This window comes from Chryseobacterium sp. 6424, from assembly GCF_003692615.1.
Lineage (GTDB): Bacteria > Bacteroidota > Bacteroidia > Flavobacteriales > Weeksellaceae > Kaistella.
The window spans coordinates 1,095,757-1,211,099 of the sequence record NZ_CP023540.1; the positions used below are offsets into that span (position 1 = coordinate 1,095,757).

Below are 115,343 nucleotides of genomic sequence, written 5' to 3' on the forward strand. Positions count from 1 at the left end.
ATTTAATTGAATGGATTGGCGAAGAACAGGATGCGGTGTACATTGATGCTTGTATGGAAAATTCGCTGTATCAGAAGGATAAGATAGGTTATAATAATTTGAATATCGTATTCACCTCTATTCACGGCACTACCTATAAAACCATTCCGCAGGCATTGAAAAAGGCAGGTTTTACGAAAGTTGATTTTGTAACCGAGCAAATGATCCCAAGCGGTAATTTCCCGACCGTCGCTTCCCCGAATCCGGAAGAACCTGCAGCACTTGAAATGGCGCTTGACCTGGCCAGGATTACCAACGGCGACATCGTCATCGGTACCGATCCCGATGGTGACCGATTAGGTATTGCGGTAAGAAACCTACAGGGCGAAATGCAGTTGCTGAACGGTAACCAAACCAACACCATTTTAACATATTACATCCTCGACCAGTGGCAAAAAGCCGGTAAAATTACAGGTAAAGAGTTCATTGGCTCTACCATCGTAACATCAGATATTTTCTTTGATATTGCTAAAAAATTCGGTGTTGACTGTAAAGTTGGGCTCACCGGCTTCAAATGGATCGGAAAAATGATCCGCGAGCACGAGGGCACTGAAAAATTCGTGTGTGGAGGCGAAGAAAGTTTCGGCTTTATGACCGGGGATTTCGTGCGAGATAAGGATTCTTGCGGCTCTATTCTTCTGGCATGTGAAATTGCCGCCTGGTGTAAAGCCAACGGTAAGACGATGTACCAATATATGATTGAGATCTACAAAGACCTCGGCATGTATTATGAAGGCCTCATCAATGTAGTGAAGAAGGGCAGAAGCGGCGCAGAGGAAATTCAGCAGATGATGAAGAACTTCCGCGAGAATCCACCGGCGGTCATCGCAGGCTCCAAAATCGCTGAAGTGAAAGACTTCCTAGAGCAGACTTCCCTGCATCTACCCGAAAACCGAAAGTCTGTGATGGATGAGATCCCGAAATCCAACGTTTTGATCTATTACACCGAAGATGGCACCAAAGTTTGCGTACGGCCATCTGGTACAGAGCCGAAGATAAAATTCTACGTTTCGGTAAAAGATAATATTACCTCGGAACAGGAGTTCAGTGAGAAACTCTTGATACTTGAAGAAAAAATCAGTCAGGTAAAGGCCGACCTAAAACTTTAACCTAAAAACCTTCGGAGTCCGCTCCGGAGGTTTAAATATTTTAGTATGAAAGCATCAAAATTAGCCCAGCACCTTATCGGTTCCGAAATTATTAAAATTGGCAACCAGGTCAACGACATGAAAGCCCAGGGCGCGGAAATCGCGAACCTTACGATTGGTGATTTAGACGCTGATATCTATCCCATCCCGAAGATTTTAAAAGAAGAGATACAGAAAGCGTACGATAACAATCTTACGAACTATCCCCCGGCTAACGGGTTGAAGCCGCTTCGTGAAGCAGTTTCGGCTGATCTTCAGCAGCGGTATGGTCTTACTTATTCATCCGAGGAGATTTTGGTAGCCGGTGGCTCGCGACCTTTGATCTATGCTACTTTCAAAACTATTGTTGACGCAGGCGACAAGGTGATATACCCAGTCCCATCGTGGAATAACAATCACTACACCTACTTAACCGACGCGGTGAAAATAGAAGTAGAGACCAGCCAGGCCAATAATTTTCTGCCTACTGCTGAAGAACTGAAACCACATCTGCCAGATGCTGTATTGCTGGCGCTCTGCTCACCATTGAATCCTACAGGGACCATGTTTTCTAAGGAACAGCTAAGTGAAATCTGCGAACTCGTGCTCGAAGAGAATAGCCGCCGTACCGAAGGTCAAAAACCGCTTTACTTGATGTATGACCAAATTTATGCGATGCTAACGTTTGGGGAAGAACATTACAATCCGGTGTCGCTGTTTCAGGAGATGAAGAAATATACCATCTTTATTGACGGAACTTCCAAATGCTTCGCCGCCACAGGAATCCGCGTGGGATGGAGTTTCGGTCCGAAAGAAATCATGGATCATATGAAGTCATTGTTAGGGCACATCGGTGCCTGGGCGCCAAAACCGGAACAGTCTGCCGTAGCAAAGTTCCTTAATGATCCAAGACAGGTAGATGCTTTTGTAGAGGACTATAAAAACAAAATCGCAGCCAGCCTGCAAGTACTGCACACTGGTATTCAGGATATGAGCTCCCGCGGAATGACTGTCAACAGCATCAAACCGATGGGTGCGCTGTACCTCACCATCGAACTGGACTATTTAGGTAAAATAAAACCAAACGGTGAGGTAATCGCGGATTCATCCGATTTGGTCTTCTACCTCATTGAAGAGGCAGGGGTTGCATTGGTACCGTTTTCCGCCTTTGGTAATTCGCGTAACATGCCTTGGTTCCGGGCTTCGGTGGGCGGTCTGTCTGCGGAAGCGATTACTGAAATGTTACCACGCCTTGAAAAGTCACTTTTAAACCTCAAATAATTTTTAATGAAGATTATTGCTGTTATTCCGGCACGTTACGAGGCCAGCAGATTCCCGGGCAAACTCATGCAGATGCTTGGTGATTGTACCGTTATCGCCACTACTTATGATAATGTGGTACAAACCCGCCTGTTTGATGAAGTCTTTGTGGCCACGGATTCAGATATCATTTTTGAAGAAATTACCAAGACGGGCGGCAAAGCCGTGAAAACCGGTCCACATGAAACCGGCAGCGATCGCATCGCTGAGGCTGTACAGCACATTGATTGTGATATTGTGGTGAATGTACAGGGGGATGAACCTTTTCTGAAAACAGAGCCACTGCGTCAATTGATCTCAGTCTTTCAGGATGATGAGTCGGGAAGGATTTCGTTGGCTTCCCTTAAAATTAAAATTCAGGAAGAAGAAGAGGTATTAAACCCAAATGTGGTAAAAGTAATCACCGATCATGAAGGTTTTGCGCTTTATTTCAGTCGTTCTGCAATACCGTATCCGCGTGAAATTGGGGTCGCAACTACTTATTTCCGCCATATTGGCGTATATGCGTTTCGGAAGAATGCGTTGCTTGATTTTGCGAAATTGCCTATGCGGCCGCTGGAAATATCAGAAAAGATTGAATGTCTGCGCTATCTGGAGTATGGCATGAAGATCCGCATGATAGAAACAGATTTTGTAGGTGTAGGCATTGATGTGCCCGCGGATCTCGAGAAAGCCCGCGAACTTTTGGATCGCACTGCGCAATCTTAAGTTCAAAAAAATATATATTTGAAAAATTAATAGAAAGATTTTAATGAAAAAGCTGTTCTTAGTATTTGTCCTCTTCGTCAGCGGACTGGCTGCCGCCCAAACTGCAAAGGAAATCATCAGTCAGAACATCGAACGCTCCGGCGGATTAACCAACTGGAAGTTACTAAACTCTACCATTCTGCAAGGCAAACTTACCTTAGGAATCAAAGATGAATATCCGATCAAGATCTATCAGCAAAGGCCCAATCTTACCAAAACCACCATCGTCATCAATAAGAAAAAAACCGCAATTGAAGGGTTTGATGGTAAAAAAGGCTACGCGATGAATTATGCGGCCAATAAACTCCAGGAATATCCTAATTATACGCCCGAAAGTTTCGATACAGATTTTATAGACTGGGAAGCCAAAGGTTTTGAGGCAAAATATCTGGGCAAAGAAAAAATCGGCAATACCTACACACATAAGGTAGAACTTACAAAAAACGTGAACAAAACACTTTATTACTTCGATACAAAAACCTACATGCTGATAAAAGAAATAAAGAATGATGAAACGTTGCAGTACAGCGATTACCGCAATGTTGGCGCGCTGATGATGCCCTTCCGTATAGAGGCTTCTTCGGCAAAGAAAGACAGCGATTATGTGATTACGCTTTATAAAATCGAGACCAATAAAGTTCTTCCACCCAATACATTCAAGTTTTAAGAAAAACACCTTTACCGATGAAAAAGATATTCATATTCCTGCTGGCCGCCGCGGCTTTCGTACAAAACTGTACCAATCACAAACAGGAGATCTCACAGGATAAAAATACAGCCATGAAAAGCATCCACGATTTTAAAGTAGGAAGTCTGGACGGTAATGAAATTGATTTTGCAGACTTCAAAGGGAAAAAAATACTGATTGTAAACACAGCATCAGCGTGTGGATTCACGCCACAGTACGCCGATCTCGAAGAAATTTCAAAGAAATACAGCGATAAAGTAGCCGTTGTAGGTTTTCCGGCGAACAATTTCGGCAATCAGGAGTCGGGTACCAATGAGGAAATTGGTGCTTTCTGCCAAAAAAATTATGGTGTCACCTTTCCGATGGCCGCCAAGGTATCGGTGAAAGGCGATGACATAGCGCCTGTCTTTAAATATCTGACGGATAAAGACCTCAATGGCGTAAAGAACACGACTATTTTGTGGAACTTCACCAAATTTTTGCTTGATGAAAACGGGCGGCTTATCGATACGTTTGTAAGTACCACTAAACCCACCGATGAAGCGATTGTGAAATATTTCCGCTAAAGGGTTTTCAACGGTAACGCTGGTGCTCTTTATTCTTTGTGAATAACTTCGTTACAGGCTTTAAAAAGTTTTTATATTTCTCAATATCAAACAGTTGCGAATCTGTCAGCGCTTTGTAGGTCAGCCACACACCGAACGGGAACAGTACCATATTTGGCAGCCATGAGGCAAGATAAGGATCTATTTCGCCCGCCCAAGCCATGTTCTCTACGGAGAGATTCAGCACGTAGAAAATAATGAAGATGATGATCGCGATCACTACCGGCAATCCCAAACCACCCTTCCGGATGATGGAGCCAAGACTGGCGCCTATGAGGAAGAATATCAGGCACGTTACTGAATACGCGAAGATCCGCTGTTGGTACATTACCACACGCGAAAAATAAGAGTGCAAATCTTTTACCTGTGATTTTTTACCCGCATTCAGTTGCTTTATCCCTTCAATTTTACTGTAAGCGCTGTACAGCAGTTCTTGTTTCTGTTCTTTTTTCAGTGAAGTGATGGCGGGCGGCGCCTTTGGTGGTACAGGCGATTTCACTCTGTCGATATAGCCTACATAGCCGTTTGTATGATTGATGACTTCATTGCTGAGGTTGCTGAGGATATTGTGGTTTTCCTTTTTTGTTTTATCAATGGTAGAATTCAACTGTAAAAAGTGCTGAAACGAGTAATCATCGGTAATCTGTTCCGCTTCCAGGGCTTTGTTGATGATATCAGAAATATTAAAATGCGACACCAGCGTATCAAATTTTATGGCCTGGTCGGGTTGTTTCAACCGCTGGTTGTAATCTACATTACCGATATTATCTTCATAAATATGTCCGTTGAATAGAACAAGTTTAAGGTAATTTCTGTTTTCAGCAGGCACGAATTTCCCTTTTTCAGCAACAATCGATTGTTGGTTCTCGTAGGAATTGGCCATTTTGTGGATGAAGACACCATCCAGGTTTTCACCGCTTTCGCCACTTATTTTATCGAATTTTACACTGTATCCGGGGATTTGCTGAATAAACTGTCCAGGCGCGAAATTCAGTGCAGGTTTGGTGGCAGCAATATTGTAAAGCATGTTTTTGGCTTTCCGCTGAAAATCTGGAATAACGTTGTTAGAAAACAGAAAGAGAAAGAAGGAAAACAAAAAACACACCGCGAATAATGGTGTCATTATTCGGGTGAGCGAGATACCGGCAGCCTTCATCGCCGCAAGCTCATATCGTTCACCAAAATCACCGAAAGTCATGATAGAAGAAAGCAGGATGGTAAGCGGCAGCACGAGCTGCACCACTTTAACCGAAAGATAGGCGAGGAGCTTCAGGATTTCCCAGTAGCTTAATCCCTTGCCGGTGAACTGTGCCAACTGTATCCAAATGATGTTCACCACAAAAATGAAGAACAGCACACTGAAGATGAATATAAAGGGGCCGAAAAATGTTTTGATGACGTAGCCGTCAAGCTTTTTTATCATGCGCCAAATTTACCAAAAAAGCATAGATTTTTACTTTAAAAACAATTAAAACCCTTTCTTTTGAAAGGGCTTTGCAATTTAAAGTTCTGTAATCAGATAGTTTTTATAAAGATTTCTGTCAAAGGAAAACATCGAATTACTGAGTTTTTGATTTTCCTGATAGTTGCTGATGGCAATCACCGATACCGAATTATCGTTACCGAACTGCTCCAGCTTCACCAATTGTTTCCTTGCACCGTTGATAAAGATGTTTACTTCTTTAATACCGTTATTTTTAGTCGGTGTTAGTTTAATATGATCTGCGTTCACACCGTTTACATTTAATTTGCCTACGTATTTCACATTGTAGCCTTTTTTATATTCCTCAATATAACTTAACGGAGAAAACATCTGCCCGCTGCCGTTTGGTCTTGCGATGGTGACTTCCTGGTCTTCGGCAGAAATATTATAGACTTTATTCCCGTCAAAAATCTGCTCAGTTCCCATGATTTTCAATTTATATTTGTCTTTGGCTGAGTAAAAAATGCCGGGCTCTGTTTTGGTTACGGTACGTCCGTTGCCGGTTCCGTACACAAACTTGAAGTAAACATTGTTTTTCGACTTATAATTATTGGCTACCGCGTCTAGTAAATTTTTAGCTTTCGCATCAATTTTTTGGGCCGATAAAGTAAGGGAAGCACCTAAAATAAATATTCCGAGGGTAAATTTTTTCAATATGTTTTTCATTCTTTTTATTTTTTTGATGAAGTTTTTAAGATAAAGTTAAACTCTTGTTTAAAGTTCAAAATTATTTGCGCATTTCTTCCAAAAACTGTTCCAATGAATGAAGGTCGCCAATCATCACTTCTCGTGCTTTTGCCCCATTGAAGCTGCCTACGATGCCACAAGCCTCCAGCTGGTCTATGATGCGGCCGGCACGGTTGTACCCAAGTTTCAGTTGACGCTGAAGCATTGAGGTGGAGCCTTGCTGGGTAGATACAATGATTCTGGCCGCTTCTTCGAAGAGAGCGTCTTTTTCATTAGGATCGAAGGCCGCCGTGCTGCTGGTATTATCGTCACCTGAGTATTCTGGCAGCATAAATGCCGACGCATAACCTTTTTGGGCTCCTATGAATTCCGCAATTTTCTCCACTTCCGGTGTGTCCACGAATGCGCATTGAAGGCGCAGAATCTCGTTTCCATTAAAATAAAGCATGTCGCCTTTACCAATCAGTTGGTCTGCCCCGGGAGAATCAAGGATCGTACGTGAATCTACGCTCGAAATCACACGGAACGCCGCTCTGGCTGGGAAGTTGGCTTTAATCATACCAGTAATTACGTTCACCGAAGGGCGCTGTGTGGCTACAATTAAGTGAATTCCGACAGCTCTCGCAAGTTGCGCAAGTCTGGCGATTGGCAATTCGACTTCTTTACCCGCGGTCATAATCAAATCCGCAAATTCATCCACAACCAAAACAATATAAGGCAGGTAGCGGTGGCCGTTTTCAGGATTCAGTTTTCTTTCACTGAATTTTTTATTGTATTCCTTTAAGTTTTTGCAGAAGGCATTTTTAAGCAAATCATACCGCTGATCCATTTCTACACAAAGTGAATTCAAGGTGTTGATTACTTTATGCGTGTCGGTGATGATTGCGTCATCGCCATCCGGCAGTTTAGCCAGATAATGTCTTTCGATTTTTGAATACAGTGAAAGTTCCACTTTCTTCGGATCTACCATCACGAATTTCAGTTCGCTCGGATGTTTCTTGTAGAGTAGGGAAGTCAGGATTGCGTTGATACCGACAGATTTTCCCTGTCCGGTAGCCCCGGCCATCAGCAAATGCGGCATTTTGGCGAGGTCGGCCATGAAGATTTCATTAGAAATCGTTTTTCCGAAAACCACCGGCAGATCCATGTCCGTATTCTGGAATTTCTGCGAGGCGATAACACTCCGCATAGAAACCATCGAAGGATTTTTCCGCGGGACTTCAATACCGATGGTGCCTTTTCCGGGCATCGGCGCGATAATTCTAATGCCTAAAGCCGAAAGGTTCAGCGCAATGTCATCCTGAAGTTTTTTAATGGATGCCACGCGGATTCCGGCTTCGGGAACAATTTCATAAAGAGTAACCGTAGGACCCACGGTCGCTTTGATTTCAGCGATACCTACATTAAAGTTTTTAAGTAAGCCAACGATTTTGTTCTTATTTTCCTCGAGTTCATCACGGTTGATGGCGATTTCGGTGTTACCATAATCTTTCAGCAATTCAACAGGCGGCATCTGGAAGGTCGCCAGGTCTAGTTTGTGATCGTACAGGCCGTGTTTTTGTACCAGTTGTTGCGACTTATCATCGCTGTCATCGTAATCATCCGCAGTTTGGGCGACTTCTACCTTAAAATCAAATTCATCCTGTGTATTGGGTAAAACAGGTTCAGGTTTTAGGTTCAGAGTGATGCCGGCATCTTCGGTAACTGTAATCTTAGACGGATTGTCCTCAAAAGAAGTTTCATTTGGCGTTTTTATCGGCTCGATTTCCGTAGATATTTCCACTGGCGGAAATCCTTTTACCGCAACTTCGGTGGGTGGTATTATTTTAGGCTCGGGCATCGCCTCCGGATTTTCATGTCGTGCTTCTTCTACGATAGCTTCCAGTTCTTCATCTGCCTCGAAGTTTTCGGCAGATTTGGGCATCAAAGATTTTACGCGACCGATGGTATTGTCATTCAGGTCACTTAGTTTGTTTTTTACGTTATTAGGATTCAGATTAAATTCTAATATGAAATACAGCGCAATACTTACGAAAAGTACCAACCACAGACCGGCCGTGCCAATTACCGCATTAAGGAAATCCATAATCTGGAAGCCGTAAACACCACTCAGTACGCCTTGTCCTTGGGTGATTGCGCCCATAAAAATCGGCAGCCAACAAATAAAAAACAAAGAATGGCCAATGGTCTTCCATGGTTTGAAGTAGTTTTTCTTCATGATGATCATGGCACACACGAAAAACAGGAATGCCACTACAAAACCTGCCACCCCTATACTTTCGAAAATAAACATATTACCCAGCCAGTCGCCCACCTTACCAAAAATATTCGAGGATTGTACCGACTTATCGAGCATGGTACCGGCCTGGCTTTGATCTGCCTGCCAGTTCATGAGGTACGAAATAAATGAAAAGGTGAGCACCACCGAAACCACCAAGAAGAGTATCCCAAAAAATATCCGTGGTTTAGATAGGGTTTTGCTTTGCGCAAGTGCTTTTACAGAAGCGTTTTTTGTGTTTTTTTCCATAAAATGAATGTGGGCAAATTTAAAAATAAAATTTAAGAATTTTTCTGCAATGGCATTTGAAATATTAACTTGTTTTTGCTAAATGCCACTGTTTTTTAAAACTTAATGGAAGGTGGCATCTATTAAAAATAACAGAAGTTTTCAATTTAAAATCTCCTTCGGAATGCTATTTGAATTTCATTAAAAATCACAAAATACCATACTATGGATAACAACAATTTCAAGAAATCCCAGGACTTCAATAACCCCGAACGTAATCTAGACAACAATCCCGATTACAACGAAGAGAACAACGCCACTGAAAATCCCCAGGCACGTATCAAGGATGATAGAAACCCAGAAATCACCCAAGAGAATTTTGTAAAAGATGCCGAGAATGCCATACCTCCACGCGCATGGGAAGACCAGCAGAAAGCCTACAACGATGCCTGGGAGAACAATAAAAACCAGCAACTGGGCGAGGAAATGTAAAATTTAAACCTTAATAAAATAAAGATATGGCACCCGAAAATAACAGAAGCGAACAGGACCAGAGGCTACGCGACATGGATTACAGCCCTGAAAACGACATTTTCAACCAGGAAGAACACGTACCGATCGACGGTGATGGCAATCCGATTTTAGACGAAACCCCACCGGTGACCGACGTTGGCGATATTTTGGATGTTCCTTTGCCCGAGGATGAAGAGGGTGTGGTGATGGATGGCGTAGGACCGGAAGATGAGGAAAACGATTTCTACAGTCTGAGCGACAATGCAGACGACCATGAATCGGACAATGATGATATCCTTGGATAAATTTAAGACCAAAAATACCTTCCCGCCTTGCGCGGGATTTTTTTATGCTTATTTTTGAAGCTAGACAGATAAGCTTAAAGTAAAAAATGCATATGACCTTTCAGGATCAAATCAGACAGGGGATTCCCGCCGAACTTCCTCAGCCAAAGCCTTACGATACATCCATTAATCACGCGCCGAAACGCAAAGAAATTCTGACCGACGAAGAGAAAAAACTCGCGCTGAAAAATGCTTTACGTTATTTCGAACCGAAATTCCATGCAGAATTATTGCCGGAATTCAGGGAAGAACTGGAAAAATATGGCAGGATTTATATGTACCGTTTCCGTCCGGATTACGAGATGAAAGCGAGAGACATTGCAGAGTATCCCGGAAAATCTGAACAGGCCAAAGCCATCATGCTGATGATTCAGAACAACCTGGATTATGCCGTAGCACAACATCCACACGAACTGATCACGTATGGTGGAAACGGAGCCGTGTTCTCGAACTGGGCGCAATATCTTCTGACGATGAAGTATCTGTCTGAAATGACGGATGAACAGACCTTAACCATGTATTCCGGGCATCCGATGGGGTTGTTCCCCTCGCATAAAGACGCCCCGAGAGTCGTGGTGACGAACGGCATGATGATCCCGAATTATTCCAAACCCGACGACTGGGAAAAATTTAACGCGTTGGGTGTGACACAGTACGGACAGATGACCGCCGGAAGCTATATGTACATCGGTCCGCAGGGAATTGTACACGGGACAACGATTACGGTTCTGAATGCTTTCAGAAAAATCAATAAAGAACCCAAAGGCGGGTTGTTTGTAACTTCAGGTTTGGGCGGAATGTCTGGAGCTCAGCCAAAAGCTGGAAATATCGCAGGTTGCGTTACCGTCATTGCAGAAGTGAATCCGAAGATTACAAAAATTCGTCACGATCAAAATTGGGTCAACGAAATCCATGAAGATCTGGATGAACTGGTTGCAAGAGTGCGAAAAGCGCAGGAAAATAAAGAAGCGGTTTCGCTGGCTTACCTCGGAAATGTGGTGAACGTCTGGGAGAAATTTGATGAAGAAAATTTAAGGATCGATATTGGTTCAGACCAGACTTCGCTTCACAATCCGTGGGCGGGCGGTTATTATCCGGTTGATGTGACCTTTGAAGAATCCAATGCGATGATGGCAGAAAACCCTGAATTATTCAAAGGAAAAGTTCAGGAAACCTTGCGAAGACACGCTTCAGCCATCAACAGACACACCGCGAAAGGAACCTACTTTTTCGATTACGGGAATGCTTTTTTGCTGGAAGCATCAAGAGCCGGAGCTGATGTCATGGCAGCAAAACCGACTTTGGGGAGAGAGTTCAGATATCCTTCCTACGTGCAGGATATTATGGGACCGATGTGTTTTGATTATGGTTTCGGGCCGTTCCGTTGGGTCTGCACGAGCGGAAAACCTGAAGATTTAAAGAAAACAGACGAAATTGCCTGCCGGGTTTTGGAGGAAATTATTAAAAATTCTCCCGAGGAAATTCAGCAGCAGATGAAAGATAATATCACATGGATCAAAGGCGCTCAGGATAACAATCTGGTCGTGGGTTCGCAGGCGAGGATTCTATATGCCGATGCGGAAGGAAGAATGAAAATCGCCGAAGCCTTCAATAAAGCGATTGCCAGCGGAGAGATCGGCGCGGTGGTTTTGGGCAGAGACCATCACGATGTTTCGGGGACGGATTCGCCGTACAGAGAGACTTCCAACATATATGACGGGTCGAGATTTACGGCAGATATGGCGATTCACAACGTAATCGGCGACAGTTTCCGTGGGGCGACCTGGGTGAGTATTCACAACGGTGGTGGCGTTGGCTGGGGCGAAGTCATCAACGGTGGTTTCGGGATGTTGCTCGATGGAAGCGCCGATGCCGACAGAAAATTAAAATCAATGCTGTTCTGGGACGTGAACAACGGCATTTCCCGTCGAAGCTGGGCAAGGAATGAGGGCGCCGTTTTCGCCATCAAGAGAGCCATGGAAGCCGAACCGAATCTGAAAGTGACGCTGCCGAATTTTGTGGATGAGAGTCTTTTTTAATTTGAAAATGAGTTAATTTGAAAATTGGAATATCGGAATTCCCCTCCGGTGGAGGGGTGGCAAAAAATCTTTGATTTTTTGACGGGGTGGTTTACTAAGGCGCACTGTAATTCGCAATGATAAAGTCCTCCAGATCTTTCATCGCAACCGCTAAGTTTTGCTTTACATCCCAGTCGGTGATGCGGAAAACCTTTAGACCCAGTTTTTCCATAAAAGCTGTCCGTACAGCGTCATATTCCTGCTTTGTACCGTGACTAAAACCATCGATCTCAACTACCAGTCCTAAGGTTTTTACATAAAAATCAACGATATAATTACCGATGATACGCTGCCTGTCAAAATCGATACGATGAAAATTGTGGTTTCGCACTTGTTGCCAGAATAATACCTCAGATAAGATTCCTGCCTTTCTTTTTTTCTTTGTTAATGGTACCAGAAGGGGATTATAAGGAAGGTTTTCCACGAAGTTCCGATAAATGATGACGCCATTGATGTGAGTGAGTATTCGTTTTTCAGGCATGCCAATTTTTAAATAAAATTAAGTTTTTTTCGAATGCAGGAACCACCCCGTCAAAAATTCTCCGAATTTTCGCCACCCCTCCAGCGGAGGGGAATTCCCTGGGTTCTAAAGAGAAAGTCTGGATTCAAAGGTTATTTCGCTTAAAAGTTTACAGCAAATTCCCTCAAAATATTCTCACCACATTCTCTATATTTGAATTTTAGAATAAAGATGAACACCTTAAAAGATATTCTCCTAAAACAAACTGGTGTAAAAGTCATCGACGCATCCATCGATTACAAAGATTACGTTGCGTTCGACCTTTCGGCACAACACACCGATGAACTAGATTTAGACCTTACTGATGCTGAAAAATTTGAGGATTTTGTGGAAGAGTATCTTTCAAAAAATCAGGCGAAAGTGGCGTACGGCGGTTATCTCGAAAAGCGCAACCTATATAAAAGGAGTACGAACTTCAACGATGATAATTTAGAAGAACGGAACATCCACATCGGCTTGGATCTGTGGATCAAAGCCGGAACTTCTGTCTTGAGCGCGCTGGACGGAAAAATCCACAGTTTCCAGAACAACACTTTTCTCGGTGATTATGGCCCGACGATCATTTTGGAACACGAAATTGAAGGTTTTACTTTTTACACACTGTACGGACATTTAAGCCTGGAAAGTCTTACAGGAAAAAGGGAAGGGCAACCCGTAAAAAAGGGCGAGAAGATCGCCGAACTCGGTAAACCGCCGGTGAACGGTGATTATGCGCCACATCTGCATTTTCAGATTATTAAAGATATCGAAAGCAAGAAAGGCGATTATCCCGGCGTGTGCAGTTTCAGCGAAGTGGATTTTTACCGCGATAACTGTCCGGACCCGAATTTACTGCTGAAAATTAAGGAGTAAAACTTACTTTGCGCAATTTCTCTTAAACTGTAGAAGATTTATAAGCAAACATTTCAAATATCACCAAAACTCCCCAAACCGGGAGTTTTATTTATTTCATTTAAACACTTTGTGACTCTTATTTCTGCACGAGTAATTTCAGGTCATCAAATTTTTTGAATTTCTTAACTATTTCACACAATCTCAGTATTTTATCCTTTTTCGATAAAGTCTCATCAATCATATCAATAGTAAAATTCAATACTAAAAATTAACATTTAGTACAATAGTTGTCTTGTTGGTTTCAAATTAAAAATATCTACATTATGAAAAATCTTTTGAAACTGTTTGCCGTAGCGTTAATGTTCGGCTTTGTGATGATTTCCTGTGAAGAATCTCGGGATGAAATGCCGAGTTCCGGCAGTATTTATGAACTTGCTTCCCGGGATACGGACCTGTCGAATTTAAAAGCGGCTATAGATAAAGCGGGTTTGGCTACTACACTACAAAGCAGTGGTACTTTTACTGTTTTCGCGCCTTCTAATGCGGCTTTTGCTACCTTCTTGAAAGATAACGGATTCGCCAATCTTGAGGCTGTACCGGTAGCAACACTCAGAGAAATTCTGCTAAATCATGTACCGTCTTTCAAAGTGATAGCGGCAGATGTAACGACTGGATATGTTTCTATGCTTGCCAAAGGTTCGGCTTCGTCTTCCAGAAATATCAGCATGTACATCAATACCTCTTCCGGAGTGAGAATTAACGGTGTTTCTACTGTAACGGCTACCAACATTAGTGCTGACAATGGGGTAATACACAAAGTTGATAAAGTGATTGGTTTGCCGACTGTTGTTACCCAAAAATGTAACGCAGAATGCCATAAACTTTGATGATTTTACTTCGGATCTGGATTTGATTCAGTATGGTCTTTACCTTCAGTCTGCGCGTAAGTTTGCGAACGACCGTTTGCAGGTTTCAGCCGGTTTGCGTTTAGATGCCAGCAATTATTCCGATAATACAGAAAATCCGCTGGAGCAGTTTTCGCCTCGTCTTTCACTGAGCTATAGATTTACCGATCGGTTCGCGTTTAATTTCAACACCGGTATTTATTATCAACTGCCCACTTACACTGCTTTAGGTTTTATTGAAAATGATCTCCTGATCAATAAAAACACACTGAAATACATCAGAAATACCCATATCGTTGGTGGATTTGAATATAACGGTGAAAATAACCTGCGTTTGACCGTTGAAGGATACTACAAGAAATATAAGAACTACCCGTTTTCTCTCAGAAATCAAATTTCACTTGCTAACGTTGGTGGCGATTTTGGCGTAGTGGGCAGCGAACCTTTGGATTCACGTGGTTTTGGCGAAACCTATGGCGTAGAGTTGCTTGCCCAGAAGCGTACGGTAAACAATCTGTACGGTATCATAGCTTATACTTTCGGTTATTCTAAATTTTCTGAATCGAATGGAAATCTTCTGCCATCAAGCTGGGATTCGCGACATATCCTTACTTTAACCGGCGGTAAATATTTCAACAGAAACTGGAATATCGGGGCACGCTTCCGTTTGCAGTCTGGTCTGCCCGAAACGCCGTATGACTTGCAACGCAGCGCTTTGGTAAACATCTGGAACATAGCCAATGGGCCGGTGTCAGATTTTAGCAGGCTCAACAGCGCCCGGGGGAATGTAGCGCACCAATTGGATTTGCGAGCTGAAAAAAATGGGTGTTCAGCAAATGGCAGCTTACCGCGTATGTGGATGTGGTGAACGTGTATGGTTCTGCAAGTCCCAGCGCGTTGCCGGTAGTGAACCTTCAGCGCGATGCCCAGGATAATGGGGTTATTGCCAATCCCACAGCGCCATTGGCAGAACAATATTATCTGCTTGAAACCGGCGAGCAAGACCGTGCGACCACCTTGCCTTACTTCGGGCTTATTTTTGAGTTTTAGAATTTAAAACATCTCCCACTGAAGCACAGTTCTGATAGAGCTGTGTTTTTTATTTCATTGATGTTTGATGTGGTTTAAAACCCATTCTAATTGTATATCTTTTTTCCGAAGGACATCTTCGGAAGATGGCAGAATCTCGTGATGAGGTACAACGCCTTTTTTGGTATGTGAAAACTCGATATTAGGCTGTATCAGCATCAAGCCGATAGGTAACGGAAGTTTAGAGGAAGGCAGTTTTTTAATGGCATAACGGCCTGCCACTGTGCCGTCATTGGCACCGCCGGTTTCTTCGCCTACCAGCAAAGCCTTTTTCTCATATTTCAGTTTTGAGGGCAGGATGGAAGCTGCGGAGAAACTCCCACCATTGATTAATACATAAATCTTACCGCTGAAATGTTCGTCTTTTGGATTTTTAAGCGCGAAGAAACCGTTGTTTCTGAGATAAAAGCGGTCATCTTCTTTCTTAACAGACAATGCAGTGCCCACCAGATAAAAGGGATAGCCCACAATCGCCAAAGGTTTCAATACCAATGGGAATTCTGACAGATAGCGTGCCTCAAACATGGAGGTGCGGGAGGTTACTTCGATATCTTTGATAAACTCAAAACGGTCTGACACTAGATAAGAATACAGATTATTGATTTCGGCCAGCGAACCACCGAAATTTTCGCGGATATCGAGAATCAGGTATTTGGCCCCGCGTTTCTTTATTTCTGAAAAACTTTCCTTGTAGAACTTCATGGAATGCCTTCCTGAAAAAGTCTTTATTCTCATGTAAGCGATGCTGCTGTCGGCTGATAAAAAACGCAGTTCGCGGTTATAGCTTTTGGTAGTAGGGTTGTAATCCTTGGTTTTTCCTTTTTCGGTGTTTAGGATCTTTCGCTCGGCGGCCTCTTCTTTCTTTCTTGTTTTGGTGGTTATGGCTTCACGTTTCAGATAGAAGTGATGCAGGGTGTCGCAATATTTGGTCACTAGTTTTACGCTGTCGGAAATACCATATTCAGTAGTGAAATAGGTAGGCCAGCGGCGGGCAAGTATATATTTCTGAAAGGTGGTGTTTTCGCCGTCACTGTTGGTGAGTTGGCGGTATTTCTGTAACATTTCGGTTACAGGCAAGTCGTTTATCTTCAAAATTTCAGTCCCGGTGTTCATGTTTGCAACACGCTCTGGGTTGTCTGTAACGATGAGTCGCGACCCATCTACCAGATAACTGAAACGGCTGAACAGCCCGCGTTGGTTTTTTAACCTCCGGATTTCCTTTTGTGTAAGCCTTTTCTGAAGTGGCACCAGCCGCAGATGCGCTTCCTTTATTTCGGCAATTACCGGTGCCAGTTTCCAGAAAAAGTCATTGGGTTTCAAAGGTTGGTTGATGGTAGATTTCAGGCTGTCGAACTTGTGATCGAGTTCCGGGCGGTCAATATACCAAAACAGTTGCGGATGTAGCCGTTGTAGGTTTTTGTACGCGAAATCTACATCGTCTTTTAGTTGTTCGGCAGCAACAGGAGTTTCAATTTTTTCATTGTATCTTTTTACAGAAACACACGATGTGATGATGAATATAGGGAGAACGACAAGTAAATATTTTTTCAAAATCCGGAATTTTTCTAAAAATATAAAAAATAACGTTTCTACATAAAAAAACACCGCCAAAAAGCAGTGTTTTGTAATATTTGACTTGAAAATTATCCGAGTACGGTAACCGAATTCTCAAGCATTTGATAGATAGCGTCGCGTCCGTTTTCTGGTTTTACATTTACCGCACGGGTACCGTTGAAATGCAGGCAGGTAATGTAACCAAGTTGGGCAGCGTCCAGACAGGTGAATTTCACACAATAATCAAGTGCGAGGCCTACAATTTCCAGCAACTGTATATCATGGTATTTCAAGAAATCATCAAGGCCAGTTTTTACAAAATGGTTGTTATCCTGAAAACCGCTGTAGCTGTCGACTTCGCTATTTTTACCCTTCTGTATGATGTGGGTTACTTTCTCGCGGTTCAGGTCTTTATGAAACGCTGCTCCGAAAGTTCCCTGTACACAATGGTCGGGCCACATAAACTGTGGTACGCCGTTCAAGTTGATGGTTTCGCCAACTTTTTTCCCGTTGTTTGACGCGAAGCTTTTATGGTCAGCAGGATGCCAGTCTTGGGTAAGGACAATTTGGTCGTAATGGTTTTCTTCCATCAATCCGTTGATATAAGGAATGATTTCCTGTGCTCCGGGCACCGCCAACGCGCCACCTTCACAAAAATCGTTCTGTACGTCGACAATAATTAGGGCTTTTTTCATGTATGTATGAGGGTTTTTAATTTTACTGCTGCCAGCTTTCAGCAGCTTTGGTATTGATATTGTAAATTTACAAAAACCATAACGCAAAATTACAGCCAAGCATTGTAATGCGCCAAATAGTCAATCACCAAAAACTAATATATGAATCTCGCCGAGGATAAAAAGTATCCGATTGGGCAATTTGTTCAGCCCGAAAACATCAATGATACGGAACTTGATCTATACATACAGACTTTGAAATATTTCCCATCAAGGCTAAAAGCACTGGTGGTAAACTGGACAGATGAACATTTGGATACGCAATACCGTGAATGCGGCTGGACGGTGCGGCAACTCATTAGTCATCTTGCCGACAGTCACATGCAAAGTTTCATCGCATTTAAACAGGCTTTAACCGAGGAAAACCCAACCATATCCCCATTTGATGAACACAAATGTGCCGAATTGCAGGACAGTAGGAATGAGCCAGTCAAAGCACCTTTAATGATATTAGAGGGTGTACACTGTCGGTGGGTTCACCTTCTTAAAACCATGACGAATAAAGACTTCGATCGTACTTATTATCACGCTCGCCGTAAGGAGACGTGCACATTGCGGAATGATACCGTATATTATTCCTGGCACTGCGACCATCACTTTGCACACCTTGAAAAACTGAAGAAAGAAAAGAATTGGGCGTGAGAAGATCTCTTGAACGGCCAGCTGATTTGGCAGAAATTATACAGCGTATTTACCAACTCACCGAACATTCATCAAAACGGTGGGGCCGCATGTCTTGTGCACAGATGATGGTACACTGTAAAAGAATCTTAGAAGTCGGTACAGGCAAAACAGTTTTGCCGGAAACGCCCGCCATCATCAGGGTTTTGGGGATCTGTGCTAAAAAGGAAATACTGTTTTTCAACAACGGTATCCCACGCAATATGCCAACGTATGGCGTGGTAAAATTAAAAGAAAGTTGTAATTTTGAAGAATCCAGGGCAGACTTACTGATCGCGCTGGAGGAATTTGTAAAAGCCCTGAAACGAGACGAACTAATCCCAAAACATGCACTTTTTGGCGAAATGTCGAAGCAGCACTGGGGGTTTTTACAGTACAAACATCTAAATCATCATTTAAAACAATTTGGCGTATGAGTTTTTTTAATAAAATATTCGGCAATTCTGACAGTACGGAATCAACAGTCCCTAGTTTCTGGAAATATATAGAGTCCGAGGCAGATCTGCAAAAAGCGGTAGAAGAATCCGCCAGTCAAAAAGTGGTAATTTTTAAACATTCCACCCGCTGTTTCATCAGCCAAACCGTCCTGAAGAATTTTGAAAAAGAAGTGGAGCAATCTGATAAAGAAGTGTCTTATTATTTCCTGGATTTGATTTCGTACCGTAATTTATCAAATAAAATCGCCGATGACTTTAACGTGACTCACCAAAGTCCGCAGCTTATTGTTTTGGATAAAGGAAGGGCTGTAGCTGATGCCTCACACCAAAGCATATCCGTATCATTAATTTAACCGAAAAACTATGCAGAATATTGAAAGCTACCTATCGGAAATTCTGGAACTGCCCCAGGAGGCGGTAAACCTTTGCAGTAGCCATTACCTACGGAAAATAGTAGCAAAAAATGAGTTTTTGCTGCGGGAAGGCGAGGTTTGCAAAGGTACTTATTTCGTAGAGAAAGGCTTGCTGCGTATGTATTCTATTGATAAAAACGGGAAAGAACACATCATTCAGTTTGCGCCCGAAAAATGGCTTATTTCTGACAGAAGTTCGCTGCACTTCAACGAAAAATCCCAATATTTTATCGAAGCGGTAGAAGACAGTGAAGTGCTGGAATTGCGGAACGATTTTTTTTCAAACATCAACGCGGCTTTTCCCAATACAATAGAAAATAACGATCTGCTGTTGCAAAAACATATCCGCAGTCTGCAGAACCGGGTAAACTCTTTACTGGCAGATACCGCAGAAGAGCGTTATATGAGTTTCATTAAAATGTATCCTGACATCCTGCAACGTGTGCCACAGTGGATGGTGGCTTCTTACCTTGGCATTACCCCCGAAAGTCTGAGCCGTGTACGAAAGGAACTGGCCAAGAAAAACTTTCAAACTTCATAAATTAAAAAAGGAATCTGTATAACAAATTCCTTTTTTTGATTATTTCCCTAAATAAGACTTCAAAATCTTACTTCTGGTATTATGCTTAAGCCTTTTGATCGCTTTTTCCTTGATCTGGCGTACCCGTTCTCTGGTAAGGTCGAAGGTTTCACCAATTTCTTCCAAAGTCATAGGATGCTTCCCGTTCAGGCCGAAATAAAGACGAACCAGGTCAGCCTCACGCTGGGTAAGGGTTTGCAAGGCACGTTCAATTTCAATCTGAAGAGATTCCAGCATAAGGTCTTTATCCGGACTTGGTGATTCACCGGAGCGTAAAACGTCATAAAGGTTAGAATCTTCACCTTCTACCAAAGGAGCATCCATTGATAGATGACGGCCAGAGTTTTTCATGGATTCCTTGATGTCATCCTCGCTCATATCCAACACTTCGGCCAGTTCTTCTGGGGATGGCGGACGTTCGTTTTCCTGCTCCAGATGCGCGTAAGCCTTGTTAATTTTATTGATGGAGCCAATCTTGTTAAGCGGCAGCCTCACGATCCTCGATTGTTCTGCAAGTGCCTGTAGGATAGACTGGCGGATCCACCATACAGCGTAGGAAATGAATTTAAAACCTCGGGTTTCGTCGTATCTCTTAGCGGCTTTCATTAATCCCAGGTTTCCTTCGTTAATCAGGTCGGGAAGGGAAAGCCCCTGGTTTTGGTATTGTTTACTCACCGACACTACGAAACGCAGGTTGGCTTTAATAAGTTTTTCAAGAGCAACGCGGTCACCGGCGCGTATTTTCTGTGCCAGTTCCACTTCTTCATCAGCGGTGATAAGATCTACTTTACCGATCTCCTGGAGGTATTTGTCCAGGGAAGCCGTTTCACGGTTGGTAACCTGCTTGGTAATTTTTAACTGTCTCATGTATCAAATTAAGTCCTCTTTTTGGACTGCATTTTATTATACGATAAAACGTGATAAAAGGTTACAATATTTTAAATAAAACTTAATAAATTTTAAACAGTCATAAGAAAGCGAATCTGTGGTTCGTAAAAAAGGGAGTTAAATAGAAAGTTTTAAATATGCTATGTCACCTAATTATTATGTTTGATGAGGTATTGAAGGATGTGCCAAGTTATCGCGCTGACGGTATTTTTATGAATAAATTATACTGAAGAAGCCTTAGCTTAAATGGTTTTGTAACCTACATTTGTAATAAATTAAAATAATGAAGGCATCACCCATTGTAATCGGTACCATGCGCTGGGGAATCTGGGGCGCTGGCCATTCCCAGAAACAGGTACAGCAACTGATTGAAACCGCGTTAACACACCAACTCACTACCTTCGATCATGCGGATATTTACGGCGATTACACCACCGAAAAACTCTTCGGTGAAGCTTTTTCGCAGATGGGTGTCGCAAGAGAAACCGTTCAGTTCATCAGCAAATGCGGCATCGAAATGCCATGCGGTAACAGAGATTATGAGGTAAAAGCATACAATTATTCACGCAGGCATATCATCGCGTCAGTTGACCAAAGCCTTCGGAATCTGAAAACGGAATATCTTGATGTCTTGCTGCTGCACCGCCCGTCACCATTACTAAACCCACATGAAGTCGCCGAAACTTTTGAGATTTTGAGGCAACAGCAAAAAGTAAAACATTTCGGAGTCTCTAATTTTTCTGTAAGTCAGTTTAATATGCTGGATGCGTTTTTTCCGCTGATCACCAATCAGATAGAGGTGTCAGTAACCGAAACCAGCGCTTTCTACAACGGTACGCTCGATCAGTTGATGGAACGAGCTCTTAGGCCGATGGCTTGGGGCGTACTTGGCAATTATTTTACACAAGAAACGCTACAGAACAAAAGGATAGCAGCCGTACTGCCGGCCTTATGTGATAAATATGAAGCAAATGAAAACCAGTTACTGCTGGCCTTCCTGCTGCGGCATCCTTCGCGAATCCTTCCTGTAATCGGGACTTCACGCCATGATAAAATTGAAGAACTTGCGCAAAGTCTCTCACTAGAAATGGAGCATGAGGATTGGTTCAGATTGTTGCAGGCCTCCCGTGGATACGAGGTAGAGTAAGAAAAAGCTCAAAAAGTTGCTATATTCAATTAATATCGTATCTTGCACCCGTTTTTATATCCGAATTCACTATGTTCATCATCGTTGAATTTCTTTTATAATTTCAACTATTATTAATTTTTAATTTTTTTTTAAGATGAACATTTTTGTTTCAAACATCAATTACGCAACAAGAGAAGAGTCTCTACAGGATTTATTTTCTGAGTACGGAGACGTTTCTTCCGCTAAAATCATCCTAGACCGTGAGACTGGTAGATCCAGAGGTTTCGGATTCGTAGAAATGAGTGACGAAGACGGTAAAAACGCTATTGAAGCGCTGAACGGTAAAGAATTGGACGGAAAGGAACTTAACGTTTCTGAAGCTAAGCCAAGAGAAGACAAGCCAAGAAGAAACTTCGATAATAACCGCGGTGGTGGTTACGGAGGAGGAAATCGTGGTGGTGGTTACGGTGGTGGAAACCGTGGCGGATCTAACTGGTAAGATTTCTTATATAAATAAGGATATAGCGGCTTTTTATAAGGCCGCTTTTTTATTGTGACTTTATCTCAGTCGCCGGAACAGCATGTAGCCACCGTTATAATAAATCTGTTCGCGTGGTGTTTTCTCTAGCGTGATTTGGTCAAAGATGATTTTTATCTCATAATTTCCCGTTTTTTTACTCACTGTTAATTCCGGAAGGGTGATGCGTCCTGGTTTATCGCGATGAGTTTTCACTGTTTGCCTGATATAGGGCATGACATCCCATGTTTCCTTTGAATTGATTATAATTTTAAGTTCAGGGTTTGGCAAACCATTTACACTTCTTATTTTTAGATGATCATTATTGATGTTAAACATCTTTTCTTCATAGAAATCTGAAAATCTTAGTAAATAATCGTAACCTTCAATCGCTTGCAAATGAGGTTCGGCTATAATTTCAACCCTCTGTGAATCAGTAGGACTTATGGTTTTATAGGTGTTTTTAAATAAAGTAAGGAATTGCTGCTGAAGGATATAATGAGTTTCTTTAGTATAAGCTTTGCGGATTTCGTGCTGCTGCTTTGGGGGTAATAAACTCAGGACGAGTGTTTTCTGTCCACGATCCGAAAGATAGGCCATTTTGTCGGAGATTTCTGTCGCCACGGTATCTGCGGTCTTGCGCTCGAAATCGATGGTTGTCCCTGAGATCAGTTCGTTGCTTCTTAGCAGGTCGTTCAGTTCGTTTTTCTGACTCCTGATCGACACGGAGGAGGCATTGAGATAAGGGAAAACCAAAGCAAACAGACCAAAAATGAACAAACTTACCGGTATGAATTTAATAGTAGATTTCCGCACTGATATGAAATACACCATCACCACAGCCAACCACACCGAAACCAGCACCACATAGTAGCGCGGTTCCGTATAGCCGTACGCAACAATACGCGTAAAAATGGCCGTGAAAAGCAGCACCAGTAAAGGGATCAGCGTAAAATAGAATATTTTTGAAAACAGCCTTACCCACGACTTATCGGCCTCTTGCCGGAGCGGATGTACAAGTAAAACGGCTAAAATTCCCAAGATAGCGTAAGCAAGAATCAGATAAGAAACCCATCCGCGTGGCAATTGCCAGTTTATCAGTATCTTACCTGCGTAGAAATAGAGTATCAGCGCATAAATCAGCAGAAGCGGGATAAGGATATACTGCGTGAAGAACTTCAGGACCAATGGATACTCCGTGTTTCTTTCGAGGCTTTGTAGCCCGTCTTCATTAAATAGCAGGAAAATGAAACAGCTGCCAAAGATGCTTAGGAAGTAAAAGATCTGCACATAAATTCGCTCGCTGAAGTTAAAATCAAAAAGTTTATCGACCGCCAGCACGGCCAGTTCTGCGCCACCAGTCAGCACGCCAGCAAACACCGCGGTGAGAAATATATTGATAAACAGATTCTTATTGTATTGCCAAAACTTCAGTTCCTGTTGTTTGCCTAAAAAAGGAATGAATGATACCAGCAGATGCGAAAGGATATAGGTGGGTATCAATAGATAGGCGTACTTTTCGGTAAAATCGCGCTGATGTTCGGGAAGTAGCGCATAGAAAAATAACAGGAAAGCCAGTCCCGTAATGGCGGTTAACATTTGGTGGCCGTGGCGTTGGGCAAACATCTTCAGCGCAAACATCAGCGAAATGCCCAGTAATGCGGTAACAGAAATTTTAATCAACAGAAAGGAATCTGGGCCGTTACTGTACCCACCGGATGCATAACACATCATCGCGATTGCGCCAATCAGTGCCATTAACAGCACAAGCGGGTATTGCTGCACCGCAAGGTGGGTTTTGCCCAAAGTATGTTTGATTTTCTGATGCATGAAAATTTATGACTTGTCTTTCTTCTTTTTCTTTTTGTCTTTTTTCTTAGCCTTTGTCGGGGTAGTGAGTTCTTTCACAAAATCACGGATGTCCTGTTTCTTCTTTTTTTCAGTTTTATGGACGGGTAAGCCTTGGGGCTGCGCCAATTCTGTTGTAGCGGGACTTTCAAGCAGTTTTTGTTCCCTCAGAGTCGCGACCAGCTGTTCAGCGGAATCTTCATAATAATCACGTAACAATTTATGCACCAGAAAAAGACGGTATTCGTCAAACGGAATGGCTACATAATATTTGAAAATCCGGCCTTCCTTTTCAATGCGCAGGAATTTCTTCTCCACCAATATCTTAACAAAGGTAGAAACGGTGTTCTGGTGTGGCTTCGGTTCAGGGTAGCTGGCCATCAGGTCTTTCAGATAGGCGGTTTGTAGCTTCCACATCAGTTGCATCAGTTGTTCTTCGGCTGGCGTTAGGGTATTGATATTCATGGTCTAATGTTGGGTTTGGATGGCGGAATAAAGATAAATAAATGAGACAAAAAGCGCGATGCTGCCGCCCATGAACACTTCTTTCACCGTATGTCGTTTAAGGATAATCCTGGTGATCCCCACTAATGTTGCGATGAGTAACCAAGCAATTCCCCACGTAGTGTCGCGATAAAAAAACAGGGCAGCTACAAATACGTTGAAAGCTGTATGCATGGAGCTTTTAATGTAATAATTGCTGAGTTGCATCACCAGCAATAATACCAGCAGAAATAGCATGATCAGGTCCAAAGTGCCATTTTTTAAATAATCATACAGTAAATACACTACCATAGAGCCGGCGATGAAAAAATAAAGGCTTTTCCTCTGCTGGCGGTTAGAGACATCCATATTACTGTATTTCCCGGTACGCACATTCCACACAAGCCAGATGACGATGGGGAGGACTGTAAGCAGTAAGATCGGTACGAATCTTTCAAATGCGGCCCGTGCGGAATACTCCTCGGCGCTGCTGTACACAAAATAGATGATTAAGGACGTCAGTGGATTGAAGAAGTTTGAAATAATTTTCGACACCGTAAGCACGGCTGGCGGATAGTTTTTTGGCATAAGGATATTCTTCTCCCAAAAGTAGGTTTTTTAAATTATTCTCCTGTACAAATTAATCATCCTATGCTGCCCCGAAGACAAAGATTTTTATTATTTTTGCTGAATATTTCGATACAACATGAAAGAATTTTCAAAAGAAGTGTACCTGCAGTGGTATGAAGAAATGACGATGTGGAGAAGGTTTGAAGACAAATGCCGTTCTCTCTACCTAAAGCAGAAAATCAGGGGATTTTTACATTTATATAACGGCCAGGAAGCCATTCCTGCCGGTTTTGTACATGCGATGGATCTTTCCAAAGACAGCATGATAACCGCCTACCGATGCCATATCCATCCAATGGCGATGGGTGTGGACCCAAAAAGGATCATGGCGGAACTTTGTGGTAAAGCTACAGGGACCTCCGGTGGTATGGGTGGCTCTATGCACATCTTCAGCAAAGAGAAAAGATTTTACGGCGGTCACGGTATCGTGGGAGGGCAAATCCCATTAGGTGCAGGTATCGCATTTGCTGATAAATATTTTGAGACAGGCGGTGTAAACATCTGTTTCTTTGGTGATGGGGCAGCGCGCCAGGGTTCACTTCATGAAACCTTCAACATGGCCATGAACTGGAAGCTTCCGGTAGTATTTGTGGTTGAAAATAACCAGTACGCCATGGGAACTTCTGTAAAGAGGACAGCCAACCATGAAGATATTTACAAATTAGGCTTAGGCTATGAGATGCCATGTCTTCCTGTGGATGCCATGGACCCTGAAAAAGTAGCCGAGGCCGCTTACGAAGCCATCCAAAGAGCGCGCAGAGGTGACGGGCCAACATTCATCGAGGCACGTACTTACCGTTTCCGTGGACACTCGATGTCTGATGCGGAACCTTACCGTACTAAGGAAGAAGTATCTGATTATAAAAAAGATGACCCGATTGAGATCGTAAAACAACGCATCCTGCAGAACAACTGGGCTACCGAAGATGAACTTACCACACTGGATGAAAAATCACGCGACTTCGTGGAAGAATGTGTAGAGTTCATGGAGCAGTCACCGTACCCGGATCCTGAAAAAGTATACGAATACGTGTACGCACAAGAGGATTATCCGTTCGTGGATAAAGTGGAAAACAACTTGAAATAATACAAATATAAAGCAGTATCCTACAGTCTAGGATATCTGCTTTTTGTTTTTAAGATCATACAACTATTTAGCAAACCAAAGAAACTATGGCAGAAGTAATTACAATGCCCCGGCTCTCCGATACAATGACGGACGGGAAAGTGGCCAAATGGCACAAAAAAGTGGGCGATGCCGTGAAGGAAGGAGATATTTTAGCAGAAATAGAAACCGATAAAGCTGTACAGGATTTCGAGTCAGAGTACAACGGAACATTACTTTATATCGGTACCGAAGAAGGCGGATCAGCCCCGGTAGATACCGTACTTGCCGTTATCGGGAAAGAAGGGGAAGATATTTCCTCAATTACCGGTGACCAAAACAACGGGCCTGCCCAGGACATCCCAGAAGAAAACCAGACTGAAAATAACGTGACCGATGTTGAAACTACAGATACCGTAGAAAAAACAACTGAAACAGTGGAAGTTCCTAAAGGGGTGGAAGTTATTACCATGCCTCGCCTTTCAGATACAATGACGGAAGGAAAAGTAGCCAAGTGGCACAAAAACGTAGGCGATGCCGTAAAAGAAGGTGATATCCTTGCAGAAATAGAAACGGATAAGGCCGTACAGGATTTCGAGTCTGAGTACAACGGTAACCTGCTCTACATCGGAACAGAAGAAGGCGGCGCCAGCCCTGTCGATACCGTACTTGCCATTATAGGACCCGCCGGAACTGATGTAAGCGCGATCGTTTCATCAGGTGGTAAAAAAACGACCACTACCGAAAAAGCCACAGCTTCTGAGAAGAAGGAAGAAAAAACAGAACAAGCTCCAGCTACCGCTTCGTCGACCGGTGACCGTATAGCAATTTCTCCACTGGCACGCAAAATGGCCGAAGAAAAAGGGATTGATGTCCATACGCTAAAAGGCAGTGGCGAAAACGGCCGCATCGTTCGTAAAGATATCGAGGGGTACAAGGCGCAGGCAGCCACTGCTTCTACTGAAAATGCCCTGCCTAAAACACAGTCTGCCACCACACAGTCAGCTCCGGTACAGGCATTCATTCAGGGCGAAGATTCCGAAACACCAAATTCTCAGGTAAGAAACATCATCGCGAAAAGACTTTCTGAAAGTAAGTTTACCGCACCGCATTATTATCTGATCGTGGAGGTGGATATGGAAAAATCCATCCAGGCAAGAAAGGAAATCAATACATTGCCGGATACCAAAGTTTCTTTCAATGACATGGTTATCAAAGCCACCGCGATGGCTCTTAGAAAGCATCCACAGGTAAACTCTACCTGGAAAGAGGATAGGATCATCCACCACGGTAACATCAATGTAGGGGTAGCTGTCGCAATCCCGGACGGCCTGGTAGTGCCGGTACTTAAAAATGCCGACCAGATGAACTATAACCAGATTTCCGCCGCCGTGAAAGATATGGCAGGACGTGCCAAATCAAAAGGTTTGAAAGCCAATGAGATGGAAGGTTCTACGTTCTCGGTTTCCAATCTGGGTATGTTTGGTATTGAAACATTCACTTCCATCATCAACCAGCCAAACTCCGCCATCCTTTCCGTAGGTGCTATCGTGGAGAAACCGGTAGTGAAAAACGGACAGATCGTGGTAGGGAATACCATGAAGCTATCCCTTGCCTGCGATCACCGTGTGATTGATGGGGCAACAGGCGCACAGTTCCTTCAGACTTTAAAAACATATCTGGAGCAGCCGCTGACCTTACTTCTTTAATGGTAAATCAATATTAAATAGTCCTCTCAAAGTAAATTTGAGAGGATTTTTTAATTATTTATCAAATTCATTCACTATTTTTGAAACTATGATCAGAGCACGGAATATCCATAAATCTTACGGAAATTTAGAAGTTTTAAAAGGGGTTGACATTCACATTCTCGAAGGGGAAGTGGTTTCTATTGTAGGCGAGTCTGGCGCCGGAAAATCTACCTTGCTCCAGATCCTGGGTACGCTGGATATGCCTACAAATCCTAAGAACCACGGTACAGAGATTGCCCTTGCGGGACAGTCTTTCATCAGTATGAATGATCGGCAACTCTCAAGATTCCGTAATGAGAATATTGGGTTCGTATTTCAGTTCCATCAGCTATTGCCCGAGTTTACCGCGCTCGAGAATGTATTATTACCGACAAAGATCTCCGGCAGGAACGAAAAAGAATCCTTAGAGAAGGCTTACTCACTGTTTGAAGACCTCAACATCGCCCACCGCCTGCACCACAAGCCAAGCGAAATGTCGGGTGGCGAGGCCCAGCGTGCTGCCGTAGCACGCGCGCTCATCAATTCACCCAAGATCATTTTTGCGGATGAACCTACAGGTAACCTCGATTCTAAGAATGCCGATGATCTGCATCAGTTGTTTTTTAACCTTCGCGACAAGTACAACCAGACTTTTGTGATCGTTACACACAATACCCATCTGGCCAATACCACCGACCGTAAACTGGTGATGAAAGACGGGCAAATAATTAAATAAATACGATGTCGATAAAATTTCTGGCTGAGGACGACCGCCCGCGCGAAAAATTTTTACTGAAGGGTAAAAATGCACTGTCTGATGCCGAACTTTTAGCCATCATCATGGGAAGTGGCAGCCGTAATGAGTCTGCTGTGGAACTTGCACGCCGTATCCTTTCTTCAGCGGATAACAGCTGGCACCAGCTGTCTTTACTTACCATTGCAGAACTCACTAAGTTCAAAGGTGTTGGCGAGGCAAAAGCTATTTCTATCGCCACCGCACTCGAGATCGGCCGCCGGAAATCCTCGCAGGACGTTCCCGAGAAATTACAAATCAGCAGCAGTGCCGATGCTTTCAAGATACTGCATCCGTTTCTGTCAGATTTAAGGACTGAGGAGTTTTGGGCGGTTTTCCTGAATCATAATAACCGGATCATTACCAAATCAAGGCTTTCATCAGGCGGCATTAACCAATCCGTGGTAGATGTGCGTATCCTGTTTAGATCTGCGCTGGAGCATTGTGCCACCGGCATCATCGTAGCGCATAACCATCCGTCCGGTAATCAAAAGCCAAGCCCCGAGGACCTGAGGATCACCAAACAAATCAGCGAAGGCGCAAAACTGCTGAACATTCAGCTGCTCGATCATCTGATCATTACCCAGAACAGTTATCTTAGTTTTGCAGACGAAAATTTGCTATGATTAAAAGACTGAAATACCCAGAAATCGACTTTAATAAATATTCCGCCTGTATAGAAAGCGCTGCGCAATACAAATATACCGCGGAAAGAAGCTTTCTGGATATCGTATCAGGCAACAATTGGGAGCTGCTGGTGTATAAAGATTACGAGGCCGTGATGCCCGTACCATATATATTTAAATTCGGTTTAAGGTTCGTCCTGAACCCCAACCTCTGCCAGCAACTTGGCATTTTCTCTAAGAAAGATATGGTTGGACTGAATGAAGAATTTCTGGCTTTTTTCAGGCAGAATTACAGGATCTGGTATTATGCTTTTAATGATAGCAATGGTTTTCGATCTCCACTTCCTACCCGAAAAATTTTTTGATGTTTCCGGAGGTTTACGAGAAGGTTTACCACAACTATTCCCCGAAAAGGAAACGCAAACTCCGGATAGATGAAAATGTACGCTCGCGTCTGCGTATCGACAAATACATGGATTTGGGTCTGGCGATCCCGTTCATTAATGATCATATGGCAGGCGCTGGGAATAAGAAAGACCTGAAAAGCTTCATTGGCAAGTTCACCCGTTTCTATCAGGTCGGGGATCTTCGATTCTATGGTTTCTTTCATGATGGGCAACTCATAAACCTGTTGGCACTGCATATCAGCAAGTCCACTGTGGCGTTACTCGGCACCTTCAATGACCGCAAATTCCTGAAACTGAATGGTGCGTCCATACTGATAGATCATGCGATAAAAGATTATATTGAGACACATGTATTTGATTTTGAGGGTAGTGAGGTGCCGGCGGTCGAAGAATTTTTCCGTGGTTTCCGTCCCCAGTTGGCATCTTATCCTTACATCCTGCACTCGCGCAAAGATTTACTCCTCAACCTACTCGGAAAGTAGCAAATAATTAGTAATTTTGCCTCCTTATTTCCGGACATGATCGACTGGCCTTATTTTCCGTATTTGTTTGCTCTGCTGCTGGCGGTGCCTTTTCTTATTTACCTTAGGCAGTTCGTGTACAGTTACATCAGGCTGAAGAATAAGGAGATTCAGCTGTTGACCGTCAAGGGAAATTCCGGCCATCGCCTGCAGGCGTATGAGCGGCTCACACTTTTTCTGGAACGCCTGAAACCCAGCCATCTGGTCACCAAATTCGACAGAAACCTGCAGCCGCACGAATTTTTGTTTTTAGCAGAGAAAACCATCACCGAAGAGTTTGATTATAATGCTTCGCAGCAGTTATACCTTACTAAAAACAGTTGGAAAGCGGTACTGAAGGCAAAAAATACCGTCCTTAATCTGCTGCATGCCACGTATGATAAATTAGGCAAAGAGGCAAATCTTGAAGAGTTTAAAACGGTTTTCCTGATGAATTATATCGAAGGGGAAGATGTAGTGGCACAAACCATTGAGGAACTGAGAAAAGAAAATTTAATTATAAACTAAAAATAATAAATGATACCAAATTTTAAAGCACACCCATGGCATGGTATTTCGGCCGGACCGGAAGTACCCACTGTTGTGAATGTTTTCGTAGAAATTGTTCCCAGTGATACCATTAAATATGAAATTGATAAACAAAGCGGTTACCTGAAGGTAGATCGCCCACAGCAATTTTCAAATATCATTCCGGCGCTTTACGGTTTTATACCGCGTACCTACTGTCATGATGAAGTGCTTAAACTGGCCATTGAAAGCGGTGCGCCAGATGTGAATACGGGTGACCTCGACCCGCTGGATATCTGTGTGCTCAGTTCGCACAACATCCATGCAGGAGGCATGCTGATGGAGGCGATCCCAATCGGTGGCTTCAAAATGATTGATAAGGGAGAGGCGGATGATAAGATCGTAGCCGTGATGAAGGGTGACCATGCATTCGGGCATTTCCGCGATATTACCGAACTTCCACAGGCAGAGGTAAAAAGACTGATGCATTACTTCCTTACCTATAAAAACCTGCCGGATGAGCCTGCAAAATGCCGCATCCATGAAGTATATGGTGCCGAGCATGCCCAAAACGTGATCCGGGCTTCGCAGAAAGATTATGCTAACAAATTTGGGGGATAAACCACCACCTGAATAACTGATAAAAGACAGATGCCCAGCGTCTGTCTTTTTTGTTTTATACCGCTAAGTTTAAAATAAAATACGTATTTTCGAGTGTGTTATTATCAAAGGCACTAACATTAAAAGTTATAAACTATGGATTTATTTATTTTAGTACCGCTCTTCGGTATTATTGCGTTGGTCTACACCTTCCTGCAGAGCAGTTGGGTAAGTAAGCAAAATGCCGGTAACGACCGGATGAAGGAAATCAGTGGGCACATTGCCGACGGCGCCATGGCTTTCCTGAAAGCAGAATACAAAATCATGGCGTATTTTGTAGTCATTGTAGCCGTTTTACTCGCACTTATGGGTGCCTCCAATTCCAATTCACACTGGACGATTGGTATCGCATTCGTCATCGGTGCCGTTTTGTCGGCCCTAGCAGGCTTTATCGGGATGCGCATCGCCACCAAAGCCAATGTGCGTACTGCCGAAGCTGCCAAAACTTCCTTATCGAAAGCCCTCAAAGTATCCTTTACCGGAGGTTCAGTGATGGGGATGGGGGTGGCCGGACTTGCTGTACTCGGGCTTGGTGCGCTGTATCTCATTATCAAACAGATCTTTGCGCCAGATGCGGGGGTGGACAGCCATGAGATGGAACGTACCATTGAAATTCTTACCGGGTTCTCCCTGGGTGCGGAGTCTATCGCGCTCTTCGCCAGGGTAGGCGGAGGTATCTATACCAAAGCCGCGGACGTAGGTGCCGACCTTGTAGGAAAGGTTGAAGCCGGTATCCCGGAAGATGATCCGCGAAACCCAGCTACCATTGCAGATAACGTAGGTGATAACGTAGGCGATGTAGCCGGTATGGGTGCCGATTTATTTGGTTCCTATGTTGCGACGGTATTGGCCACGATGGTATTGGGCCGCGAGACTTTCTCGGAAGATGCTTTCGGAGGGTACGCACCGATATTATTACCGATGCTGATCGCAGGTACTGGGATTATCTTCTCCATGATCGGCGCGTTGTTCGTAAAGATCAGCGAGACTACTGAACTTGACACCGCTCCGGTACAAAATGCCCTGAATTTAGGGAACTGGGGAAGTATCGTACTGACAGCGGTTTCATCTTATTTCCTGGTAAATTATCTGTTACCGGCTACCATGTCCTTACGTGGCCATGAATTTACGAAGATGGGCGTATTTGGTGCCATCATCGTAGGATTGGTCGTAGGAACATTGATGAGCATCATTACCGAATATTATACGGCCATGGGCAAACGCCCGGTGAAGAGTATCGTTAAGCAGTCCTCCACCGGCCATGCCACCAACATCATCGGCGGGCTTTCTGTGGGGATGGAATCTACCTTACTGCCGATCATTGTATTGGCGGGTGGTATTTACGGTTCTTACCTATGTGCCGGGCTTTACGGTGTGGCGATTGCAGCGGCGGGTATGATGGCAACCACGGCCATGCAGCTTGCGATTGACGCGTTCGGGCCGATTGCCGATAACGCAGGTGGTATCGCCGAGATGAGCGAACTGCCAAAAGAAGTTCGTGAAAAGACCGACATCCTGGATGCTGTAGGGAATACCACAGCGGCAACGGGCAAAGGATTTGCGATTGCTTCCGCAGCCTTGACGGCGCTGGCATTGTTTGCCGCTTTTGTAGGCATTGCAGGCATTGATGGCATTGACATCTACCGCGCCGATGTATTGGCCGGACTTTTTGTAGGCGCTATGATTCCTTTTATCTTCTCGTCACTTGCGATTACCGCTGTTGGCCAGGCAGCGATGGCCATGGTAGAGGAAGTGCGCCGCCAGTTCCGCGAAATCCCCGGCATCCTTGAGGGTAAAGCTACCCCGGAATATGAGAAATGTGTAGCCATTTCTACGGATGCTTCCATCAGGAAAATGTTATTGCCCGGTGCCATCGCACTTATTTCGCCGCTATTGGTAGGCTTCATTTTCGGGCCAGAGGTGCTGGGTGGCTTCTTGGCAGGTGCTACCGTTTCCGGTGTACTTATGGGCATGTTCCAGAACAACGCCGGTGGCGCATGGGATAATGCCAAGAAGTCTTTCGAGAAAGGTGTTGATATCAACGGGCAAACGTTCTACAAAGGATCAGATCCGCACAAAGCTTCTGTGACTGGGGATACCGTTGGAGATCCTTTTAAGGACACTTCCGGTCCGTCGATGAATATCTTAATTAAGCTGATGTCGATTGTATCACTCGTGATCGCGCCTACTTTAGCGGTACTTCATAAAGACCAGATCGAAAAGAACCGTCAAGATAAATTCGAAGCTATGTCCGAAAGAATAGGGCTTGCTGGTGTTTCCGCTGAACCGGGAATGAACGCCGGTACTACGGTAGCTGCGCAGGAAGTACGCGGGGCACTGAATGCGGACGGTGATTTTGTATATGAAACCGGTGAAGTACAAGAGGTGAAGATGGGCCGAAAATCTGTATTGATGGGTAAAAACAGTCAGGTATATGCCTTGTATAACGGTGTGAAACTGAAAGACCAGCTGTTGCTGGACCCAAATTTGTGGTACACCATTGAGAACCTGCACTTCCAGAGTGGCAGCAGCGACCTGAAGCCGGGTGCTGAAAAAGAACTGAACAATCTGGCAGAAATCATGAATGAATATCCAGACCTGAAGATCAAACTCGGGGGATATACCGATGATACAGGTAATGCCGATACGAATATGAAACTCTCCAACCTGCGTGCGCAGACCGCCAAACTGAAGCTGCTTGAAATGGGCATCGCGTCTGACCGTATCGAAACAGAAGGCTACGGCCCGCTGTTCCCGGTTTGCGAGGGTAACGACACGGATGAGTGTAAAGCCAGAAACCGCAGAATTGATATAAGAGTCATAAGTTTCTAGTTTAAAACCCACAAAAACAAAAGAATCCCGGCCTTTGAAGCCGGGATTCTTTTTTTATAGGATTCTTTTTTTTTATTTCTGGATCAGATCAAGAAACTGCTGCTCATCCAGAATGGTTACGGTGCCCAATTCCTGCGCCTTTTTTAATTTGCTGCCGGCTTTTTCACCCACCACGAGATAATTGAGGTTCTTGGAAACGGCAGAAATATTCTTGCCGCCGTGTTTTTCCACCATTTCCTCCGCATCATCTCGCGTGAATAATGAAAGTTTGCCGGTGAACAGGAACGTCTTGTTTTGCAGTATCTGGCTAACGGTCTCGTTTTGGCTGGCTTGCTTTTCGAGTTGTACGCCGTAGCTTCTCAGGCGTTCGGTCATCAGAATGTTTTCAGGGTTCGCAAAGAATGCGGTGATGCTTTCGGCAATCTTCCCACCAATATCTTCTACCTGCACAAGTTCTTCCAGTGTGGCTTTTCTCAGCTCATCAATGGAACTGAAATTCTTCACCAGTTTCTTTGCGACGGTTTCGCCCACATGTTTGATACCGATACCATACAGCACCTTTTCAAAAGGGATTTCCTTAGACTTTTCAATACCGTTGATGATGTTCTGCGCGGACTTTTCGGCCATACGTTCCAGTGGCAGCAGCTGTTCTTTCGTCAGTGCATAAAAATCAGCTGGGTTCTCCACCAATTTTTCGCGGTATAACTGCTCGATGGTCTCACTGCCCAGATTTTCGATATTCAGGGCTTTGCGCGATACAAAGTGTATCATGCGGCCCACGACCTGTGGCGGACAGTGCAGCTCGTTCGGGCAGAAATGTATGGCCTGGTCTGCGATGCGCTGTAGCGGCGTGCCGCATTCCGGGCAGTTTTTAATATACTCAATCTCCTTGTTCTCAGCATTTCGTTTTGCAAGGTTCACCCCTACAATCTTTGGGATGATCTCTCCACCTTTCTCTACATATACGTGGTCGTGCTCATGCAGGCCAAGCTTCTTGATGATGTCTTCATTATGCAGGCTGGCACGTTTTACCACCGTGCCGGCCAATAATACCGGCGTAAGATTGGCCACAGGGGTCACCGCGCCCGTCCGGCCTACCTGATAGCTTACGCTGAGCAGCACTGTCTCGGCCTTTTCCGCTTTGTATTTATAAGCCATGGCCCAACGGGGTGATTTGGCGGTATAGCCAAGGGCACGCTGTTGTGCGAGTTCATTCACTTTTATTACGATACCATCAATCTCGAACCCGAGTTGATGCCGGTGTTCTTCCCAATAATTGATGAATTGCTGTACTTCCTCCATACTACGGCAAAGCCTGGCCTGGTCAGATATTTTAAAACCCCAGATGCGGGCTTGCTGCAGCAGTTCCCAGTGTGTGGCCGCAGGCACCTGTTCACCGACGTATTGATAGAGTACCGCGGATAAGCCACGCCGCCGGACCTCAGCCGAATCCTGCATTTTCAGACTGCCGGAAGCGGTATTTCGTGGATTCATGAAAGGATCCAGGCCTTCCTCCGCACGCCGGGCATTGATTTTCTGAAAGTTTTTTTGGGTAAGATATATTTCGCCGCGCATAAAGAAGCGATCCGGATACTGGCCATGAAGCTGTAGCGGAATTTCGGGAATGGTCTTTACGTTTGAGGTAATCTCATCACCCTGGAAACCGTCGCCCCGCGTTACGGCTTCCTTAAGTTTGCCATTTTCGTAAAGGATTGAGATAGAAGCACCGTCGAACTTCAGTTCAGCCACCCATTCTACGGGTTGGTTAAGCGTTTTCTGTACACGCCGTTCCCAGTCCTCAAGGTCATTGAAATCATAGGAATTATCTAGGGAATACATCCGGAACTGATGCTGGACGGTAGGGAAGTTCTTGGTAATTTGGCCACCCACACGCAGGGTAGGCGAATTGCTGTCGTAATATTCCGGGAACTGCAATTCGAGTTCCTGTAGTTCTTTAAGTTTAAGGTCAAATTCAAAATCGGAAATGGTGGGTTCATCAAGCGTATAGTAACTGTAGTTGTGCTGATGAATTTCCTGGCGCAGGGCCTCTATCTTCTGCTGAATATTCTCGGACATGTGGCGGTGTTTAAATTAATGAAAGTGGCTATCCACTTTATACAAAAATAGCATAAAATAGACAGCCATGATAGGGTTAGACGCATTTTTAATGCAGCCTGAAATCAGTTTTTAAGCAGCTCACTAAGTTTGATGGCTACTTTTTCACCATTGGGTAACATTTCCTTTTCGAGGATCACGTTGATCGGTACGGCGGGCAGGTCAAGGGCGCCCATGGCTTCCACCGGTGCGTCGAGATATTGGAAACAGTGGCGCGAAATGCGGTGTGCGAAGGCTTCCGCGAATGAGTTGTTGATTTGTTCCTCGGTCAGTACCAAGCATTTCCCGTGTAATTTCACACGTTCGTAGACCAAGGCCTCATCCAGGGGTATCAGGGTGCGCAGGTCGATAACCTCAACTTTTCCGGGGTGTTGCTTCGCGGCTTCCTTGGCCCAGTAAACGCCCATGCCATAGGTGACCACCACTACGGTACGTCCTTTACTGACTTCTTCATCATCGGCTTTCAGTATGATATTGGCTTTGCCAAACGGTAAGATGTAATCTTCCGCGGGCTCGATGGTCTTGGCTTCTTCAGTGCCGGGCACCTTGCTCCAATACAAGCCTTTGTGTTCGAGCATGATCACAGGGTTCGGATCGTAATAGGCCGCTTTCAGCAATCCTTTAAAATCAGCTGCGTTGCTTGGGTAGGCAATTTTAATCCCTTTGATGTTGGCCAGGATGCTCTCTACGCTGCCGCTGTGGTAAGGTCCGCCACCGCCATAGGCACCGATGGGTACCCGAATGATATTGCTCACCGGAAATTTCCCCCCACTTAGATAACACGATTTCGAGATCTCGGTGATCAGCTGGTTGATGCCCGGGTAAATATAGTCGGCAAACTGTACCTCTACGATAGGTCTCAGTCCTACAGCACTCATCCCAACGGTGGACCCGATGATGTAGGCCTCCTGGATCGGGGTGTTGAAGACTCTTTTATTGCCAAACTTCTTTCCTAAGGTCACCGTTTCACGGAATACGCCGCCAATGCGTTCGCCCACATCCTGGCCGTAAAGTACCGCTTCAGGATGCTTCCACATCAGTTCCTGTATCGCGTGGATCGCGGCATCCACCATCACTATCTTTTCCTGTCCTGCCGGGTTTCTGTCCCCGATTTCCTCAGTAACAGGAGTGGGCGCAAAAACGTGCTGGGTAACGGTCTCAGGCTGTGGAGCCGGTGCCTGCTGGGCCTTCAGGAACGCCTGTTCAGCCAAAGTTCTGGCTTCCGCCTCCATTTCATGCAGCGTTGCCTCACCCAGGCCTTCTTCCAGTAGGCAGGCTTTTAAAATAACGCCCGGATCTTTCGTGCGGTGCTTTATGAGGTCATCTTCGGTACGGTAGAACTCGCGGCGCACCCCGGAAGTATGATGCCCAATCAGTACGGTTTTTGCGCATACCAGCATCGGCTTACGTTCGGTGCGTACAAAATCCACCGCTTCCTTCATCCCTTCATAGCTGGCAATGAAGTCGGTCCCGTCAATACGCATGCGGTTAAGACCGGTAAAACCTGCCACGAAATCATAGGCATCGGCGGTACGGGCTTCGTCCTTGGTTACCGAAATGCCCCATTCATTGTCCTGCACCAAAAAGATGATAGGCAGCTGATGCAGTGCGGCAAACTGAAACGCTTCGGAGACTTCCCCTTCCGTTACGGAGTTGTCACCAAGACTGCACACGACCACTGGATTATTCTCAAAATCCTTGAGTTTGAAATGTTCAATATACTGTATGCCCTGCGCTACGCCAGCCGTTGGGATGGTTTGCATGCCCGTAGCTGAACTTTGGTGGATGATCTTGGGTTTGTCAGCATCCAGGCTGGAGGGGTGAGAGTAATAGGAACGTCCGCCTGAGAATGGGTCTTCTGCTTTGGCCAGAAGCTGAAGCATCAGTTGGTAAGGCTCGAAACCAATACCGAGGAGCAGGCTCTCATCACGGTAATAGGGGGACACCCAGTCATCCTTAGTCAGTTGATAGGCGGTGGCCAGCTGTATGGCCTCATGCCCGCGGGAAGTGCTGTGTACATAGGTGGTGACACTTCTGTTTTCTTCATAAAGGTCGGCCATGGCCCTGGCGAGCATCATGTGCCGGTACGCACGGACTAAAATTTCCTGAGAGACGGTTTTTCCGGTTTTCATTTCCATATTTTCAAAGATATTAATTTTAGTATAACTAAAAAAATACGGAATTGAATCTGGGAATGAATTTTATGTAATGCGTGACCATAAAGAACCTGCTGACCTGGAATTGCCAGCAGGCGTATGAAAGAATGGTTGATTTATCTATCTGCGCGTGTCTTATGTACCGCTCTCATCTTTCGGAGCCTGGTCCTTGTAGGTTTTTTCAGCCAGTTTACTGTCTGGGGTGATCGCGGACTGGGCAGCCTGCATCTTATTTTTCAAGCCTGCCACTACCATGTCGTCGCCCTTCATTAATGCTTCGTAACCGGCTTTGGCGACATCTGCAGGGTCAGACATTTTGTTGTCCATCACCTTGGATTCGAGCATCTGTGCCTTGTTGAAGAAGTCGGTGTCGGTTGGCCCCGGCAGCAGTGCGGTCACTACGATTCCCTGTTCCTTTACCTCCGCGCCGATCGCTTCGGTAAACGACTGTACAAATGCTTTGGTACCGTGATATACGGATTGCCAAGGTCCCGGAAATCTAGCGGCGATAGAGGAGGTGTTAAGGATTTTTCCGCTGCCACGGGACAGCATATCTTTCAGGAAGCGTTTGGTGATGATCACAAGGCTGCAGATATTCAGGTGGATGATTTTGAGTTCCATTTCAAGGTCGGTATCCTTAAATTCCCCATACCAGCCATGCCCGGCGTTGTTCACGAGTATATCTACGGTAAGGTTCCGCTGGGTGATTTCCTGATGCAGCTCATAGGCCTGCTCCATGTGGAAAAGGTCTTTTGAAATCGTAATCACCTCAATATCACCGATACTTTTCAGTTCATCAGCGGCTTTAGAGAGTTCATTTTCATCGCGTGCCACTAAAATAAGGTGGTGACCGTCTTTTGCAAACAGCTTGGCGAGTTCAAGTCCAATTCCGGTACTGCCACCCGTGATAAGCGTGTAGGTTTTTTGATTTTCCATATTAATGATTTTAATGGAACTAAACGAACAGATATTATGCCAGTTATTTGAATATCAATTAATAAAGCCGGGTTAAAAGTACAAATCCTTCTAGAGATTCTGTTTTAATGTGCAGCCAATCGCCCACGTGTGCAAGAATTCTTACGGAAGTTTTGGATGGAACGTTAGCGATAATTTCAAAATCTGCTCCGGGACCCCGCCGAAGGTTTGAAGAGGCTTTTAAAGTTTGTAAAGCTGGAATCTTCAGGGGGCTGCTTTTAGCTGCATCACGTTTACGCAGAAAAGGCCACGGATCTACCGCACTGCCGGTGGAATAAATGCCGAAATGCAGATGTGGGCTTCCGCCTTTGGCATTGCCCGTGGTACCTACCGTGCCCAGCGTGTCGCCGGTTCTCACACGGGTTCCTGCCGTCGTCATCACACTGTCGAGATGGGCGTAATAAAGTGAGTTCCCTAAAAGGCCATCCCGCAGCCACACCTGTTTTCCACCCAGGCCCTGATGGCCGGTACGCATCACGATGCCATCCACAGCAGCCACCACCGGTGTGCCGCGTGCCGCGAAAATATCCACGCCTTCATGGTTTCTCGCACCGCCATCACGCGCCGCACCCCAGAAACTCTGTACCGCCGCATTGCCTTTGCCCGCTACCGGAAACGCGAGCGAAGGTTGGGTATAAATCCTAAGATTGAAGGTTCCGCTAAAGCCAATTTCTGGCTGAATGATGATGCGATAACGCCCCGTATTCTCGATGACCTCTGAATAACCATCAGCCTGTAACAACTGGCTTGAGGCTGGGCTAACCGGTGAATCGGCCGGATCTACATCCACAAATATCCGCTGCCCAGGAGACTCGGGAAGTCCGGCTTTGATGATGAGGCGCTCACCACGGTTTAACTCAAGATGATAGGCAAGGGCATGCAGGTCATTGATTTCATATTCGACTATGGCAGAGAATCCGTCATGCACCGAAAGCTGACTGGTAGCAGCGACCTCAAAGTTCTTTTTCCATTCTGTCATCAGGCTGTCGGCTCCTTTGAAGCTGCGTTCATACCTGGCGCGGGCGGAGGAATCGAAGATGTTTTTGGGCATCTTGAAACCATCACATGCCAAGAGGACAATCGAAACGCAAGCTGTAAGAATTACATTTTTAAGTCTGAACATGTGAGCTTTAATGCAAAAATACCGCCGTCTCCCGTGGATGACGCGGGTTATTAATTTTAAATTTTGAATTTTAAATTTTAAATTTTGAATGTGGCAGTGATTTCGATAGATGATTTAAGGTTTTCCCGCGGATGGCGCTGATTGCGCTGATTATTAATAATAAATTTTAAATTATAGATTTTAAATGGTGGCAGTGAATTCGACGTTTATTTTAAAATTTTCCCGCTGATGGCGCAAATGGCGCAGATTTTAATTTTTAATGCTGCAATGATTCTAGTGTATGTAGGTTTTCCCCGCGGATGACGCGGGTTATTAATTTTAAATTTTGAATTTTGAATTTTGAATGTGGCAGTGATTTCGATAGATGATTTAAGGTTTCCCGCGGATGGCGCGGATGACGCGGATTTATAAATATAGCAACAACAGAGACTTTAATTTGCATTGTTTGCAGATATTATGCTATCTTGTCGGCTAAACAATATTTATTTATGAGATTATTTTTATTCTGCCTTTCTTTTTTAGCGGTGTCATCATTCACCCAGGCACAGTTTGCGGGTTGCCTCACTGCTCCCAACGATCAGTATCCTTCCGGCGTATTTACACCCAACTGTACCGGCTCGTCCGAACTGATTGTTGATTATGCCTTCACGGGCGAATATTCAATGGTGAAGCTCACCAACGGAGTCACTTACAAATTCAGCGCCGACAATATCGATGACGATATTGCTTATGTAACCATTGCCACCGCGGACGGAAGTAGTGTGTAGGCCTACGGTCCCGGGAAAGCTACCTGGACAGCCACGGCAGACGGTAACGTCCGTTTCTACACCCACCGGAACGCAAACTGCGGCAGCAGCGACTGGGAATTTACCGCAAGACGTGTGAAGTGCACCCAGGAGGTGCGCGACTCTTATTGTGAACCTTCGCTCAACTGTACCGACGGTGCCGTGATTGAGCGCGTGAAGCTGGCCGATCTGGAAAGCCTGTCCGCCTGCAGCACCAACGGCTTTTCCGATTTTACCGCACGTACAGCCACGGTGACGAAGGGCCAGACTTACAGCATGGAAGTTGAAATAGGCTATGGCTGGTTTGAGCAGTCGGTTTCTGTATGGATCGATTACAACAAGAATTTTCTTTTCGATGCTGATGAATTTATTTACATCGGTTCCACAGATCAGGGTATCCTCAGTAAAATGGTCACGATTCCCGCAACCCTGGTAGACGGTGAGTACCGTATGCGCGTAAGGCTGTCGACGGTAGGTGCATCGGGAGCCACGGCGGGCAAAGCCTGTGATGTAGCTGATACCTATGGCGAGACCGAAGATTATACCCTCAAAGTACAAAGCACCATGGGTGTGAGCAATACCGCGGCGCAAACTGTTCAGGTCTATCCAAACCCTGTTAAAGACCTTCTGAATATCAGCGCAGCAGCGGCCGTGAGTCACATCAGCATCACTGATATTAATGGCCGCCAGGTCGCCTCATTTGCAGACCGCCGCCAAATAGATATCCGCCACCTGAATGCGGGGGTCTATCTGTTAGCCATCCATTTTAAAGACGGTTCTTCTGTTGTAAGGAAGATTGTGAAAAAGTAAGTAATAGTATTTAACCTGTAGCCGTCCTCAATGGGCGGCTTTTTTTGTGGGTAATTGAAGAATGTTGTCGGCGTCTAATCGTTTAGTGGTTGCTGTAGGTTATCGGAAAACCGACCGCCGCATTAGTACTTCCATCAAAACAACATAGAGACCGTTATACTCTATTATGCTCTGTTTTACCTTTATTTGTACTTATTTGCATCCTATTTTGTATCACATCTTGCAATACAGTTTAAAACAAACTGATACACAGTAACATTATAATACATCGGAACTATTATAGTTTTGCAGAATGTGGATAAAAATATTTTTGCTCTATTCAGGCTGTCCATCGGCAATTTCAACGATTAAGCGGGAAGAAATGTATTTACTTGGAGATTTTTATATAAGTATATTAATTATTTAAAAAGAAATATTTTTATTTATGTAAAAACATTAAGAGATGATTATACGATTTATTAAACCAGATGTAACAGCAAACAGTGCAAAGCTTACGGTGCACAAAACAGGAAAACTTGGATTATCAAAAGGAGCGATGGAGCTACTCAACACAGCAAAAAACCGATTTGTACGGTTTGGTTTTGGTGAAGACGACCAGCTGCTGATGGAAGTTTCGCACGACGCCAAGGAAAACAGCTTCCCCATCGGCAAGGCTGGTGACTACGATTACATCAATGCGCGAACCATGCTCGACGAGTTGGGTGTAGATTACATGGCGAAGCAAACCATCATATATGACATCAAGAAAACGGCAGAAGAAGGCTTCTTCAGGCTTCACCAACGGGTGATTAAGAAGTGAGCAGATCAGTTAAAGGTACAAAACGGAAAGTAATAATCTTAAAATACGCATCTATCAATGCACCGACACTTATGAACAGAAAGAAAAATACCAGCAGCCGCCCTAAGTACCGAACGCCGGGCTGGCAGAATGAAAGTAGTGCACATCCGCTGACCGGCACGTATTATGACACTTCGGAAATGATGAATGTGCTGCATGTATCTGACCGTACCCTTCACCGGTGGCGTAAGGAGGGCAAGATCCCTTACACCAAGATAGGCGGCAAGATCTATTATCTGGCAGATGCCGTTGACCGAAAGATGCGGGAAGGCGAGTAGGGCAGCCGTAATCCGCCAAACATAAAAAAATACCGCAGGAAAGCGAGGCTTTCTGCGGCATCTTCTCCCCCGGTTACCTGGCCAGCTGCTATATCACAACAGCTGTACCAAGGTAAACGGAATTGCAGGCCAGATCCTGCTCCGCATTCTGAAAGAATGCATATACATGCACCGTAGCACCTGTCCATTCTGCAGGCAATGCTACCTCTGCCAGCGCCGTAGTGCGCACTTCCGGCCCTTCTTTCACAAAGAACTCACCACTTTCCGGCTCATAAATGGCGTAGCTGAAAATGTCAGTCGCGTTGGCCATCATCTGCGTGCTGTTGTCCGTCCACGTGAAGTTCAGCACTTCACCGGCAGCCGCCATTACCGCCAGGTCTTGGAAGCCTGTCAGCTCACCTTTGGTGATCTGCACCTTGTCCATCTGCAGCATCACCGTGCCGTTCACATCCGTCACCACCTCGCGCAGCAGCTGGCTGGCAGCCAGGTTCACCCGCGATTTCACGCCGGCGTTGTCACCATAGAGCCGCTTCTGCATCGTGCGCAGCGAGTTCTGGAACCTGATAGCCAGCGCAAACTTTTCGCGCTGCAGCAATTGTTGGGGGGTCGCCAAGCTTCCCGTTCTTTTCGGACGGCTACGAATAACGTCCATTCCGCGCCAGTTAGCGCCTACTACGGTACCTACAGTACCACTGAATCCACCGAGGATTCCTTTTTTGATTGTTCCCATTGTACAAATTTTTAGGGGTTTAACAGGACAAATGTAAAAGCAATTATAGACAAATGCAAGTGGTTTTAAATCAGTGAGTTAAACTTTCTGTAGCTGATGTCTTATGTCTTCCGTTATCATAAATTTAACCTGTCTTTCCTGTTTTGTTATATTCTCACTATTTCTTTCCGTGTCTGTGCATTATTGCCATTTTGATGCTATTAAATATCCCCGCTAATGTTCGTTTTCGCAGATAAGCCGATATTATGCTGGTTGGTCCGCCATAAAGTGTACATGACAGCAAAAGGTATGATGTCTCAGTCCAATGCCCGAATTAACCTTGATTAACTGTATGGGACCCCTGAAGTACAGCATCGTCCTGTAATGGCAATAAAGGTAACAGCTTTGTCCGCCAATGTCCCCTTATGTCCGGTTGCGTCTGCAACAAAAGCAGTTTTGTTGCAGGCTTGTTGCGGATTTGTTGCGGACTGCTTCGGAAAAAGGGTAATTTTGGGAAGAAGGGTGCAGCAAAGGTGCAGCAACATACAGGGGAGATCACTGGAATTTTATGCTGGACTAACATTTTTAAACCTGATTGTTTTGGGCAAGACTGGAAACGTATATTTTCCCTGGAAATTTGTATATTTCAGCCATTAATATCCTTTAAAAACACGAATGGCATTCAACCAAAACCCCGAACAGAAAGCCCGAGATTTGATCGACGAGATGCTGCGCCTGGCCGGCTGGCACGTACAATCTAAAAGCAATATCGATTTCAGTGTAGGATTGGGTGTGGCCGTGCGGGAATATCAAACAAGTGTAGGTCCTGCTGATTATGTACTATTCGTGAATCAGAAACCGTTGGGGCTAATTGAAGCCAAAAAGGAAGATGAAGGACACCGATTAACAACCGTGGAAGAGCAGTCTTCCGGATATGCCAATGCCGACCTGAAATTCTTCAAGAATACAGATGGATTAAAGTACATCTACGAAAGCACGGGCGTTGTTACCCGCTTTACCGATTATACCGACCCTAAACCCCGTGGCAGAAATGTTTTCAGCTTCCATAAGCCGGAAACCTTATTGGAATGGAGGAAAAGAGAAAAAAGTCTGCGAGGCAGATTTGCAGATTATCCGGTACTGGATGAAACAGGTTTGCGTCCGGCGCAGATTACTGCAATTAATAATTTAGAAAAATCATTTAAAGGCAACCGGCCAAAAGCCTTGATACAGATGGCGACGGGCGCGGGTAAAACCTTTACTGCCGCTACATTCATTTACCGATTACTGAAATTTGCAAAGGCTAAACGCATTCTGTTTTTAGTCGATACCAAGAACTTAGGTGAGCAGGCAGAACAGGAATTCAGAGCCTATCAACCGCAGGACGATAACCGTAAGTTTACCGAATTATACAACGTGCAGCGATTGACTTCAAGTTATATCGCCGATGAAAGTCAGGTTTGTATTTCTACCATTCAGCGGATGTATTCTATTTTGCAGGGCGAGGAAATGGATGAGGAGGAAGATGTAGTCAATCCCAATGAAAATTCAGGCTGGATAGAAAAACAGTTGGCAAAAAAAGAGGCCGTTCCGGTAGCATACAATCCAAAAGTGCCTATCGAGCAGTTTGATTTTATTATTATTGACGAATGCCACCGTTCTATTTATAACCTTTGGAAACAGGTGTTGGATTATTACGATGCGTTTCTAGTTGGCTTAACCGCAACACCTGATAAAAGAACTTTTGGTTTCTTTAATGAAAATGTAGTGAGCCAATATACTTACGAAGAATCGGTTATCGATGGTGTGAACGTTCCTTATGATGTGTATTTAATTGAAACCGATATTTCCACAAAAGGCGCTTTAATAGAAAAAGGTTGGTTTGTAGATAGAAGAGATAAACTGTCGAGAGCCAAACGCTGGCAACAGGAAGATGAAGACACCGCTTATCTGCGCAACGATTTAGATAAAAAAGTAGTCAACATCAGCCAAATCAGAACGATTATTACGGCTTACAAAGACGCTTTGAGAAAAGACATTTTTCCCAATCGTTTTGATGAAAATGGTGAATATGAAGTGCCTAAAACTTTAGTCTTTGCCAAAACCGACAGCCACGCCGATGACATTATCAATATCATCAGAGAAGTATTTGAAGAAGGCAATGATTTCTGTAAAAAGGTAACCTATAAAATAGAAGAAGACCCAAAATCGGTGCTGAACCGTTTTAGAAATGACTATTATCCGCGTATTGCCGTTACGGTAGATATGATTGCAACCGGAACCGATGTGAAACCTTTGGAGGTATTGCTGTTTATGCGGGATGTAAGAAGCATCAATTATTTTGAACAAATGAAAGGACGTGGAACGCGTACCATTTCTGCCGATAAATTAAAACTGGTAAGCAAAACTGCCGATGCTAAAACACACTTCGTGATTGTAGATGCAGTGGGTGCCACCAAATCTAAAAAGACAGACAGCCGTCCGCTGGAACGGCAGCCAACTATTCCTTTAAAAGATTTGTTGCAAGCCGTTACGATGGGCGTGCAGGAAGAAGATGTGTATCTTTCTTTGGCTAACCGACTCATCCGTTTGGAAAAGCAGCTGACCGATGCAGAGAAAGAGAAAATACAGGAACTGGCAAAAGGCAAAAGCTTAAAGCAGATGACCCGCGAACTGATTGAGGCATTTGATGCGGATGTGATTGCCGATAAAGCAAATGCCATTATTGCACAAATTCCCGTACAGGACCGAACGCCTGCAAAAGAAGAACAAGCCAAAGCCCAAGCGCAGGAAGCTTTGTTGAAAACAGCATCCTTAACTTTTAACGGCAAACTGAATGAGCATATTGACAATGTGCGCAAACAGCATGAACAGATTATCGACCATATCAATCTGGATGAAGTAACCAAAGCAGAATGGGACACGGAATCGGTGGACAAAGCCAAAGCCTTGATTAACGATTTCAGCGAGTACCTGAAAGCCAATAAAGACGAGATACAGGCGCTGAGTATTTTCTACGACCAGCCTTACAACCGCCGCAACATTACTTTTAAAATGATAAAAGAAGTAATGGATAAACTGAAACTGGAAAAACCACTGTTGGCTCCTGCTCACGTTTGGAGTGCTTATGCGGGTATAGAAGAAGTAAAAAGCGATTGCCCGAAAGATGAACTGACGGCATTGGTTTCTTTGATTAGGAAAGTGTGTGGCATAGATGAAGAACTGAAGCCTTTTGATAAAACCATTGACGAGAATTTTAAGCGTTGGATTTTTGCACAAAATGCCGGACAGCACAACCGCTTTAGCACCGAGCAAATGGAATGGTTGAGAATGATAAAAGACCACATTATAAGTTCGTACCATATTGAGCTGGATGATTTAGATTATAACCCGTTTGACAGCAAAGGCGGAAGAGGAAAGATGTACCAATTGTTTGGTAACGAAATGGATAGTATTATTAATGAATTAAATGAAGCATTAGCTGCATAAAAAACTATAAATTATGACAACACAAGAAATTATAAGCGCAATTATTGGAGCAATAGTAGGGGCAGGTATATCTATCCCAATTACATTAAAGATTTCAAAATCCAATTCTAATAACGTAACTCAAAGTAATATTAAAAGTAATGGAGATGTTGTGGGTCGAGATAAAAAATGATTTCTATGGATTTAAGTAGAATAAATCAGGAACATATAGAAGCAGGAGGAGATGTAGTTGCAGGCAATAAATATGATCACAGTGTTAATGTAAACAATGTGCTAAATCCTGCTACGGATTATATGCTGGAATTAGTTAAAAAATTTAAAGATGAAGCACTTACTAATAATAAGTTTAATGATATAGTAGACAACTTAAATCATTACAGCACAAATTTAGATGAAGATACTGTTTATGATTTAGAGTATAAACTGAAAGCAGGTAATCGTGATTTTGAATATAAAAGAGCAGCATTACTAAAAGAAAGAATAGCAAAGAAAATTAAACTTAATGAAAATAGTGAAGCAGCTCAAGAAATTTATGCCTATCTATTGTCTCAAGTTTGCTCAGATTTCAATATGCACGTGTATCCGTTGATAAAGACTTCTTCTATAATGCAAATCAATTTATTACTTGATGAAAGGGTTATAAAGCCTGCTCAAGGAATTTTAGGAGTGAATGTATTAAGACTTCTTAAAGACGATATTAATGGAATGATATATTTTTTAACAGGTAATTGTCACATAAAATGGGAGTAGAATTATGCTAATTTACAATCCAGCTTACGATATCTATCATACAATGTATAGAATAATTTTGTTGAGTTCTCGAATTGCAAAAACAATAGAAATAGACAAATTGAAAATTCTTGATTTCTACTATGTATATCCTACAGAATTGTTAGATATCAAAAAGCCAGTTGGTTTTAAAAAATATGAAAAATTTTTAAAGCGTGAAAAAAATAAATATGATAGGATAAATAATCCTAAAAGAATATTTTATAAAATGAACAGCATACAATTTCAGGCGATGAAAATTTTGGTAGCATATGGTTATTTAGATTCGGAAAGTTTTGAAAACGGAATTGTAAAAGTTACCGAAAAATCTTTTGGAGAGGAATTTCAAATTATGGTAGAGAAATCAGTGGAATTGAATACGAACTTGATTACTTTGTTAGCTGGACCGATAGCAGATATTGATTTATATGGACATCTTGGCTTAAAAGAAAGAACAGGATTAATTGAATTTAGATATGACACAATATAACCCCTTTTTAAAGTTAAATAGATTAATAATATTTTCTCACGAAGGAAAGATTGCTTACGATCAGAATTTTCATAGTGGGGTAAATATTATAAGAGGACACAATAGCTCAGGGAAATCTACAATAGCAAACTTCATTTTTTATATACTTGGAGGAGACTTCAATAAATGGACTTCACAAGCTCTTAAGTGTAAAGATATTATTGCTGAAGTTGAAATAAACGATGCAAAAATCACATTGAAAAGAACTGTTTCCGAAAAAGCAATGCAACCAATGTCCGTATTTTGGGGAAGCTACGAAGATTCAAAAAAAGCTGGTAGTGAAAATTGGGAGATATTTCCATATAAAAGATCAGAACACAAAAAAAGTTTCTCTAACGCTTTGTTTTTAGCTTTAGGATTTCCGGAATTAAGGGGAGATGTTGATAGTAATATTACGATGCACCAAATTCTCAGATTGATATATATAGATCAAAAAAGTTCTACACAGGATTTAATGATGTCTGATAACTTTGATTCCTCTATAACAAGAACAACTGTAGCAGATTTGTTATTTGGTGTTTATGATGATACTTTATATACTGATAAATTAGAATTAAGAGAGAGCGAAAAGGAACAGGAGATATTTAAAAAGCAGTTTGAAGGAATAGAATCAATTTACAAATCGACTGGTGCAGAAACAAAAATCGAAACAATAGATGCCCTTATTAGAGAAAATCTAGAACAATTGAAGAAAATTGATGAGGCATTAGCAGGTGGCGATGATATAAGCAATTCTGATATCGATGATGAAACTGAAGAAATTATTAAAAAGTTAAATGATTCGCTTTTGCTACATAAAAGAGAATTTACAGATACATTAAAAGAAATTGAGTATTATGAATATGAAATTTTAGATTCGAATGAATTTATTGATAGTTTAACTAAACGAAGCTTATCAATTAACGAATCTTTAGTTACCAAAGAACTTTTCGGTAATATAGATTTCACCCATTGCCCTCATTGTTTAAGTGAGTTAACAACTTCCCAACCAGATCATAGCTGTAGTTTATGTAAGCAAGTTTTACCAGAAGAACAAATAAAATCTCATCACAAAAAGATGCAACAAGAGATAGACAATCAAATAAGGGAGTCTAAAATGTTGCTTAAAGATAAACTATTAAAATTACAAGAGTTCAAATCACTAATTCCATCTCTAAGTAATGAGATTAAAACTACTCAAAGTGAAATAGAGTCTTTATTAAATAGGTTTCAAACAAGAAGAAACAAAGGTTACGATTCTTTACTAATTAAAAAAGGAGAAATGACTTCCAAAAATAATTTTCTCATACAGCAACAAAAAGCTATATCAAGAATTGATGTTTTAAGAAAAGAATTAAAAAGATTAGATGCTAAAATTAGAGATTTACGAGCCTCAATAATAGCAAAAGAAAAAGATAAAAACACAAAATTATTTAATGCTCGTTATTTTATTCAAACCAAAACTTTAGAAATATTAAAAAGTGATCTAGGAAGGCAAAAGGAATTTGCAAATGCCAAAATAGTTGAACTAGACTTCTCAAAAAATACGTTTTTATTAGATGGGCAAAACAATTTTTCTGAGAGTTCGAATGTATATCTGAAAAACAGTATTCGATTTGCAATATTTTTTGCGTCTTTACAATTTGCGTTTTTTAGATTTCCCAGATTCATTTTATGTGACAATATCGAAGATAAAGGAATGCAGCCTGATAGAAGTAAAAGTTTTCAAAGAAAAATAGTTGAGCTTTCTAATAGTTCAAATGTCGAACATCAAATTATTTTAACTACTTCAATGGTAGATGAAGATTTAAACGGCACGGAACTTTGCGTTGGGGAATTTTATGATGAAAACAACAAAACTTTGAAGAATATTTAATGAATAACTGGAAACAAAAAACACTCAACGATGTCTGTGATAAAATTTCTTTAAATAAAATTAAAATAAAACAAAAGGAATATTTATTTGAAGGAAAATATCCAGTTATTGACCAAGGACAAGAATTAATTGGTGGATATTTTGATAATCAAGATTTACTCGTTCCAAATGAACCACCATATATTGTTTTTGGAGATCACACAAAAGTCAAAAAATTTATTCCATTTCGGTTTATAGCAGGTGCAGATGGTGTTAAAGTTTTAAAAGCAAAGAGTAATATTTTACCGAAATTCCTATATTATCTTTTACATACAATAAAAATTGAGAATAAGGGTTATGCTCGACATTTTCAATTATTAGAAAAAGAAACATTTTTAATTCCTGAAGATATTCCCGAACAACGAGCCATTGTTAAAAAATTAGAAAGTTTATTCAGCAGTTTAGATGCCGGAGTAGCCGATCTAAAAAAAGCACAACAGCAATTAAAAATTTACCGACAAGCGGTTTTGAAAAAGGCTTTTGAGGGGGAAGTGAAGAAGAAAGGAAAAGATAATTTCATTGAAACTAAAATTAATGATATATCTGCAAACCTTAGCAATGATATGAAAATTGTTAAGCTAGGTTCTCTCATTACATTACAAGGAGGTTATGCATTTAAAAGCCAAGAATTTCAAAATGAAGGTATTCCTGTAGTTAAAATTGCTAATGTCAATCTTGATAATATAAATTGGGATGACACTTCATATATTGATGAAGGTAGAGTAAATGAATTTAAATCATATGCTTTAAAAGAAGGAGATGTACTAATTGCGATGACAAGGCCAGTTATAAAGTCTTTAAATAGTGTTAAAACGGTTATTGTTAGGAAAGCTGATTTACCTTGTTTCTTAAATCAGCGTGTTGGTCGTTTTTTGATAAAGAATGGTTCAGTTCTCAAAGAATACTTGCAATATTTTATTAAAAGTACATTTTTTAAAGACCCTATAGTAAGACAAGCAAATGATTCTTTGCTTCCGAATATAAGTGGGAAAATAATAGAGAGTTTTGATTTTCTAATTCCTGATAGTATTGATCAACAAAAACAAATCGTCAAACAAATTGAATCCCGTTTATCCGTTTGTGATTCCATAGAACAAAACATCAAAGAAAGTTTAGAAAAAGCAGAAGCCTTACGCCAAAGCATTCTTAAAAAAGCATTTGAAGGAAACTTGTTAACTGCACAGGAATTGGCAGCATGTAAACTGGCTCACGATTATGAACCTGCAAATGTATTGTTAGAGCGAATAAAAGTGGAGCAGAACAAAACAACGGCTAAACCCAATAAAAAAACACCGCATTAAAAACCGCCACAGCGTGGCAAAATATGAATAGCTCCGTAGGAGCGGAATATTAATAGCACATCATGGCGGAATATGAATAGCTCCGTAGGAGCGAAATATTAATCGTATTTAAAAATTTATGGCAAACACCTACACCCAATTATATTTTCATATTGTTTTTGCCGTGAAAGGCCGAAGCAATTATATTTCCGAACAATGGAAAGACGAATTGTATAAATACATTGCGGGCATTATTGCCAATAAAAACCAAAAACTAATGATTGTGAATGGAGTGCCGAACCATATTCATTTATTAATAGGCACGAAACCCAATTGTAATTTATCAGATTTAATTCGCGATATAAAAGCCAATTCATCTAAATGGATCAATGAGAAAAAATGGACCAACATTCATTTTGAGTGGCAAACCGGTTTTGGCGCATTTACCGTTAGCCAATCGGGTGTACCCAAGGTGATTGAATACATAAAAAATCAAGAAGAGCATCATCGGAAAAAAACCTTTAAAGAAGAATACATTGAATTTTTAAAAGCATATCAGATCGATTTTAAAGATGAATATTTGTTTGATGAAGATTGATTTCTTATTAATATTTCTTATTAATATTTCGCTCCTACGGAGCTATTGATATTTCGCTCCGCTGGAGCTCTATGGTGCTTAAAAATAATGCTTTAATAATATTTCGCTCCTACGGAGCTGTACATAAAAAATAAAATGACAGAATCAGCAATTGTATCAAAAATATGGAATCTGGCCAATGTAATGCGCCACGACGGAGTTGGTTATGGTGATTATCTTGAACAGATAACGTACTTACTGTTCCTTAAATGGTAGATGAACTTAACAAACCACCTTATAACAGAAACTTAAAATTACCCAGACTTAAAGATGTAGATGGCAATGAAGTGGAAGGCGCAGAGGTTTGCTCTTGGGAGAATTTAGTCTCAAAAAACGGAGCAGAACTGGAGTCGTTTTACATTCAGGCATTGCGTTCATTGGGTACGGAAAAAGGAATGCTGGGGCAGATTTATGTAAAAAGTCAGAACAAAATACAAGACCCGGCCAACCTGCAGCGCATTATTACGATGATCGCCAAAGAAGACTGGAGCATGATGGGTGCCGATGTAAAAGGAACCATCTACGAAGGACTACTGGAAAAGAACGCGGAAGATACCAAATCGGGAGCGGGTCAATATTTTACACCCAGAGCATTAATCAGAACCATGGTTGCCTGTGTACAGCCAAAGCCTATGAAAACGGTAATGGACCCGGCTTGCGGTTCGGGCGGTTTCTTTCTGGCAGCGTATGACTGGCTGACCGAAAACAATAAATTAGACAAAGACGAAAAGATGTTCCTGAAGAACAGTACTTTTCACGGTAATGAGATTGTAGCCAGCACCCGAAGGATGTGTCTGATGAACCTTTACCTGCACGGTATCGGAGAGATAGATGCTGAACCTTTGGTAAAATCAAATGACGCATTGATAGCAGCTGAAAGTCAGACCTATGATTATGTCTTGGCCAATCCGCCTTTTGGCAAGAAAAGCGGCATGACCGTGACCAACGAAGACGGTGATATTGAAAAAGAAGACATCAGTTATAACCGTCAGGATTTCTGGGAAACCACCAGCAACAAACAGCTGAACTTTTTACAGCATATTAAATCCCTGTTGAAGATTGATGGTGAAGCGGCAGTCGTTTTACCGGACAATGTTTTGTTTGAAGGTGGTGCCGGAGAGGAAATCAGGAAGCAGTTATTAAAGACCACTGAACTACATACTATTTTACGTTTGCCCACCGGAATATTTTATGCCAATGGGGTAAAAGCGAACGTACTGTTTTTCAATAACAAACCGGCAAGTAAGGACCCGTGGACGAAAGAAGTCTGGTTTTACGATTACCGAACCAACGTTCACCACACACTGAAGAAAAAACCGCTGACGGAAGCCGATTTAGAAGACTTTGTAAAATGTTATCATCCCGAAAACATCTACAAACGCAAAGAAACCTGGAGTGAGGAGAATCCTGACGGACGCTGGAGAAAATATACTTACGATGAAATCATCGTAAGAGATAAAACCAGCTTGGATATCTTTTGGGTAAAAGACCAAAGCTTAACAGATTTGGATAACCTGCCAGACCCGGATGTTCTGGCTCTGGAGATCATTGATAATATAGAAGCGGGATTGGCGAGTTTTCGGGAGATTGTGAGCGAGCTGGAGAAGGGTGAAGAAATTAAATAAAATTTATAGTTTCGGCTCAAAGGTAAAAATAGAAAATTTAGCTGATATGGGGACCACGCGATGGGATTTGAGCGACAGTGGAGGGGAACACTTCGGCAAACACGGCATGATCAGACTGTACTCACCTTGCCGAACCGTCGGTTATTGGTTTATTGTTCCGTTTACCGTACTACTGATCCTTCTTACCATCAGTAGTATCTTCTTGTTTTTATGGGTAGGTTCATTTGGGCAATCTTGGGCATATTATAGCAGCTTTTAAAAGATACTTTTGGAAAAAAATTAACTGAACATTTTACATGAAAAAATCATTACTATTTATGCTGCTTATTGGCAGTCTTTTCTCAGCTCAGGAAAAAGTATCAATTGGCGTAATTCCTTTTACATCCAGCTATGACAAGAACATCAACTTTTCTGTCTTCGAAGTCAAAAAAGGCGGGGTTGAACTGAATAATAAATTCAAGGCGAAGGCAAATCTTCAGATAATTACCAGCTAATTTCGCAGATTTTTTAGGGATAGCGGTCTGGCTTCAGCAGCTGGACCAGCACCTAGCCTTGTGACATTTCTGTCTTCACATATCTTTCAAACAATAAAATATTTTTCGCCATTCGGCGAGCCGTTCCTGTTTTGCGGATTAAACTGTAGATCCGGAAAATTGTAGAAGGGCATACTGGAAATACATTAAATTAAAATCATGAATAAAATTTTACTTGCGGCATTTTTACTTGCGGCGTCAACCAGCGTTTTTGGACAAACAAAAGAAGAAATGGAATCTTCAAAACAAAGAATTGAAAAAATTCAAAATCTGGAAGCTTTTAATAAAACAGCCATTCAGTCAATTGACGACCTTCAGGCAAACATTGGATCTACCGCGTTAGAGTCTGCAGCAATAACACCTTTGCTTCAAAACTTCTACTACCGCTCGATCGGCCAGAACGCTGACGGCATTACGGATATTACTGTTAAAAAGCCTACGCTGGCAGAAGTTACAGAACTTTCGTTAAGAATTTACGCGCAGAAAAAAAACCTTGAACAGATTACCTCTGCACTCGCTACCGCTTCGCAAGATGCTTCGGCAACTAAAAATCCCCTCAAGCTGAGTAAGGCCTTATCTGCGGTAAATTATGCAAAAAACGCAGTAGCGCTATTAGGCGAAGAAACTGTTTTTCAGGTTAATGCCATCCAGAGTATGATCCAGACCCTTAGCACTTCCGGTAATCTGTAATGTACAAAATACTATTGCCATTATTCCTCCTGCTGTCACTTACCAAACTTATGGCGCAGGAGGATACCAGAACGGTAGTCGGTGTAAGTGCCTTCAGTACCGATGAAAGCGGAAGGTTTGTAGGTCTGGTAACGGAAAAGGTCGTGGAAATGCTCACAAATACCAAGAGATTCCGCGTTGTAGACCGTACCAGCGCAGATAAGGTGCGGGACGAGCTTGAACTTCAAAAGTCCGAGGCTTTCATGGACAGTAAAAACCTGGTGGAACAAGGCGCCAGTATGGCGGCTGAAAAGATTATTACTGGACATATCACTAAAATTCCTGTATACGCGATCAAAAGTGCCGCCGGAACAGTTACCGGCTATAAGGCAAGTGTTGCCTTCCAGATGAAAGTGGTAGATGTGGCTACCGGCCTAAGTACCGATGCTACAAGCTTTGAAGGTAAAGCGAGCGACCTGATGCTGTCACCGGAGAGTGCGGTGCAAAATGCGATGAAATCTGTACAGGGAGAAATCAATCATTATTTCAAGCTGAATTTTCCTGTCCAGGGTAAAGTTATAAAAATCCTGCAGGTGGATAACAAAGGCAAATTTCTGCTGAATGTAGGTAAAAACGCTGGCATAGCGGTAGGTGACAGGTTTATAATAGAAAAAACGGAAATTATCGAAGGGCAGAAGTATCCCCAGAAAATCGCCACTGTCGAAGTGGTTAATCTGGCAGGTGAAAATCTCTCTGAAGCAGTCGCGTTAGATAAGAAATCCAGTGAAAACATCGTTGCCAGCTACTCGGATTCACAAAAACCCGACTGCACATTGATCATTAAAAAATAACAGATGAGATACCTCTATACTTTGTCACTTATAGGCCTGTTTTTTATTTCCGGTTGCACAACGCAGCGTAGGGTTTCCCAGATACAGGTTATCGAGAGCAACAGCACATCTATAACTCTGGATGTAAACTCTGGTAATCCGGAATACGCGGCCATTTATCAATTATTATTCCGCGGATTTCCTGAAAGCAATCAGACATACCCTCTGATATCCACCGCTGAGGACGAAATCCAGAAGCAATATCCGGCTTATTTTAAAGACTTTTTCCAGAAGCAGCAGTACAAAACATTTGTAACGGTCGCCTCAAAAAATGAAGACGGCAGTTACCGCATTGTCCTCAATACAAAAGCCCTCAAATCAGATTTAGAACAAAACTCCATCATCCGAAAATTCGGTTACTAAAATGAAAAACTTTTTCCTAAGAAATATACTGCCGCTGGCCCTTGCGTTGGTCAGCCTCCCCGGCTTTGCCCAGATGTCCGCTTCCAATGTGCAGACTGTGCAGCCGAAAATTATGGTGATTCCGTATGTGAAAGAAGGTGAGGACCTTCGTAATATCCTTGAAAATGATGTCAACAAAAGGATAGCGCTTACAAAAATAAAAGAGGTTTTTGATTCGCGCGGGTTTACCACAGTAGACTTCATCGCCAAACTGAAATCCGCAAAAGACAACAATATCTTCACCTCCGACAATCAGACTGATCTTAAGGACCAGATTGTCCAAATGTCCGGAGCAGATATCTATGTTCAGGCAGAAGTAACCGAAAGCAGGACGTCTTCCGGCAATTCGGTATCGGTAGTTATGTCGGGCTATGAGGCCTCTACCGGAAATTCCCTTTCGAACAAAGTAGGCGAAAGCGGGAAGTTCTATACCGATGATTTCGGCAAGCTGGCCTCGAAAGCGGTGGAAAGCGTATCACAGGAATTCCTCAATGTGATGCAGACCAAATTCACTGATATCGTAACGAACGGTAAATCCATCAACATTGATATCAGTTTTGCCCAAGGTTCAGTATATAAGATGTCTTCGGTAATAGCTCCCGAAAACCTTCCCCTCTCAGACCAGATTGAGATGTGGATGGAGAATAATGCCTACAAGAATAACTACCACATACAGGGTACTACCGATATGAGAATGATACTGGATGATGTGAAAATTCCGCTGAAAGATTCAAACGGAAAAAACTATAACCCGAACAAATTTGCTCTTGAGATGTTTAAATTTTTCCGAAATATAAACCTTCAGACGGACAAAGACATAAAAGGAAACACCATTTATATTACCATTAAGTAATGATTAAAAAATTATTTATCTGTGTAGCGTTTATGGCTTCGGCAGCCGCATTTCCGCAAAGCCAGGACGACCTGGGAAAAATTCAGCTCTCCATTTCCTTTACCGAAGCTCAGGCAGAACGTTTTGATCAGGATGTGTTAGTGAAAACAGAAGGGAAACTCACTCAATTGCTTTCCAATCATGGTATCGCAGCGACAGATTATAATAATGGTCTTCTGCTTCAGCCAAACATCATTATCAACAGCCAGGATGTAGTGGAAGGTGGTATGCAAAATATCAATGTGATTAATATGACGCTACAACTTCTGATAAAACAGGATCAGACTAATATTATTTTTTCCTCATATTCTAAAACTTTAAAGGGTTCCGGGAGAAACACTACTCTCGCCATAAACAACGCGCTGAACACCCTGTCTGCCAGCGACCCCTCTTTAACAGCTTTCATAGACCAGGGGAAAGATAAAGTGCTGAGGTATTATAACAGCAACTGCAGTCAGCTTATTTCAAAATCAGCGAACCTTGGCAAAGCCGGAAAATACGAAGAATCATTAGCGCTTTTGGCATCCGTTCCCGATGCAGCGCAGTGCTATAATACTGCACAGGTCAAATCGTTGGAAATTTTCAGGAATTTGCAGCGTAAAGAATGTTCAGCACTTATCAGCGACGCAAAAATGTTTATTGCCCAGAAAGATTATTCCTCAGCTTTTGAAGCCCTGTCAGGTATAGACAGCGGTTCGCCCTGCGCTTCTGAAACCAGTCTGTTGGTTAAGAACATTCAAAATCAAATAACAGCGGAAGAGAAAAAGCAGTGGGATTTGCAGATGAGCATACGCAAGGATGAAGTAGCCATTCAGAAACAAAGGATCAGTGCGATAAGGGACATTGCTGTTTCCTTTTACAACAGCCAGAAGCGTCCGGGCAATGTTATTATTGTGCGATAATATTCCCGCATGGTTATCACTTCTCTAAAGAGAGGTTCTGCATTTGACTAATCGACCTGATTCATTTACAGGAGCCCTTGTCAGCGTAGGTAGGATTTGTTGCTGTTTATATACCGCATTCGGTATGAAATAATTTGTTGACCAACGGTAATGTAAGTGACAACGTTTTTCTCAAAAAGGGCGATAGTTCACAAAAATGTTATTTATGAAGGCGAAGCCGGCCAACTTTGTGCAGTGGCAACCTTAGTTATGTTATAACCCGCTCACGCAGTCTTGCTTTCCTGAAGGTGATAAATAAAAGAGTTCCAAAAACAATTTCCGTCAAAGCACCGCTCAGGGCAGTGTAGAACGCTCCTGACTGTGTCGCAAAAAGCACGGTTGCAGCTGCCGCCAGCAAAGCGCCGAGCAGCCAGTAGCTTCTCATACCGTAAAGGCTGGCGAAAGTGAGATAGCGTCCACCGATAATCATCAGCATGCCCTGAAAAAACCATTCGGGCCTGACCAGCGAGAGGCCGAAAGCCAGCGGGATACACATAATCATCCAGACCGTTCCTTCCATCGCCAACCTGCTGAGCGGATTTCCATGGGTGTGACTGCCTGAAATCCCGGCCATTTTACCGATGAGCATCGAGAGCGGAAAAATCATCATGCCGCCGATCATCAAAGTCCAGATTCCTGTGTTCACTCCGAATTGGTTTACTGCAATTGCCGAGGCAAGCCACACGAGGCCTGAACTGAGGATGCCGGTGGAGCCGTAGCCGTAGGCGGTGCGCATGTCTTGCTGGGCATTTTCAAAGTTGTTGATCATGGTTTTCGTGGTTTTTTACCAAAGATAAAAATTTTTTAGAAGGTTCAAAGTCAGGAGAATTTGCACAGCGGGTCAGGGATTGCAAATCCACGACATCGGGAGATTTTTATTCGTCGCTAGTAGACCCAACTCTTTCTGCGTTGGCTGACCAGAGAGAATCTAAATCAGAAGGGAATTCTTTATTGATGATTTCCTCTAAAGTTTCGGCTGCGTCAGTTTCATTTAGCTTATCAAGAATAGTTAAAGTTTCTCTGAACTCCATAGCTTCAGGAACTGTAGTAAATTCCCCTTCAAAACCTAACTCTTGAATTTTTTCTTCTATTTCTTTTAAAGGGACTTTAAAAAACTCTTTTCTGTAATTTAACATATTAACTTTCTTGTGAGCAAATGCTTTATGTAGTTCATACTCTAAAGTTCTGGCCTCATCGCTATAAATTAAGGCATGAACGTCAAAACCAAACGGTACAGAAGCATCTCCTAATTCTCGAACTCTATCTAATGGCTCAAGTCTTCGGGTCATACCTATTTTAAATACATCTTCTCCGAAAGCTCCTATGTTAGATATAATATAAACATATCCACGTTTAGTTTGTTGAGCCATAGACAATGCCCGTTCCTTTTTTTCTTGTGCAGCTTTTAATGCGCTTTCTAACTCAGTGATTTGATTTTGTAGCTCCAAAGTGTTTGCGCCAGAGGATTGTTCAAATTCTCGCCTGACTCGCTCTATCGCCTTCTGAAACATTGTCTCTTCTTTCTCTGCCTCCCTTTGTGCTTTTTCAAAATCACGGCGGGCTTTTTCCTCTTCCCTCAGTTCATCTTGTATAGCTTTCATCGCTTCTTTCTCTTCTTGTTTCTTGGCTTGAAACTCATATTCGAGAATTAATTGCTGAACTTTAAGTGTGAAATATTGTTTGTTAATGAACACATTAAAACCGCTACCTAGTTTATTTATTGATTCAAATGCTTTTTCTAAGCGATCTTTCATTTGGTTTATATTATTCCATCTAACCTTTGCGATCATAACATCTGCTTCACCATTAAAAGCCCTGAGCATAAGTTTCTTGTAAACTTGTACGATTTTTCTTCCTTTTGCTTCACTGCCTTCTACAGTCCAATTCGTGGAACAGATAGCAGCACGATCATCCTTTATTAGTTGTTTTTGTTTTTCAATTACCTTCATTTGCTCAGAACGGTAGTCATCTGATTTCTCAAACTCGTAAACTGGAGTATGAATGCCGAATTCAATTAAATCAATTTTGTTTTCGTACAATTCAACTTCGGACCTTATCTTTTTATAAGTTTCTAAAGCTACGTGGTAATTTGCGTTTAATGTAGTAATCTCACTCCTTAGTTTTAGGACTTCCGCTTGTATGTTTTCTGCTTCAGCGTTTATATTTTTTATTGGTTCATACTTCACAAGTAATGACTTAAGCTGTTCGATTTGTTTAAGTTCATTTTTCTTTAAAAAATCTAAGAGACCCATAGTTGCTAATTTTTGTGAGTTTTTCTAATTAAATAAATGTGGAAACGAGATATTATTTAAGGCCTACTTCCCCAAATTCAGCAGCGTCCCACTACCGCTTCCCAGCGTAGTCGTCGGCATTACGCCGTCCCATTTCAGCACGCGCTGGTATTCTACATAAGTCGGCGTGATTTCCTGCTGTTTTAAACTGATCGCCTTGGCATCGGCCTGCGCACGGATCACGATGGAGGCTGAATCTCCTTTCGCCAACTGTATCTTTCGCTGCGCATCGGCCTGTGCAACACGCGCCTGCGCTTCGGCTTTGATGGCATCGGCATCCGCGGTGGCCTTGTCTTCGATCGACTGGCGGATGGCTTTCGGTGGCTGGATATTGGTTTTAAGCTGAGACACCAGAAACCATTTGCCGATGCGCTTGTTGACTTCGGACAGAATTTCGGCTTCGTAAGTCTCACGGTTGTTGAACAGATAATCGATAGCGTGACGGTTAGCGACATCGTTGATGGCACCGATGATCGCGTTGTTCAGCCAGCCTTCTTGGATGGCTTCCAGGCCGCCTTTGGTGTACGTGGACCTCAGGTTCGTGAACATATCAGCCGCCGCGGCTTCCTTCACGGAATAGTTGAACGACGGCTTGATCGGGCAGGGGAAACCGCCTTTGGCCACGATGATGGATTCGGGATATTCGATATGGCGTTGGTCGAGCGGAATTTCCTGGATTTCCTGCGTGTATTTATTGTAAAATACCACACCCGAAACTTCTTCGGTGTACGAAACGCCGCGCTTGTCGCCAAGGAGATTGATGAGCAAACCTTTGTGTCCTACACTGATGACGTCATAATTCATCGGCTGTATCATCGCTGCCAGACAGGCGAAAAATATGAAGGTGACTGGTTTCCATTTGACACCGTTTGGCGTCTGTTTGCCGTTCCTGTCAGGCGGCCCGTAAGTAAGGATATCGAGTTTTTTGGTGATGACGCCGATCACTGTGAATAGAAGAATGAGCAGGAGGAGTAGAAAAGTTAAGGACATTAAGTAGATTTTAAAATATTAGACTGAAAAGTACTTTAATTCTGTAAATCTCGCAAGCATTTTTATTTATTGCAAGCATCGTTTTATTAAAAACTGTTAAATGTCAGTTGACGTATTTAAAACAAACATCGGAAGGTATTTTGCTGTGGTGAGATTTTTGTTGCTTCGCGCTAAACTTAGATTTAAAAATGAAAAGATTTTTCCTGAGCGTTATGCTCGCCGTATCTGCACTTGCGTTTGCCCAGCAGAAGCCTGTGCGCGAGATCTATAATTACACGGCAAAAAATGACGCGGCGCTGGTAAAAGCCAAGACCGACCTCTTCCTGCTCGACGTGGTTTCGTCCGGCCGTTTTACCGTGGAACCGATAAGTTCGGGCACCGATCATCTCGACTTGTTTCTGATAATGCCGCTGGAAGCTGGAAAAATCAAAAGCCGCCTGCGCTATGATTTTATGAAGGAAAGCTTCGTGGTTTCACTTTCAAATTCACACCTCATTACAAGGGATAATAAATTCGTTAAAATTGACAATGAGAAAGACCGGAATCACAAAACGATTCTTGATAATCTGAAAAACCTTGTCTTTAAAACATACGAAAAGGAGATCTATAAATAGTCTCCTTTTTTTATTTGGTTAATGGCATCGGGTTTTATCTTAAGGGTTCCCGTTTATGTACGAACTTCTGTTTTAAGACAATGCAGATGATGCCGACAATAACGATGGTCACTACATCGAGCAGGAATCGTTTGCTGAAATTCGCCAGCCATTCCCAGTTCTGTATGTAAAGCGAAATTCCCATTGCGGCCGCGGCCGGAATGATGATCAGCGCGATGAGCGGTCCGGCGATTACGTTAGTCCGGTAGGAGAGGTACATGATGATACTCGCCGTAGCAGCTGCCAGCGACAGTACCACGTCTTTTAGTCTTAGATGCAGCATGGCGGCCGTCGCTTCATTATGTGTAAAATCCGCTTCTTTGGCCAAACCGAAATTCACGAGCACCATGAAGGTGAGAAACGCGGCGGCGATCAGGGCGAGATACCCAAAGAACGTCGCTTTCAGCCCGGTGATCAGCACATCTGTCTTCTTCAGTGCGATACCGAGCGGAATCTTGGCCAGCGGTTCCATACCGGGTGCGATGATGGAGGCCGCGATGAAGGCTATCACAAGGTCGTGTATCTCGGACACGAAGCCTACAGTGGCGATCATGCCACCGATGAACATCAGGATCAGATAGTTGGTCGTCGTCTTGCCATTGTGCCGCAGGCTGGTTTCCATCTCCTCCCAGATGGCTTCATCCACATCGTGGTTGATCTCTTTCTGCTTGGAATGGTGGCTCAGACTCGCCACCTCCGCGGTAGCGATGGAGAACTCGATGTTTTCAGTGTGTTCGCCCAGCATTTTCAGGACGTCATCAGCGCCGCGGTTGAGCACATGGATGACGAGCGTGTCGCCTTTGGGTTTCAGGGAAGCATTGTGATGGACACTAAGGTGGATGACGTTGGGGTCATCGACCAGAGCTTTGGTAACAGCAGGAGTAGCGGTTGAGGGAATGGCGGCTTCAATCGTTCTGTGCATATTTTTGTTTTTGGTGAATGCGGAAGAATGTCCGCATTTAGAAGGAAACCATTAAACAAAAATTGCTCCGAAATGCTCGGAGCAAATGAATTTCGGAGTGTTTGTGGTGTCTCAACGCACCTTTTCGAGCAGAAAGACCTGCGTTCCGCCCATCATCAGATTTCCTTCCAGCGTCAGGTTTCGGCCGTTTACATCTACGACCGAAATATAGTTGCGGGAATTGTACTCGATGTAGTTCTCGCGCTCGCCATTCGCGGGGTTTTTGCCGAACTCGAGGTCGTATTTCGCCCAGTTTTCCTTGTCGGTGCTGCAATGGAAGGGCTTGAACCTGCTGCGTTTCGCATTGAACTCGATCTGTTCGAAACCTTCCGTGCAGGTGCTTTCAAAGGAAGTTTCGGCGTTTTCAGCTTTTTCAAATTCGTTGAATGAACCATTGTAGACGCCTACGATTTTCCATTTGCCATCCAGTCGGTCTTCATCGATCTTACCTTTGGCTTTACTCACTGTCCAGGCGACGCCTTTCACCGTGCCTTTTACCGTTTTGTAGGCCAGTTTACCAGCACCCTTCACCACGCTGGCCGCGGTAGATACCACACACGACTGCAGAAGCACGGCTGTAGAAAGTATCAAAAGTATTTTTTTCATAAGGCATTTATCAGCTAAGTTAAATTTTTCTGAATTAATACATTTAAAAGCATGAACATAAAAAAACCACCGCATCAGCGATGGTTTTCAATATAAGGGGAACAATTAATGTCTGGCTTCTGTATCGTCGTTATACCATTTACTGTAAGAGTATCGTGCGTCATCTTCGTTACGTGGTTTATAACCCATGTAGATGCCGCCGTTTTTGATTTCGCTTTCATACACTTTGGCTTCATCTTCCGGTACGCCCGCGCCCGTCAGTGCGCCAACCAAACCGCCTGTAGCCGCACCTACACCTGCGCCCGCAAGTCCTGCTGCAAGTGGCCCTGCAATGACAAGTCCAAGACCTGGTAACAGAACATTAGACCCAATCGCTGCCACAGCACCTACCACGGCACCGATTCCGCCACCAATCAACGAGCCCTTACCGGCATTTTCAGCAACTTTATCACCTAGTTCAGAATCGTGGTTGTTTTCACCGAAATAACGGTTTCGGGTTTCGTCACTCATCATCACATTGATGTCATCCTTGCTGTAACCTCTGCTGTGGAGATCTTCATATGCGCTGTCGGCCTCTTCACGGGTTTTAAACACTCTGGATACATAATCGTTTCTGAATTCTGGTCTGTACATTGAACTTTCCATAATAGTAAATTTTAAGATTAATATTGATTTGGTCTCCCGGTAAATTCAATAAAAATGCCATGAAGTGGCACTTAACAAATATTTAACAATATGCCAAAGTCCGGGGATGATTTATAAAAATTTTCTTAAAATTAAATTCCCTCATGTTTTTGGAATGATTTTCACTATGAAAAATTCATATAACATTACATCATAAACTTTAATACCGCAGCTATGAACATTAACATCAACGGATTTGAATATACCAAGAAAGAAGTCCTCGATGCCCTTAAGAGCCGGGGTTATCTGATATTAAAGAACAGCTTTCCCTGTCAGAACGGTAATGGCTACGGCAACGCGCAAACCACCAGTACAGAATATGCGCTGAAGGGTAATGACCTGCCTGATGAAAGCACCCAATGGCACTGTGTAGCCTCACGCGAATTCCAGAAACAGCTGGTGCGGCCGCCCTTGGTATGATTACCGATATTTTTAAATAACCGTTTAAGTTGTTCTGTAACGCTTAAACGGTTTTTTTTGTCTTGAACTTATTTAAAGAACCACAAAAAAACCTGATTGTTTCTTTAAAATCATCATCAATTTTATCGGATAGCAGGTAAAACATAGGAGAATTTTTATATTTTTAGCCTTATAAAAATTTTTTATGAAGAAAACAATATTACCGCTTTTGTTTGCAATTGTTGCGACCAGCTGTGCGACGGTGAATTACACGTATGAAGGCAAGGCTTTCCGGAAATCTGCTGAATCTATCACACAGGAAGACCTAAAGAGAAACCTCTACGTCATTGCCTCTGATGAAATGGAAGGTCGCGAAACCGGCAGTGAAGGCCAGAAAAAGGCCGGCCGCTATATGATCGCGCAGTATCAAAAGATGGGCGTATCTTACCCGGCTCCACTTAAATCCTTTTATCAGACGGTGCCAGCCAGTTTCATGCAGACGAAAACACGCGGTGGTAACCTGCCAGAATCCGAGAATATATTGGCCTACATCGAAGGCAGCGAAAAACCCGAAGAGCTGATTGTTATTTCTGCGCATTACGACCACGTGGGCGTACAGAACGGGCAGGTATATAACGGCGCAGATGATGATGGTAGTGGTACAGTAGCTGTGATGGAGATCGCTGAGGCGCTTCAGAAGGCTAAGAAATCCGGACACGGGCCGAAACGTTCTGTCTTGTTCCTACATGTGACGGGCGAAGAACACGGCTTGATAGGATCTGATTACTATGCTAAAAACCCTGTTTTCCCACTCGCAAATACAGTCGCCAACCTTAATATTGATATGATTGGCCGTTGCGACCCCGATAATTGCGGGAAGGATTATGTGTACGTGATTGGCTCTGAGATGCTGAGCACCGACCTGAAAAAGATTAACGAAGCCGCCAACAATAAAACCGTAAAGCTGGAACTTAATTATAAATATGACGATCCTAATGATAAGATGAGGCTCTACTACCGATCAGACCATTATAACTTCGCTAAGAATAATGTTCCGGTAGCGTTTTACTTCGATGGGATTCATGCGGATTATCATAAACCTACCGATGATGCCGATAAAATTGATTATGAAGCGCTGCAAAAGCGTACACAACTGGTATTCGCTACTGCCTGGGAACTTGCCAACAGACAAGACCGCATTGTAGTTGATGGCAAAAACACCAGATAAAAATTACTAAACAAAGAATTCCGCTGAAAAAAAATGCAGGCTTTTTTCATACATTAGCATTTCTAAAAATTACAGATATGATTTCAAATACCTTTCTGTCCACATTACAGGATGAATTACAAAACATCAAAAACGATGGCCTTTTCAAAACCGAACGCATCATCACCTCACAACAGTCTGCCGAGATAGAGGCGAACGGCAAAAAACTCCTCAACTTCTGTGCAAATAACTATCTAGGCTTATCAAACCACCCGGAAGTCATGAAGGCCTCGCAAGAGATGATCGAGAGTCATGGTTACGGCATGTCATCCGTACGTTTTATTTGTGGTACACAGGATATTCATAAAGAACTTGAAGCCAAAATTTCGGAATTTTTAGGCATGGAAGACACCATTCTTTATGCCGCCTGTTTTGATGCGAATGGTGGGGTTTTTGAACCGCTTTTCTCGGATCAGGATGCTATTATTTCTGATGAATTGAACCATGCATCTATCATTGATGGGGTAAGATTGTGTAAAGCAGCGCGTTACCGCTACAAAAACAACAACATGGAAGATCTGGAGGCACAGTTAAAAGCTGCTTCAGAGAAGAACCATCGTTTTAAGATCATTGTGACTGACGGTGTTTTTTCCATGGATGGGATTGTAGCAGATTTAAAAGGGGTTTGTGACCTGGCTGAAAAATTTGATTGTCTGGTGATGGTTGACGACTCCCATGCCACTGGGTTTATTGGCAAGACCGGCCGGGGCACACACGAGGCCAGCGATGTAATGGGCAGGGTAGATATTATTACCTCCACCTTAGGAAAGGCATTGGGTGGCGCTTTAGGCGGATTTACATCCGGAAAGAAGGAAATCATTGATATGCTGAGACAGCGCTCGCGTCCGTATCTGTTTTCAAATTCATTGGCCCCGGGTATCGTAGGCGCTGCGATGAAGGTGCTGGATATGATTGCAGAAGATACTTCGCTACGCGATAAAGTGATGGAAAACGCTGCATATTTCAGGACGAATATGAAAGCCAAAGGTTTCGATATACCGGATGGTGATGCCGCGATTGTTCCCGTCATGCTGTACGATGCCCCTTTAGCCCAAAAAATGGCGGAAAAACTGATGGACCAAGGGATTTACGTCATCGGTTTCTTTTACCCGGTTGTGCCGAAGGGTAAAGCCAGGATCCGCGTACAACTTTCAGCAGCGCACACAAAAGAGCATCTGGATAAAGCCATTGCCGCATTCGAGAAGGTAGGGAAAGAGCTTGGCGTTATTTAAAACTCAACCTTATTTGAAAGCGATGTTCTCGAAACAGGAAGCCCAACAACTTAAAACCGAATTCTGGACCGCCTTTGGCAAGAGTTTTCCGAGGAAGTGGCTCTTGTATGATACGAAAATAAAGGATTTCTCCTTTAAATTTCATGCAGATAATAAAAAAGCCGAAGTCTCACTCGATATTGAAATGAAAGATGAGCTCTACCGAAACGCCTATTACGAAAAAATATGGTCGCTGGAGGATATGTTGAAGGAAGAGATCGGAGAGTTTTATAAAGATGAATTCTATACGCTGGACAACGGGAAAATCATTGCCAGAATTTGGGTAACCAAAGAAAATGTATCGGTATTCAATAAAAATACCTGGCAACAGATCTTTGAGTTTTTCATTGAAAAAATGGAGGGTTTCGAACGTTTCTATTACGATTACGAGGACTTCATCAAAGACGTATGAGCCACATGATTACAAGCTAACCAGATGTTAGCATCAGTATCACTGCCTAATAATTACATTAAAATTAACCGAACTGCTTAATCGTACGAAGTGCTTCTACGTTAAGCAGTTTACGGTTTCATTTCGATATTCGATGAAACCTTCGCGGATAAAGTCATTTGCAGACATTTTCGCGTGAATATCCTAGGACTTCGCTTATCTCTTTCTGCTTTACAGCCTGTAAGCAATTCTTTTCGTCGAAGTATAAAAGGAAGTCGGCAAGCGCGCCATTAATCTTATGCTCTTTGTAGCTGGCGAGATTCTGCATTAAGGCCATTGGATTGGATGTAGCCTTATTATACACATCTACCAGAAATTTCGAATTGGTGGACACAAATTTCTTAAAAACATTTTTTTCAAACTGAATGATTTCAGAACCGGCGATCCCAAATGCTGAAAAGAAGGAAGGTTCGTGGCTGTAGAGGTACAATAGCCCGATAAAATCGCCGGCGCCTAACAGTTGAAAGAGCTTATTGTTATGTTTCATCTTCACCACACCCTCATGAATAAAATATACCGAATTCAATAAGCTGCCGTGTTTCAGAAACATTTCTTCATGCTCGAATTTCATTAATGATGAATTAGACGCGAGCACCGCTTTTTCACGGTCGCTTAAATTCTCGAATGTAGGATTTTCTAAATAGCTTTCGTGTAGGATCATATTTTCAAGATAGCACAAATTTAACCAAAATGAATTTTAGAAAAACATCTTGCTACGTGAGATAAGTCACACCACGAAATATTCACACCTGCTGGTGGTAAATAACACCTTGTGCTGCGATTTACTTCACGGGCTAAAAATTAAAATTCTCGATATGTCGTCGGACCTTTACACAAAGAAAAAACAGACATATGGACTACGCAATTTACTTACAACTCTTAGTAGTTTTAGCCGCCATTTTTATCGGTGCAAAAGTGGGAGGAATCGGATTAGGAATTTTTGGGATGATCGGGATGGCGATACTCGTCTTCGTATTTAATCTGCCGCCCGGCGAAGCACCTATTGAAGTAATGCTGATGATTGTTGCGGTAATCACTGCGGCTTCAGCGTTGCAGGCCGCGGGCGGTCTGGATTATTTGGTGAAGGTCGCCGAAAAGATCCTGAGGAGAAATCCGGCAGCGATTACTTTCCTGGGGCCTTTGGTGTGTTATATATTCACCTTTTTGGCTGGTACAGGCCATATAGTCTACTCACTGTTACCAATTATATCAGAGATTGCTACAGACAGTAAGGTTCGCCCAGAGCGCCCGATGAGTATCCCAGTAATCGCCTCGCAACAGGCCATTACGGCAAGTCCTATTTCGGCCGCTACAGCCGCTTTATTAGGCACCAGCTTATTAGGAGGCCAGGGCATTGAGATGATTGATATTTTGATGGTCTGTGTACCTGCTACACTCATTGGTGTGGTGGTAGGCGCCATAGTAGTTAATTTCATTGGTGTTGATCTGGAGAAAGATCCTATCTATCTTAAAAGATTACAGGAAGGTTTGATAAAGAACAACGAGCATAAAGCGCAAGCGACTGAAAATTGCGGATCAAAACCGTTGATCGCGGTGATCCTTTTCTTGCTTGGGGTTTTCTCAGTCGTGTAATTCGGTTCTTTCGCGGAACTTCGGCCTTCATTCAATATAGACGGAGAAGTCGTGAAAATGACGATGCCGCAGATCATCCAGATATTTATGATGTCTGCCGCAGGCTTGATTTTGATATTCGCTAAAGCCGACGTAGTGAAAGCCGTAAACGGCAATATCTTCATCGCGGGTATGCAGGCCCTTATCGCCATCTTCGGGATTGCTTGGTTGGGTGATACCTTCTTTAACGGAAACCTCGCTTTCTTCAAAGATAACATCCAGAGTATTGTAACTACCTATCCTTTCTTATTCGCATTTGCCCTTTTCGTAATGTCGATCCTATTGTTCAGCCAGGCAGCGACAGTTCGTACGCTTTACCCGCTGGGATTGGCTTTGGGTATCCCTCCATTGGCTTTGCTGGCCATGTTTCCTGCGGTTAACGGGTATTTCTTCTTACCAAACTATCCAACGGTAGTTGCCGCCATCAATTTCGACAGAACAGGTACTACCAGGATCGGCAAGTACGTCATTAATCACTCCTTCCAAATTCCAGGCATGGTTTCAACAATTGTAGCGATTGCTGTGGGATACCTCATCATCAGTTTCATGTAATATTAAAAAAATAAAAAGTATGAAAAAGTATATCACAGCTGCTGTTGCCACGTTATTTTCTATAGGCTTCTATGCACAGGATAATCCCACCAATACGGATTTTGAAAACAAAATCAGTTCTTTGGAAAGATATAATGACCAACTGAATATTTATTTCCACATCCAATCCAGCTTTGATGCGGTTGCCAAGGAAAATGAAGACACCGAAATGGCATTTAAGGCAAGACAGTTCCGGTTAGAGATTAAAGGAAATCTTACGGATAAGCTCTCTTACCGTTTCAGACAAAGACTCAACAAGCCAACCAACCCACAGTCTCTGGATAATCTAGGTAAAGCGACCGATTATATGTACGTTGCTTACAAAGCAACTGATAAGATTACCTTAATCACCGGGAAACAACGACAGGCGTGGGGTGGATTTGAGTTTGATATGAATGCCATCAATGTACACGAATATTCAGATTTCATCAACGCGATGGATAATAGTATGATGGGCGGTACCATTATCTATACGCCCATTAAAAATCAGGAATTCCAGTTTCAGGTGACCAATAACCGAAACTCTTATTTAGAAGATATTTACGGCGACTTATCAGAGCAGGGTATCGAGCAGTCTAACAGTCCGCTGGCCTATATCGTCAACTGGAATGGTAACTTTCTTAACAAACGTTTTCAGACACGTTGGGCATACGGCATCCAGACAGAAGCCAAGGACAATTACTCCACCATGCTGACCATGGGTACCAAATTTAACCTGCAACAGTTTCAGTTGACTTTAGATTATATGAATGCCGATGAAAAGCTAGACCGGCTGGGGATCGCTACCAAAGACGGCGCCGAATGGCTGAAGCAGAACAACCAGAAGATTTTCCAGGATGTAACGTATAACTCTGTGATTTTAAAGGCAGAATATCAACCGACACCCGAATGGAACATTTTCGCCAAAGGCATGTACGAAACCGCCTCTGTGAAAGATGTTGAGAATTACGATGATGATTTCCGGAAAGCATACGGCTATATGGGCGGCGTGGAATTTATCCCCTTCAAGGACCAGGATTTACGGATTTTCTTAGCCTATGTAGGCAGAAAATATGTTTATACCGAATCTGTACCCTCCCTGCAGGATTATAAGACCGATCGGGTAAGTTTGGGCGTCATGTACAGAATCAGGGCCTTCTAAAAATAACCCAAGATAACAAACCATCTGATGTCTAAAAACTCTTTCAAAAACATCTCCTTTAAATTTAAAATAGAATATTAACAATTCAATATCAACATCATGAAAAATTATAGAATCGAATCTGATTTATTAGGTGAATTACAAGTACCAAAAGAAGCCTATTACGGGGTACAGACGCAACGCGCAATCGATAATTTCTATATTACCGGCAGAAAAATGGGTGAGTACCCAGAATTTGTAAAAGCCATCGGTTACGTTAAGTTAGCCGCCGCACAAACAAACCATGCCTTGGGTTTAATAGACGACAAAATGCTGGAGGTTATTTCTGAAGCTTGCCAGGATGTGATCGACGGTAAATTCCACGACCAATTCCCTGTGGATATGATTCAGGGTGGCGCCGGAACCTCTGTGAATATGAACGCTAACGAGGTCTTAGCCAACCGCGCTTTAGAAATCATGGGTTACGAGAAAGGCGATTACCAACATTGCTACCCAAACGACCACCTGAACCTTTCGCAATCAACCAACGATGTCTATCCTACCACGGTTAAGCTTGCGATCATTATGATGAACCATAATTTGGTTGAGCATCTGCAAAAGCTCAATCATTCCTTCCGCGAGAAAGGAAAAGAGTTCCATGATGTGATTAAAATGGGCAGAACACAGCTTCAGGACGCCGTACCGATGACTTTAGGGCAAGAGTTTGAAGCGTATGCTGCCAATCTTGATGAGGAAGTTATACTGCTCAATAACATTTCAAACCTGTTTCTGGAGATCAATATGGGCGGAACCGCTATTGGTACAGGTCTTAACGCGCCGGAAGGCTACCCGAAACTTTGCGCCGAAAAACTGGCCGAATTAACAGGCGAGGACTTTGTATCTGCCGCCAACCTGGTTGAAGCGACACCTGATACCGGTTCCTTCCTTATTTACTCATCCGTGCTTAAACGTACCGCTGTTAAACTTTCCAAGATCTGTAACGATCTCCGGTTGCTATCTTCAGGTCCGCGCGCAGGTCTTAATGAAATCAACTTACCACCGCTACAGCCCGGTTCTTCCATCATGCCAGGAAAAGTGAATCCTGTAATTCCGGAAGTGGTGAATCAGGTTTGTTTTAAAGTGATGGGGAATGATTTAACAGTAACATTAGCCGCCCAGGCCGGGCAATTACAACTGAATGTGATGGAGCCTGTGCTTTGCGAATGCATCATCGAGTCAATTATTTTCTTAGAAAGAGCCATGGATACGCTTCGCACAAAATGTGTTGACGGCATTACCGCGAACCGCGAAGTTTGTAAAAATATGGTGAAAAACAGCATCGGCATCGTTACTGCACTCAATCCGTATATCGGTTATAAAACCAGCACTAAAATCGCGCAGGAAGCCTTGGAAACTGGTAAATCCGTGTACGATTTGGTTTTGGAACACAAAATCCTGTCACAGCAAAAATTGGATGAGATCCTCGATCCGAAAAACATGCTAAGCCCGCATGCATTCGTAACCTTAGTTTAATAATGTAGGTTAGTTTGATTTAAGTAGAAAATCTTTTTAAAGTTTTCATATTAATTGTTCTTGAAGATTCCGGTAATTGAGGTTACCGGAATTTTCTTTTCCTGAGCCAGAAGAACAGTCCGCCAAGCAATCCGATCACCACCAGCGGCAATAGCAGATTAATCCATTGCCATTTCGATCTTTCTTCATCAATCCGTTGCCTGTCTAGCAGGCGCGCTTCGATATTTCTGTTCCTCAATTCCATGATATTAGAGTCATCCAGCAAAAAATCGAGTGCATTCCGCAGGAACTGTTCATTACCATAGGTTTGTTTGGTTAATAAATCTTCGCCTAAGGGCAAGGCGTTCCCTTTAAATATCTGATTGCGGCCCACGTCACCGTCTGCAATAACGATCATTCTATTTTGCGGACTTTGCGCCTTGAAACCTGGGTAATGATTTTTTTCGCTGCGCGTACGGTAAGCGGATGTAAAAGTGCCTTCAAGCGAAACCGCGAATATTTTGGGCGTTGTCGGCCGGTCAAATTCGCTCAGCGAGTCTGTCCTTACAATTTCTGCCAGCGCGACATAATTGGGAACCTGCTTGATGTTGGTTCTTTCGCTTGATTTAAATAAAACTTCTGTCTTTATGTTTTTTCTTCCTAAAGTGTCTATGGAAGTCGGAAATTCAAACTTTACAGGATTGATGTTTTTGGTAATCGGATTAGGTTTTTCTGCAATCCCAAGCGGAAAATACGGCCATAGGAAACTGCTGAACTGTGGGTTACCCGCCACCTCACCGGATACGATCCTGATAAGCGCAGATTTCTTCATATCCTTCACCAAACCGGCATTCAAACGGAGGCCGTAACTGAAGAAAAGGTCACCCAGGTTGGTATCCATTGGGTAAGCCATGATTTTTTTTGACTGAAAAAGCGTATCCATCTCCGCGTTTACCGCGTCAATCATCCAAAGTGTTTTGCCCCCATTCATGATGTATTGGTCTAAAATCACTTTTTCGTTATCGGTAAAGGCTTTGCGAGGTTTTGCGATGACCAGCGCGTGCATTTGTTTCAGTTTTGGTACGTCGGCGAGCGATAGTTCGGTTTGGTTTTCGGGGATGATGGGACCGGCATTGTAGTTTTCGAGCGCCATTTCCATAAACCCCTGAAAGTGTGTAGGCCCAAGTTCGTCGTGATTAATCAGGATTCCGATGTTTTTCTTTTGATCTTCAGTAATCGCCTTGATGTTCGAGGCAAAGTTATATTCCAGGTTTTCGATGGATTTACTCAGTTGTTCAGATGCATCGATGCCACTTTGGTGGATGATTAATGGCACGGAGGTCCCAAAATTATTGTACTGAAGCGTCGCGTAAGGAAACATCACGATCTCTGAGATGCGCCCATCTTTCATATCCGGCAAGATGGATGGTTGCATGCCCATGGCCGCCAGTGTATCTTGGGAGATTTTCGTTTTGATGGGATCGATGAAACGGTAGTCGATTTTCGGGTTGATTTTCCTGAACTGTTCGAGCATGAAGCGTGTTTCATTCTGAAGCTGACGGAAGCTTGCCGGGAATTCGCCTTCCAAATAAACATCTACAGTGAGGGGTGTATCTACGGATTCCAGTATTTTAACAGTAGATTCAGATAAGGTATAACGCTTTTCTTCCGTAAGGTCAAAACGATGCCCAAAAATACCTATTGCTCCCGCTAATAACAGAACAAACGTTACAAGATAGATGATATTTCTTTTATTCATGTTAAAATATAAAAGCTTGCCTTTATTTTTTCTTTTGTACAAAAACCTTCGCAAGGGATAGGCTTAGAATGATGACAAGGATAAAGTAAAATAGATCACGCGTATCGATAAGTCCGCGTGTAAACGCCATGAAATGCTGGTAAAACCCAAGATTTGAAAGTAAATAATCCGCACCACCCAACAGTTTATAACTTGCCAGCTGACTAAAACCAAAATACAGGATGAACGATATAAATACGCCAAGCAGATACGCCATGATTTGGTTTGATGATAGGGCTGATGCCAGTACACCTACCGCGGAAAACGCGCCCGTCACAATCACGAGCCCGAAATAACTGCCGAAAGTAGCCCCCAGATCAATGTTCCCCTGTGGAACGCCTAGTACATATACCGTGTAAAGATATAGTAAAGAAGGCAACAGGCACAGGATGGCCACCAGCCATACCGCCAGAAATTTACCAGCAATCACCTCTGAAATGCGTATCGGTTGAGAAAAAAGCCAGTGCAGCGTGCCGGCTTGCTGTTCCTCTGCCAGTGTTTTCATGGCGAGTGCGGGGATGACAAACATCATTAACCACGGCACGAGCATAAAATAGCTTTGTAAAGAAGCCGTACCGATGTCGAAAATATTCGAATCATTCTCGAAGAAAAACAGAAAAAGTGTCCCGATCAGGCTGAATGCCGCGATGATTAACCAGGCACTCCAGTTCCCGAAGTAGCTCCAAAGTTCTTTTCTAAATATGGCGACCATAGTTTTATATGCTGCTGTTTGTTTTTTTCTGTCTGTTTACCGCCTTTACGGTGGCTGAGATGGCTACGACCAGCAATAGGAATCCCAGGATCAGTTGCCACCAGAATGTAATGACCATTGACTTTAAAATCACGGTAAAAACCACTAAAAATAGTATGAAAGTGGCGATTTCGTTGGCCTGGCGCAGTTTAAGGTTTGGGATTTGGAGGGTCTGGCCGTGCAGAGCCTTTATTTTCAAAACTTTCTTCCAGCACCAGTAATGGTAACCGGCAAGCCCGACAAGGAATAACAGTTTGAGTTGAAACCAAGGCGTTTTCAGCAATCCATCGTTTAAGAATATCAACATCAATCCACTAAGTAGCATGATGACGCCGGCCGGCACGGTGATGATATTCCATAAGCGCCGCGCCATGAATACATATTGCTCGCGTAGAATGTGCTGTTTGGTGTCGGCAAATTCATCGGTGTCTTTGTAGTACACAAAAAGCCTGACAAGATAAAAGATTCCGGCGAAATAACTCACCATAAAGATGATGTGAACTGCTTTTAGAATGATATAAAGCATCTGAAAAATTTACTTACAAAGATAAAGGTTTTTTGTACACATACTAACGCTTGTTTCTTTGTTTAGCGAAGGGCGCAGATAACCTGCCCGCTCTTAGTCGAATTCTACGAAAATGCTTTCGCCCACCTTCAGCCCGAACAGTGTTTTGGCGCCGTTCTGGCTGTTTCCTTTGTAGATGGTAAGCTCCAGCAGTCCGGCATCATTGAAAATAGCGGCGGACTTTCCGTGATATTGCGGTTCATCGTCCCAGTTGGTCACAAATTCGGTGTATTGGTTATATACTTTTGTAAGGCCCAGATTACGGAACTTCAGGATGAAACTGTTAAAACCTACACTGCTTTTTTCAAAAAACTTCTTGCTGATATTAGAGACCATATTCCCGAAATTGTCAATATACATGATTTCGCCGATGATCATCTTCTTAGTTTCATTGAAAACCGGTCTGGGGAACGAAAGTTGCTTGGCTTCATTAAACCTGCGGCCGATGACTTCTGGCAAGCCACCTTTCTGAAGATGTACTGCCGCTGGTGCGAAAATATCGGTAGAGGTAAAGGACACTTCATCATCAAACCGGCTGTTAAAGGTAATTTCATATACAGCCTGCGGTTTGATATCGTAGAAAATAAGGCTCAACACACCATTATCCGCGGCAATGAAATAATGGCCGTCTGCCTCATAGATTATAGACTTCCGGGCTTTGGTGAAGAAACTGTCCACCGAGATGATGTGTACGGTGCCTTTCGGGAAGAAAGGGTAGGCATTCCTGACGATATAAGCCGTCTGAAGCAGGTTATAGGCCTGGATCTGATGAGAGATGTCTACAACTTGCGCAGTTTCATTCAGGCTAAGGATGGTGCCCTTTACAGCGGCAACCCGGTGATCGACCAAGCCATAATCTGAAGTAAAAGTGATAACTGCCATAGTTGAAAAATAGAAAGCGCAAATTTAACCTAAAAAAATATTTAAACTGCATTTTTAAACTCCCGAAAAGCCTTTTGTTAAAAAATAAATATATAATTTTAGAAAAAATATAAACCAAAACAGTCACTAAATGTTTGAACTTAATTACGAAATCACGGGCATTGATGCCAAAACTTTCTACGGAGTCAACAACCAATATTTTAACCTGCTGAAATCTACTTTCCCTACGCTGAAGATTACTGGCCGCGACCATTTTGTCTTTGCACAGGGCAATACCGATACGCTGGATGTGCTGCGTACAAAACTTGATGATATTGTCGGTTTCATTTCCCGGAATAACAGCATTACCTTGAAAGATGTGGAAAACATTCTTAATATTAAAGATGAGACCGAAAAACAATTGATCTTCGATCAGGATATAATTGTAAAAGGCGTAAACGGTAAAGTCATCAAAGCCAAAACCACAAACCTGAAAAAACTGGTGAAAGAATCTGAAAAGAAAGACATGATCTTTGCCATAGGTCCCGCCGGTACCGGTAAAACATACACCAGTGTAGCCCTGGCAGCACGCGCACTTCGGGATAAGGAAGTGAAGCGTATTATTCTTACAAGGCCCGCAGTAGAAGCTGGGGAGAGCCTTGGTTTCTTGCCAGGTGATTTGAAGGAGAAATTAGACCCATATTTACAGCCGCTGTACGACGCGCTTCGTGACATGATACCGCATGAAAAGTTAGAAGGGTTTATCGAAAAACGGATTATTGAAGTCGCTCCATTGGCATTTATGCGCGGCCGCACGCTTGATGAAGCCTTCGTGATCCTTGATGAAGCACAAAATACCACACACAGCCAAATGAAGATGTTCCTTACAAGGATGGGCATGAACGCCAAATTCATCATTACCGGCGACCCCAGCCAGGTAGATTTGCCGATGCGCCAAAAATCCGGACTTAAAGAAGCCATGCGGATTTTAAAAGATGTAAACGAGATCGGGTTTGTACACCTTACAGAAGAAGATGTGGTGCGCCACCCGGTTGTTAGGAAAATCATCAATGCTTATGGGAAAGAAGAACAGCGCCAGCGAGAAGAATAAACATTTGAGATTATTTAAGCAGAAGTACTTTAAAATTGATACCTAAAAGCTGTTTAACAATTATGTGAAGCGGCTTTTTTATTGTTAATTATTTAGCATAAATTTCACTTTAATTTGTTAAATAATGTTAAAACAATTACTTTTGCGCCACGAAAAATTTTATAAACTATGAAAAAATTATTTTTAGTTGGTGCAGTGGCACTCTTTACAGCAGCAAATGCACAAACAGAAAAAGGAAGTTGGATGGTGTCCGGTAAATCTGAGATCAGCTTTAACAATGTTAACACTAAAGTTAAATATGATGGTACAGAAGTAGATAGTGATGAAACTTCATCCTTCGCATTTTCCCCAAGTGCAAGCTATTTTGTAATCAATAATTTAGCGGTAGGACTGGGGCTAAACTATATGCACAATAAAAATGGTGATGTGAAGTCTAATACCTTCGTAGCGATGCCACAAGCAACTTATTTCCTTGCTACAGCTAGTAACGTGAAACCATATGTGGAGGCTGCTGTTGGTTACGCATCTAATAACACATCGGATGATGAAAGTGAAATCAAGGCTGATGGATTGGCTTACGGTGCTGGTGTAGGTGTGGCATATTTTGTAAATCCCTCTGTTGCATTTAGCCTGGGTCTGAACTATTCTGGTGCAAATTTGACATTCAGCGAAGATTCTGACTTTAAAACCAATATCAATACTTTAGGTGTAGGTGTGGGTATTTCTGTATTCTTAAAATAATAAGAAAAATTTTAAATATTAAATTTCCCGGCTTCATTGGAGTCGGGAATTTTTTTTTCTATAAACAACTTCTACATTATTTAATAATGCCATATGCGTAAAATAATCATAGGAATGTTTTTGATGCGAAAAATATTTATATACACAACATAAAAACTTTTTAAAATGTAAAATAAATATCAACCCCAAAAATCACCGACTATGAGAAAAACAACTATTTTTCTGCTTGCTCTTTTGGCTACAAATGTTGCCGCACAGGTAGGCATTAACACGGAAACGCCCGGCGCAACACTTGACGTAAACGGTAACCTGATCATTCGACAGGTAGATCCTGCAACCGCCGCCAGCAACTATAATTTCTTGGTTGTAAATTCAACCACTGCTGAAGTGGAACAAATCTCAGGTTCTAATACCCCACCTGCGGTAAATACTACCATAGCTCGGCTTGATGAAGAAAATAATCTATCACTTCTAAACGTAAGTGGGTTCAACGGTTGGCGTAGGATAGATTTCGCAACAGCGGACATTAATGTCAGCAATAATTTTGATCTTACAGATGATGTATATGTAGTGCCTTCCAGCGGTATATATGCGGTTAATTATGAATTTCGGTATGGTGATGGTGTGATCCTTCAGGTGCTTAATATTGGAGGTGCTCCCAGTATAGGAATTTTACGCCAGACAGGAGCAGGCTATACGGTTTTAGACCAAAAAACTTTTAGTGGTGCAAATATACCTTTAGTAGCCAGTATTCTTATAAGCCAATCTACAATTAACAGCGTGTATAGATTGACTGCCGGAGATCGTCTTTCATTTGAGGTTCTGGAAGGTGGGTTAGCTTTAAGTTTGCTCAGCGACAGTCGGGCAACGGTCTCTATCTATAAAATATCTGATTAGTTTAAATATAATAAAAATGCCGGACTGATGTACAGTCCGGCATTTGTTATTAATTATATTCTTATTTCCCAAACAGGTTACCGCCCATTCCCGGCATCTTCGGCATTCCTTTGCTCATCATCTCCATCATTTGCTTGCCTTGCGGGCCCTGCATCATCTTCATCATTTTGCCCATCTGTTCAAACTGTTTCATCAAAGCATTTACATCTTCAATTTTTCTTCCGGCTCCGCGCGCAATACGGTTTTTGCGTTGCGTGTTGATGATTGATGGGCGTCTTCTTTCTTCTGGCGTCATCGAGTGGATGATGGCTTCAATATGTTTAAAGGCATCATCCTGAATGTCAACGTCTTTGATGGCTTTTCCAACTCCCGGAATCATGCCCATCAAATCCTTCATGTTACCCATTTTCTTGATTTGATTGATTTGTTTTAAGAAATCATCAAAACCAAACTCATTCTTTGCGATTTTTTTATGAAGTTTCTTGGCTTCTTCTTCGTCGAACTGCTCCTGCGCTCGCTCTACAAGCGAAACCACATCACCCATGCCTAGGATTCTGTCCGCCATCCTTTCCGGATAGAAAACATCCAAGGCTTCCATTTTTTCACCTGTTGAGATGAATTTAATGGGTTTTTCAACCACTGAACGGATCGTCAGGGCCGCACCACCGCGCGTATCACCATCTAATTTGGTAAGGACGACGCCATCGAAATTCAATGCTTCGTTGAAGGCTTTGGCTGTGTTCACCGCATCCTGTCCGGTCATGGAATCCACTACGAAAAGCGTTTCCTGTGGTTTGATGAAATAATGAACCGACTTGATCTCGTTCATCATCTGTTCATCGATTGCCAAACGGCCGGCAGTATCTACAATTACTACATCGTGGTTGTTCTCTTTCGCAAATTTCACCGCGTTTTCTGCGATAGAAGACGGGTTCAGTGCGCCATCTTCTGTATAAACCGGTATGCCAGTTTGGCTTCCGAGGACTTTAAGCTGCTCTATGGCAGCGGGCCGGTAAACGTCGCAAGCAACCAACAATGGTTTTTTGTTTCTTTTCTGCTTTAAATAATTCGCCAGTTTACCGGAGAAGGTTGTTTTACCCGAACCTTGCAGACCTGCAATAAGGATGACGGTCGGTTTGCCAGAGAGGTTAATGCCTTCATTGGTTTTACCCATTAGCTCTACCAGCTCGTCGTGTACGATCTTGGTCATTAACTGTCCCGGTGTAAGACTCGTGAGTACGTTTTGCCCCAACGCTTTGTCCTGCACTCTTTTTGTTAAATCTTTCGCTACCTTATAATTAACATCGGCATCTACCAGCGCACGGCGAATTTCCTTTACGGTTTCCGCTACGTTTATTTCGGTGATTTTCCCGCGGCCCGAGATATTATGTAATGCCTTATCTAATTTATCCTGTAAACTGTTGAACATACTTTTTTTTATTTAAGTTGCGCAAAAATACAGAAAATCACTGATATTTAAAATTGTGAATTTTAAAGTTGCCTGATATTCATTAGCTTTGCACAAAAGTAAAAATGAGCCCTCATAAAACCGACCAAAATGCACATGATGCGGAAAAGTCCCGAAAAACAGCTAGGTCGGGGTTACAGCAATATGGGGTATATTCTGCAATTGTCTTTCAGATGCTGGCTACGATGGGGCTGGGATTTTGGGGTGGCAACAAACTGAATGATTATTTTGGGTATGAAAGCAATCTTTTAACAGTCGCGATAGGATTTGTCGCCATGGGGCTCGCCTTCTATAATTTATTAAAACAATTAAACAACATCCAGAAAAATGAAAATAAGCGCTAACATAGTATATATCATCCTTTATTTCGTGATGTTATTTGTTCATTTCGGGATCTGGGAAATGCTGAATGTGGGACATGGCGTTGTATTTACCCGTTATTATATGTTTTTGACGCTTCTGTTCGTTATGGTGATCACTGTTCTAACCATCATCCGCAGGATGTATCCGCAGTATATCGGGTTTGGTTTTTTAGGACTGGTGATGGTGAAAATGATGGCACTTTTTATTGCGATGAATCAGTTGGAACTAAGCACTGTTCCTAATTATAAGATGCATTTTGCAGCACCGTATTTAGTTTCACTGTTGTTGGAAACCCTCTATGCCGTAAAATTGATTCAGATAGAAGACAAAACGGCTGCTGAAAAAGATGAAAAAAATCACTAGCTTCGCGCTTTGTAATCAGAATATTTATCCTATTTTTGCAAAACTTTAAAAAAGATATACAGTAATGCTTAAAAGAGTTCTCCTTTTAGTTGGTTTTTTATCTACATTCACCCTTTCACAGGCACAGCATCATGAAGAGGTTGCCACAGCGCCCGCTACTGAGCAGGTAGCAGGCAATATGACAGAGGCTGAAAAAGAAAAAGCTAAGAATCAGGAGTTTATACAGCACCACGTAAAGGATGCGCACAGCTTCGATATTATGGTGACCAAAGATGGCCATCACATTGGTTTTCCGTTGCCTGTCATTTTTTATGACAAGGAAAACGGTCTTCACGCGATGATGAGTTCGGCTTTTAATCATGGCGAATCTACAGTGGAAAGCAAAGGCAGTCATTACAAACTTTACCACGAAAAAATTTATAAGACCGATGCTGCGGGAACCATCATCTATGACGATCACGGGCACGCAACCAACGCAAAAATGCTGGATTTGTCTATCACTAAAAGTGTTTTCGCTATCATTCTAGTAGCTTTGTTGATGGTTGTTTTATTCGGTTCTATCGCCAGAAGCTACAAGAATTCATTGGTGCCATCGGGTGCGGGCAAAATTTTCGAACCTTTGATTATCTTCATCAGAGACGATATCGCTAAACCAAACATCGGTACAAACTATAAGAAATACATGGGTTATTTGCTGACCGTATTTTTCTTCATCCTGTTCCTGAATGTTTTAGGTCTGATGCCTTTCGGGATCAACGTAACCGGAAACCTTGCGATTACTGCCGCCCTGGCGATCGTAACTTTCCTGATTACACAATTTACAGCAAACAAAACGTATTGGCAACACATATTCTGGATGCCAGGTCTTCCTTGGCCAATGAAATTCGTAATGATGCCGATTGAAATCATCGGGATGTTCATTAAGCCGTTCGCATTGCTGATCCGTCTTTTCGCGAACATGACGGCAGGTCACATCGTTGTAATGTCGCTTATCGCCATGATTTATGTCTTCAAAAACGTAATCGCCGGTATCGCATTCCCGTTCCTGACGTTTGTACTTTACTTACTCGAAATATTGGTAGCATTCCTTCAGGCGTATATTTTCACAATGCTTTCAGCGGTTTACTTCGGTATGGCTAATGAGGAGCATCACCATGAAGAAGCTCATTAAATAAAGAGCAAAGTAAAAAGGAAAAAATAAAAAGAGCAAACAGTCGATAGCCAAAAGCTAAAAGCCATTTGCCAAAAGCAATAGAAAACTAATTTTTTAAATTATATATTATGGAAATCCCTAAGTTAGTAGGAGCAGGTCTAGTAGTAATCGGAGCAGGTCTTGGTATCGGTAAAATCGGTGCTGCTGCTTTAGAAGGTATGGCTCGTCAGCCAGAGCAGGCAGGTAAACTGCAAACTGCGATGCTTATTGCTGCTGCACTTGTAGAAGGTCTTGCATTTGCTGCACTTTTCGCAGTAAACTAAGAAGTTTCAAAATCACTTGCCGGCAACGGTTGGTTACGGCAAGTGTTTTATTTAGAAAATTAGAAAAAAGAATTTAAGAACAATATTTTATTATAACTCGTATGGGATTATTAGAAGACTTTTCATCAGGTTTATTCATTATTCAGTCGGTAATCTTTATTATTCTGCTTTTAATCTTGAGAAAGGTGGCTTGGAAGCCAATCATGGATGCCGTAAATGAAAGAGAAGTAACTATTGTTGATTCTCTTAACCAGGCAAAACTTGCGAAACAGGAAGTACAGAACCTGAAAGCAGAAAATGAGATCATCATCCGCGAAGCTAAGGTTGAGCGCGATAACATCCTGAAAGAAGCCCGGGAAATCAAAGAAAGGATCGTAGGTGAAGCTAAGGAACTGGCCAAAGCCGAAGGCGATAAAATGATCGAGCAGGCGCGCCAGTCTATCCAGGCTGAAAAGGCCGCAGCTATGGCTGATATTAAAAACCAAATAGGTACGCTTTCCGTAAACATCGCTGAAAGCATCCTGAAAGAAAAGCTGAATAACGAAGGCGCACAAAACACGCTGGTAGAGAATATCCTTAACAAATCTAACCTGAACTAAGATGCTCACAAGTAAAGTAGCAAAAAGATACGCAGAAGGTTTGCTGAGTTTTACCAAAGATGCAGGCAACACCGATGCGGTGTTTACCGAAATGGGTGATATGGTGAAGACCATTGCCGCCTCCCGGGATTTGCAGAATTTTTTTGCCTCCCCAATCATTGATGCCAAGAAAAAGCAGGCTATAGCAGATGAAATATTCAAAAGTTTTTCACCTGTTACGAAAAACCTGGTTTCACTTATCATCAAGCAAGGCCGTGAAAGCCAAATGCAGAACATCGCGCAAGAGTTCATCAATAAAGTAAATGAGATGAATGGCGTACAGAGAGTTACGCTTACTTCAGCCGCGCCACTTTCCGATGATAATATCAGCAACATCCTGAAGTCTACCACATTAATCAACCAGCACAATAAGTTTGATGTGAAAACTGTGATTGATCCTTCTTTAGTTGGTGGTTATATCCTTAGAGTAGGAGATCAGCAAATTGATGCTTCAGTGAAATCCAAACTGGGCAAACTTAAAAAAGAATTTCAATTAAATTAAGACAAAAACAACCATAAAATGGCAGAAATAAATCCGGCAGAAGTATCTGCAATTCTTAAACAGCAGTTGGCTAACTTCGACACCCAGTCTAATGTGGAAGAAGTAGGTACTGTATTGACCATCAGTGATGGGATCGCTTTAGTGTACGGTTTAGAAAATGTTCAGTACGGTGAATTGGTAAAATTCGAAAGCGGCATTGAAGGAATCGTTCTAAATCTTGCTGAAGACAACGTAGGGGTTGCACTTCTTGGTGAGTCTAAGCAGGTTAAAGAAGGTGATACGGTGAACCGAACCAAAAGAATTTCATCGATCAACGTAGGTGAAGGTATGTTGGGACGTGTAGTTGATACCCTGGGGAACCCAATTGATGGTAAAGGACCTATCGCCGGAGATTTATACGAAATGCCACTCGAAAGAAAAGCACCGGGTGTAATTTTCCGTCAGCCGGTTACAGAACCACTTCAGACTGGTATCGTAGCAATCGATTCCATGATCCCTGTTGGTAGAGGTCAGCGTGAATTGATCATCGGTGACCGTCAGACAGGTAAAACGACCGTGGCTATTGACACCATCCTAAACCAAAGAGAATTTTACGATGCTGGGCAACCGGTTTACTGTATCTACGTTGCAGTAGGTCAGAAAGCTTCTACCGTAGCACAAATCGTGAAAACACTTGAAGATAAAGGCGCAATGGCTTACACTGTGGTTGTAACCGCTAACGCTTCTGACCCTTCACCAATGCAGGTTTACGCGCCGATGGCCGGAGCTGCAATCGGTGAGTATTTCCGTGACACAGGTCGTCCTGCATTGATTATTTATGATGATTTATCCAAGCAGGCCGTAGCATACCGTGAACTTTCACTTCTTCTTAGAAGACCACCGGGCCGTGAGGCTTATCCAGGTGACGTGTTCTACCTTCACTCCAGATTATTGGAGCGTTCTGCAAAAGTAATCGCTGATGATACTATCGCTGCGCAAATGAACGATCTTCCGGATTCTTTGAGACCTATCGTAAAAGGTGGCGGTTCACTTACTGCGCTTCCTATTATCGAAACTCAGGCTGGTGACGTTTCTGCATACATCCCAACGAACGTAATTTCGATTACGGACGGGCAGATCTTCCTTGAATCAGACTTATTTAACTCAGGTGTACGTCCGGCGATCAACGTAGGTATCTCTGTATCACGTGTAGGAGGTAACGCGCAGATCAAGTCGATGAAGAAGGTTTCAGGTACATTGAAACTAGATCAGGCTCAGTACAAAGAACTTGAGGCATTTGCTAAATTCGGTTCCGATCTTGATGCTTCTACGCAAGGTGTAATTTCTAAAGGTGAGAGAAACGTAGAGCTTCTTAAGCAGCCGGTAAACTCACCACTTCCTGTAGATTCTCAGGTAGCGATGATTTATGCAGGTACAGAAAACCTGATGAGAAATATCCCAATCAGAAAGGTAAAAGAATTCCAAAAAGAATATGTGGAATTCCTGAGATCAAAGCATCCTGATACGATGGCAGCGATCAAGGCTGGAAAGATCGACGATAATATTACAGGCGTTCTGAAGCAGGCAGCTACAGAATTGGCTTCAAAATATAATTAATTAGATAATTAGGTAATTTGAGAATTAATTAATTTGAAAATTTAATTATGCAGCACAACGTTTCATTCTTTTATTTTTAAATTTTTAAAGCTAAATTTTTAAAGCTAAATTATTACAGCTAAAGTCGTAAGGCTTCATTCTCAAATTATCCAATTTTCAAATTTTCAAATTAAATAATGGCAAACTTAAAGGAAATACGGGGTAGAATTACTTCCATCTCTTCTACGATGCAAATCACCAGCGCGATGAAAATGGTTTCTGCAGCTAAGCTGAAGAAAGCTACAGACGCGATCGTAATGCTGAGACCTTACTCGGAGAAGTTGCAGGAAATTATTGAAAATGTAAGTTCCACGACGGATCTTGAAGGGATCTCCACATTTACTGAGGAAAGAGAAGTGCAAAAGGTTCTTTTCATCGTAGTTACTTCAAACAAAGGTCTTGCTGGGGCATTCAACTCTTCGGTAATCAAAGAGCTGAACAGCGCGCTTAGCAATACGCCGCACGAAGTTGAAATTTTAGCCGTTGGGAAAAAAGTGTTCGATGCAGTTCGCAAAACGCGTACCGTGTATGATAACCAAAGTGCGATCTTCGATGGCATGAGTTTCCAGGTAGTATCAAATTTCATGGAGAATGTGATGCGTGATTACCGTGAGGGTAAATTCGATAAAGTATTTGTTGTTTATAACAAATTTATCAACGCCGCAACGCAGGAAGTTCAGCTTGAGCAGGTATTGCCGATAAAGATGGCGGAAAAAGAAGGATCTGCGAATACAGACTACCTTTTCGAACCAAATGCGGCCGACATCCTGAATGTTCTGATTCCAAAATCGATCAAAACACAGGCTTACAAAGCAATTCTCGATTCTATTGCATCTGAGCACGGCGCCAGGATGACGGCTATGCACAAGGCTACCGACAATGCCGAAGCACTGCGAAACGAACTCAAGATTTTCTACAACAAAGCGCGGCAGGCTGCGATTACAAATGAGATTCTTGAAATTGTATCCGGCGCAGAAGCCCTTAAAAATTCGTAAAAATTTCAATAAACAAATTTATATAAGCATCGGTTTTACCGGTGCTTTTTTTGTGCTAACCGCGCAATATTGATGCATTTGGATGGCGGATCGTTTCCCCGGCGTTATTTATTTTTTATATATATTTGTAGGAATTATTTTTAAAAAATTAAATGGACTCAGACGTCGTCAAGCTTTTACTGGCTTTATTCTTAGTATTACTCAATGGTTTTTTCGTAGCCGCAGAATTCTCAATCGTTAAGGTTCGTTACTCCCAAATTCAGCTCAAAGCTGCCGAAGGTAACTCGATGGCCAAGCAGGCCGAGCATATCATCAAACATCTCGATGAATATCTTTCTGCCACGCAGTTAGGGATCACATTAGCTTCACTTGCGCTTGGTTGGGTAGGGGAAAGTGCGATGCACCATGTCATTGAAAACATATTCCATTATTTCAATTTTTCGATAGATCAGGCTACAGTAACTACCGTATCATTGGTATTAAGTTTCCTGTTGATTACCGTGATGCACATTGTGATGGGAGAGTTAATCCCGAAATCCATCGCGATCCGGAAGGCAGAAGCCACCACCATGGTCATTTCTGTACCGTTGAGGGTTTTCTATACCGTCTTCAAACCGTTTATCTGGACGATGAATCAGATGTCGAACGGCGTTTTAAGATTAATGAAAATTCATCCCGCTTCGGAACATGAAATACATTCCACGGAGGAACTTCAGCTACTTGTAAAGCAGTCTGCGGACAGTGGCGAGATTGAGGAAGAAAACTACGAGATCATTAAAAACGCATTTGATTTTACCGATCATTCTGCCAAGCAGATCATGGTACCACGGCAGAACATCGCTTCCATTGATATTGAAGCACCTGTAGAGGACATCATCAGTAAAATCATGGATAGTGGCTACTCCCGAATCCCGGCCTATAAAGGTTCTATTGATAATATCATCGGTATTTTCTACGCCAAAGAAATCATCCGCGAATATATTCGCCGCAAGGGCGACATTACGCATGAAACTCTTACCGAGCTTATGCGCGAAGCCTTCTTTGTGGTTGGAAGCAAAAAAATATCTGACTTGCTGAAGGTTTTCCAACATAAAAAGCAGCATTTGGCCGTAGTTATTGATGAATTCGGTGGTACGGAAGGAATCATTACCTTAGAAGATATTCTGGAGGAGTTAGTAGGTGAAATTCAGGATGAAGAAGATGACGAGGATAAAATCGTAGATAAAATCGGGGAAAATGTATTCTGGGTACAGGCGACACAAAACCTTGATGAGATAAATGAGCATCTGCCGAAAATATTCCCGCTTTCAGAAGATGGGGAATATAATACACTCGCAGGTTTTATTCTTCATGAGTTAGAAGACATCCCTGAGGAGAACCAGGAGTTTGTAGTCAATGATTATAAAGTGAAAATCCTCAAAATGCAGAATAAGAGTGTTGATTTGGTAGAGCTTACCTACATAGAGCCAAGCCTTCTTAGCGAGTTAGCCGACGAGATCACTGAAATGTAAGGAACGATGAAAGACAGAACGCTTTGCCACTTAAAAGGTTACGAAAGCCCACAAAGGGAGTACGAAGAGGAAATCGCATTGCTGAATGAAGAAGATGAAGTATATAAACTCGTATTATGGAATGATGATGTAAATACCTTTGATTTTGTCATCGAGTCGCTTATCGAAGTTTGCGGGCACACACTCGAACAGGCAGAACAATGTACCATCTTGGTACATTACAAAGGCAAATGTACCGTAAAAACCGGTAGCCTGGATCTGCTGAAGCCCATGCACGAGAAACTTATAGCCCGCAGTTTAACTTCGGAAATTGTATAAACAAAGTTTCGGCGCTGCTGGAACTTTTTATTTAGTTACGATATATGAGTCCTATTTTATTAATAATCATTGCTGCAACATCCATTATCAGTTATCTTGCCTTTAGCAATCACGCGCTGTTCGAAAAATACAAGTTCAATGTGCGTTCAATTTTGCGGGATAAAGAGTATGTGCGGCTTATCTCGGCCGGCTTCCTCCATGGCGACATGGTGCACTTGCTGTTCAATATGATGACGCTTTATTTCTTTGGTCCCATTGTCATTCAGGTTTTTGGAGCTTTCGGATTTTTACTCATTTATTTTTGTTCCATATTGTTCGGTAATTTGTTTTCGCTTTATTTATACAAAAATCAAGCTTGGTATTCCGCAATCGGAGCGAGTGGTGGGGTTTCAGGGATTTTGTTTGCCTCCATTGCAATGTTGCCCGACCTGACGCTCTATTTATTCTTTGTCATCCCAATTACCGGCTATGTGTTCGGATTGCTGTATTTTGCGTATTCGGTTTATATGATGCTGAACCCGCATGAAAACGATAATATCGGGCATGCCGCCCACTTAGGAGGGGCGTTTTTCGGTTTGCTGTATGCAGTGGCCCTTCAGCCAGAACGCGCGATTCAGAATTCCATCTACCTACTCATCATGGCCCTTCCGCTTATTTATATGGCGTATATGGTTTTCGTGAAAAAGAAAATCGGGTAATTTTTTAGTAGCTTCACAAGCGGTTTTTCCATTGCAAATAGGTCCCGCTGTCCGCTATATCTGTTGCTTCGCTCGGCTGCGCAACAGGATGCCGCTTCCATCGGGGCTATAACCAAAGACCGATTTTCCGATCCATAAAAAAAGGGAAATCACTGATTTCCCTTTTCATACTTCAGCTGGTCGGCATCCGGTATTTGTACATTAGCCCAGTTTTCACCACTTTTGATCCGCCACACCTGCATCTCCGAAATATTAAACTGTTTCGCGATCTGCTTCGAGGTTTTTTTACGCCGTAATAGCAACTTGATGTGGATCACCTGAGAAGACGTAAGCTTCATGCCTTTCGTACGGGGTTTTTGCATGTACTTACGATATTTTTTCAGGGCAATTATTTTAGGGTTCGCACTTTGATGCAATTGGTGTTCTTCCTGAGTCATCCATTTAAGGTTTGTCACCACATTGTTGGTTTTATCATAATCCAAATGGGTCACAATAATCTGACCTTCGGTTGGTGGTGGTAAAAAATAAGTCGCTACGAGGCGGTGTACCATAAAATGATGATTGATGGTACGTTTTTTCAGGTTCGTGAGGAGCCTTTTGCTTAAGGATGCCTTCTTTTTCTGGATCAGTTGGGTAATACGTTCTACACTTTCAGGGTGATCCAACTTCCTGATTTTGTTTCTGCGGATCTTGTGGAGTTCAGAGATTTCTTTTTTAAGCTCATCGAACTTCACTTGGTCTTTCTCGTCGCGGTGTCTGTAAAGTTTCAGGCGAATCACTTTATAACCCTCGGTCATCGAGCCTTTTAATATCCTGCCTTCGGCAACTTTATTAAACGTTCTTACCTGACCGAGATTCGAGACTTCAAGCCGGAAATCATTTGTAAAGTCAAAATCAAATGCTACCTGCTTCCAAACTTCTTCTCCTTTTTCATTCATTCTAATTGCTGTCAAAATAGTTGATTTTTTTGATTAAAAATGGCTGCTCAAAAAATTATGGCGTATTGCCGCTCGCTTCGCTCGCGCCACTGCATTTTCATCCTGTGTTTTTTTGACATCATAAATCATCATCACAAATCAGCAAGAATATAAAGAACAGTCCTTTATCATTTGCACCTGCTGAAATTCATTAAAATGAATGTGATACGATTCACTTCTGTGAATAATTATTTGATTTTCAATCAGCTAAAGTCGTGTGGTTAAATTACTGACTGAATGGTCTATCAAAGGTATTAAAAAAAAACAAAACAGCCCATTATGTGAGACATAATTCTTTTTTGACGCTCGCTTCGCTCGCGCCCTCCTCATTTCTTACCGATGATAAAGCGGTCGTTATCCGAAATATCTTGTACCAAATGTGCCTCCGAGAATGAATGAATAAAAAGGTCGAGGGTTTGGTGGCCTAATTTCTGGTTTATCTCTAGCAGAACAAGGCCATGTTCAGCAAGATGTTCTAGCGCATCGCCCGCGATTTTCTCGTAAAAAACCAAAGGGTTTTCGGTAGGGGAAAATAACGCCATCAGTGGTTCGAAATTTTTTACCGTCACTGAGATTTCTTCCTTTTCATCTAAGCCAATATAAGGCGGATTACTGATGATGACCTCGTAACATTCGTCCAGTTCAGTGTTCAAGTAATCCTGATGTTTAAAACGGATTTGGGTTTGGTGTTGTGTGGCATTTCTACGGGCGACTTCAAGAGCTGCCTCAGAGTAATCGATAGAGGTGATTTCGGCCTCCGGGAAATGTTTTTTCAGTACGATGGGAATCACGCCGCTGCCAGTGCCAATATCCAGAATTCTAATGTTGCGATTACCGAAGGAGTCTTCGATTTTAGAAATGGCGATCTCCAGAAGTTCTTCCGTTTCAGGTCTGGGAATCAGTACGTGTTCATTTACAAAAAATTGAAGACCGTAGAACTCAGTTTTCCCGATGACTTGCTGGTATGGCTGGCCAGTTTCAAGTTTCGAAAGGTAATTTGTAAACTGCCGTTCAGTTTCTTCGGCAAGTTCATCATGTAACATTTGCCTTTGCCTCACAGGATTTACCTTTAAGATTTCTTCGGCCAGCAAGGTAAACAAAGTGTTGGTTTCAGTATCAGAATATCGTTCTGAAAGAATTGATTTGTAAAGATTTTTAATTTCCTGCAGTGTCATGGGGATCAGTCTGAATTATTTTTTAAAGGTAAAACTTTATACCTAAAATATAAAATTCAACGTTATAAGAACTTTTATAGATGCCTTTGAATATGGACGACACGAATAATTTTACTAATTTTGGACATCACTTCTTAACAAACATGAAAAACGCTCTTCTGGCAGCACTGCTACTGCTGTTTGTAGTTTCTTGTGGTACATCGAAACCTGTGGTAGTAAAACGCAGTGTACCTACCAAATCCGTCCCAAGGTCAACTGAACTAAAACGTCTGGAATCTAATTTTTCGGGCAGGGTAAACGCTGAAATCCAAGAAATCATTCGCGATGCGCAGAAATACCTTGGTGCGCCTTACAAATATGCCGGCAATACTTCAGTAGGCTTCGATTGTTCGGGTTTGGTGATGAAGGTTTTTGATGAAAACAACACCAAGCTGCCCCGGCGTTCGGAAGATCAATCAAACACCGGTCGCGAAATACATATCCGCGATACCAAACCCGGGGATTTAGTGTTCTTTGCTACTGCCGGCGGTAACAGAGTTTCACATGTAGGAATCGTGCACGATATTGGTACAGATGGGGAAGTGAAGTTCATCCATGCCTCTACTTCAAAAGGGGTGATTATTTCTTCCTTAAATGAAAAATACTGGAACCAGGCTTACCTTTTCGCACGAAGAGTTTTGTAAATTTGCCATCTGAATAAAAATTAACTTTACTAATTATGATGTTACAGCAAACCATTGAGAATATTTGGGACAATCGGGATCTTTTGCAAAATGAAGACAGCCAGCAGGCCATCCGCGAGGTGATTCGCCAGCTCGATCTTGGGGAATTGCGCGTTGCTGAACCTGCCGAAAAAGGGTGGAAGGTAAATGAATGGGTGAAAAAAGCCGTGGTGATGTATTTCCCGATTCAAAAAATGGAAACCATCGAGGTGGGACCGTTCGAGTTTCACGACAAGATGCCTCTGAAAAGAAACTACGCTGAAAAAGGCGTTCGCGTGGTACCACATGCTGTGGCGCGGGAAGGTGCGTATATTGCGCCAGGCGTAATTCTGATGCCTTCTTATGTAAACATTGGCGCGTACGTGGATTCCGGAACCATGGTGGATACTTGGGCTACCGTAGGCAGCTGTGCACAGATCGGTAAAGACGTACACTTAAGCGGTGGAGTAGGCATTGGCGGCGTGTTAGAGCCATTGCAGGCGGCACCTGTTATTATTGAAGACAACGTATTCGTAGGTTCAAGATGCATCGTAGTGGAAGGTGTACATGTAGAAAAAGAAGCCGTGCTAGGTGCAAACGTGGTGCTTACCGCTTCAACAAAAATTATTGATGTCACCGGTGACGATCCTGTAGAAATCAAAGGTCGTGTGCCTGCGCGCTCAGTGGTGATTCCGGGTAGCTACACCAAGCATTTCCCGGCAGGCGAATATCAAGTTCCGTGTGCGTTGATCATCGGTAAAAGAAAAGAATCTACCGACAAAAAGACCTCACTGAACGATGCTCTTAGAGAAAACAATGTAGCCGTGTAATGTCTTTGGTCATCAAAAACCAATAACTTTTTCCAGAACTGTCATTGAATCTGGAATAAAATATAACAAGTCCTGAACATCCATATTATCTCAAAAGATGATTAGATGTTCAGGTTTTTTTATTGCATCAGTATCACATTTATACTAGGTAAAAGTAAAGATTGAATCAAAAGTACAAGATACAACACAGAGGATAGCAGTTTACTGAAATCTAATAATTCATTGTAGAAACTTTTACTTACGATTCCTTGTAAAAATTAAAATCCGCCACCAACTTTAATTTTACGCATTGTAAATCAGTGATATATGGATTTTATTGAATTTTTTGTTGTGGCTTCAAAAAATTATCACTTATCTTTGCGACATCAAAACATCATGAAAAACGTATTTTCTTTAATCCATCATCATCATCTCATCGAAAGACGAGTTGATTAATTATGGCCTAAAGTAAAATCTTAATAATTAAAAACCGTCTGAACAATGACGGTTTTTTTTATTCTAGAAATTCAGCACTGTTCAGACTAATTCTTCCCTAAAAAGTATGAACACCCTGAAAATTGCCCTTCAAAAAAGCGGACGTTTAAGCGAAAAATCCCTCGGGATTCTTTCGGAATGCGGAATAAAACTCCCGGATTTTAAAAGTAAATTAAAAAATACCGCCACCAATTTCCCACTCGAAATTCTTTTCCTTCGCGATGATGATATCCCAAAATATGTTGAAAACGGCATCGTAGATATCGGCATCATCGGGGAAAACGAAGTGCTGGAGCAAAAACGGAAGGTAAGCGTAATCCGCCGTCTTGGTTTTGCCAATTGCCGCCTTTCACTCGCTGTTCCTAAAGAAGCGCAATACACCGGGATCCAATTTTTCAGTCAGAAGAAAATTGCTACCTCATACCCGAATATTGTTTCAGATTTTCTTAAGAAAAAACAGATTGAGGCACAAGTCGTAGAAATTTCTGGCAGTGTGGAGATTGCGCCGAGCATCGGCCTGGCCGATGCGGTGGCCGATTTGGTAAGTTCTGGCAGTACACTTTTGCATAATGGACTTACGGAAGTGGAAGAAATCTTACAAAGCGAAGCCGTAATGATCTCTAACAACACATTACAGCCGGAAGTTGCAGAGATTCTTGACGCGCTGCTGTTCCGTATTCAGGCTGTACTCAACTCGCGTGAAAATAAATACATTCTGTTGAACGCACCCAACTCAGCCATCAAATCCATTACAGAACTGCTTCCAGGCATGAAATCGCCTACCATCCTGCCGTTGGCAGATAGCGGTTGGAGCAGCATTCACTCCGTAGTCAAAGAAAATGAGTTTTGGCAGATTATCGATCAATTGAAGAAATTAGGCGCAGAGGGAATTTTGGTAATTCCGATTGAAAAAATGGTTTTTTAATAGCAACATGGAAAATATATTCAAATATCCTGCGAAAGAAAACTGGAGAGAACTGACTTCCCGACCAGTTTTAGAAGCCAAAGATTTAAGATCTGATGTAGCCACGATCTTTCAAAAAGTATCTCAGGAAGGCGATTTGGCGTTAAAAGAACTCACCCAGAAGTTTGATGGCATCATCCTCGATGAATTGAAGGTTTCTGCTGCCGAAATCCAATCGGCTTGCGAAAAAATCCCTGAAGATTTAAAGAAAGCCATCCAACAGGCAAAAGACAATATCGAGAAATTTCACACAGCCCAAATCGAAGATTTCCAGAAAGTTGAAACCACCTCTGGTGTGGTATGCTGGCGAGAAAGCAGAGCCATAGCCAATGTGGGGTTGTATATTCCGGGTGGCTCAGCGCCCCTTTTTTCCACCGTTTTGATGTTAGCGGTACCAGCAAAGATTGCAGGTTGCAGAAAAATCATTTTATGTACGCCACCGCAGGAAAATGGCAATGTACACGAGGCCATTCTATACGCAGCGCAACTTTGCGGCGTTACCGAAGTGTATAAAGTTGGCGGAGCGCAGGCCATTGCTGCTTTAACAGTTGGTACATCGGCTGTCCCTAAAGTGGATAAAATCTTCGGGCCAGGCAATCAATACGTAACCCAAGCTAAACAAATGGCGCAGGAGTTTGGAGTTGCCATTGATTTGCCGGCAGGTCCTAGCGAAGTGCTTGTCATCGCAGATCAATCGGCGGTTCCGGCGTTCTGTGCGGCTGATTTGCTTGCGCAGGCAGAACATGGCACAGATTCTCAGGGGATTTTTGTCGCTACCGATGAACAGGTTTTCAAACAAACAATGGCAGCGTTAGCATTGCAACTTCAAGCATTGCCACGTAGGGAAACCGCTGCCGAAGCGCTTAAGAAGAGCCGTTTTATATTGCTCAATACAGTAGAAGAAGCCATTCAGTTCAGTAATTTATACGCACCGGAACATTTGATTTTAGCAGTGGAACATGCCGAGGACCTTTTGCCGGAAATTGACAATGCTGGTTCGGTGTTCTTAGGAAATTATACGCCAGAATCGGCTGGTGATTACGCCAGCGGAACCAATCATACATTACCGACCAATGGTTTTGCAAAAAATTACAGTGGCGTATCGTTGGAGAGTTTTCAGAAAAAAATTACCGTGCAGCAGATTACCCGTGCCGGCTTACAAAACTTAGGTGAAGCAGTTGAGATAATGGCTGCCGCAGAAGGTTTGGATGCACACAAAAACGCGGTTTCTGTACGGTTAAAATATGTAAATGATGGAATTTAAACTTCAGGACTTTATTCGTCCGCACCTTAAAAATATGCCGGTATATGAGATTAACCGACCGGCCGTCTTGGGTACCGAACGTATGTATTTGGATGCCAATGAAAGTCCGTTTGGTGATTTTAACCGTTATCCTGATGCGAAACATGAACTTCTTAAGAAGGAAATCGCAGCTATTAATCAGATTGCAGAGGATCAGGTATTCTTGGGCAATGGCAGTGATGAACTGATTGATTTGCTGATACGCACTTTTTGTGAGCCCGCGACAGACCGTATTTTGATGTTGGATCCCAGTTTCTCCATATATGAAATTTATGCACGTTTTAACAATGTTCAGGTCGGTAAAATTGCGTTGGATGATGAATTTCAGATAGACCAAAATGCATATTTACAGTCGGTCAGCCAATCACAGGCAAAGATTCTTTTTCTATGTTCCCCCAATAACCCGACAGGAAATAGTTTGGATGATTTAAAATTCTATATTCAGCATTTCCCCGGCATTGTAGTGATTGATGAAGCTTATATTGAGTTTTCTCCGAATGTTTCAGCGGTGACTTTTTTAAAGGAATTTCCGAATATAATTGTTCTGAAAACACTTTCAAAAGCTTATGCGATGGCCGGTTTACGCGTGGGAGCAGGTTTTGCTTCTGTTGAGATCGCGCAACTGATCAACCGGCTGAAACCCCCATATAACATCAGTGCTGAAAGCCAAAGGATTGCATTGAATGAATTAAAGAAAACAGCAGCGTTTAAGCAGCAACTTCATTTAATCTTAGCGCAGAAATCGTTTGTTGAAAAGCAACTGGCTCAGTTACAAATCGTAGAGAAAGTATATCCTTCCGATGCTAATTTTATACTTGTAAAATTTTACGATGTGGAAAAAATATATGAAAAACTGTCTGAACATCATATTAAAACGAGTTTAAGACATCCGAAAATTGAAAATTGCATAAGGATAAGCATCGGTTCTGAAACAGAAAATAAAAAATTACTGGCTATTTTATCAACCCTCAAATCATGAAAAAAGTATTATTTATAGACCGCGACGGGACGTTGATTATTGAGCCACCTAAAGATTTTCAGGTCGACTCGCTTGAAAAACTGGAATTTTATCCAAAAGTAATCCAGAATCTTGCGAAAATCTACACGCAACTTGATTATGAACTCGTAATGGTGAGCAATCAGGACGGGTTGGGAACACTTTCTTTTCCGACCGAAACCTTCGAGATCCCACATCAAAAAATGTTAAAAACCTTTGAAAATGAAGGTATTATCTTCAGCGACATCCTGATTGATGACAGTTTTGAAGCAGATAATTCACCTAATAGAAAACCCCGTACCGGCATGTTGCAAAAATACCTTTACGGAAATTATGATTTGCAGAATTCCTATGTGATTGGTGACCGTATGACCGACGTACAACTGGCTGATAACCTTGGTTGTAAGGCGATCTATATCTCGGATATCCAAGTAGATGATGTTGCATTGTGCACCACAGATTGGGATGATATTTATCGGTTTCTAAAATCAAAACCACGTAAAAGTGCGATTCGCCGCATAACAAAGGAAACCGATATTTTTATTGAATTAAATCTAGACGGCAGCGGGAAATCCAGCATCAGTACCGGACTGGCCTTTTCGATCACATGCTAGAGCAAATCAGCCGCCATGGAAACTTCGATTTGACTGTAGATGTGAAGGGCGATTTGCAGGTAGATGAACACCACACGATTGAAGATACCGCGCTGGTACTTGGTTCAGCATTCTATGAAGCGCTGGGCGCAAAAAAAGGTGTTGAAAGATACGCATTTGCATTACCAATGGATGACTGTCTTGCGCAGATAGCGGTGGATTTTGGCGGACGAAACTGGCTGGTTTGGGATGTGGATTTCAAGCGTGAGAAGATAGGGGAAATGCCGACAGAAATGTTCTTCCACTTCTTCAAATCTTTTACTGATACGGCAAAATGCAATCTCAACATTAAATGTGAAGGAGAAAACGAACATCATAAAATAGAATCTATCTTCAAGGCATTTGCGAAAGTGCTGCGTGATGCCGTAAAAATTGAAGGCAAAAATTTTTCAATCCCAAGCACCAAAGGAATATTATGATCGCCATTATAGATTATGCTGCCGGAAACGTAAAATCCGTAGAGAATGCAGCGAAGAAACTCGGTTTTAAAACGCAGGTTACCGCCGATCACCAAATCATCAGAAACGCCGATAAAGTTATTTTCCCAGGTGTTGGCGAGGCTTCCTCTGCCATGGAAAAACTACAAGCAGCGGGCTTAGACACTCTGATCCCACAACTGAAACAACCCTTTCTGGGGATCTGTCTCGGGCAACAACTCTTGTGTGCTTCCTCTGAAGAAGGACAGACCAAGGGACTTGGGATTTTTGATGTAGAAGTGAAGAAATTTCCCGCCATACAGGTGGTGCCACACATGGGTTGGAACAGTTTGCAGCAGCTTGAAGGGCCATTATTTCAGGGAATTAGTGAGACCGATGATTTTTATTTTGTACACAGTTATTACTGCGAACTTTCCGAGGAGAAGAGTTCGGTTTGCGATTATATTATGCCTTTCAGTGCGTCTTTGCATAAAAACAATTTTTATGGCACGCAGTTTCATCCGGAAAAATCCGGCAGGGCAGGCTTACTTGTTTTACAAAACTTTCTAAACCTAAAACGATGAAAATAATCCCTGCAATTGATGTCATGAATGGCCGTTGCGTACGACTAGCCAAAGGCGATTATAACAGCCAAACGGTGTATGGTGACCCATTAGAAATGGCAAAGATTTTTGAAGATAACGGTATTGTGTACTTACATGTAGTAGACCTTGATGGTGCCAAAGCCGGTAAAGTAAAAAACCTGAAAACCGTTGAAAAAATTGCCTCACAAACCAATCTCATCATTGATTTTGGTGGAGGCATAAAATCCAGACACGACCTCGAACTCATTCTGGGTGTCGGCGTCGCTAAAGTGACCTTAGGAAGCATTGCAGTGGAAAATCCGGCTGTTTGCATTGAATGGATCGAAGAGTTTGGTGCTGAAAAATTTATTTTGGGCGCTGATTGTCTAAACCGTAAGATTAAGACTTCGGGTTGGCTGAAAGACTCGCAGTTAGAAGTGACTGATTTTATACAATCCTATGAACATACCCGAATTGAAGAGGTGATATGTACCGATATTTCTAAAGACGGCATGCTGAACGGCCCATCATTAAACCTATATGCAGAAATTTTAGAGAAAACCCAAGTGCAGCTTATTGCAAGCGGTGGAGTTTCCTCGGTGCAGGATTTAGAAGCCCTGAAAAAAATCGGTTGCAGCGGCGTCATCATTGGAAAAGCCCTTTACGAGCAAAAAATTACTTTAGGTCAGCTTCAAAAATTTATATAGATGTTAAAGAAACGAATAATCCCATGCCTTGATATTAAAGATGGGAAAACAGTCAAAGGTGTACAGTTTGAAGACCTGAGATCTGCCGGTGACCCTATTTTGCTCGCACAGAAATACGTAGATGAAGGCGCGGATGAACTGGTTTTTCTTGATATCACCGCCACGTTGGAACAGCGGAAAACCCTTGTAGAACTGGTAGAGAGAATTGGTGTGGCCATAGATATTCCGTTTACGGTAGGTGGCGGAATTTCATCTGCGTATGATGTTGAAAACTTGCTGAGAGCCGGCGCGGACAAAGTTTCAGTGAACTCTGCGGCAGTAAGGAACCCCCTTCTAATTACAGAACTTGCCCAACAGTTTGGCAGCCAGTGTGTCGTGTTGGCGGTTGATACCAAGCAGGTGGGGGAAGACGATTACGTGTTCATCAGTGGAGGCAAAATAAAAACGGAACTTAAAACACTCGAATGGATCAAGACCGCGGAAGATCTTGGTGCAGGTGAGATTCTGCTAACCTCAATGGATTTCGACGGGACTAAAAAAGGATTCGATATCCGTATGTTAAAAAATGTTTCAGCGATCAGTAATCTTCCGTTAATAGCCTCTGGAGGCGCTGGGACAGCTAAAGATTTCACAGCGCTTTTTACAGATACAGAAGCGACAGGAGCTTTGGCGGCCAGCATTTTTCATTTCAATGAAATTAATATAAATGATTTAAAGAACACTTTAAAACAAAGAGAAATCCCCATCCGATGATATTAGATTTTAATAAAAGTAATGGCTTGATCCCAGTAATTATCCAGGATTCTGTTAGCCTGCAGGTATTGATGCTTGGTTATATGAATATGGAAGCTTTTGAGCTTACCAAGACGGAGGGCAGGGTTCATTTCTTCAGCCGAAGCAAAAACCGTATCTGGCTGAAAGGTGAAACGTCCGGCAATTTTCTGTATGTCGAAAAAATAACGGCTGACTGCGATGCAGACACCTTGTTGATCTTAGCGAAACCCGCAGGTAATGTGTGTCATACAGGGACGTTCAGTTGTTTTTGCGCGCGCGATGACAAGGGATTTCTATATCAACTGGAGGAAACAGTCTCACAAAGAATCGATTTGCAGCAAACCCATTCCTATACCTACGAGCTTTACAAAAAAGGGATCAATAAAGTAGCCCAAAAAGTTGGCGAGGAGGCAGTAGAACTAATCATAGAAGCAAAAGATGATAATGCAGACTTGTTTATAAATGAAGCCGCAGATTTGTTATATCACTTTATAATTTTACTGAAAGCTAAGTCCTTTACGCTGAAAGATGTTGAAAAAGTATTGTATAATCGTAGGAAAGGAGCATAAAAAAGTGATGTAGGTTATTTAGTTACAATAAACTTTTTAGTCACCGTCTCGCCATCCAAGGTGGCAGTAAGAAAATATGTCCCTTTTGCTAAGGCTGATACATTGAGCATCTGGCTGTTTTTGGCCGTTAATACTTTTTTTCCGGACGCGTCGTTTACGATAACATCGAAATTTTTCGCATCTGCTCCTACATAAAGAAAGTCCTTAACAGGATTAGGAAACAGGCTGATTTTGTCTTTTGCATTTTTTATTTGGGTTCCCGTACCTAATGTTACATTTGTAGAAGAAACTGCAAAATGTTGTAATGCCGCAATGGCGCCTTTGCCCACATTATAAACAAAAACAGGGTCCATGTTTGTATAAGTATCACCTGTTGTATGCGGTTTTGTGCTTTCCAATGTTTCATAAAGACCAATGCATACATCGCCGTTTTTGTCAAAAGGCATATAATCTGATCTTTCGATATAGGAGGAAACAGGAGTTATAAGTGTTTGTCCGGAGCTGTTTTTACTGTAAAGAGTAAAACAGTTCATGAGGATTGTGTTAAAAGTATTGGAAGCTGCATTGTTTGAACTTGGGTAGCTCGCATAAGTTGTGGCCATATAAGTAGGTAAGGTAGGGGTACCATCTTTTTCACAGTTGATTCTATTATTGACTTGTCCGGCTACGCCACCTACTTCATCCAGATTAAAAACCAGCCTGATGTTCATTTTTGGTGTAGTTGCGTTAACGACATCGGCTACATACGCTGTACTTCCCCAAAGGCCTTGCTCTTCACCGGAAAAATTAATAAATTTTATTGAATATTCAGAGTCTACATTCTCAAGAATTCTTGCAATTTCTAAAATAATCGCAGTACCGGAGCCATTATCATTAACACCGGGTCCGTTTAACGTATCATAATGTCCGCAGATAATGACATATTGATCAGGATAAACAGTTCCCGTTTTTGTAACGATTAGATTTTTGCTGGTCGTATTAGATTTTGTGAAAGTATGTTCCGAAATTTCAGAAGTTGAATATCCATAGCTGATGTATTTATTTTTTAGCCAGGTGAATGCATTATTGTTAGCGGTACTGCCTGTCGTTTTCACACCGAGAGCGGCAAATTCAGTTAAAGTAGTGTTGATGTTAGATTGTAGAAAAAGTTCTGAACGGTCCTTATAGGCTTGGGTAAAAGTTTGACCGAACATTACTGCCGATACAACAGCAGCACAACAGGTAAAGAGTTTTTTCACAAAATATAATTTTTCCAAATATAAAATAAAATCCTAAACAAATGTTTAGGATTTTAAATGATTGATAACAGATTTTACAATTATTTTACTTGATCTACAACTGCTTTGAAAGCTTCTGGGTGATTCATTGCTAAATCTGCTAAAACCTTTCTGTTCAGTTCGATATTTTTGCTTTTCAGAGCGCCCATAAACTGGGAGTAAGACATCCCGTGTTCTCTTGCACCCGCGTTGATACGCATGATCCAAAGGCTACGGAAATTTCTTTTCTTCTCTTTTCTACCGCGGTAAGCATATTGCATCGCTTTTTCCACGGCGTTTTTAGCTACAGTCCAAACGTTCTTTCTTCTACCGAAAAAACCTTTAGCCTGCTTCATTACTTTTTTTCTGCGAGCTCTGGAAGCTACGGCATTTACTGATCTTGGCATAATTAAATTTGTTTTTTTTGAAAAGGGCGGTAAATTATTTCATTACACTTTTCTGCACCGTTTCAGGGTTAAATTGTCTGAATTTTTTTCGAATTCTTATAAACCGGTTGATTTATAAAAACTACTTAATGGCTAATTGGCGAAGAACGCTTTTCTCATCCACAGTAGCAACGTAGGAAGTCTGCGTAAGATTTCTCTTCTGCTTCGTTTCTTTTTTCGTCAAGATGTGGCTTTTGAACGCATTTTTTCTTTTAATCTTCCCGGTTCCGGTCAGCTTAAAACGCTTCTTAGCACCTGATTTAGTTTTTAATTTTGGCATTTTGCTTAATTTATCTGTTTGTTATCAATCCAAGTTTCGTTGTTTGTTGCGGCACAGAAGAGTGCATACAACATTCAGAGTGCAAAAGTACAACATTTTGTCGTAACTGCAAGTATTTGTTGTAAGTGCATTTTGGGCGTGCCGCGCGCTCGGTCATTCCTGCGACGCGCCCTTGCGGGCGCGTCGCATCCATTCCCTCGCTTGCGTCGGGCTCTTCGCTCATACTCCTCACCGCGGCTCGCCTTTCGGTTCGCCGCGCTTCCGGGGTAACCGCTGCGATCCCTCACGCGGGGGAAGTTCACAAAATACAATTTAATTATTAAATCCGAAGGGTATGTATTTAATTTTAGAATAAGATTTTAATTTCAATAAAGTAATCCACTGCCTCATTCTATTTGCATCTTTTTTTAATCTTGTCAAATCCACTTAAAATCACTCACTTCCACCTTACCATCAAGCTCTTAAAAAATCATAAATTATAATTATTCGCGTCGGGCGGTCTCTTTTTTGATACATGTTTGTTCAATCACTAAAAAAATAAACAAAATGTTAGCAATGAATTTCCGCGGACCCTTTCGCGTCCGCCCAGACCGCAATATGCCGGAACCTCAAATTGAACATCCCGAAGACGCTATCGTAAAGGTGCTTAGGTCCTGTATCTGCGGCTCCGATCTGCATCTGTATCACGGCCTTGTGCCCGATACACGTGTAGGAACCACATTTGGTCATGAATTTATCGGCGAAGTTGTCGAGATAGGTTCTGGCGTACAGAAACTAAAAGTAGGCGATAAGGTCATGGTACCGTTCAATATATCGTGTGGTAAATGTGCCTTCTGTAAGCAGGAACTTTATGGTAACTGCCACGAATCTAACGCAATGGCGACGGCCGTAGGAGGTATTTTCGGATATTCTCATACCGCCGGCGGTTTCCAGGGCGGACAGGCCGAATACGCACGCGTTCCCTACGCAGATGTTGGGCCAACGGTAATTCCTGATTGGATGGATCCTGATGACGCGGTGCTTCTTACGGACGTAGTTCCTACCGGTTATCAAGCCGCAGAAATGGCGGGGATCCAGAAAGGCGATACCGTCGTTGTTTTCGGTGCCGGACCCATCGGGATCATGGCCGCAAAATCTGCCTGGTTGTTCGGTGCCGGACGTGTAATCGTGATCGATCATTTAGAATACAGACTTGATTTTGTTGCCAAATATGCGCAGTGCGAAGCTTATAATTTCAAAAGTATCGGTGATCCGGTCGTATTCATAAAAACACAGACCGATTCTCTGGGAGCCGATGTCTGCATCGATGCAGTGGGGTGTGAGGCCAAAGGAAACCGGATGAATACACTTCTGGGTATAAAATTGATGATGCAGGGCGGCTCTACAACAGCCCTTCACTGGGCAATCAATTCAGTGAAGAAAGGCGGAATTGTTTCAATTGTCGGTGTGTATGGTCCAATCGATGCACTTGTACCAATTGGGAATGTGGTGAACAAAGGAATTACGATCCGGGCAAACCAGGCTGCCGCAAAACGGCACATGCCGAAACTGATTGACCACGTGAAAAATGGTGTCATTGATCCGAAACAGATTATAACCCACAGGGTTCCGCTGGAAGAAGTCGCGGATGCGTATCACATCTTTTCACAGAAGCTCGATGGCTGTATAAAAACGGTCCTTATTCCTTAAACAGCTTCAAAGTTTTTAACTCAAAAAATATTAAGACATGCTTACAGACGAAACAAAACCCTCTGATTTTAAAAAAAGTGAAAATTCAGATTATAGCCATATTAAAGGTTGGGGAATAGATGCCGATCCGGAAAATGATCCGACGTACCCCATAAAAAAACGTACCAATGAAGAACATGAAGGTTATGCCTGGGATAGACCTGCGCAGCAGCCTGAAACTGTAGAGATTTTAAAATCTGTGGAACGTCCTAATCTCACGGCGGTTTTTGGAACCGCATCACCACCCGAGGGGCTCAACGGAAAAATTCGTGAGTTAGCCTTTAAATACAGCGAATCAAGTTACGGCCGGTGGCTGCCGCTAATGCTTGCTGACCGTATTGGTGTGGTGGAAGGAATCATGGATGACCTAAAGAAAGGACATGTTCCGAACGTTTTTGCCGAACTGGGTTGGCCCGCAGAATGGAAGCACAACAAAAAAGGTTTCCTGTTAAAAATGGCTTTGATCGGTGCAGGTACCGCTGTAGCCGTTTCTTTACTCACTTCGAAAAAGAAGACTGAAGATGAAAATTAAAGTTCTTCATAATATATTAAAACTAAGAAGCCGTCTCAAGACAAAATTTTGAGGCGGTTTTTTATTTTCCTTATAAAATTGGAATAAAAAAAAGTTGGGTTTAAAGTGGCTTTTACGCCACTTTCTTTCTTAGGTTGTGTGCAAGAGCGTGTAGTCCGAACTCTATTTCTACTTTTTTGAGGGATTTTAAGGTAAATCTTTTAAAATTATGATTGTGTTTTAATTGGGCGAACACCGGTTCCACGTCCCAACACCGTTTTTTCCGCTTTTTTATACCTTCCTCGCTTTTGAGCAGCTCCCTGGCTTTTTGTTTGTGCCGTTCCAGATTATGGTTGCGCTCCAGACTTCGGTTGTTTTTCGAGCCGTGGCACATGCTGCGTATCGGGCAGCCTTCGCAGTTTTTTGCCTGATAGTGGGAAAGTTTTTGCTCAAAGCCGTTCTTGGTTGTCCTGCTGCTTTCGTGGGTTTTCTCCATCCGCTGTCCCATTGGACAGACGTAAAAATCCATTTCTTCGTTGTAGTGTAGGTTTTCCTTGCTGAAGGTTTTATGTTTCTGCTGGTAGTTCTGGTCCTGTTCTTTGTCGAAGGTGTTGTACTTTACGTAGGCATCTATCCCGTTTTCCTCAAGGTATTCATAATTCTCCTCGCTGCCGTATCCCGCATCGGTGGTGATGGCTTCGATTTGGCTGAAGACTTCCTCTCCGTAACTTTCCTTAAAATTTTCCAGATGCTGCTGCAAAGTTCCGGTGTCGTTGGTATTTTGGTGAATGGTATAGTTTAGGATGAATTGGTTTTCTGTGGAGATCTGCGGATTGTAGGCGGGTTTGAGCTGGCCGTTTTTCATGTGGTCTTCCTTCATTCTCATAAAGGTTGCATCAGATTCGGTCTTGCTGTAGGAGCCCCTGTCCCCCAGAATTTCTTCCTGCTGTTCGTATTTTTCCAGATTTTTTTCGAAGTTGTTCTTGATGTAGTTCAGTTTCGCCTTGGCTTTGGCTTTCCCCTTCTTGTCCACCGTATCGCTGCCTTTCAGCATCCTGTCAATCTTCTGGGCGGTTTCCCTTACTTTTTCTTTGCTGATTTCCTTGAACTCGGGAGGTTCGGGATCCTTGTCCTCATCCGATGCGATGCTTTCGGCATAAACCCAGAGATCCTCCAACTGGCGGAGCATCTTTTCCTTGTTGGTCTTGATGGATTTTCCCCAAACGAAGGTGTAGCGTCCTGCCTGTGCCTCGATCTTGGTGCCGTCGGTAGATTTCCATTTTTGGAAATTTCTTTTGTCTTCTAACTTTATCCAAGTTTTTGCAAATTCAGAATTATTTCCTACAATAGTCATATAATTATCGGTAGATTTCCATTCAAAAGAAGGGTATCGTTTCGGAGGACACCTAAAACCTGATAATTGAGGTTTTTCTCACCAGTATGATTGCGGTTGAAAGTCATTATTCCAATATTGGAAAGAGAAGTTCCCTGTCCTCCGGGTGTGGTTGTCTCATACCGCTCAACATTCCAAGTTCCGACCATTCTGGAAGAACAGGAAGTTAATATAGCAGCTGCAAAAATAGGAATAATTATTTCATAATTTTTTTAAAATAGTCTATAAAAAAATGAAAATTCCTTGCCAATTACAGACTAAATCTATTTTAAAATATAATTTTAATAAATTTTAACAATAAATTTCAGGTTTTAAAAAAAAAATTACACATTTTGTGTTAAAAAATTATAAATTTTGTTTATAACATTTCTTTTTGTCTAATTTTTGCAATTATCACCTAAAAATTAGATTATTATGGATATTATTATTAACTCAGACAACAATGTCGAAAGTACACTAGATTTTAAAAATAACTTCCGTGAAGAATTAACTCATTCATTGCGCAGATTTGATAGCTATATCACTCGTTTTGAAGTATTTTTTTCTGATGAAAGCAGCAATAAAAATACACAGGATGATCACAAGTGCGTTATCGAAGCCAGAATGAAAGGTCGAAACCCGGAAAGAGTGTCCGATAACGGTAATACTCCGAAGGAAGCTTTCGACGGAGCGGTTTCAAAGATAAAATCAGTGTTAGACAGGGTAGTAGATCAACAACGAGGATATTAAAGTAAAAAAAACGGAAGAATTAAATTTCTTCCGTTTCTTTTTCAGATAAAGTTTGGGGCAATGTCCATTTCAATAAGAAGAAACCAACAATACCTGCAATAAGTGAAGCGACCAGTATTGCAATTTTAGAATTGTTTATGAGGATTTCGTCTTCATAAGCCAATAAAGTGACAAAGATGGACATCGTAAAACCAATTCCCGCCAAAAATCCTACGCCTACAATATGCTTCCATTGGAGGTTTTGAGGAATTCTTGCCCATCCTAATTTCACACCAATGAACGAAATTAAAAAGATACCCACCGGTTTTCCGATAACCAATCCTAAAATAATTCCTAAACTGTTATGATCGGCGAGATTATTATACCAATCGGCTGCAATAGGAATGCTGGTGTTGGCAAGGGCAAAAAGCGGAAGGATGAAGAAGGCGACAGGTTTATGGATAGCGTGTTCCAGTTTAAACGAGGGTGAATGCTCATTTGAGTCTCCGAAAGGAATGGCAAATGCAAGTAAAACGCCTGTAATCGTCGCATGTACGCCAGAATTAAGCATAAAATACCACATGGCAACTCCGCCTAATAAATAGGGAATGAGATTCCAAACTTTCATTCTTTTTAAAGCCAAAAGCAATCCGAAAATTCCTAATGATATAAAAAGGTTCATTGCAGATAGCTCATTGGTATAAAAAATAGCGATGATGATGATGGCTCCCAAATCATCAATGACGGCGAGTGCGGTAAGAAAAATCTTTAATGTTGCAGGAACTCTCTTGCCCAATAATGAGAGAATTCCTATCGCAAATGCTATGTCGGTTGCCATCGGAATTCCGGCGCCATCCTGTGTTGGCAAACCAAAATTCAGAAGCATGAAGATTGCTGCAGGAAAAAATAAACCTCCAATAGCGCCTAAAAAAGGGAATGACGCATTCTGAAAATTGGAAAGTTCACCATTATAGATTTCCCGTTCCAGTTCCAATCCTATTAAGAGAAAGAAAATGGTCATTAAGCCATCATTAATCCAATGTACAATACTATGGCCACCAATATAGGTATTCCAAAAACCAATGTACCCATCACCAAAGGATGAATTAGCAATGAGGAGGGAAACTACAGTTGCCAAAATTAGGAGCAATCCTCCTGTTTTTTCGCTTCTAAAGAATTCTTTAAAAAGATATGTTAATTTCATTATTGTGTTTATTTTTTAGATTTCAACTCATACTCATTACTCTTGAATTAAAAAAAGTGCATTAAAACATGCACTTATTGATTTAAGAAATCATGCATCCAATTACTTCGCCGGTTTTTTCGGGCTCATCATCATAATCATTCTTTTGCCTTCCAGTTTTGGCAGTTGGTCTACTTTTCCAACGTGTTCCAGATCTTGTGCAAGTTTCAGCAGAAGAATTTCTCCCTGATCTTTGAAGATGATGGAACGTCCTTTAAAGAACACATACGTTTTAAGTTTGGAACCTTCTTCCAGGAATTTTTCGGCGTGTTTTTTCTTGAATTCGTAATCGTGCTCGTCGGTTTGCGGGCCGAAACGGATTTCTTTCACCACCACTTTCACCTGCTTGGCTTTAAGTTCTTTGGTTTTCTTTTTCTGTTCGTAAAGGAATTTCTTATAATCCAGTATCCGGGTAATGTAAGGTTCCGCCTTATCGGAGATCACCACCAAATCCAGTTCTTGGTCTTTGGCAATTTCCAGTGCTTTCTGTAGCGGATATACGCCAGGTTCTACATTATCACCGACTAAACGTACTTCTTTTGCCCGGATTTTTTCATTGATCTGGTGCAAGTCCTCTTGTACGCGTCGCTGTGGACCTCGGCCTCGGTAGTTAAATTTCTGTGCTATGGTGTTTAAATTTTAATGTTAGTTTATATTGTAGCGGCTTTCTTGAAATAGGTCACAAATTCTTCAATTGTCATGGTTCCTAGATCACCTTCGCCTCTTCTGCGGACAGAAACCGTGCCATTTTGTTCTTCATTTTCACCAACAATCAGCATGAAAGGAAGTTTTTTCATTTCGGCATCCCGAATCTTACGTCCGGTTTTTTCGTTTCTTTCGTCAATCAGGCCGCAAATATCGTGATTTTCCAGTAATTGTGAAACTTTTTTCGCATAATCCACATATTTTTCGCTGATTGGCAAAATTGTGAACTGATCTGGTGCCAGCCACAGTGGAAAATCACCGGCTGTATTTTCAATCAGAATAGCAATGAAACGTTCCATCGAGCCGAATGGCGCACGGTGAATCATCACCGGACGATGTTTCTCATTATCGTTACCTGTGTACCAAAGGTCGAAACGGTGAGGTAAATTATAATCGACCTGTATGGTACCCAACTGCCAGCTGCGCCCGAGCGCGTCTTTTACCATGAAATCCAATTTCGGGCCGTAGAATGCAGCTTCACCGTATTCTACAATTGTTTTGAGACCTTTTTTCTCGGCAGCCTGTATGATGGCGTCTTCAGCTTTCTTCCAGTTTTCATCAGAGCCGATATATTTTTGTTTGTTTTCTGGATCTCTTAATGAAACCTGCGTCACGAAATCTTCAAAACCTAAAGATTTAAATACATAAAGCGTCAGATCAATTACATTCTCAAACTCTGCCAAAAGCTGATCCGGCGTACAGAAAAGGTGTGCATCATCCTGCGTAAACCCGCGAACCCGCGTCAACCCATGAAGTTCACCTGACTGTTCGTAGCGGTAAACAGTTCCGAATTCGGCGAAACGTTTCGGCAAATCTTTGTAAGACCATTGACCGACTTTGTAAATCTCGCAGTGGTGCGGGCAGTTCATAGGTTTTAACAGAAATTCTTCGCCTTCATTAGGGGTTTTGATCGGTTGGAAGCTGTCGGCCCCATATTTATCCCAGTGGCCGGAAGTTACGTAAAGTTCTTTCGCGCCGATATGAGGGGACATCACGAATTCGTAACCTGATTTTTTCTGCGCTTCTGAAAGGAAATTTTCGAGTTTTTTCCTTAAAGCCGTACCCTTTGGTAACCATAGCGGAAGACCTGCGCCTACTTTTTCAGAGAATGCAAAAATACCGAGTTCTTTTCCGAGTTTGCGGTGATCGCGGCGCTTGGCTTCTTCAAGTCTTTCAAGATATTCGGTAAGGTCTTTTTGTTTGGGGAATGAAATTCCGTAAACCCGCGTTAACTGTTTGTTTTTTTCGTCGCCCCGCCAGTAAGCTCCGGCAGCGTTCAGTATTTTTACAGCTTTTACGATGCCGGTTGACGGAATGTGACCGCCACGACAGAGATCTGTGAAATTATCGTGTGAGCAGAAGGTGATTTCGCCATCATTTAAATTGGAAATAAGCTCGGTTTTGTACGGATTGTCTGCATATTCCTTCAATGCGTCAGCTTTTGAAACCGCGTAAAGATTGAAAGTGGAGTTTTTCTTGGCGTTCTCGAGCATTTTCTTCTCGATTTTTTCAAAGTCTTTCTCAGAAAGGCTTTCATCGCCAAAATCTACGTCATAATAGAATCCGTTTTCAATAGCTGGACCAATGGTAAGTTTCGCCTCCGGATAAAATTCTACAATAGCCTGCGCCAAAAGGTGAGCGGAGGAATGCCAAAAGGCCTTTTTGCCCAGATCATCATTCCACATAAGGAGCTGCAAGGTGGCATCAGTAGTGATGGGCGTGGTGATTTCGGCCTGGTTGCCGTTTATTAATGCGGAAATAACATTCCTTGCCAGCCCTTCGCTGATTGATTTTGCTACATCAAGCGGAGTGACGCCGCTCTCAAATTCTTTGATGCTCCCGTCGGGAAGTGTGATTTTTATCATTTTAAAATCTGGATTTTAAGATGCAAAAATACGTTTTTTCCTATAAATTTCTATTATGTTTTCGGCGCAAAGATTTAGGGAAATAAATGCTTAGCTTAAATTTTTAAGGAGCATTAAAATAAAAAAACCGGTGACCAAAGGAAACCGGAATTTAAAATTATGAGGGAGGTTTAGAGGTCATCCTTGTTACCTGCGGAATCCATATCATTCATCATGCCGCGGTTACGGTAGTTATATGTACGGTTTTCGGAGGTGAGATAGAGGTCATTTTTAGCTTTGGTGATGATTCTTGCGCGCTCATCTTCCGTTAAATTATTGTCCGGCGACACATATTCCTCGCCTGCATAGCGGTCTCGGGTAAAATCGTTCACATTGATGGCGCCTGCATCGTTCATGATGTCACGGGCTTTTTCAGCGCGGTCTGCCGTGTTGGTATATACGGTGATGATATTGCTTTTGGTACCGGCGTAGCTGTACTTTTTTCTGTCGTTATCATTGTCGCCAAACAGCCAATCCCAAAAACCACTGGTTTTTTCATCCTCGTCATATTCAGATCCTTCTGTATATTCGCCGGTGGTGGAGTAGCGGGAGATTTGATAATCCTGTTTTCCGAATCCTGCGCTGTCGAGTTTTGCGGAGGCTCTATCTGCTTCTTCGGTGGTGGGGAACATACCCACAACGGTGTAAGACATAACTTTATATTTTTGTGATTAGTATGTTTTACTTATCAAAGATTGTGACAAAGGAAAGGTAAAAGCCGAATTTTAATGAATGTTAACAGTTTTCAGACTTAGTTTTCGTTCTCCTCCTGATTTTCGGTTTTACCACTTTTATGCAATTTAGAGGTTTCTTTAATTTCTTTTTTTGCTGTTTCTTCTGAATGAATCTTTTGTGAAGAAGCTGGGATGTTTGGCAAATCCTGGTTTTGTTTTCTCACTTCCGGTGTCGGTTTTTCCTGTTTTGAAGTACCCATCTTTTTTTTGTATTAAAGTTTTGATGTATCTACCTGACCTGTTTGGTCTTCGATTTCGTAGTTCAAAGCTCTTGCCAAAACGAAGAGCTGACTGAGGTTTTCAAGCAACTGTTTCCGCCCTTCATTCCGCAGCCTTTGCTGGTTTACGGTTTTATAGGCGTTATCCTTTGCCGATTGTGTGACCTTTCGTAAATCTTCCTGTTTGATGCGCGATAGGAAGGTATCATCAATCGACTGTATCTCAACACTTGGTGTGATCTTGATGTCGGCTGCAGGCAATGACCTGATGATCAGCTTCTTGTTAGCGGAATCAACCTCCAGTTCCATCTTGTTCAGGTCATAAGACACCTGGGCGTTCGTTTTGGTGAACGTAATAAGTTCTTTCTCGAGTTTCGGAAGAAGGCCGCCGAGCAGTTCAGAGGTCATTTTCGTTTTTTGGATGCTTGAAAAATCCTGCTCCATCACCACCATTTTATTCATCTTCCGGATTTGATTGGTGATGATATAATAATCGTTCTGTACGGTTTCTTCAGATTTTTGGGTAAGGGATTTCCAGAGAATGAAAATCACCAGCATGGTTGCCGCGCCCAAGACGAAGGGCCATATTTTACTGTAATTCTTCAATTATTTAAAAAGTTCTTTAAGGTTGGTATCATCTTTTTTCAGGATTTCCAGAAGGTCACGTTCAAGATATCCAGTTGTCGGATATTCTACAATTCTACCAATTTCCTTGCCGTATTTCTGTACGATGATGGTCGGCACCAGTTTTATGTTGTAAAGCCCTTCTTCACCGCCTGGCGCTTCTTTCTTTTGGTTTACGGTTAACAGCGTAAGCTTGTTCTCGGGGAAATTGATGGCATCTAGGATTTTCATCAAACGCGGGACTTCACGGTGACTGTCGCTACACCAGATACCCAACACCACCAGAAGGTTATAGGAGCTGAGTTTTTGTTTTCTGAGTTCTTCAACCGCTTTTTTATCGACTGTATAACTGTCGTATTCCGGTGTGTACCACTCGGAATAAGGAAGCTTTGATAGCTGGTCGCGGGTTTGGTAACCCAAGAGCATTTTATTACCGGCAGAAGTTTCTACCTCACGGTTTACAACGGTTTTCTGGGCGTTGCAGGACTGAAGGGTGCAGAGCAAAGCGCCCACCGCCGCGAATATTCGGAGTGTTTTTTTCATTATCATGTATTTTATTTGTCTAAGATTTCCTGCAAATCTGCTGGAGAATAATATTTGTTTTTAAGGACTTTACGATCAGACTTTCGGTGTACGTTGATTTTTTCGCCACAGATTTCGGTGAAGACTTCTTCGCCTCTCATGCTGTAATACTCCAACGTATCTTGTGCTTCTTGCTCATTCGAGCAGGCTTTTGACATGTTAGAGCGGTGTACTTCATCAAACAGTTCTACAAACTTTTCTCCTAAACCGAATTCTAAAACTGCGCCACTTAGCACATATTGCAGGTCGCAAAGTGCGTCAGCCACTTCGGTAAGATCATCTTGTTCGATCGCGGTTTTAAGTTCATCTAGTTCTTCCTGAAGTAAAGAAATCCTCAGCGCTGCCCTGTCTTTTGGTGCGAGTTGCGGTGTATCAAAAACCGGTGCGTTAAACGTTCGGTGAAATTCTGCCACCTGATTCAGGGCGTCTATCTTATCCATTTTTTATTAATTTAAGCAAAGATAAAAATTAAGCCAAAACTGGATGACGAAGCCTGTTTGCTTTTAAAGCAAAAAAGAACACCGGCTGAAAACCGGTGTCTGTTTTGTTTATTTTACGATCTCTCTGCCAATTACGAGTTTTTGGATTTCGGATGTACCCTCGCCAATGGTACATAATTTTGAGTCGCGGTAATATTTTTCAGCCGGGAAATCTTTGGTGTAACCATACCCTCCAAAAATCTGTACGGCGTTATTGGCAATGCGCACACACGCTTCAGAAGCGTAGAGTTTTGCCATAGCACCTTCTTTGGTCATGGGTTTTTTGTTATTTTTAAGAGTGGAAGCACGCTGAATCAATAGTTCTGCGGCATCAATTTCGGTAGCCATATCAGCCAGCATAAAGTTAATCGCCTGGAATTGATTGATCGGTTTGCCAAACTGCTGTCTTTCCAAGGAATATTTAAGCGCAGCTTTGTAAGCGCCACGGGCAATCCCAAGACTTAATGCCGCGATGGAGATACGTCCACCATCCAATATTTTCATGGCCTGTTTGAAACCTGAACCTACCTCTCCCAAACGGTTTGCATCAGGCACACGCACATTATCGAAGATTAGTTCGGCGGTTTCCGAGGCTCTCATCCCGAGTTTATTTTCTTTCTTGCCTGAACTGAAGCCAGGCATCCCTTTCTCTAATACAAATGCGGTAGAATTGTTGCGCGCACCTTTTTCGCCTGTTCTGGTCATCACTACAGCGATGTCACCGGAAATAGCGTGTGTAATAAAGTTTTTAGCACCGTTAATTACCCATTCATCACCGTCCTTTACAGCAGTAGTGCTCATTCCGCCTGAATCTGAACCGGTGTTGTGTTCGGTAAGTCCCCACGCACCGATTGTTTTTCCGGAAGCAAGTTGTGGCAACCACCTTTGGCACTGTTCTTCATTCCCGAATTCATAGATATGATTGGTACATAATGAGTTATGAGCGGCAACCGATAGTCCGATGGAAGGATCTACCTGCGAAATCTCATCCAAAATAGTTACATATTCGTGGTAACCCATGCCTGACCCGCCATATTCTTCTGGTATTACAATCCCCATAAAGCCCATTTCCCCAAGTTTATGGAAAAGTTCAACAGGGAAGTGCTGGCTCTCGTCCCATTCCATAATGTATGGGCGAATGTTTTTTTCAGCAAAATCTTTAGCTGTTTCAGCGATCATTGTAAGGTTATTCATAGTTTCGGTGGTCATAATCGATAATAAAAATGTGCTCAAAGGTAACGAAAATGATACGTTCTTCAAGAATTTATTTGAAGAATCTATGCTAAGAGGTATATTTTATTTGTGATAAATGTTTTGTGGATGTATTGTTTTTAAGTGTTGTAGCCATCTTTAAATGCGTAAATTAGCTTTTTTAAAACCTGTTGAAATGA

Annotated in this window: 122 protein-coding genes and 2 pseudogenes (2 of these 124 only partly in view); 82 read left to right on the forward strand and 42 right to left on the reverse strand. The window is 42.5% G+C overall.

Annotation, left to right across the window (positions count from 1 at the left end; genetic code table 11):
- The 5 genes in view from CO230_RS05105 to CO230_RS05125 are tightly spaced (at most 45 nt apart) and all read left to right on the forward strand, a layout consistent with a single transcriptional unit that may run on beyond the window.
- Positions 1-1,148, forward strand: the 3' portion of a protein-coding gene (locus tag CO230_RS05105; protein WP_122027605.1) for a phospho-sugar mutase. The gene continues 571 nt to the left of window position 1, outside the view; only the last 1,148 of its 1,719 coding nucleotides appear in the window; the start codon falls outside the window, past its left edge; the stop codon is at positions 1,146-1,148.
- Positions 1,149-1,193: 45 nt separating this feature from the next.
- On the forward strand, positions 1,194-2,447 hold the full coding sequence (locus CO230_RS05110) for a pyridoxal phosphate-dependent aminotransferase (protein WP_122027606.1): 1,254 nt from the start codon (positions 1,194-1,196) through the stop codon (positions 2,445-2,447).
- A gap of 6 nt (positions 2,448-2,453) precedes the next feature.
- Positions 2,454-3,194, forward strand: a complete 741-nt coding sequence (gene kdsB / locus CO230_RS05115; protein ID WP_122027607.1) for a 3-deoxy-manno-octulosonate cytidylyltransferase — start codon at positions 2,454-2,456, stop codon at positions 3,192-3,194.
- A 43-nt stretch (positions 3,195-3,237) separates the two neighbouring features.
- The gene (locus CO230_RS05120; protein ID WP_122027608.1) at positions 3,238-3,900 is read left to right on the forward strand and encodes a LolA family protein; all 663 of its coding nucleotides are present in this window, start codon (positions 3,238-3,240) and stop codon (positions 3,898-3,900) included.
- A 17-nt stretch (positions 3,901-3,917) separates the two neighbouring features.
- Positions 3,918-4,487, forward strand: coding sequence for a glutathione peroxidase (locus tag CO230_RS05125; RefSeq protein WP_122027609.1), 570 nt, complete (start codon positions 3,918-3,920; stop codon positions 4,485-4,487).
- A 7-nt stretch (positions 4,488-4,494) separates the two neighbouring features.
- Here CO230_RS05125 and CO230_RS05130 read toward each other — a convergent pair whose 3' ends face one another.
- From CO230_RS05130 to CO230_RS05140, 3 genes are all read right to left on the reverse strand, one after another.
- Complete coding sequence (locus tag CO230_RS05130) at positions 4,495-5,949, reverse strand: LptF/LptG family permease (RefSeq protein WP_122027610.1); 1,455 nt, start codon at positions 5,947-5,949, stop codon at positions 4,495-4,497.
- A gap of 78 nt (positions 5,950-6,027) precedes the next feature.
- Entirely contained in the window at positions 6,028-6,675 is a 648-nt protein-coding gene (locus CO230_RS05135) for a LolA family protein (protein WP_122027611.1), read from the reverse strand.
- A 61-nt stretch (positions 6,676-6,736) separates the two neighbouring features.
- Complete coding sequence (locus tag CO230_RS05140) at positions 6,737-9,223, reverse strand: FtsK/SpoIIIE family DNA translocase (RefSeq protein ID WP_122027612.1); 2,487 nt, start codon at positions 9,221-9,223, stop codon at positions 6,737-6,739.
- 204 nt (positions 9,224-9,427) lie between these two features.
- Between CO230_RS05140 and CO230_RS05145 the strand changes: the two genes are divergently transcribed.
- The 3 genes from CO230_RS05145 (at position 9,428) to CO230_RS05155 (ending at position 12,098) form a co-directional block, all read left to right on the forward strand.
- Positions 9,428-9,694 carry a hypothetical protein gene (locus tag CO230_RS05145; protein WP_122027613.1) on the forward strand — a complete coding sequence of 89 codons (267 nt, stop codon included), beginning with the start codon at positions 9,428-9,430 and terminating at the stop codon, positions 9,692-9,694.
- A 26-nt stretch (positions 9,695-9,720) separates the two neighbouring features.
- Positions 9,721-10,020 carry a hypothetical protein gene (locus tag CO230_RS05150; protein WP_122027614.1) on the forward strand — a complete coding sequence of 100 codons (300 nt, stop codon included), beginning with the start codon at positions 9,721-9,723 and terminating at the stop codon, positions 10,018-10,020.
- Between the two features lie 92 nt (positions 10,021-10,112).
- The gene (locus tag CO230_RS05155; RefSeq protein WP_122027615.1) at positions 10,113-12,098 is read left to right on the forward strand and encodes a urocanate hydratase; all 1,986 of its coding nucleotides are present in this window, start codon (positions 10,113-10,115) and stop codon (positions 12,096-12,098) included.
- Between the two features lie 94 nt (positions 12,099-12,192).
- Here the strand turns inward: CO230_RS05155 and CO230_RS05160 are convergent, their stop codons facing one another.
- Positions 12,193-12,618, reverse strand: a complete 426-nt coding sequence (locus CO230_RS05160; RefSeq protein ID WP_122027616.1) for an endonuclease domain-containing protein — start codon at positions 12,616-12,618, stop codon at positions 12,193-12,195.
- 210 nt (positions 12,619-12,828) lie between these two features.
- On the opposite strand from CO230_RS05160, the gene CO230_RS05165 reads away from it, so the two are divergent.
- The 4 genes from CO230_RS05165 (at position 12,829) to CO230_RS12355 (ending at position 15,446) form a co-directional block, all read left to right on the forward strand.
- Complete coding sequence (locus tag CO230_RS05165; RefSeq protein ID WP_122027617.1) at positions 12,829-13,509, forward strand: peptidoglycan DD-metalloendopeptidase family protein; 681 nt, start codon at positions 12,829-12,831, stop codon at positions 13,507-13,509.
- A gap of 305 nt (positions 13,510-13,814) precedes the next feature.
- Positions 13,815-14,378, forward strand: coding sequence for a fasciclin domain-containing protein (locus CO230_RS05170; RefSeq protein WP_228438192.1), 564 nt, complete (start codon positions 13,815-13,817; stop codon positions 14,376-14,378).
- Positions 14,338-15,264 (forward strand): TonB-dependent receptor plug domain-containing protein, encoded by a 927-nt coding sequence (locus tag CO230_RS05175; protein WP_228438193.1) that lies wholly within the window; start codon positions 14,338-14,340, stop codon positions 15,262-15,264. The genes CO230_RS05170 and CO230_RS05175 overlap by 41 nt, the downstream gene beginning before the upstream one ends.
- On the forward strand, positions 15,222-15,446 hold the full coding sequence (locus CO230_RS12355; protein WP_228438194.1) for a hypothetical protein: 225 nt from the start codon (positions 15,222-15,224) through the stop codon (positions 15,444-15,446). The genes CO230_RS05175 and CO230_RS12355 overlap by 43 nt, the downstream gene beginning before the upstream one ends.
- A gap of 54 nt (positions 15,447-15,500) precedes the next feature.
- Here the strand turns inward: CO230_RS12355 and CO230_RS05180 are convergent, their stop codons facing one another.
- A complete protein-coding gene (locus CO230_RS05180; RefSeq protein WP_162989980.1) occupies positions 15,501-17,036 on the reverse strand; it encodes a S41 family peptidase in 1,536 nt (511 codons plus the stop codon).
- Positions 17,037-17,128: 92 nt separating this feature from the next.
- Positions 17,129-17,734 (reverse strand): bifunctional nicotinamidase/pyrazinamidase, encoded by a 606-nt coding sequence (pncA, locus tag CO230_RS05185; protein ID WP_122028900.1) that lies wholly within the window; start codon positions 17,732-17,734, stop codon positions 17,129-17,131.
- A 141-nt stretch (positions 17,735-17,875) separates the two neighbouring features.
- Between pncA and CO230_RS05190 the strand changes: the two genes are divergently transcribed.
- Genes CO230_RS05190 through CO230_RS05205 form a run of 4 tightly spaced genes read left to right on the forward strand, consistent with a single transcriptional unit; the run spans position 17,876 to position 19,845 of the window.
- On the forward strand, positions 17,876-18,415 hold the full coding sequence (locus CO230_RS05190; protein WP_122027619.1) for a YfiT family bacillithiol transferase: 540 nt from the start codon (positions 17,876-17,878) through the stop codon (positions 18,413-18,415).
- Complete coding sequence (locus CO230_RS05195) at positions 18,412-18,870, forward strand: DUF1569 domain-containing protein (RefSeq protein WP_122028901.1); 459 nt, start codon at positions 18,412-18,414, stop codon at positions 18,868-18,870. The genes CO230_RS05190 and CO230_RS05195 overlap by 4 nt, the downstream gene beginning before the upstream one ends.
- Positions 18,867-19,244: a bacillithiol system redox-active protein YtxJ gene (ytxJ, locus tag CO230_RS05200; RefSeq protein WP_122027620.1), complete on the forward strand. Its 378-nt coding sequence runs from the start codon at positions 18,867-18,869 to the stop codon at positions 19,242-19,244. The genes CO230_RS05195 and ytxJ overlap by 4 nt, the downstream gene beginning before the upstream one ends.
- Before the next feature lie 10 nt (positions 19,245-19,254).
- On the forward strand, positions 19,255-19,845 hold the full coding sequence (locus tag CO230_RS05205; protein WP_122027621.1) for a Crp/Fnr family transcriptional regulator: 591 nt from the start codon (positions 19,255-19,257) through the stop codon (positions 19,843-19,845).
- 39 nt (positions 19,846-19,884) lie between these two features.
- On the opposite strand, the gene CO230_RS05210 is transcribed toward CO230_RS05205, so the two are convergent.
- Positions 19,885-20,751, reverse strand: a complete 867-nt coding sequence (locus tag CO230_RS05210) for an RNA polymerase sigma factor RpoD/SigA (RefSeq protein ID WP_122027622.1) — start codon at positions 20,749-20,751, stop codon at positions 19,885-19,887.
- Between the two features lie 304 nt (positions 20,752-21,055).
- On the opposite strand from CO230_RS05210, the gene CO230_RS05215 reads away from it, so the two are divergent.
- Entirely contained in the window at positions 21,056-21,919 is an 864-nt protein-coding gene (locus CO230_RS05215; protein WP_122027623.1) for an aldo/keto reductase family oxidoreductase, read from the forward strand.
- Positions 21,920-22,055: 136 nt separating this feature from the next.
- On the forward strand, positions 22,056-22,400 hold the full coding sequence (locus CO230_RS05220; protein WP_122027624.1) for an RNA recognition motif domain-containing protein: 345 nt from the start codon (positions 22,056-22,058) through the stop codon (positions 22,398-22,400).
- A 60-nt stretch (positions 22,401-22,460) separates the two neighbouring features.
- Here CO230_RS05220 and CO230_RS05225 read toward each other — a convergent pair whose 3' ends face one another.
- Genes CO230_RS05225 through CO230_RS05235 form a run of 3 tightly spaced genes read right to left on the reverse strand, consistent with a single transcriptional unit; the run spans position 22,461 to position 25,337 of the window.
- Complete coding sequence (locus CO230_RS05225; RefSeq protein WP_122027625.1) at positions 22,461-24,248, reverse strand: DUF4153 domain-containing protein; 1,788 nt, start codon at positions 24,246-24,248, stop codon at positions 22,461-22,463.
- Positions 24,249-24,254: 6 nt separating this feature from the next.
- Complete coding sequence (locus tag CO230_RS05230) at positions 24,255-24,731, reverse strand: BlaI/MecI/CopY family transcriptional regulator (RefSeq protein WP_122027626.1); 477 nt, start codon at positions 24,729-24,731, stop codon at positions 24,255-24,257.
- A gap of 3 nt (positions 24,732-24,734) precedes the next feature.
- Positions 24,735-25,337 carry a phosphatase PAP2 family protein gene (locus CO230_RS05235; protein WP_122027627.1) on the reverse strand — a complete coding sequence of 201 codons (603 nt, stop codon included), beginning with the start codon at positions 25,335-25,337 and terminating at the stop codon, positions 24,735-24,737.
- 118 nt (positions 25,338-25,455) lie between these two features.
- Here CO230_RS05235 and pdhA point away from each other — a divergent pair, with 118 nt between their 5' ends.
- The 9 genes from pdhA to CO230_RS05280 all read left to right on the forward strand — a co-directional run bounded on the left by pdhA (position 25,456) and on the right by CO230_RS05280 (position 34,560).
- Positions 25,456-26,466 carry a pyruvate dehydrogenase (acetyl-transferring) E1 component subunit alpha gene (gene pdhA, locus CO230_RS05240; protein ID WP_122027628.1) on the forward strand — a complete coding sequence of 337 codons (1,011 nt, stop codon included), beginning with the start codon at positions 25,456-25,458 and terminating at the stop codon, positions 26,464-26,466.
- A gap of 86 nt (positions 26,467-26,552) precedes the next feature.
- Positions 26,553-28,193, forward strand: coding sequence for a 2-oxo acid dehydrogenase subunit E2 (locus CO230_RS05245; RefSeq protein WP_122027629.1), 1,641 nt, complete (start codon positions 26,553-26,555; stop codon positions 28,191-28,193).
- An 88-nt stretch (positions 28,194-28,281) separates the two neighbouring features.
- Complete coding sequence (locus CO230_RS05250; protein WP_122027630.1) at positions 28,282-28,950, forward strand: ABC transporter ATP-binding protein; 669 nt, start codon at positions 28,282-28,284, stop codon at positions 28,948-28,950.
- 5 nt (positions 28,951-28,955) lie between these two features.
- Positions 28,956-29,633, forward strand: coding sequence for a RadC family protein (gene radC, locus CO230_RS05255; protein WP_122027631.1), 678 nt, complete (start codon positions 28,956-28,958; stop codon positions 29,631-29,633).
- The gene (locus CO230_RS05260; RefSeq protein WP_122027632.1) at positions 29,630-29,998 is read left to right on the forward strand and encodes a hypothetical protein; all 369 of its coding nucleotides are present in this window, start codon (positions 29,630-29,632) and stop codon (positions 29,996-29,998) included. Before radC ends, CO230_RS05260 begins: the two co-directional genes overlap by 4 nt.
- Positions 29,998-30,522: a hypothetical protein gene (locus tag CO230_RS05265; RefSeq protein WP_122027633.1), complete on the forward strand. Its 525-nt coding sequence runs from the start codon at positions 29,998-30,000 to the stop codon at positions 30,520-30,522. Before CO230_RS05260 ends, CO230_RS05265 begins: the two co-directional genes overlap by 1 nt.
- Positions 30,523-30,558: 36 nt before the next feature.
- On the forward strand, positions 30,559-31,068 hold the full coding sequence (locus CO230_RS05270) for a hypothetical protein (protein ID WP_122027634.1): 510 nt from the start codon (positions 30,559-30,561) through the stop codon (positions 31,066-31,068).
- A gap of 9 nt (positions 31,069-31,077) precedes the next feature.
- Complete coding sequence (locus tag CO230_RS05275) at positions 31,078-31,689, forward strand: inorganic pyrophosphatase (RefSeq protein ID WP_122027635.1); 612 nt, start codon at positions 31,078-31,080, stop codon at positions 31,687-31,689.
- A 135-nt stretch (positions 31,690-31,824) separates the two neighbouring features.
- Positions 31,825-34,560 (forward strand): sodium-translocating pyrophosphatase, encoded by a 2,736-nt coding sequence (locus tag CO230_RS05280; protein WP_122027636.1) that lies wholly within the window; start codon positions 31,825-31,827, stop codon positions 34,558-34,560.
- Between the two features lie 72 nt (positions 34,561-34,632).
- On the opposite strand, the gene ligA is transcribed toward CO230_RS05280, so the two are convergent.
- The 4 genes from ligA to CO230_RS05300 all read right to left on the reverse strand — a co-directional run bounded on the left by ligA (position 34,633) and on the right by CO230_RS05300 (position 40,929).
- Positions 34,633-36,636, reverse strand: a complete 2,004-nt coding sequence (ligA, locus tag CO230_RS05285; protein WP_122027637.1) for an NAD-dependent DNA ligase LigA — start codon at positions 36,634-36,636, stop codon at positions 34,633-34,635.
- Positions 36,637-36,740: 104 nt separating this feature from the next.
- Positions 36,741-38,813, reverse strand: a complete 2,073-nt coding sequence (locus tag CO230_RS05290; RefSeq protein ID WP_122027638.1) for a thiamine pyrophosphate-dependent enzyme — start codon at positions 38,811-38,813, stop codon at positions 36,741-36,743.
- Between the two features lie 153 nt (positions 38,814-38,966).
- A complete protein-coding gene (locus CO230_RS05295; RefSeq protein WP_122027639.1) occupies positions 38,967-39,767 on the reverse strand; it encodes an SDR family NAD(P)-dependent oxidoreductase in 801 nt (266 codons plus the stop codon).
- A gap of 58 nt (positions 39,768-39,825) precedes the next feature.
- The gene (locus tag CO230_RS05300) at positions 39,826-40,929 is read right to left on the reverse strand and encodes a M23 family metallopeptidase (RefSeq protein WP_122027640.1); all 1,104 of its coding nucleotides are present in this window, start codon (positions 40,927-40,929) and stop codon (positions 39,826-39,828) included.
- 488 nt (positions 40,930-41,417) lie between these two features.
- Here CO230_RS05300 and CO230_RS05305 point away from each other — a divergent pair, with 488 nt between their 5' ends.
- From CO230_RS05305 to CO230_RS05320, 4 genes are all read left to right on the forward strand, one after another.
- On the forward strand, positions 41,418-41,696 hold the full coding sequence (locus tag CO230_RS05305) for a hypothetical protein (RefSeq protein ID WP_162989981.1): 279 nt from the start codon (positions 41,418-41,420) through the stop codon (positions 41,694-41,696).
- 114 nt (positions 41,697-41,810) lie between these two features.
- On the forward strand, positions 41,811-42,524 hold the full coding sequence (locus CO230_RS05310) for a GEVED domain-containing protein (RefSeq protein WP_162989982.1): 714 nt from the start codon (positions 41,811-41,813) through the stop codon (positions 42,522-42,524).
- Between the two features lie 442 nt (positions 42,525-42,966).
- Entirely contained in the window at positions 42,967-43,323 is a 357-nt protein-coding gene (locus CO230_RS05315; protein ID WP_122027643.1) for a hypothetical protein, read from the forward strand.
- A 71-nt stretch (positions 43,324-43,394) separates the two neighbouring features.
- Positions 43,395-43,640, forward strand: coding sequence for a helix-turn-helix domain-containing protein (locus tag CO230_RS05320; RefSeq protein ID WP_162989983.1), 246 nt, complete (start codon positions 43,395-43,397; stop codon positions 43,638-43,640).
- 88 nt (positions 43,641-43,728) lie between these two features.
- Here CO230_RS05320 and CO230_RS05325 read toward each other — a convergent pair whose 3' ends face one another.
- Positions 43,729-44,370: a DUF6266 family protein gene (locus CO230_RS05325; protein WP_122027645.1), complete on the reverse strand. Its 642-nt coding sequence runs from the start codon at positions 44,368-44,370 to the stop codon at positions 43,729-43,731.
- 654 nt (positions 44,371-45,024) lie between these two features.
- Here CO230_RS05325 and CO230_RS05330 point away from each other — a divergent pair.
- The 15 genes from CO230_RS05330 to CO230_RS05385 all read left to right on the forward strand — a co-directional run bounded on the left by CO230_RS05330 (position 45,025) and on the right by CO230_RS05385 (position 58,859).
- Positions 45,025-47,838 (forward strand): type I restriction-modification enzyme R subunit C-terminal domain-containing protein, encoded by a 2,814-nt coding sequence (locus CO230_RS05330; RefSeq protein ID WP_122027646.1) that lies wholly within the window; start codon positions 45,025-45,027, stop codon positions 47,836-47,838.
- A gap of 13 nt (positions 47,839-47,851) precedes the next feature.
- Positions 47,852-48,010, forward strand: a complete 159-nt coding sequence (locus CO230_RS12185; RefSeq protein WP_162989984.1) for a hypothetical protein — start codon at positions 47,852-47,854, stop codon at positions 48,008-48,010.
- Between the two features lie 5 nt (positions 48,011-48,015).
- Positions 48,016-48,588 (forward strand): ABC-three component system protein, encoded by a 573-nt coding sequence (locus CO230_RS05335; protein WP_162989985.1) that lies wholly within the window; start codon positions 48,016-48,018, stop codon positions 48,586-48,588.
- Between the two features lie 43 nt (positions 48,589-48,631).
- Positions 48,632-49,096, forward strand: a complete 465-nt coding sequence (locus CO230_RS05340) for an ABC-three component system middle component 5 (protein WP_317124760.1) — start codon at positions 48,632-48,634, stop codon at positions 49,094-49,096.
- On the forward strand, positions 49,083-50,990 hold the full coding sequence (locus CO230_RS05345; RefSeq protein ID WP_122027649.1) for an AAA family ATPase: 1,908 nt from the start codon (positions 49,083-49,085) through the stop codon (positions 50,988-50,990). The genes CO230_RS05340 and CO230_RS05345 overlap by 14 nt, the downstream gene beginning before the upstream one ends.
- A complete protein-coding gene (locus tag CO230_RS05350; protein ID WP_122027650.1) occupies positions 50,990-52,330 on the forward strand; it encodes a restriction endonuclease subunit S in 1,341 nt (446 codons plus the stop codon). Before CO230_RS05345 ends, CO230_RS05350 begins: the two co-directional genes overlap by 1 nt.
- A gap of 118 nt (positions 52,331-52,448) precedes the next feature.
- Positions 52,449-52,907, forward strand: coding sequence for an IS200/IS605 family transposase (gene tnpA, locus CO230_RS05355; protein ID WP_122027651.1), 459 nt, complete (start codon positions 52,449-52,451; stop codon positions 52,905-52,907).
- A gap of 135 nt (positions 52,908-53,042) precedes the next feature.
- Positions 53,043-53,162: a type I restriction-modification system subunit M N-terminal domain-containing protein gene (locus CO230_RS12360; RefSeq protein WP_228438195.1), complete on the forward strand. Its 120-nt coding sequence runs from the start codon at positions 53,043-53,045 to the stop codon at positions 53,160-53,162.
- On the forward strand, positions 53,156-54,571 hold the full coding sequence (locus CO230_RS05360; protein ID WP_228438196.1) for a class I SAM-dependent DNA methyltransferase: 1,416 nt from the start codon (positions 53,156-53,158) through the stop codon (positions 54,569-54,571). Before CO230_RS12360 ends, CO230_RS05360 begins: the two co-directional genes overlap by 7 nt.
- Positions 54,572-54,867: 296 nt before the next feature.
- On the forward strand, positions 54,868-55,065 hold the full coding sequence (locus tag CO230_RS12190; RefSeq protein ID WP_162989987.1) for a hypothetical protein: 198 nt from the start codon (positions 54,868-54,870) through the stop codon (positions 55,063-55,065).
- A gap of 198 nt (positions 55,066-55,263) precedes the next feature.
- The gene (locus CO230_RS05365; RefSeq protein ID WP_122027652.1) at positions 55,264-55,794 is read left to right on the forward strand and encodes a hypothetical protein; all 531 of its coding nucleotides are present in this window, start codon (positions 55,264-55,266) and stop codon (positions 55,792-55,794) included.
- A 14-nt stretch (positions 55,795-55,808) separates the two neighbouring features.
- On the forward strand, positions 55,809-56,624 hold the full coding sequence (locus tag CO230_RS05370) for a penicillin-binding protein activator LpoB (protein WP_228438197.1): 816 nt from the start codon (positions 55,809-55,811) through the stop codon (positions 56,622-56,624).
- A gap of 3 nt (positions 56,625-56,627) precedes the next feature.
- The gene (locus CO230_RS05375; protein ID WP_162989988.1) at positions 56,628-57,026 is read left to right on the forward strand and encodes a hypothetical protein; all 399 of its coding nucleotides are present in this window, start codon (positions 56,628-56,630) and stop codon (positions 57,024-57,026) included.
- 1 nt (position 57,027) lies between these two features.
- A complete protein-coding gene (locus CO230_RS05380) occupies positions 57,028-57,918 on the forward strand; it encodes a DUF6175 family protein (RefSeq protein WP_122027655.1) in 891 nt (296 codons plus the stop codon).
- Positions 57,918-58,859, forward strand: coding sequence for a hypothetical protein (locus CO230_RS05385; RefSeq protein WP_122027656.1), 942 nt, complete (start codon positions 57,918-57,920; stop codon positions 58,857-58,859). Before CO230_RS05380 ends, CO230_RS05385 begins: the two co-directional genes overlap by 1 nt.
- Before the next feature lie 247 nt (positions 58,860-59,106).
- Here the strand turns inward: CO230_RS05385 and CO230_RS05390 are convergent, their stop codons facing one another.
- From CO230_RS05390 to CO230_RS05400, 3 genes are all read right to left on the reverse strand, one after another.
- Entirely contained in the window at positions 59,107-59,667 is a 561-nt protein-coding gene (locus CO230_RS05390) for a DUF7010 family protein (protein ID WP_122027657.1), read from the reverse strand.
- Between the two features lie 106 nt (positions 59,668-59,773).
- The gene (locus CO230_RS05395; protein WP_122027658.1) at positions 59,774-61,150 is read right to left on the reverse strand and encodes a DUF4041 domain-containing protein; all 1,377 of its coding nucleotides are present in this window, start codon (positions 61,148-61,150) and stop codon (positions 59,774-59,776) included.
- A gap of 63 nt (positions 61,151-61,213) precedes the next feature.
- A complete protein-coding gene (locus CO230_RS05400; protein WP_122027659.1) occupies positions 61,214-62,179 on the reverse strand; it encodes an SPFH domain-containing protein in 966 nt (321 codons plus the stop codon).
- A 188-nt stretch (positions 62,180-62,367) separates the two neighbouring features.
- On the opposite strand from CO230_RS05400, the gene CO230_RS05405 reads away from it, so the two are divergent.
- Positions 62,368-62,793, forward strand: coding sequence for a hypothetical protein (locus tag CO230_RS05405; RefSeq protein WP_122027660.1), 426 nt, complete (start codon positions 62,368-62,370; stop codon positions 62,791-62,793).
- 34 nt (positions 62,794-62,827) lie between these two features.
- Here the strand turns inward: CO230_RS05405 and CO230_RS05410 are convergent, their stop codons facing one another.
- The 3 genes from CO230_RS05410 to CO230_RS05420 all read right to left on the reverse strand — a co-directional run bounded on the left by CO230_RS05410 (position 62,828) and on the right by CO230_RS05420 (position 65,044).
- On the reverse strand, positions 62,828-63,754 hold the full coding sequence (locus CO230_RS05410) for a DUF389 domain-containing protein (RefSeq protein WP_122027661.1): 927 nt from the start codon (positions 63,752-63,754) through the stop codon (positions 62,828-62,830).
- Between the two features lie 111 nt (positions 63,755-63,865).
- Entirely contained in the window at positions 63,866-64,399 is a 534-nt protein-coding gene (locus CO230_RS05415; protein ID WP_122027662.1) for a hypothetical protein, read from the reverse strand.
- Positions 64,400-64,504: 105 nt separating this feature from the next.
- Complete coding sequence (locus CO230_RS05420; protein ID WP_228438198.1) at positions 64,505-65,044, reverse strand: general stress protein; 540 nt, start codon at positions 65,042-65,044, stop codon at positions 64,505-64,507.
- A 213-nt stretch (positions 65,045-65,257) separates the two neighbouring features.
- Between CO230_RS05420 and CO230_RS05425 the strand changes: the two genes are divergently transcribed.
- From CO230_RS05425 to CO230_RS05440, 4 genes are all read left to right on the forward strand, one after another.
- On the forward strand, positions 65,258-65,503 hold the full coding sequence (locus CO230_RS05425; RefSeq protein WP_122027663.1) for a hypothetical protein: 246 nt from the start codon (positions 65,258-65,260) through the stop codon (positions 65,501-65,503).
- Between the two features lie 184 nt (positions 65,504-65,687).
- Positions 65,688-66,710 carry a M28 family metallopeptidase gene (locus CO230_RS05430; RefSeq protein WP_122027664.1) on the forward strand — a complete coding sequence of 341 codons (1,023 nt, stop codon included), beginning with the start codon at positions 65,688-65,690 and terminating at the stop codon, positions 66,708-66,710.
- A gap of 77 nt (positions 66,711-66,787) precedes the next feature.
- A complete protein-coding gene (gene kbl, locus CO230_RS05435) occupies positions 66,788-67,981 on the forward strand; it encodes a glycine C-acetyltransferase (protein ID WP_122027665.1) in 1,194 nt (397 codons plus the stop codon).
- 22 nt (positions 67,982-68,003) lie between these two features.
- Entirely contained in the window at positions 68,004-68,432 is a 429-nt protein-coding gene (locus CO230_RS05440) for a DUF4268 domain-containing protein (protein WP_122027666.1), read from the forward strand.
- A 154-nt stretch (positions 68,433-68,586) separates the two neighbouring features.
- Here CO230_RS05440 and CO230_RS05445 read toward each other — a convergent pair whose 3' ends face one another.
- Positions 68,587-69,132, reverse strand: coding sequence for a Crp/Fnr family transcriptional regulator (locus CO230_RS05445; protein WP_122027667.1), 546 nt, complete (start codon positions 69,130-69,132; stop codon positions 68,587-68,589).
- A 191-nt stretch (positions 69,133-69,323) separates the two neighbouring features.
- On the opposite strand from CO230_RS05445, the pseudogene CO230_RS05450 reads away from it, so the two are divergent.
- The 3 genes and pseudogenes from CO230_RS05450 (at position 69,324) to aspA (ending at position 73,347) form a co-directional block, all read left to right on the forward strand.
- Positions 69,324-70,655, forward strand: a pseudogene (locus CO230_RS05450) (anaerobic C4-dicarboxylate transporter family protein).
- Positions 70,656-70,674: 19 nt separating this feature from the next.
- A complete protein-coding gene (locus tag CO230_RS05455; RefSeq protein WP_122027668.1) occupies positions 70,675-71,835 on the forward strand; it encodes a porin in 1,161 nt (386 codons plus the stop codon).
- Between the two features lie 99 nt (positions 71,836-71,934).
- Positions 71,935-73,347 (forward strand): aspartate ammonia-lyase, encoded by a 1,413-nt coding sequence (gene aspA / locus CO230_RS05460; RefSeq protein ID WP_122027669.1) that lies wholly within the window; start codon positions 71,935-71,937, stop codon positions 73,345-73,347.
- A gap of 82 nt (positions 73,348-73,429) precedes the next feature.
- On the opposite strand, the gene gldG is transcribed toward aspA, so the two are convergent.
- The 4 genes from gldG to CO230_RS05480 form a co-directional block, all read right to left on the reverse strand.
- Positions 73,430-75,085 (reverse strand): gliding motility-associated ABC transporter substrate-binding protein GldG, encoded by a 1,656-nt coding sequence (gene gldG, locus CO230_RS05465; RefSeq protein ID WP_122028903.1) that lies wholly within the window; start codon positions 75,083-75,085, stop codon positions 73,430-73,432.
- A gap of 22 nt (positions 75,086-75,107) precedes the next feature.
- Positions 75,108-75,836: an ABC transporter permease gene (locus CO230_RS05470; protein WP_122027670.1), complete on the reverse strand. Its 729-nt coding sequence runs from the start codon at positions 75,834-75,836 to the stop codon at positions 75,108-75,110.
- A gap of 4 nt (positions 75,837-75,840) precedes the next feature.
- Positions 75,841-76,401: a CopD family protein gene (locus tag CO230_RS05475; protein ID WP_122027671.1), complete on the reverse strand. Its 561-nt coding sequence runs from the start codon at positions 76,399-76,401 to the stop codon at positions 75,841-75,843.
- A 93-nt stretch (positions 76,402-76,494) separates the two neighbouring features.
- Positions 76,495-77,322, reverse strand: coding sequence for an S-adenosyl-l-methionine hydroxide adenosyltransferase family protein (locus tag CO230_RS05480; protein WP_122027672.1), 828 nt, complete (start codon positions 77,320-77,322; stop codon positions 76,495-76,497).
- Positions 77,323-77,452: 130 nt separating this feature from the next.
- On the opposite strand from CO230_RS05480, the gene CO230_RS05485 reads away from it, so the two are divergent.
- The 3 genes from CO230_RS05485 to CO230_RS05495 all read left to right on the forward strand — a co-directional run bounded on the left by CO230_RS05485 (position 77,453) and on the right by CO230_RS05495 (position 80,050).
- On the forward strand, positions 77,453-78,412 hold the full coding sequence (locus CO230_RS05485; protein WP_122027673.1) for a PhoH family protein: 960 nt from the start codon (positions 77,453-77,455) through the stop codon (positions 78,410-78,412).
- 168 nt (positions 78,413-78,580) lie between these two features.
- Positions 78,581-79,153, forward strand: a complete 573-nt coding sequence (locus CO230_RS05490; protein WP_122027674.1) for an outer membrane beta-barrel protein — start codon at positions 78,581-78,583, stop codon at positions 79,151-79,153.
- A gap of 201 nt (positions 79,154-79,354) precedes the next feature.
- The gene (locus CO230_RS05495; protein WP_162989989.1) at positions 79,355-80,050 is read left to right on the forward strand and encodes a hypothetical protein; all 696 of its coding nucleotides are present in this window, start codon (positions 79,355-79,357) and stop codon (positions 80,048-80,050) included.
- A gap of 61 nt (positions 80,051-80,111) precedes the next feature.
- Here CO230_RS05495 and ffh read toward each other — a convergent pair whose 3' ends face one another.
- Entirely contained in the window at positions 80,112-81,479 is a 1,368-nt protein-coding gene (ffh, locus tag CO230_RS05500; RefSeq protein ID WP_122027676.1) for a signal recognition particle protein, read from the reverse strand.
- A gap of 104 nt (positions 81,480-81,583) precedes the next feature.
- Between ffh and CO230_RS05505 the strand changes: the two genes are divergently transcribed.
- The 11 genes from CO230_RS05505 (at position 81,584) to CO230_RS05555 (ending at position 90,017) form a co-directional block, all read left to right on the forward strand.
- Positions 81,584-81,862, forward strand: coding sequence for an AtpZ/AtpI family protein (locus CO230_RS05505; RefSeq protein WP_122027677.1), 279 nt, complete (start codon positions 81,584-81,586; stop codon positions 81,860-81,862).
- Complete coding sequence (locus CO230_RS05510) at positions 81,846-82,244, forward strand: hypothetical protein (RefSeq protein WP_122027678.1); 399 nt, start codon at positions 81,846-81,848, stop codon at positions 82,242-82,244. The genes CO230_RS05505 and CO230_RS05510 overlap by 17 nt, the downstream gene beginning before the upstream one ends.
- Before the next feature lie 64 nt (positions 82,245-82,308).
- Positions 82,309-83,415 (forward strand): F0F1 ATP synthase subunit A, encoded by a 1,107-nt coding sequence (gene atpB / locus CO230_RS05515; RefSeq protein ID WP_122027679.1) that lies wholly within the window; start codon positions 82,309-82,311, stop codon positions 83,413-83,415.
- A gap of 110 nt (positions 83,416-83,525) precedes the next feature.
- Positions 83,526-83,720: an ATP synthase F0 subunit C gene (atpE, locus tag CO230_RS05520; RefSeq protein WP_012782425.1), complete on the forward strand. Its 195-nt coding sequence runs from the start codon at positions 83,526-83,528 to the stop codon at positions 83,718-83,720.
- Between the two features lie 101 nt (positions 83,721-83,821).
- A complete protein-coding gene (atpF, locus tag CO230_RS05525) occupies positions 83,822-84,319 on the forward strand; it encodes a F0F1 ATP synthase subunit B (RefSeq protein WP_122027680.1) in 498 nt (165 codons plus the stop codon).
- Position 84,320: 1 nt separating this feature from the next.
- Positions 84,321-84,860: an ATP synthase F1 subunit delta gene (gene atpH / locus CO230_RS05530; RefSeq protein WP_122027681.1), complete on the forward strand. Its 540-nt coding sequence runs from the start codon at positions 84,321-84,323 to the stop codon at positions 84,858-84,860.
- An 18-nt stretch (positions 84,861-84,878) separates the two neighbouring features.
- Positions 84,879-86,456: a F0F1 ATP synthase subunit alpha gene (atpA, locus tag CO230_RS05535; protein ID WP_122027682.1), complete on the forward strand. Its 1,578-nt coding sequence runs from the start codon at positions 84,879-84,881 to the stop codon at positions 86,454-86,456.
- 176 nt (positions 86,457-86,632) lie between these two features.
- Positions 86,633-87,490 (forward strand): ATP synthase F1 subunit gamma, encoded by an 858-nt coding sequence (atpG, locus tag CO230_RS05540; protein ID WP_122027683.1) that lies wholly within the window; start codon positions 86,633-86,635, stop codon positions 87,488-87,490.
- A 152-nt stretch (positions 87,491-87,642) separates the two neighbouring features.
- Complete coding sequence (locus tag CO230_RS05545; RefSeq protein ID WP_122027684.1) at positions 87,643-89,001, forward strand: hemolysin family protein; 1,359 nt, start codon at positions 87,643-87,645, stop codon at positions 88,999-89,001.
- Positions 89,002-89,007: 6 nt separating this feature from the next.
- Positions 89,008-89,319 (forward strand): ATP-dependent Clp protease adaptor ClpS, encoded by a 312-nt coding sequence (locus CO230_RS05550; RefSeq protein ID WP_122027685.1) that lies wholly within the window; start codon positions 89,008-89,010, stop codon positions 89,317-89,319.
- A gap of 44 nt (positions 89,320-89,363) precedes the next feature.
- On the forward strand, positions 89,364-90,017 hold the full coding sequence (locus CO230_RS05555) for a rhomboid family intramembrane serine protease (RefSeq protein WP_122027686.1): 654 nt from the start codon (positions 89,364-89,366) through the stop codon (positions 90,015-90,017).
- A gap of 149 nt (positions 90,018-90,166) precedes the next feature.
- Here the strand turns inward: CO230_RS05555 and CO230_RS05560 are convergent, their stop codons facing one another.
- Positions 90,167-90,970 (reverse strand): HNH endonuclease, encoded by an 804-nt coding sequence (locus CO230_RS05560; RefSeq protein ID WP_228438199.1) that lies wholly within the window; start codon positions 90,968-90,970, stop codon positions 90,167-90,169.
- A gap of 350 nt (positions 90,971-91,320) precedes the next feature.
- Positions 91,321-92,169 (reverse strand): peptide chain release factor N(5)-glutamine methyltransferase, encoded by an 849-nt coding sequence (prmC, locus tag CO230_RS05565; RefSeq protein WP_122027687.1) that lies wholly within the window; start codon positions 92,167-92,169, stop codon positions 91,321-91,323.
- Between the two features lie 143 nt (positions 92,170-92,312).
- Between prmC and CO230_RS05570 the strand changes: the two genes are divergently transcribed.
- The 10 genes and pseudogenes from CO230_RS05570 (at position 92,313) to hisIE (ending at position 101,141) form a co-directional block, all read left to right on the forward strand.
- Positions 92,313-92,852 carry a C40 family peptidase gene (locus CO230_RS05570; protein ID WP_122027688.1) on the forward strand — a complete coding sequence of 180 codons (540 nt, stop codon included), beginning with the start codon at positions 92,313-92,315 and terminating at the stop codon, positions 92,850-92,852.
- 35 nt (positions 92,853-92,887) lie between these two features.
- Positions 92,888-93,700: a 2,3,4,5-tetrahydropyridine-2,6-dicarboxylate N-succinyltransferase gene (locus CO230_RS05575; RefSeq protein WP_122027689.1), complete on the forward strand. Its 813-nt coding sequence runs from the start codon at positions 92,888-92,890 to the stop codon at positions 93,698-93,700.
- Positions 93,701-94,241: 541 nt separating this feature from the next.
- A complete protein-coding gene (gene hisG, locus CO230_RS05580; protein WP_122027690.1) occupies positions 94,242-95,099 on the forward strand; it encodes an ATP phosphoribosyltransferase in 858 nt (285 codons plus the stop codon).
- 7 nt (positions 95,100-95,106) lie between these two features.
- Positions 95,107-96,402 (forward strand): histidinol dehydrogenase, encoded by a 1,296-nt coding sequence (gene hisD / locus CO230_RS05585; protein ID WP_122027691.1) that lies wholly within the window; start codon positions 95,107-95,109, stop codon positions 96,400-96,402.
- Positions 96,389-97,420 (forward strand): histidinol-phosphate transaminase, encoded by a 1,032-nt coding sequence (hisC, locus tag CO230_RS05590; RefSeq protein ID WP_122027692.1) that lies wholly within the window; start codon positions 96,389-96,391, stop codon positions 97,418-97,420. The genes hisD and hisC overlap by 14 nt, the downstream gene beginning before the upstream one ends.
- Positions 97,417-98,510 (forward strand): annotated as a pseudogene (hisB, locus tag CO230_RS05595) (bifunctional histidinol-phosphatase/imidazoleglycerol-phosphate dehydratase HisB). Before hisC ends, hisB begins: the two are co-directional and overlap by 4 nt.
- A complete protein-coding gene (gene hisH / locus CO230_RS05600) occupies positions 98,507-99,091 on the forward strand; it encodes an imidazole glycerol phosphate synthase subunit HisH (protein ID WP_122027693.1) in 585 nt (194 codons plus the stop codon). Before hisB ends, hisH begins: the two are co-directional and overlap by 4 nt.
- Positions 99,088-99,798 (forward strand): 1-(5-phosphoribosyl)-5-[(5-phosphoribosylamino)methylideneamino]imidazole-4-carboxamide isomerase, encoded by a 711-nt coding sequence (hisA, locus tag CO230_RS05605; protein ID WP_122027694.1) that lies wholly within the window; start codon positions 99,088-99,090, stop codon positions 99,796-99,798. Before hisH ends, hisA begins: the two co-directional genes overlap by 4 nt.
- Positions 99,799-100,551, forward strand: a complete 753-nt coding sequence (gene hisF, locus CO230_RS05610; RefSeq protein WP_122027695.1) for an imidazole glycerol phosphate synthase subunit HisF — start codon at positions 99,799-99,801, stop codon at positions 100,549-100,551.
- Complete coding sequence (gene hisIE / locus CO230_RS05615) at positions 100,548-101,141, forward strand: bifunctional phosphoribosyl-AMP cyclohydrolase/phosphoribosyl-ATP diphosphatase HisIE (protein ID WP_122027696.1); 594 nt, start codon at positions 100,548-100,550, stop codon at positions 101,139-101,141. Before hisF ends, hisIE begins: the two co-directional genes overlap by 4 nt.
- Before the next feature lie 14 nt (positions 101,142-101,155).
- Here hisIE and CO230_RS05620 read toward each other — a convergent pair whose 3' ends face one another.
- The 3 genes from CO230_RS05620 to rpmI all read right to left on the reverse strand — a co-directional run bounded on the left by CO230_RS05620 (position 101,156) and on the right by rpmI (position 103,123).
- A complete protein-coding gene (locus tag CO230_RS05620) occupies positions 101,156-102,379 on the reverse strand; it encodes a M28 family peptidase (RefSeq protein WP_228438200.1) in 1,224 nt (407 codons plus the stop codon).
- A gap of 80 nt (positions 102,380-102,459) precedes the next feature.
- Entirely contained in the window at positions 102,460-102,804 is a 345-nt protein-coding gene (gene rplT, locus CO230_RS05625; RefSeq protein WP_122027697.1) for a 50S ribosomal protein L20, read from the reverse strand.
- Positions 102,805-102,925: 121 nt separating this feature from the next.
- Positions 102,926-103,123, reverse strand: a complete 198-nt coding sequence (rpmI, locus tag CO230_RS05630) for a 50S ribosomal protein L35 (protein WP_088468848.1) — start codon at positions 103,121-103,123, stop codon at positions 102,926-102,928.
- A gap of 555 nt (positions 103,124-103,678) precedes the next feature.
- Between rpmI and CO230_RS05635 the strand changes: the two genes are divergently transcribed.
- Both CO230_RS05635 and CO230_RS05640 read left to right on the forward strand, forming a co-directional pair.
- Positions 103,679-104,812 carry a zinc-dependent alcohol dehydrogenase gene (locus tag CO230_RS05635; protein ID WP_228438201.1) on the forward strand — a complete coding sequence of 378 codons (1,134 nt, stop codon included), beginning with the start codon at positions 103,679-103,681 and terminating at the stop codon, positions 104,810-104,812.
- A 37-nt stretch (positions 104,813-104,849) separates the two neighbouring features.
- Complete coding sequence (locus tag CO230_RS05640; protein WP_122027699.1) at positions 104,850-105,383, forward strand: hypothetical protein; 534 nt, start codon at positions 104,850-104,852, stop codon at positions 105,381-105,383.
- 112 nt (positions 105,384-105,495) lie between these two features.
- Here CO230_RS05640 and CO230_RS05645 read toward each other — a convergent pair whose 3' ends face one another.
- Positions 105,496-106,716, reverse strand: a complete 1,221-nt coding sequence (locus CO230_RS05645; RefSeq protein ID WP_122027700.1) for an IS1182 family transposase — start codon at positions 106,714-106,716, stop codon at positions 105,496-105,498.
- Positions 106,717-107,169: 453 nt separating this feature from the next.
- Between CO230_RS05645 and CO230_RS05655 the strand changes: the two genes are divergently transcribed.
- Positions 107,170-107,484 carry an HPF/RaiA family ribosome-associated protein gene (locus tag CO230_RS05655; RefSeq protein WP_122027702.1) on the forward strand — a complete coding sequence of 105 codons (315 nt, stop codon included), beginning with the start codon at positions 107,170-107,172 and terminating at the stop codon, positions 107,482-107,484.
- 19 nt (positions 107,485-107,503) lie between these two features.
- On the opposite strand, the gene nhaA is transcribed toward CO230_RS05655, so the two are convergent.
- From nhaA to CO230_RS05700, 9 genes are all read right to left on the reverse strand, one after another.
- Complete coding sequence (gene nhaA / locus CO230_RS05660) at positions 107,504-108,667, reverse strand: Na+/H+ antiporter NhaA (RefSeq protein ID WP_122027703.1); 1,164 nt, start codon at positions 108,665-108,667, stop codon at positions 107,504-107,506.
- A gap of 102 nt (positions 108,668-108,769) precedes the next feature.
- Positions 108,770-109,276 carry a translation initiation factor IF-3 gene (infC, locus tag CO230_RS05665; RefSeq protein ID WP_122027704.1) on the reverse strand — a complete coding sequence of 169 codons (507 nt, stop codon included), beginning with the start codon at positions 109,274-109,276 and terminating at the stop codon, positions 108,770-108,772.
- 80 nt (positions 109,277-109,356) lie between these two features.
- Positions 109,357-111,276: a threonine--tRNA ligase gene (thrS, locus tag CO230_RS05670; protein WP_122027705.1), complete on the reverse strand. Its 1,920-nt coding sequence runs from the start codon at positions 111,274-111,276 to the stop codon at positions 109,357-109,359.
- 170 nt (positions 111,277-111,446) lie between these two features.
- On the reverse strand, positions 111,447-111,968 hold the full coding sequence (locus CO230_RS05675) for a hypothetical protein (RefSeq protein WP_122027706.1): 522 nt from the start codon (positions 111,966-111,968) through the stop codon (positions 111,447-111,449).
- A 98-nt stretch (positions 111,969-112,066) separates the two neighbouring features.
- A complete protein-coding gene (locus CO230_RS05680; protein WP_122027707.1) occupies positions 112,067-112,249 on the reverse strand; it encodes a hypothetical protein in 183 nt (60 codons plus the stop codon).
- A gap of 12 nt (positions 112,250-112,261) precedes the next feature.
- Positions 112,262-112,873 (reverse strand): DUF4230 domain-containing protein, encoded by a 612-nt coding sequence (locus CO230_RS05685; RefSeq protein ID WP_410492870.1) that lies wholly within the window; start codon positions 112,871-112,873, stop codon positions 112,262-112,264.
- Complete coding sequence (locus CO230_RS05690) at positions 112,874-113,434, reverse strand: TlpA family protein disulfide reductase (RefSeq protein ID WP_122027708.1); 561 nt, start codon at positions 113,432-113,434, stop codon at positions 112,874-112,876.
- A gap of 11 nt (positions 113,435-113,445) precedes the next feature.
- Positions 113,446-113,913 (reverse strand): nucleoside triphosphate pyrophosphohydrolase family protein, encoded by a 468-nt coding sequence (locus CO230_RS05695; RefSeq protein WP_122027709.1) that lies wholly within the window; start codon positions 113,911-113,913, stop codon positions 113,446-113,448.
- A 108-nt stretch (positions 113,914-114,021) separates the two neighbouring features.
- A complete protein-coding gene (locus CO230_RS05700) occupies positions 114,022-115,161 on the reverse strand; it encodes an acyl-CoA dehydrogenase family protein (RefSeq protein ID WP_122027710.1) in 1,140 nt (379 codons plus the stop codon).
- A gap of 178 nt (positions 115,162-115,339) precedes the next feature.
- Here CO230_RS05700 and CO230_RS05705 point away from each other — a divergent pair, with 178 nt between their 5' ends.
- Positions 115,340-115,343: the 5' portion of an endonuclease gene (locus tag CO230_RS05705; RefSeq protein ID WP_228438202.1), read on the forward strand. The gene runs 1,868 nt beyond the window's last position; only the first 4 of its 1,872 coding nucleotides appear in the window; the start codon lies at positions 115,340-115,342; the stop codon falls past the right edge of the window.

Coding starts and splice junctions, on each gene's coding strand:
- CO230_RS05110 (WP_122027606.1), top strand. CDS start 1,194: ATGAAAGCATCAAAATTAGCCCAGCACCTTATCGGTTCCGAAATTATT.
- kdsB (WP_122027607.1), top strand. CDS start 2,454: ATGAAGATTATTGCTGTTATTCCGGCACGTTACGAGGCCAGCAGATTC.
- CO230_RS05120 (WP_122027608.1), top strand. CDS start 3,238: ATGAAAAAGCTGTTCTTAGTATTTGTCCTCTTCGTCAGCGGACTGGCT.
- CO230_RS05125 (WP_122027609.1), top strand. CDS start 3,918: ATGAAAAAGATATTCATATTCCTGCTGGCCGCCGCGGCTTTCGTACAA.
- CO230_RS05130 (WP_122027610.1), bottom strand. CDS start 5,949: ATGATAAAAAAGCTTGACGGCTACGTCATCAAAACATTTTTCGGCCCC.
- CO230_RS05135 (WP_122027611.1), bottom strand. CDS start 6,675: ATGAAAAACATATTGAAAAAATTTACCCTCGGAATATTTATTTTAGGT.
- CO230_RS05140 (WP_122027612.1), bottom strand. CDS start 9,223: ATGGAAAAAAACACAAAAAACGCTTCTGTAAAAGCACTTGCGCAAAGC.
- CO230_RS05145 (WP_122027613.1), top strand. CDS start 9,428: ATGGATAACAACAATTTCAAGAAATCCCAGGACTTCAATAACCCCGAA.
- CO230_RS05150 (WP_122027614.1), top strand. CDS start 9,721: ATGGCACCCGAAAATAACAGAAGCGAACAGGACCAGAGGCTACGCGAC.
- CO230_RS05155 (WP_122027615.1), top strand. CDS start 10,113: ATGACCTTTCAGGATCAAATCAGACAGGGGATTCCCGCCGAACTTCCT.
- CO230_RS05160 (WP_122027616.1), bottom strand. CDS start 12,618: ATGCCTGAAAAACGAATACTCACTCACATCAATGGCGTCATCATTTAT.
- CO230_RS05165 (WP_122027617.1), top strand. CDS start 12,829: ATGAACACCTTAAAAGATATTCTCCTAAAACAAACTGGTGTAAAAGTC.
- CO230_RS05170 (WP_228438192.1), top strand. CDS start 13,815: ATGAAAAATCTTTTGAAACTGTTTGCCGTAGCGTTAATGTTCGGCTTT.
- pncA (WP_122028900.1), bottom strand. CDS start 17,734: ATGAAAAAAGCCCTAATTATTGTCGACGTACAGAACGATTTTTGTGAA.
- CO230_RS05190 (WP_122027619.1), top strand. CDS start 17,876: ATGAATCTCGCCGAGGATAAAAAGTATCCGATTGGGCAATTTGTTCAG.
- ytxJ (WP_122027620.1), top strand. CDS start 18,867: ATGAGTTTTTTTAATAAAATATTCGGCAATTCTGACAGTACGGAATCA.
- CO230_RS05205 (WP_122027621.1), top strand. CDS start 19,255: ATGCAGAATATTGAAAGCTACCTATCGGAAATTCTGGAACTGCCCCAG.
- CO230_RS05210 (WP_122027622.1), bottom strand. CDS start 20,751: ATGAGACAGTTAAAAATTACCAAGCAGGTTACCAACCGTGAAACGGCT.
- CO230_RS05215 (WP_122027623.1), top strand. CDS start 21,056: ATGAAGGCATCACCCATTGTAATCGGTACCATGCGCTGGGGAATCTGG.
- CO230_RS05220 (WP_122027624.1), top strand. CDS start 22,056: ATGAACATTTTTGTTTCAAACATCAATTACGCAACAAGAGAAGAGTCT.
- CO230_RS05225 (WP_122027625.1), bottom strand. CDS start 24,248: ATGCATCAGAAAATCAAACATACTTTGGGCAAAACCCACCTTGCGGTG.
- CO230_RS05230 (WP_122027626.1), bottom strand. CDS start 24,731: ATGAATATCAATACCCTAACGCCAGCCGAAGAACAACTGATGCAACTG.
- CO230_RS05235 (WP_122027627.1), bottom strand. CDS start 25,337: ATGCCAAAAAACTATCCGCCAGCCGTGCTTACGGTGTCGAAAATTATT.
- pdhA (WP_122027628.1), top strand. CDS start 25,456: ATGAAAGAATTTTCAAAAGAAGTGTACCTGCAGTGGTATGAAGAAATG.
- CO230_RS05245 (WP_122027629.1), top strand. CDS start 26,553: ATGGCAGAAGTAATTACAATGCCCCGGCTCTCCGATACAATGACGGAC.
- CO230_RS05250 (WP_122027630.1), top strand. CDS start 28,282: ATGATCAGAGCACGGAATATCCATAAATCTTACGGAAATTTAGAAGTT.
- radC (WP_122027631.1), top strand. CDS start 28,956: ATGTCGATAAAATTTCTGGCTGAGGACGACCGCCCGCGCGAAAAATTT.
- CO230_RS05260 (WP_122027632.1), top strand. CDS start 29,630: ATGATTAAAAGACTGAAATACCCAGAAATCGACTTTAATAAATATTCC.
- CO230_RS05265 (WP_122027633.1), top strand. CDS start 29,998: ATGTTTCCGGAGGTTTACGAGAAGGTTTACCACAACTATTCCCCGAAA.
- CO230_RS05270 (WP_122027634.1), top strand. CDS start 30,559: ATGATCGACTGGCCTTATTTTCCGTATTTGTTTGCTCTGCTGCTGGCG.
- CO230_RS05275 (WP_122027635.1), top strand. CDS start 31,078: ATGATACCAAATTTTAAAGCACACCCATGGCATGGTATTTCGGCCGGA.
- CO230_RS05280 (WP_122027636.1), top strand. CDS start 31,825: ATGGATTTATTTATTTTAGTACCGCTCTTCGGTATTATTGCGTTGGTC.
- ligA (WP_122027637.1), bottom strand. CDS start 36,636: ATGTCCGAGAATATTCAGCAGAAGATAGAGGCCCTGCGCCAGGAAATT.
- CO230_RS05290 (WP_122027638.1), bottom strand. CDS start 38,813: ATGGAAATGAAAACCGGAAAAACCGTCTCTCAGGAAATTTTAGTCCGT.
- CO230_RS05295 (WP_122027639.1), bottom strand. CDS start 39,767: ATGGAAAATCAAAAAACCTACACGCTTATCACGGGTGGCAGTACCGGA.
- CO230_RS05300 (WP_122027640.1), bottom strand. CDS start 40,929: ATGTTCAGACTTAAAAATGTAATTCTTACAGCTTGCGTTTCGATTGTC.
- CO230_RS05305 (WP_162989981.1), top strand. CDS start 41,418: ATGAGATTATTTTTATTCTGCCTTTCTTTTTTAGCGGTGTCATCATTC.
- CO230_RS05315 (WP_122027643.1), top strand. CDS start 42,967: ATGATTATACGATTTATTAAACCAGATGTAACAGCAAACAGTGCAAAG.
- CO230_RS05320 (WP_162989983.1), top strand. CDS start 43,395: ATGAACAGAAAGAAAAATACCAGCAGCCGCCCTAAGTACCGAACGCCG.
- CO230_RS05325 (WP_122027645.1), bottom strand. CDS start 44,370: ATGGGAACAATCAAAAAAGGAATCCTCGGTGGATTCAGTGGTACTGTA.
- CO230_RS05330 (WP_122027646.1), top strand. CDS start 45,025: ATGGCATTCAACCAAAACCCCGAACAGAAAGCCCGAGATTTGATCGAC.
- CO230_RS12185 (WP_162989984.1), top strand. CDS start 47,852: ATGACAACACAAGAAATTATAAGCGCAATTATTGGAGCAATAGTAGGG.
- CO230_RS05335 (WP_162989985.1), top strand. CDS start 48,016: ATGGATTTAAGTAGAATAAATCAGGAACATATAGAAGCAGGAGGAGAT.
- CO230_RS05340 (WP_317124760.1), top strand. CDS start 48,632: ATGTATAGAATAATTTTGTTGAGTTCTCGAATTGCAAAAACAATAGAA.
- CO230_RS05345 (WP_122027649.1), top strand. CDS start 49,083: ATGACACAATATAACCCCTTTTTAAAGTTAAATAGATTAATAATATTT.
- CO230_RS05350 (WP_122027650.1), top strand. CDS start 50,990: ATGAATAACTGGAAACAAAAAACACTCAACGATGTCTGTGATAAAATT.
- tnpA (WP_122027651.1), top strand. CDS start 52,449: ATGGCAAACACCTACACCCAATTATATTTTCATATTGTTTTTGCCGTG.
- CO230_RS12360 (WP_228438195.1), top strand. CDS start 53,043: ATGACAGAATCAGCAATTGTATCAAAAATATGGAATCTGGCCAATGTA.
- CO230_RS05360 (WP_228438196.1), top strand. CDS start 53,156: ATGGTAGATGAACTTAACAAACCACCTTATAACAGAAACTTAAAATTA.
- CO230_RS12190 (WP_162989987.1), top strand. CDS start 54,868: ATGAAAAAATCATTACTATTTATGCTGCTTATTGGCAGTCTTTTCTCA.
- CO230_RS05365 (WP_122027652.1), top strand. CDS start 55,264: ATGAATAAAATTTTACTTGCGGCATTTTTACTTGCGGCGTCAACCAGC.
- CO230_RS05375 (WP_162989988.1), top strand. CDS start 56,628: ATGAGATACCTCTATACTTTGTCACTTATAGGCCTGTTTTTTATTTCC.
- CO230_RS05380 (WP_122027655.1), top strand. CDS start 57,028: ATGAAAAACTTTTTCCTAAGAAATATACTGCCGCTGGCCCTTGCGTTG.
- CO230_RS05385 (WP_122027656.1), top strand. CDS start 57,918: ATGATTAAAAAATTATTTATCTGTGTAGCGTTTATGGCTTCGGCAGCC.
- CO230_RS05390 (WP_122027657.1), bottom strand. CDS start 59,667: ATGATCAACAACTTTGAAAATGCCCAGCAAGACATGCGCACCGCCTAC.
- CO230_RS05395 (WP_122027658.1), bottom strand. CDS start 61,150: ATGGGTCTCTTAGATTTTTTAAAGAAAAATGAACTTAAACAAATCGAA.
- CO230_RS05400 (WP_122027659.1), bottom strand. CDS start 62,179: ATGTCCTTAACTTTTCTACTCCTCCTGCTCATTCTTCTATTCACAGTG.
- CO230_RS05405 (WP_122027660.1), top strand. CDS start 62,368: ATGAAAAGATTTTTCCTGAGCGTTATGCTCGCCGTATCTGCACTTGCG.
- CO230_RS05410 (WP_122027661.1), bottom strand. CDS start 63,754: ATGCACAGAACGATTGAAGCCGCCATTCCCTCAACCGCTACTCCTGCT.
- CO230_RS05415 (WP_122027662.1), bottom strand. CDS start 64,399: ATGAAAAAAATACTTTTGATACTTTCTACAGCCGTGCTTCTGCAGTCG.
- CO230_RS05420 (WP_228438198.1), bottom strand. CDS start 65,044: ATGGAAAGTTCAATGTACAGACCAGAATTCAGAAACGATTATGTATCC.
- CO230_RS05425 (WP_122027663.1), top strand. CDS start 65,258: ATGAACATTAACATCAACGGATTTGAATATACCAAGAAAGAAGTCCTC.
- CO230_RS05430 (WP_122027664.1), top strand. CDS start 65,688: ATGAAGAAAACAATATTACCGCTTTTGTTTGCAATTGTTGCGACCAGC.
- kbl (WP_122027665.1), top strand. CDS start 66,788: ATGATTTCAAATACCTTTCTGTCCACATTACAGGATGAATTACAAAAC.
- CO230_RS05440 (WP_122027666.1), top strand. CDS start 68,004: ATGTTCTCGAAACAGGAAGCCCAACAACTTAAAACCGAATTCTGGACC.
- CO230_RS05445 (WP_122027667.1), bottom strand. CDS start 69,132: ATGATCCTACACGAAAGCTATTTAGAAAATCCTACATTCGAGAATTTA.
- CO230_RS05455 (WP_122027668.1), top strand. CDS start 70,675: ATGAAAAAGTATATCACAGCTGCTGTTGCCACGTTATTTTCTATAGGC.
- aspA (WP_122027669.1), top strand. CDS start 71,935: ATGAAAAATTATAGAATCGAATCTGATTTATTAGGTGAATTACAAGTA.
- gldG (WP_122028903.1), bottom strand. CDS start 75,085: ATGAATAAAAGAAATATCATCTATCTTGTAACGTTTGTTCTGTTATTA.
- CO230_RS05470 (WP_122027670.1), bottom strand. CDS start 75,836: ATGGTCGCCATATTTAGAAAAGAACTTTGGAGCTACTTCGGGAACTGG.
- CO230_RS05475 (WP_122027671.1), bottom strand. CDS start 76,401: ATGCTTTATATCATTCTAAAAGCAGTTCACATCATCTTTATGGTGAGT.
- CO230_RS05480 (WP_122027672.1), bottom strand. CDS start 77,322: ATGGCAGTTATCACTTTTACTTCAGATTATGGCTTGGTCGATCACCGG.
- CO230_RS05485 (WP_122027673.1), top strand. CDS start 77,453: ATGTTTGAACTTAATTACGAAATCACGGGCATTGATGCCAAAACTTTC.
- CO230_RS05490 (WP_122027674.1), top strand. CDS start 78,581: ATGAAAAAATTATTTTTAGTTGGTGCAGTGGCACTCTTTACAGCAGCA.
- CO230_RS05495 (WP_162989989.1), top strand. CDS start 79,355: ATGAGAAAAACAACTATTTTTCTGCTTGCTCTTTTGGCTACAAATGTT.
- ffh (WP_122027676.1), bottom strand. CDS start 81,479: ATGTTCAACAGTTTACAGGATAAATTAGATAAGGCATTACATAATATC.
- CO230_RS05505 (WP_122027677.1), top strand. CDS start 81,584: ATGAGCCCTCATAAAACCGACCAAAATGCACATGATGCGGAAAAGTCC.
- CO230_RS05510 (WP_122027678.1), top strand. CDS start 81,846: ATGAAAATAAGCGCTAACATAGTATATATCATCCTTTATTTCGTGATG.
- atpB (WP_122027679.1), top strand. CDS start 82,309: ATGCTTAAAAGAGTTCTCCTTTTAGTTGGTTTTTTATCTACATTCACC.
- atpE (WP_012782425.1), top strand. CDS start 83,526: ATGGAAATCCCTAAGTTAGTAGGAGCAGGTCTAGTAGTAATCGGAGCA.
- atpF (WP_122027680.1), top strand. CDS start 83,822: ATGGGATTATTAGAAGACTTTTCATCAGGTTTATTCATTATTCAGTCG.
- atpH (WP_122027681.1), top strand. CDS start 84,321: ATGCTCACAAGTAAAGTAGCAAAAAGATACGCAGAAGGTTTGCTGAGT.
- atpA (WP_122027682.1), top strand. CDS start 84,879: ATGGCAGAAATAAATCCGGCAGAAGTATCTGCAATTCTTAAACAGCAG.
- atpG (WP_122027683.1), top strand. CDS start 86,633: ATGGCAAACTTAAAGGAAATACGGGGTAGAATTACTTCCATCTCTTCT.
- CO230_RS05545 (WP_122027684.1), top strand. CDS start 87,643: ATGGACTCAGACGTCGTCAAGCTTTTACTGGCTTTATTCTTAGTATTA.
- CO230_RS05550 (WP_122027685.1), top strand. CDS start 89,008: ATGAAAGACAGAACGCTTTGCCACTTAAAAGGTTACGAAAGCCCACAA.
- CO230_RS05555 (WP_122027686.1), top strand. CDS start 89,364: ATGAGTCCTATTTTATTAATAATCATTGCTGCAACATCCATTATCAGT.
- prmC (WP_122027687.1), bottom strand. CDS start 92,169: ATGACACTGCAGGAAATTAAAAATCTTTACAAATCAATTCTTTCAGAA.
- CO230_RS05570 (WP_122027688.1), top strand. CDS start 92,313: ATGAAAAACGCTCTTCTGGCAGCACTGCTACTGCTGTTTGTAGTTTCT.
- CO230_RS05575 (WP_122027689.1), top strand. CDS start 92,888: ATGATGTTACAGCAAACCATTGAGAATATTTGGGACAATCGGGATCTT.
- hisG (WP_122027690.1), top strand. CDS start 94,242: ATGAACACCCTGAAAATTGCCCTTCAAAAAAGCGGACGTTTAAGCGAA.
- hisD (WP_122027691.1), top strand. CDS start 95,107: ATGGAAAATATATTCAAATATCCTGCGAAAGAAAACTGGAGAGAACTG.
- hisC (WP_122027692.1), top strand. CDS start 96,389: ATGATGGAATTTAAACTTCAGGACTTTATTCGTCCGCACCTTAAAAAT.
- hisH (WP_122027693.1), top strand. CDS start 98,507: ATGATCGCCATTATAGATTATGCTGCCGGAAACGTAAAATCCGTAGAG.
- hisA (WP_122027694.1), top strand. CDS start 99,088: ATGAAAATAATCCCTGCAATTGATGTCATGAATGGCCGTTGCGTACGA.
- hisF (WP_122027695.1), top strand. CDS start 99,799: ATGTTAAAGAAACGAATAATCCCATGCCTTGATATTAAAGATGGGAAA.
- hisIE (WP_122027696.1), top strand. CDS start 100,548: ATGATATTAGATTTTAATAAAAGTAATGGCTTGATCCCAGTAATTATC.
- rplT (WP_122027697.1), bottom strand. CDS start 102,804: ATGCCAAGATCAGTAAATGCCGTAGCTTCCAGAGCTCGCAGAAAAAAA.
- rpmI (WP_088468848.1), bottom strand. CDS start 103,123: ATGCCAAAATTAAAAACTAAATCAGGTGCTAAGAAGCGTTTTAAGCTG.
- CO230_RS05635 (WP_228438201.1), top strand. CDS start 103,679: ATGAATTTCCGCGGACCCTTTCGCGTCCGCCCAGACCGCAATATGCCG.
- CO230_RS05640 (WP_122027699.1), top strand. CDS start 104,850: ATGCTTACAGACGAAACAAAACCCTCTGATTTTAAAAAAAGTGAAAAT.
- CO230_RS05645 (WP_122027700.1), bottom strand. CDS start 106,716: ATGACTATTGTAGGAAATAATTCTGAATTTGCAAAAACTTGGATAAAG.
- CO230_RS05655 (WP_122027702.1), top strand. CDS start 107,170: ATGGATATTATTATTAACTCAGACAACAATGTCGAAAGTACACTAGAT.
- nhaA (WP_122027703.1), bottom strand. CDS start 108,667: ATGAAATTAACATATCTTTTTAAAGAATTCTTTAGAAGCGAAAAAACA.
- thrS (WP_122027705.1), bottom strand. CDS start 111,276: ATGATAAAAATCACACTTCCCGACGGGAGCATCAAAGAATTTGAGAGC.
- CO230_RS05675 (WP_122027706.1), bottom strand. CDS start 111,968: ATGTCTTACACCGTTGTGGGTATGTTCCCCACCACCGAAGAAGCAGAT.
- CO230_RS05680 (WP_122027707.1), bottom strand. CDS start 112,249: ATGGGTACTTCAAAACAGGAAAAACCGACACCGGAAGTGAGAAAACAA.
- CO230_RS05690 (WP_122027708.1), bottom strand. CDS start 113,434: ATGAAAAAAACACTCCGAATATTCGCGGCGGTGGGCGCTTTGCTCTGC.
- CO230_RS05695 (WP_122027709.1), bottom strand. CDS start 113,913: ATGGATAAGATAGACGCCCTGAATCAGGTGGCAGAATTTCACCGAACG.
- CO230_RS05700 (WP_122027710.1), bottom strand. CDS start 115,161: ATGACCACCGAAACTATGAATAACCTTACAATGATCGCTGAAACAGCT.